This is a genomic window from Rhodothermaceae bacterium (assembly GCA_009838195.1).
Classification (GTDB): domain Bacteria; phylum Bacteroidota; class Rhodothermia; order Rhodothermales; family Bin80; genus Bin80.
Genome location: VXSC01000036.1, coordinates 115,344 through 228,554, shown reverse-complemented (window position 1 = coordinate 228,554; position 113,211 = coordinate 115,344). Strand labels below are relative to the sequence as shown.

The 113,211-nt window shown below is 50.4% G+C and carries 81 protein-coding genes (1 of these 81 cut by a window edge); 37 read left to right on the top strand and 44 right to left on the bottom strand.

The annotated features are described in order from the left end of the window. Nucleotides 1-529 precede the first annotated feature (529 nt). From F4Y64_08645 to F4Y64_08635, 3 genes are all read left to right on the top strand, one after another. Nucleotides 530-1,843, top strand: a complete 1,314-nt coding sequence (locus tag F4Y64_08645) for an ATP-binding protein (protein MXX97664.1) — start codon at nucleotides 530-532, stop codon at nucleotides 1,841-1,843. 389 nt (nucleotides 1,844-2,232) lie between these two features. Next, complete coding sequence (locus F4Y64_08640; GenBank protein MXX97663.1) at nucleotides 2,233-3,696, top strand: IS21 family transposase; 1,464 nt, start codon at nucleotides 2,233-2,235, stop codon at nucleotides 3,694-3,696. Next, nucleotides 3,693-4,481 (top strand): AAA family ATPase, encoded by a 789-nt coding sequence (locus F4Y64_08635; GenBank protein MXX97662.1) that lies wholly within the window; start codon nucleotides 3,693-3,695, stop codon nucleotides 4,479-4,481. Before F4Y64_08640 ends, F4Y64_08635 begins: the two co-directional genes overlap by 4 nt. A gap of 519 nt (nucleotides 4,482-5,000) precedes the next feature. On the opposite strand, the gene F4Y64_08630 is transcribed toward F4Y64_08635, so the two are convergent. The 3 genes from F4Y64_08630 to F4Y64_08620 form a co-directional block, all read right to left on the bottom strand. After that, complete coding sequence (locus F4Y64_08630; protein MXX97661.1) at nucleotides 5,001-6,035, bottom strand: phytoene/squalene synthase family protein; 1,035 nt, start codon at nucleotides 6,033-6,035, stop codon at nucleotides 5,001-5,003. Between the two features lie 387 nt (nucleotides 6,036-6,422). Then, the gene (locus tag F4Y64_08625; GenBank protein MXX97660.1) at nucleotides 6,423-7,454 is read right to left on the bottom strand and encodes a nucleotidyl transferase AbiEii/AbiGii toxin family protein; all 1,032 of its coding nucleotides are present in this window, start codon (nucleotides 7,452-7,454) and stop codon (nucleotides 6,423-6,425) included. Continuing rightward, nucleotides 7,447-8,043, bottom strand: coding sequence for a type IV toxin-antitoxin system AbiEi family antitoxin domain-containing protein (locus F4Y64_08620; GenBank protein MXX97659.1), 597 nt, complete (start codon nucleotides 8,041-8,043; stop codon nucleotides 7,447-7,449). The genes F4Y64_08625 and F4Y64_08620 overlap by 8 nt, the downstream gene beginning before the upstream one ends. Before the next feature lie 532 nt (nucleotides 8,044-8,575). On the opposite strand from F4Y64_08620, the gene F4Y64_08615 reads away from it, so the two are divergent. The 3 genes from F4Y64_08615 to F4Y64_08605 all read left to right on the top strand — a co-directional run bounded on the left by F4Y64_08615 (nucleotide 8,576) and on the right by F4Y64_08605 (nucleotide 11,667). Continuing rightward, complete coding sequence (locus F4Y64_08615) at nucleotides 8,576-9,781, top strand: 6-bladed beta-propeller (protein ID MXX97658.1); 1,206 nt, start codon at nucleotides 8,576-8,578, stop codon at nucleotides 9,779-9,781. A gap of 132 nt (nucleotides 9,782-9,913) precedes the next feature. Continuing rightward, a complete protein-coding gene (gene prmC, locus F4Y64_08610) occupies nucleotides 9,914-10,792 on the top strand; it encodes a peptide chain release factor N(5)-glutamine methyltransferase (GenBank protein MXX97657.1) in 879 nt (292 codons plus the stop codon). A 23-nt stretch (nucleotides 10,793-10,815) separates the two neighbouring features. Further along, nucleotides 10,816-11,667, top strand: coding sequence for a carbon-nitrogen hydrolase family protein (locus tag F4Y64_08605; protein MXX97656.1), 852 nt, complete (start codon nucleotides 10,816-10,818; stop codon nucleotides 11,665-11,667). On the opposite strand, the gene F4Y64_08600 is transcribed toward F4Y64_08605, so the two are convergent. Both F4Y64_08600 and F4Y64_08595 read right to left on the bottom strand, forming a co-directional pair. Beyond that, entirely contained in the window at nucleotides 11,664-12,182 is a 519-nt protein-coding gene (locus F4Y64_08600; GenBank protein ID MXX97655.1) for a thioredoxin fold domain-containing protein, read from the bottom strand. The genes F4Y64_08605 and F4Y64_08600 overlap by 4 nt on opposite strands. After that, complete coding sequence (locus F4Y64_08595) at nucleotides 12,179-13,348, bottom strand: glycosyltransferase family 4 protein (protein MXX97654.1); 1,170 nt, start codon at nucleotides 13,346-13,348, stop codon at nucleotides 12,179-12,181. The genes F4Y64_08600 and F4Y64_08595 overlap by 4 nt, the downstream gene beginning before the upstream one ends. 59 nt (nucleotides 13,349-13,407) lie before the next feature. On the opposite strand from F4Y64_08595, the gene F4Y64_08590 reads away from it, so the two are divergent. Genes F4Y64_08590 through F4Y64_08570 form a run of 5 tightly spaced genes read left to right on the top strand, consistent with a single transcriptional unit; the run spans nucleotide 13,408 to nucleotide 21,381 of the window. Then, nucleotides 13,408-14,193, top strand: coding sequence for a 1-acyl-sn-glycerol-3-phosphate acyltransferase (locus F4Y64_08590; GenBank protein MXX97653.1), 786 nt, complete (start codon nucleotides 13,408-13,410; stop codon nucleotides 14,191-14,193). Between the two features lie 8 nt (nucleotides 14,194-14,201). Further along, nucleotides 14,202-15,725, top strand: coding sequence for a trypsin-like serine protease (locus tag F4Y64_08585; GenBank protein MXX97652.1), 1,524 nt, complete (start codon nucleotides 14,202-14,204; stop codon nucleotides 15,723-15,725). 10 nt (nucleotides 15,726-15,735) lie between these two features. After that, nucleotides 15,736-16,920, top strand: a complete 1,185-nt coding sequence (gene aroC, locus F4Y64_08580) for a chorismate synthase (GenBank protein MXX97651.1) — start codon at nucleotides 15,736-15,738, stop codon at nucleotides 16,918-16,920. A gap of 28 nt (nucleotides 16,921-16,948) precedes the next feature. After that, nucleotides 16,949-19,612, top strand: a complete 2,664-nt coding sequence (locus tag F4Y64_08575) for a valine--tRNA ligase (protein MXX97650.1) — start codon at nucleotides 16,949-16,951, stop codon at nucleotides 19,610-19,612. After that, complete coding sequence (locus tag F4Y64_08570) at nucleotides 19,609-21,381, top strand: carbamoyltransferase (protein ID MXX97649.1); 1,773 nt, start codon at nucleotides 19,609-19,611, stop codon at nucleotides 21,379-21,381. The genes F4Y64_08575 and F4Y64_08570 overlap by 4 nt, the downstream gene beginning before the upstream one ends. A gap of 61 nt (nucleotides 21,382-21,442) precedes the next feature. Here the strand turns inward: F4Y64_08570 and moeB are convergent, their stop codons facing one another. Next, nucleotides 21,443-22,549: a molybdopterin-synthase adenylyltransferase MoeB gene (moeB, locus tag F4Y64_08565; protein MXX97648.1), complete on the bottom strand. Its 1,107-nt coding sequence runs from the start codon at nucleotides 22,547-22,549 to the stop codon at nucleotides 21,443-21,445. Between the two features lie 398 nt (nucleotides 22,550-22,947). On the opposite strand from moeB, the gene F4Y64_08560 reads away from it, so the two are divergent. After that, the gene (locus tag F4Y64_08560; protein MXX97647.1) at nucleotides 22,948-23,541 is read left to right on the top strand and encodes a YceI family protein; all 594 of its coding nucleotides are present in this window, start codon (nucleotides 22,948-22,950) and stop codon (nucleotides 23,539-23,541) included. 4 nt (nucleotides 23,542-23,545) lie between these two features. Here F4Y64_08560 and F4Y64_08555 read toward each other — a convergent pair whose 3' ends face one another. Then, on the bottom strand, nucleotides 23,546-26,767 hold the full coding sequence (locus tag F4Y64_08555; GenBank protein ID MXX97646.1) for a glycosyl hydrolase: 3,222 nt from the start codon (nucleotides 26,765-26,767) through the stop codon (nucleotides 23,546-23,548). Between the two features lie 146 nt (nucleotides 26,768-26,913). Here F4Y64_08555 and F4Y64_08550 point away from each other — a divergent pair, with 146 nt between their 5' ends. Beyond that, entirely contained in the window at nucleotides 26,914-27,792 is an 879-nt protein-coding gene (locus F4Y64_08550; GenBank protein MXX97645.1) for a hypothetical protein, read from the top strand. A 49-nt stretch (nucleotides 27,793-27,841) separates the two neighbouring features. Here the strand turns inward: F4Y64_08550 and F4Y64_08545 are convergent, their stop codons facing one another. Further along, the gene (locus F4Y64_08545; GenBank protein ID MXX97644.1) at nucleotides 27,842-28,651 is read right to left on the bottom strand and encodes a carbon-nitrogen hydrolase family protein; all 810 of its coding nucleotides are present in this window, start codon (nucleotides 28,649-28,651) and stop codon (nucleotides 27,842-27,844) included. 70 nt (nucleotides 28,652-28,721) lie between these two features. Between F4Y64_08545 and F4Y64_08540 the strand changes: the two genes are divergently transcribed. Both F4Y64_08540 and F4Y64_08535 read left to right on the top strand, forming a co-directional pair. Beyond that, nucleotides 28,722-29,591, top strand: a complete 870-nt coding sequence (locus tag F4Y64_08540; protein ID MXX97643.1) for a hypothetical protein — start codon at nucleotides 28,722-28,724, stop codon at nucleotides 29,589-29,591. Between the two features lie 822 nt (nucleotides 29,592-30,413). Next, nucleotides 30,414-36,152, top strand: coding sequence for a leucine-rich repeat protein (locus F4Y64_08535; protein ID MXX97642.1), 5,739 nt, complete (start codon nucleotides 30,414-30,416; stop codon nucleotides 36,150-36,152). A gap of 359 nt (nucleotides 36,153-36,511) precedes the next feature. Here the strand turns inward: F4Y64_08535 and F4Y64_08530 are convergent, their stop codons facing one another. Beyond that, a complete protein-coding gene (locus F4Y64_08530) occupies nucleotides 36,512-38,131 on the bottom strand; it encodes a glycoside hydrolase family 32 protein (protein ID MXX97641.1) in 1,620 nt (539 codons plus the stop codon). Between the two features lie 143 nt (nucleotides 38,132-38,274). Here F4Y64_08530 and F4Y64_08525 point away from each other — a divergent pair, with 143 nt between their 5' ends. Continuing rightward, a complete protein-coding gene (locus tag F4Y64_08525; protein MXX97640.1) occupies nucleotides 38,275-39,777 on the top strand; it encodes a Gfo/Idh/MocA family oxidoreductase in 1,503 nt (500 codons plus the stop codon). A gap of 73 nt (nucleotides 39,778-39,850) precedes the next feature. Here the strand turns inward: F4Y64_08525 and F4Y64_08520 are convergent, their stop codons facing one another. The 3 genes from F4Y64_08520 to F4Y64_08510 all read right to left on the bottom strand — a co-directional run bounded on the left by F4Y64_08520 (nucleotide 39,851) and on the right by F4Y64_08510 (nucleotide 45,762). After that, entirely contained in the window at nucleotides 39,851-42,985 is a 3,135-nt protein-coding gene (locus F4Y64_08520; protein ID MXX97639.1) for an efflux RND transporter permease subunit, read from the bottom strand. A gap of 66 nt (nucleotides 42,986-43,051) precedes the next feature. Further along, entirely contained in the window at nucleotides 43,052-44,431 is a 1,380-nt protein-coding gene (locus F4Y64_08515) for an efflux RND transporter periplasmic adaptor subunit (protein ID MXX97638.1), read from the bottom strand. A gap of 20 nt (nucleotides 44,432-44,451) precedes the next feature. After that, nucleotides 44,452-45,762: a TolC family protein gene (locus tag F4Y64_08510; GenBank protein MXX97637.1), complete on the bottom strand. Its 1,311-nt coding sequence runs from the start codon at nucleotides 45,760-45,762 to the stop codon at nucleotides 44,452-44,454. 969 nt (nucleotides 45,763-46,731) lie between these two features. Here F4Y64_08510 and clpB point away from each other — a divergent pair. Continuing rightward, nucleotides 46,732-49,359, top strand: coding sequence for an ATP-dependent chaperone ClpB (clpB, locus tag F4Y64_08505; GenBank protein ID MXX97636.1), 2,628 nt, complete (start codon nucleotides 46,732-46,734; stop codon nucleotides 49,357-49,359). 106 nt (nucleotides 49,360-49,465) lie between these two features. Next, on the top strand, nucleotides 49,466-53,002 hold the full coding sequence (gene smc / locus F4Y64_08500; protein ID MXX97635.1) for a chromosome segregation protein SMC: 3,537 nt from the start codon (nucleotides 49,466-49,468) through the stop codon (nucleotides 53,000-53,002). On the opposite strand, the gene F4Y64_08495 is transcribed toward smc, so the two are convergent. The 3 genes from F4Y64_08495 to F4Y64_08485 form a co-directional block, all read right to left on the bottom strand. Beyond that, nucleotides 52,953-53,414, bottom strand: a complete 462-nt coding sequence (locus F4Y64_08495; protein MXX97634.1) for a RidA family protein — start codon at nucleotides 53,412-53,414, stop codon at nucleotides 52,953-52,955. The genes smc and F4Y64_08495 overlap by 50 nt on opposite strands. 205 nt (nucleotides 53,415-53,619) lie before the next feature. Next, nucleotides 53,620-53,874: a hypothetical protein gene (locus F4Y64_08490; protein MXX97633.1), complete on the bottom strand. Its 255-nt coding sequence runs from the start codon at nucleotides 53,872-53,874 to the stop codon at nucleotides 53,620-53,622. A 252-nt stretch (nucleotides 53,875-54,126) separates the two neighbouring features. Further along, complete coding sequence (locus tag F4Y64_08485; protein MXX97632.1) at nucleotides 54,127-55,548, bottom strand: aldehyde dehydrogenase family protein; 1,422 nt, start codon at nucleotides 55,546-55,548, stop codon at nucleotides 54,127-54,129. A gap of 143 nt (nucleotides 55,549-55,691) precedes the next feature. Between F4Y64_08485 and F4Y64_08480 the strand changes: the two genes are divergently transcribed. Then, nucleotides 55,692-57,155 carry an aminotransferase class I/II-fold pyridoxal phosphate-dependent enzyme gene (locus F4Y64_08480; GenBank protein ID MXX97631.1) on the top strand — a complete coding sequence of 488 codons (1,464 nt, stop codon included), beginning with the start codon at nucleotides 55,692-55,694 and terminating at the stop codon, nucleotides 57,153-57,155. 375 nt (nucleotides 57,156-57,530) lie between these two features. After that, nucleotides 57,531-57,716 carry a histone H1 gene (locus F4Y64_08475; protein MXX97630.1) on the top strand — a complete coding sequence of 62 codons (186 nt, stop codon included), beginning with the start codon at nucleotides 57,531-57,533 and terminating at the stop codon, nucleotides 57,714-57,716. 234 nt (nucleotides 57,717-57,950) lie between these two features. Here the strand turns inward: F4Y64_08475 and F4Y64_08470 are convergent, their stop codons facing one another. From F4Y64_08470 to F4Y64_08440, 7 genes are all read right to left on the bottom strand, one after another. Further along, complete coding sequence (locus F4Y64_08470) at nucleotides 57,951-59,168, bottom strand: FtsX-like permease family protein (GenBank protein MXX97629.1); 1,218 nt, start codon at nucleotides 59,166-59,168, stop codon at nucleotides 57,951-57,953. 37 nt (nucleotides 59,169-59,205) lie between these two features. After that, nucleotides 59,206-59,928: an ABC transporter ATP-binding protein gene (locus F4Y64_08465; GenBank protein ID MXX97628.1), complete on the bottom strand. Its 723-nt coding sequence runs from the start codon at nucleotides 59,926-59,928 to the stop codon at nucleotides 59,206-59,208. 5 nt (nucleotides 59,929-59,933) lie between these two features. Further along, a complete protein-coding gene (locus tag F4Y64_08460) occupies nucleotides 59,934-61,199 on the bottom strand; it encodes an efflux RND transporter periplasmic adaptor subunit (GenBank protein ID MXX97627.1) in 1,266 nt (421 codons plus the stop codon). A gap of 10 nt (nucleotides 61,200-61,209) precedes the next feature. Then, nucleotides 61,210-61,650, bottom strand: a complete 441-nt coding sequence (locus tag F4Y64_08455; GenBank protein ID MXX97626.1) for a hypothetical protein — start codon at nucleotides 61,648-61,650, stop codon at nucleotides 61,210-61,212. After that, entirely contained in the window at nucleotides 61,647-61,982 is a 336-nt protein-coding gene (locus F4Y64_08450) for a hypothetical protein (GenBank protein ID MXX97625.1), read from the bottom strand. Before F4Y64_08450 ends, F4Y64_08455 begins: the two co-directional genes overlap by 4 nt. A gap of 16 nt (nucleotides 61,983-61,998) precedes the next feature. Beyond that, complete coding sequence (locus F4Y64_08445; protein MXX97624.1) at nucleotides 61,999-62,580, bottom strand: RNA polymerase sigma factor; 582 nt, start codon at nucleotides 62,578-62,580, stop codon at nucleotides 61,999-62,001. A 91-nt stretch (nucleotides 62,581-62,671) separates the two neighbouring features. Beyond that, a complete protein-coding gene (locus F4Y64_08440; GenBank protein MXX97623.1) occupies nucleotides 62,672-63,094 on the bottom strand; it encodes a hypothetical protein in 423 nt (140 codons plus the stop codon). A gap of 171 nt (nucleotides 63,095-63,265) precedes the next feature. Between F4Y64_08440 and F4Y64_08435 the strand changes: the two genes are divergently transcribed. The 5 genes from F4Y64_08435 to F4Y64_08415 all read left to right on the top strand — a co-directional run bounded on the left by F4Y64_08435 (nucleotide 63,266) and on the right by F4Y64_08415 (nucleotide 68,985). Further along, nucleotides 63,266-64,459, top strand: coding sequence for a phosphofructokinase (locus F4Y64_08435; protein ID MXX97622.1), 1,194 nt, complete (start codon nucleotides 63,266-63,268; stop codon nucleotides 64,457-64,459). 223 nt (nucleotides 64,460-64,682) lie between these two features. Next, nucleotides 64,683-66,047 (top strand): ammonium transporter, encoded by a 1,365-nt coding sequence (locus tag F4Y64_08430; protein ID MXX97621.1) that lies wholly within the window; start codon nucleotides 64,683-64,685, stop codon nucleotides 66,045-66,047. 13 nt (nucleotides 66,048-66,060) lie between these two features. Beyond that, a complete protein-coding gene (locus F4Y64_08425) occupies nucleotides 66,061-66,411 on the top strand; it encodes a P-II family nitrogen regulator (GenBank protein ID MXX97620.1) in 351 nt (116 codons plus the stop codon). A gap of 450 nt (nucleotides 66,412-66,861) precedes the next feature. Then, nucleotides 66,862-67,434 carry a hypothetical protein gene (locus tag F4Y64_08420; protein MXX97619.1) on the top strand — a complete coding sequence of 191 codons (573 nt, stop codon included), beginning with the start codon at nucleotides 66,862-66,864 and terminating at the stop codon, nucleotides 67,432-67,434. A gap of 315 nt (nucleotides 67,435-67,749) precedes the next feature. Further along, nucleotides 67,750-68,985 (top strand): flotillin family protein, encoded by a 1,236-nt coding sequence (locus F4Y64_08415; protein MXX97618.1) that lies wholly within the window; start codon nucleotides 67,750-67,752, stop codon nucleotides 68,983-68,985. Between the two features lie 132 nt (nucleotides 68,986-69,117). Here F4Y64_08415 and F4Y64_08410 read toward each other — a convergent pair whose 3' ends face one another. From F4Y64_08410 to truA, 9 genes are all read right to left on the bottom strand, one after another. After that, nucleotides 69,118-71,862: an insulinase family protein gene (locus tag F4Y64_08410; protein MXX97617.1), complete on the bottom strand. Its 2,745-nt coding sequence runs from the start codon at nucleotides 71,860-71,862 to the stop codon at nucleotides 69,118-69,120. A 341-nt stretch (nucleotides 71,863-72,203) separates the two neighbouring features. Beyond that, the gene (locus tag F4Y64_08405; GenBank protein ID MXX97616.1) at nucleotides 72,204-73,565 is read right to left on the bottom strand and encodes an amino acid permease; all 1,362 of its coding nucleotides are present in this window, start codon (nucleotides 73,563-73,565) and stop codon (nucleotides 72,204-72,206) included. Continuing rightward, complete coding sequence (gene ggt, locus F4Y64_08400) at nucleotides 73,540-75,243, bottom strand: gamma-glutamyltransferase (protein MXX97615.1); 1,704 nt, start codon at nucleotides 75,241-75,243, stop codon at nucleotides 73,540-73,542. The genes F4Y64_08405 and ggt overlap by 26 nt, the downstream gene beginning before the upstream one ends. 200 nt (nucleotides 75,244-75,443) lie before the next feature. Continuing rightward, nucleotides 75,444-80,093, bottom strand: a complete 4,650-nt coding sequence (locus F4Y64_08395) for a hypothetical protein (protein MXX97614.1) — start codon at nucleotides 80,091-80,093, stop codon at nucleotides 75,444-75,446. 477 nt (nucleotides 80,094-80,570) lie between these two features. After that, nucleotides 80,571-81,575, bottom strand: a complete 1,005-nt coding sequence (gene ypdA / locus F4Y64_08390) for a YpdA family putative bacillithiol disulfide reductase (protein ID MXX97613.1) — start codon at nucleotides 81,573-81,575, stop codon at nucleotides 80,571-80,573. A 36-nt stretch (nucleotides 81,576-81,611) separates the two neighbouring features. Further along, nucleotides 81,612-82,091 carry a nucleoside deaminase gene (locus F4Y64_08385; GenBank protein MXX97612.1) on the bottom strand — a complete coding sequence of 160 codons (480 nt, stop codon included), beginning with the start codon at nucleotides 82,089-82,091 and terminating at the stop codon, nucleotides 81,612-81,614. Between the two features lie 5 nt (nucleotides 82,092-82,096). After that, nucleotides 82,097-82,279 carry a hypothetical protein gene (locus tag F4Y64_08380; GenBank protein MXX97611.1) on the bottom strand — a complete coding sequence of 61 codons (183 nt, stop codon included), beginning with the start codon at nucleotides 82,277-82,279 and terminating at the stop codon, nucleotides 82,097-82,099. A 19-nt stretch (nucleotides 82,280-82,298) separates the two neighbouring features. Next, nucleotides 82,299-83,612, bottom strand: a complete 1,314-nt coding sequence (locus F4Y64_08375; GenBank protein MXX97610.1) for a hypothetical protein — start codon at nucleotides 83,610-83,612, stop codon at nucleotides 82,299-82,301. An 8-nt stretch (nucleotides 83,613-83,620) separates the two neighbouring features. Further along, nucleotides 83,621-84,385 carry a tRNA pseudouridine(38-40) synthase TruA gene (truA, locus tag F4Y64_08370; GenBank protein MXX97609.1) on the bottom strand — a complete coding sequence of 255 codons (765 nt, stop codon included), beginning with the start codon at nucleotides 84,383-84,385 and terminating at the stop codon, nucleotides 83,621-83,623. 137 nt (nucleotides 84,386-84,522) lie between these two features. Between truA and F4Y64_08365 the strand changes: the two genes are divergently transcribed. After that, nucleotides 84,523-85,635: a hypothetical protein gene (locus F4Y64_08365; GenBank protein ID MXX97608.1), complete on the top strand. Its 1,113-nt coding sequence runs from the start codon at nucleotides 84,523-84,525 to the stop codon at nucleotides 85,633-85,635. Here the strand turns inward: F4Y64_08365 and F4Y64_08360 are convergent. From F4Y64_08360 to F4Y64_08350, 3 genes are all read right to left on the bottom strand, one after another. Continuing rightward, nucleotides 85,629-86,270 (bottom strand): MBL fold metallo-hydrolase, encoded by a 642-nt coding sequence (locus F4Y64_08360; protein ID MXX97607.1) that lies wholly within the window; start codon nucleotides 86,268-86,270, stop codon nucleotides 85,629-85,631. The genes F4Y64_08365 and F4Y64_08360 overlap by 7 nt on opposite strands. 4 nt (nucleotides 86,271-86,274) lie before the next feature. After that, entirely contained in the window at nucleotides 86,275-86,949 is a 675-nt protein-coding gene (rsmI, locus tag F4Y64_08355) for a 16S rRNA (cytidine(1402)-2'-O)-methyltransferase (GenBank protein ID MXX97606.1), read from the bottom strand. A 164-nt stretch (nucleotides 86,950-87,113) separates the two neighbouring features. Beyond that, nucleotides 87,114-88,550, bottom strand: a complete 1,437-nt coding sequence (locus F4Y64_08350) for a YjgP/YjgQ family permease (protein ID MXX97605.1) — start codon at nucleotides 88,548-88,550, stop codon at nucleotides 87,114-87,116. 504 nt (nucleotides 88,551-89,054) lie between these two features. Here F4Y64_08350 and F4Y64_08345 point away from each other — a divergent pair. Then, entirely contained in the window at nucleotides 89,055-89,729 is a 675-nt protein-coding gene (locus tag F4Y64_08345) for a phosphatidylserine decarboxylase family protein (GenBank protein MXX97604.1), read from the top strand. 231 nt (nucleotides 89,730-89,960) lie between these two features. Continuing rightward, nucleotides 89,961-90,773, top strand: coding sequence for a CDP-diacylglycerol--serine O-phosphatidyltransferase (gene pssA / locus F4Y64_08340; GenBank protein MXX97603.1), 813 nt, complete (start codon nucleotides 89,961-89,963; stop codon nucleotides 90,771-90,773). A gap of 70 nt (nucleotides 90,774-90,843) precedes the next feature. Here the strand turns inward: pssA and F4Y64_08335 are convergent, their stop codons facing one another. From F4Y64_08335 to F4Y64_08320, 4 genes are all read right to left on the bottom strand, one after another. Then, nucleotides 90,844-91,596, bottom strand: coding sequence for a DUF4159 domain-containing protein (locus F4Y64_08335; GenBank protein MXX97602.1), 753 nt, complete (start codon nucleotides 91,594-91,596; stop codon nucleotides 90,844-90,846). A 23-nt stretch (nucleotides 91,597-91,619) separates the two neighbouring features. Beyond that, nucleotides 91,620-92,711, bottom strand: a complete 1,092-nt coding sequence (locus F4Y64_08330; protein MXX97601.1) for a histidinol-phosphate aminotransferase family protein — start codon at nucleotides 92,709-92,711, stop codon at nucleotides 91,620-91,622. A 37-nt stretch (nucleotides 92,712-92,748) separates the two neighbouring features. Then, a complete protein-coding gene (locus F4Y64_08325; protein MXX97600.1) occupies nucleotides 92,749-93,756 on the bottom strand; it encodes a Gfo/Idh/MocA family oxidoreductase in 1,008 nt (335 codons plus the stop codon). Between the two features lie 93 nt (nucleotides 93,757-93,849). After that, entirely contained in the window at nucleotides 93,850-95,250 is a 1,401-nt protein-coding gene (locus tag F4Y64_08320) for a DUF1080 domain-containing protein (protein ID MXX97599.1), read from the bottom strand. A 96-nt stretch (nucleotides 95,251-95,346) separates the two neighbouring features. On the opposite strand from F4Y64_08320, the gene F4Y64_08315 reads away from it, so the two are divergent. The 4 genes from F4Y64_08315 (at nucleotide 95,347) to F4Y64_08300 (ending at nucleotide 100,492) form a co-directional block, all read left to right on the top strand. Continuing rightward, nucleotides 95,347-96,201, top strand: coding sequence for an NGG1p interacting factor NIF3 (locus F4Y64_08315; GenBank protein MXX97598.1), 855 nt, complete (start codon nucleotides 95,347-95,349; stop codon nucleotides 96,199-96,201). Between the two features lie 871 nt (nucleotides 96,202-97,072). Beyond that, nucleotides 97,073-98,125 (top strand): hypothetical protein, encoded by a 1,053-nt coding sequence (locus F4Y64_08310; protein ID MXX97597.1) that lies wholly within the window; start codon nucleotides 97,073-97,075, stop codon nucleotides 98,123-98,125. Between the two features lie 197 nt (nucleotides 98,126-98,322). Continuing rightward, complete coding sequence (locus F4Y64_08305) at nucleotides 98,323-98,727, top strand: hypothetical protein (protein MXX97596.1); 405 nt, start codon at nucleotides 98,323-98,325, stop codon at nucleotides 98,725-98,727. 268 nt (nucleotides 98,728-98,995) lie between these two features. Further along, nucleotides 98,996-100,492, top strand: a complete 1,497-nt coding sequence (locus F4Y64_08300; protein MXX97595.1) for a hypothetical protein — start codon at nucleotides 98,996-98,998, stop codon at nucleotides 100,490-100,492. Here the strand turns inward: F4Y64_08300 and F4Y64_08295 are convergent. From F4Y64_08295 to F4Y64_08275, 5 genes are all read right to left on the bottom strand, one after another. Continuing rightward, nucleotides 100,455-101,858, bottom strand: a complete 1,404-nt coding sequence (locus tag F4Y64_08295) for a sulfatase (GenBank protein ID MXX97594.1) — start codon at nucleotides 101,856-101,858, stop codon at nucleotides 100,455-100,457. The genes F4Y64_08300 and F4Y64_08295 overlap by 38 nt on opposite strands. Then, entirely contained in the window at nucleotides 101,855-104,557 is a 2,703-nt protein-coding gene (locus F4Y64_08290) for a twin-arginine translocation pathway signal protein (GenBank protein MXX97593.1), read from the bottom strand. Before F4Y64_08290 ends, F4Y64_08295 begins: the two co-directional genes overlap by 4 nt. Beyond that, the gene (locus F4Y64_08285) at nucleotides 104,544-104,987 is read right to left on the bottom strand and encodes a DUF2335 domain-containing protein (GenBank protein MXX97592.1); all 444 of its coding nucleotides are present in this window, start codon (nucleotides 104,985-104,987) and stop codon (nucleotides 104,544-104,546) included. Before F4Y64_08285 ends, F4Y64_08290 begins: the two co-directional genes overlap by 14 nt. A gap of 97 nt (nucleotides 104,988-105,084) precedes the next feature. Further along, the gene (locus F4Y64_08280) at nucleotides 105,085-107,844 is read right to left on the bottom strand and encodes a hypothetical protein (GenBank protein ID MXX97591.1); all 2,760 of its coding nucleotides are present in this window, start codon (nucleotides 107,842-107,844) and stop codon (nucleotides 105,085-105,087) included. After that, on the bottom strand, nucleotides 107,837-109,129 hold the full coding sequence (locus F4Y64_08275; GenBank protein MXX97590.1) for a DNA repair exonuclease: 1,293 nt from the start codon (nucleotides 109,127-109,129) through the stop codon (nucleotides 107,837-107,839). The genes F4Y64_08280 and F4Y64_08275 overlap by 8 nt, the downstream gene beginning before the upstream one ends. 93 nt (nucleotides 109,130-109,222) lie before the next feature. Here F4Y64_08275 and F4Y64_08270 point away from each other — a divergent pair, with 93 nt between their 5' ends. Both F4Y64_08270 and F4Y64_08265 read left to right on the top strand, forming a co-directional pair. Beyond that, nucleotides 109,223-110,482 carry a DUF521 domain-containing protein gene (locus tag F4Y64_08270; GenBank protein ID MXX97589.1) on the top strand — a complete coding sequence of 420 codons (1,260 nt, stop codon included), beginning with the start codon at nucleotides 109,223-109,225 and terminating at the stop codon, nucleotides 110,480-110,482. Next, the gene (locus F4Y64_08265; GenBank protein MXX97588.1) at nucleotides 110,470-110,892 is read left to right on the top strand and encodes a DUF126 domain-containing protein; all 423 of its coding nucleotides are present in this window, start codon (nucleotides 110,470-110,472) and stop codon (nucleotides 110,890-110,892) included. The genes F4Y64_08270 and F4Y64_08265 overlap by 13 nt, the downstream gene beginning before the upstream one ends. Here the strand turns inward: F4Y64_08265 and mnmD are convergent. After that, entirely contained in the window at nucleotides 110,879-111,592 is a 714-nt protein-coding gene (gene mnmD / locus F4Y64_08260; protein ID MXX97587.1) for a tRNA (5-methylaminomethyl-2-thiouridine)(34)-methyltransferase MnmD, read from the bottom strand. The two genes, F4Y64_08265 and mnmD, sit on opposite strands and share 14 nt — an antisense overlap. A gap of 524 nt (nucleotides 111,593-112,116) precedes the next feature. Here mnmD and F4Y64_08255 point away from each other — a divergent pair. The 3 genes from F4Y64_08255 to F4Y64_08245 form a co-directional block, all read left to right on the top strand. After that, entirely contained in the window at nucleotides 112,117-112,560 is a 444-nt protein-coding gene (locus F4Y64_08255; protein MXX97586.1) for a hypothetical protein, read from the top strand. Then, nucleotides 112,557-112,916, top strand: coding sequence for a hypothetical protein (locus tag F4Y64_08250; protein MXX97585.1), 360 nt, complete (start codon nucleotides 112,557-112,559; stop codon nucleotides 112,914-112,916). The genes F4Y64_08255 and F4Y64_08250 overlap by 4 nt, the downstream gene beginning before the upstream one ends. Before the next feature lie 252 nt (nucleotides 112,917-113,168). Then, nucleotides 113,169-113,211: the start of a metal-dependent transcriptional regulator gene (locus tag F4Y64_08245; protein MXX97584.1), read on the top strand. Its footprint extends 605 nt past the window's final position; only the first 43 of its 648 coding nucleotides appear in the window; it begins with the start codon at nucleotides 113,169-113,171; its stop codon lies off the right edge, out of view.

The window sequence follows — 113,211 nt, the reverse complement described above, 5'->3', positions numbered from 1 at the left end:
GGAAATCGGGTTTTTTAGATTTTAAGTCAACTCAAACCGCCGAAGTCAGGATATTGGGTTTCAGAGAATACAAGGAATCCGTTGGAGTAGCATAGAATCATATAAGATATATGTTTTATGGCCAAGAAGGCAGACGTAGAAAAATTTGTTACTCGAATCCCTCGCCTTACAAATGACGATCAACGAATGATTGATCGTGACGATTTTCTTGAAGAGGTATTTCTTAAGCAGGTAGATCTTGCACGAGATTATTTCACGCAATTTCATGTCCCATCTTCGTACCCTGAGGGCTGATTCTGAGCACCTTTAGCGAGGGCATACCCTTGCAAACAGGAGTTTAGGGGCTCCGAGATGAGGTATAGGAAGGTGAACCCGATGCGTCTCGCAGGTTTCCATGCGTTTTTGAGGAAATCGGCGACTTCCCGGGTTCACATGGCCCGCAGAGATCCGTTGCAATTCGGCGCCAACAATAAATCGGAACCGCTGAGGCGGAGCGGTGTCCAATAAACTCACGCAGTACCTCCCTCTGATGACTGAACCTCAACATTCTACACCTGATTTTATTTCCGACCGTGGACCCGCGGAATATTTTCACGGTCGAGAAAAGATCTTGAAAAATTTCGATGCGCTTGCAGAAACAGCTGTAGAGGAGAAGGGTGGGTCAACCTTTCTAATTCAGGGCGCGCCAGGCGTTGGAAAAACTGCCTTGCTTGATCAATGCAAAAAACGTGCGATATCACATGGGTGGGAGGTCGTGCGTATAGGGGTAGGTGCTCTTTGGGATTCAAATAATTTACTCGCTTCCCTTGGTCTTGGGGAGAAATACAAAGGAACGGAACGGTCGACGCAGATCGGATTCAAAAACTTTTTTGGGTGGGCGTTCAAGAGTGCTCGCCCCCAACCTACCGTTAAGGATATTCTCAAAAACGGTAATAAGCCGTTATTATTAATTCTAGACGAAGCGCATGCACTTGGGCATGAGAAGGTGCCTCCAGACGATTACAGATCGACGGCAGTTGAAGTGCTTGATGCGATCCATAACGGCATGCTAAATAGGCCTGTAGTCCTACTGGCAGCTGGGCTGGGGACGACAAAAGCCTCTTTCGGAACACTGGAAATATCAAGATACAAGGGAGGATGTCTTGTGGAATTGGGGGCACTGAGCAAGGGGGCTGAGCGAGCGGTGATTCGTGATTGGCTCACAAAGGAAGGCCGTGCTAAGGGAGATCCAACTGTATGGATTGATGCCATTGCGCAGAAAACGCATGGATGGCCACAGCATATTACGGCTTACGCAGACGCTGCAGTAAATCAGATCAGGAACGATCATGGAGCCATGACACCAGAGGGGCTGGAAGTTGTATATCAATTGGGGATGGAGAGACGAGAAGCGTATTATAGACAACGGGTGGATGATTTTAGTGGAGACGAGGTGATCAGGCTGGCCAGGTTAATTGCGGATGTCGGATCAGGGAAGCCGTTCAACGAAGGACTGGTGGTGGAGCCTCTATCCGAGAAATACGGTCTTGATGAAGCCAATAAATTATTCCAGAAATTCTTAAAAAAGGGGGTGATCTCGGCCGATGGATTCCTGTATTCCGTTCCCGTTCCATCCATGCATGACTGGATGAAGTCGGAACTTAAGCGAACACAGGAAAGGCTTCAATCCATGAAGGAGAACCACAACAGTGTCCCCGATGGAAAAACGATTGGTCCGGCACAAGATAGGCCTTCATCTACTGTGGTTCCGGAGGATCGCAACACGAATACCCAGCCGGCACAATCTATGGAGAAAGGGCATGGGATCCAGGATCGGGGGGTAGACAGCGGTTGGGAGCGGTAACCTGCTAGAATTCTACGTGGATGGATTCAGTATGGCTAAAGGATGCCGTGCATCCGTCACAGGACATAACGCACCCGCTAGTCGGAGAGGAATTCATGTCCTCCAAAGACCAGCGGCGGAGAATGTTGTCCCAACCATGCCTTTGTTCCGAGGCAGGCTGAGTAAGAAAGATGCCCCTTCTGAATGGTTCAATGCAATGAGTTGTATCACAAGGGATCAAGAGGACATTGCTGGGAGGTTCAGTTTGATGGACACCTCCTTGTCTAACGACAAAACTTTTTACGGTTAACGACAAAACTTTTTACAGTTGACTCTGGATTTGAATCCTGGGATAATCACCTGGGGATTTTGCTCGAACAAGTGAGTTTTTTCTCACTTATTTCAAGCAAATGGTATCGGATCCGCAGGCAACGTATTTACGTAAACTTGTCCGCCGAAAAACAATGACGATCAAGGCCGCCTCGGCCAAAGCGGCAATGTGCGAATCCAGCGCACACAAATATCTTCGCACGGAGAAACTTCCGAGCGAACTCAAAACACCACCGAGACCAAGTCGGCGCAACGATGCATTTGCAGGGGTTTGGTCGGAGTGCGTCCAGTTTCTGGAGGCAGATCCGAAGATGGAGGCGAAGGCCCTGTTGGAGTATCTGCTCGACAAGTATCCCGATCAATTCAAACCGAGTCAGTTGCGCACCTTTCAGCGCCGAGTGAGGGATTGGAAGGCGGATCGACCGAAAGAGGTGTTTTTTGCGCAGGTCTACGAGCCTGGGGATCGCGCCCAGTCCGACTTTACGTGCATGAATCATCTGGGAATTACCCTTCAGGGCACGCCGTTTCCCCATTTGCTCTATCATTTTGTGCTGACATATTCCAGTTGGGAATCCGTGATGGTCTGCGAGTCGGAGAGTTTTGCGTCTTTGAGCGCGGGATTCCAGAACGCGGTCTATGAACTTGGCGGAGTGCCCCGGCTGCATCAGACGGATTCGATGAGTTGTGCGGTGAAGAATCGCAGCGGGAACGAATCCGATGTCTTCACCGAGTCCTACAAGGAGCTGATGGACTTTTTCGGCGTGGTGCCCCGGCGCACGCAACCCAGGCGCCCCAACGAGAATGGAAAGGTGGAACAACGGCATTATCGGCTCAAGCGGGCCATGGAGAATGCGCTGACGCTTCGCGGATCCAGGGATTTTGACAGCCAGGGGGACTATGAGCGGTTTTTAACGAAGATCGTCCGCCGGTTGAATGCATGTCGCCAGTCTGAATTAGAGCAGGAGCGAGACGCATTGGGTGCCTTACCGGCCCAGCGCCTGGATTCGTTTGAACGGCTTCCGGTCCGTGTCAGTTGTGGCAGCACGATTCTGGTCAAAACGAACCGCTATTCGGTCCCCAGCACGCTGATCGGACAGCGGGTTGAGGTACGGTTGTACGTGGATCGGATTGAAGTTTGGCGCGCTCAGACGCTCCAGGAGCAGATGCCGCGCCTGTACGGAGAGGGTCGACATTCGATTCACTACCTGCATGTGATTCGAGATTTGGTTCGCAAGCCGGGTGCCTTTGCGGGGTATCGCTACCGTGCAGACCTCTTTCCGAGCCGGGTGTTCCGAATGGCGTATGATGCCCTCAAAGCGGCACATACCGTCGCGCTTGCCGCCGATAAAGTCTATTTGCGCGTGTTGGAACTGGCGGCGAACGAGGGCGAATCGGGGGTAGAGGCCGCGTTGACGCACTTACTTGCTGACAAGACACCGATTACGCTGGAAGCGGTACAGATCTTGCTCCATGCGCCCGAGTCTCCGATCATCCATGTCACGTTGGAGAGCTATGATGGCCTTTTGGCCGAGGAGGTGCGATGAAAAAGACCAAAACGAGTAAAGAACTTGAGCGTGGGCTCCAACGCGGACTTCGCGCGTTGCGGATGCCCGGCATGCGGATGGCGTTCCATGAGATTGCCGATCTGGCTCGACAAGAATCCATGAGTTTTGAGCATTTTTTGTTGACGCTGGTGGACCACGAACAGCAATCGCGTACGCAGAACCGCATTCAGCGCGCGTTGCAGGCCTCTCGCCTGCTGAAATCCAAGACACTGGACTCCTTTGAGCGCACACGACTGCCGTTGAAGCTGGATCACCAGCTGCGTACCCTTCTGGAAGGAGGATTTTTGGATCGCAAAGAAAATGTGCTGGCTCTGGGGCCCACTGGCAGCGGAAAAACGCATCTTTTATGTGCGCTGGGACAGGAATTGGTCGACCAGGGACGTCGGGTGATCTTTTATACCTCCAGCGAACTGGTTCACGCGCTGATTCGTGCAAAACAGGAGCAGCAGTTGCAAATCTTCATGAAACAACTGCTGCGCTATGAAGCCTTGATCATTGATCAACTCGGCTACGTGAAGCACAGCCGCGAAGAGATGGATCTTCTGTTCCACTTGTTGGCAGAACGCTACGAACGCGCAAGCGTGTTGATCACCACCCACTTACCGTTCTCGCAGTGGGAAACGATCTTTTACGATCCGATGAACGCCACCGCGGTCGTGGATCGACTGGTGCATCACTGCGCGGTTCTGGAGCTCAACTTGCCCAGCTACCGAATTGAAGTCGCGCAGCGCCGTCAGAAAAACGCAGACGAAGCATCCTCATAACTCCCAAAATTGAGATATGGCTACTTATTCTGGACTCCGAATTTGCCTGTTGTTGTCCATGTCCGACAGGCCAATCGATCCATCAGACATGGACATATTCCACATGTCATTGAGGCTGCGCTGCTCGCAGCTTCGCCTCAATGAAAAACCACGTATTACCATGAAACTATAGCTCGCATGCAACTGTAAAAAGTTTTGTCGTCAACCGTAAAAAGTTTTGTCGCTGAACACTTTTCCTTCCACACCATCTCCTTGATGGACTTGAATTGCGGATCGCGGTGCGCCTTCAGTAATCTTAAATCTAGTAGAGCGGACTCCCGTAGTCGAGCCAATACTCCAGGGTCGCGCTGGATGAGGCAAAAATCTGTCTGTCTATTACGTCAGTCATCAGAATGGCAGGTTTTGATCATGTGGGATGGCTTTCATAGATCTTGATCTCCTTAGAAGGTTTTACTACGATTGTTGTGGCTAGAGGCCCAGCCCACCTCAGAAGAGGAGAATAACACTGCTCAAATTTTCCTAGACTTTATTTGCGAACTGTTGGTAGGGCAGGTTGCGACCGAGGTAAAAAAACAGAGTTTTCAGGGCTATATCGAAGCGAGCTAGTGCACTAGTAGATACAACAACGGCTTTAACAGTACGCCGTGGGATTTTGACTTCTTGCCCACTTTTGAATGTTGATCTCTTGTGTATACGCCGTAGAGTGGGGAAGGCCATTCCGAGAGCCCAAAGGCAGAAACGCCGGATTCCAGTTTCCTTAGGAGGGATCAGAAGGATATACCGCAGAGCGTTATCGAGATGTCCTCTCGCAACAGCAATGAGTTCGTTTAAGCCTTGGATAAATCGTGGGTCGGTATGGTGTTTCGAGAGCAAACTAAGATCAAAGTCGTAGGCAAGAAAAACACTTTGTGGCAGCCAGCATGCACCACGGCTTTGATCTTCCCAGATGTCTTTGAGGATATTTGTCATTTGAAGGCCTTGCCCAAACGAGGACGATAAAGCAAATAGTTCTTTTTTTCGTGCTCCGATTTCGTCGGAATAGTCGCAGAACAGATCGGTCAGCATTTCACCGACAACTCCCGCAACATGATAGCAATAGCTGTTGAAATGCTCAAGGTCATTTAATCCTTTGAGGCTGGCAACTTCTTGAAATTCTGCCATGCCATTCACCATGATATTCACACAACGCTGGAGGATTTGTTGCTGAGAAACGGAAAAACTCTTTGTAATTCGAATGATTGCAGGGGTGTTTACAATAAGGTTGTACTCGTGCTCGGTTGCCGAGAGCGTGAGCAGGTCAGCGAGGTCCTGTGCAAACGTATGTGGGTCATTACTGCCTTCAACGACCCCGATCCAGCGATCTGAGAACTCACGTTTTTGCAATGGTGACAGTGCTTCTTCGTCCTCAATGGTATCGGAAATCCTACAGAGCAAGTAGGCATTACCCACTACGGTTCCTAGTGGACTAGGTAACTGAGGAATGTTCAATGCGAAGGTCCGGGAGACGTCCTGCAGGATGTCCGTCTGGTATGCGATGTCTTTTTCGAGATGGATTTGAGTTACCGTCTGAGTTGTGGTATCTGGTTTTATCAGTACTCAAATTTTTCGAGTTTGAGTGCGCGGAGAATACTGAGTAGTCACTGGTAATTCCGGTTTAACTTACTCTGCTTTGATGTTAAGGCCGATTTCTCACAGAGATTGGCGTTATTCCTGAGGATCAAGCGAAAATTAGTAGCATTGCTGTTTATTGCTCTCTATATGGCTAGAAACAATTCTGGTCGCAATATCTCATCTACACGATAGTCATTTAGACAAACAAATAATGCAAGGTCCACACAATTTTACACGGTTTACAACGTGGGGATGCCCCAAAGATACGGTATGGCTTAGTCTCGGTAAAATCACTAACGCCCAAGATGTGTTATCCCGGCAAGCGGGTATCTACTCGCTTCCTGAACGCAAGGAATTGGCTTTCTCCTCAAGTAGTCTGCAACGCTCCATTAATACACTAAATGGTTCGCTCTTACCAAGCAGCATGCCATCGGTAGCCATTTTTGCGTAGTCATTTGCAAGCATTTCATATGCATTACCAGACGGAACAAGTTGCAAGTCACCCGAAACTGCATCCTGATAGTCAATGAATTTCCCAGAAACATCTTTCGCAGAAAAAAACATTGTCTTGTGCCGAGCGACAGAGAGTGCTAGCTGATAATCAGAAAGTGCTCTCTCAGCAATTCCTGCTTCGTCGAGACGTACAAGATCATACCAGTGTCTTGACAGGCGATCACCGCGCCTTCGTTCCTGGCGACAAAATACATGAATTGCGGTGGCTTTCTCCCAAAAGGTTCGCTCTGCCCGCATAACTTTCACATGCGTTTGAGGAAAGATAATCCCTGGTAAGTGCGCCGCTGCATCGCACTCCACTGTACGGATCACATGAGGTTCGCCAGTGGACCGTGCCCCAAATTCAACCATGACCTCAGGACGTAGGAACCCCGATCCACGAAACAGTGATTCGTATCCGACATAGAGTTTTTCAGATTCGGCGTGTACCCGCGCCCTGAATCCTGCACGCGAAAGCTCCGCTTCAACAACCGGGAGGGCTTCGTCTTTGATCCATTTTTCGAGATCCTTGCGAATTGCCCGTGACCAGCGCTTTACCTGACTGCGTGTTGTTGGAAGAACATCTTCTCCGGCATTCGCAACTAAAGCTGGCTCCAAAGCACGGATGTCATAGGTGATATCAATATCTTCTGAAAAGCGATGTATAGCCCCCCACACTTTTGACAGCGAAGTCCCACCCTTAAAGGTTAACTGCGGGCTAAACGGGGAGTTAAACAGCGCGGATAGTGTCGCGACAACCCACACGTCCTTCTCCAGAAGATGTGCCCTTTGATCACTGCTAAATTCCGCCACTGATAATGCATCGCGCTGATCGTCAATGGATAAAGTCTGGTATTTCGCTTCAAGCATTTGTTAGACGTATGCTCACTGATTCCGCCATCCAGTTAGGCATCGTTGATCGGGCAGTTGCAAGCTCGTCCAGATCCTTCCTGGAAAGTGTCAACCAGAGTGTTTCAAGATGATCTTCAACTTTTTCTGGACCAAGCCACAGCAAAGCTCGGATGATATCGCCAGCCTTGGTATGCGGTGCTGTTAATTGGCTACGAGAAGCGTGACGCAACTCTATGATGAGTTTCCCAAAGTGCAGTTCTCGATTGGGACCGGACGTAAGATACACCGGTCGAATTGGATTCTGAGGTGTTAAGCCAAGAAAATTCGCCATGGCACCGCCAGAGGGGACAATTATTTCACCCCATAAATCCGACAGTGCAGTGAGGACCGTCTCTAAGCGAGGAGCCCTTATACCGAATCGGGTCTTAATTGGGCGTAGATAGATGCCTTGAAAAATACGCATAAGTTCACCTGAGCGGGCGAGGCGTGACAAAGCCTGATCGACCGCTGCACGATTGCCCAAGTGCAACAGAGCTCTCGGACACAGAGGAGTACCCTCTTGAAGAGAGGAGGCGTGCTCCATTATTCGACTAGGAAGGCCACGCATGATTCTGTTTGTTTATGTCAGAAATACAATTGAAGTTCTGACATTATACAAGCATGGAACAAATCAGTTTCCAATATTGGTAGGCAAAGACAAAAATTATTGGGAGCGGTTTTGAGTCAAGTATTTATGCAGTTACTCCGTTTTGGCTACCCAGTGGAGTGTCTCTTGAAGCTGAACTTGCTACGATCTATTTCACTCACCAGGATAGGATGCCAATTTGAACACCGTGGATCACCTTCGTCATTCTTGAGGGTGTCCCTACAAATGTCACTTTAGTTTGTATCAATTGATGAATTGGGGGAGGCAGGGAGTTTTCGTCCAAAAGGGAAATTGGTCGTGCGGAAAGTGGAGAAGATTCGTAAATCATTATTACATTCCGAGAATGATCCCCCGCAACAACACCTATCTCAGGTTCGTTTTAGCGAAGCACTGATCGATAGAATCGCAGCTTACGGAGGAATCAGTTTATCCTCCAGCAACTGGCCATCTAAGAATTTCAGATCTCATCTCACCACCAGACCAATTCTGCCGAATGCTTAACTCAAAGATTACTGCAGTGGCCGTCCTAGCTAGCTTGTTATTCACTTTCGGGTGTATCTCCTCAGAGCCGGGCATGACAGACAAAGCATCTTTCAAAGTAGACACACTTGCCTCGGGAGAAATCGTAGTTCAAAACACTGGCGTTCCACTTTGGGGGCCGGACGAGGGATGGGAGGTTGTGGAAGAAATGAGGTATGGAAGTGGTATCGGCGAAGACACCATATTATTCGGTCAGATTCTATCCTTGGATATTGATGGACGGGGACGCTTGTATGTCCTTGACTCATACGCGCAGCAAATCCACATTTTCGACCCGAGTGGGGCCTTTGTGCGTACAGTTGGATCTAAGGGATCTGGACCAGGAGAGTTTGAAAGTGCTACCGCAGTTGATATCAGCGAGACAGGTGAGATCTGGGTGATGGAAATGAGCAAGGGCCAACTTACTATCCTGGACGCAGATGGAAATTACTTGCGTACAGAGCGGGTCAACACCACGGGATGGGAGCATATACCTTATCCAGGTGGGTTTGACCCGATAGGACGGTATAACGCCATGTCCTTACACTTTGACGACGAAGAAGAGGATACCAAGACCATGTTGGCCCGGTTCGATCAATCCTTCACTCCCATAGATACGATTGCAATTCCAGAAAGTCCCATGGAGATTGATCGCTTTGAGCATAGTGACTCGGAAGGTGGCAGGTATAGCATGCCCATACCGTTTCAAGGGGCCTTCGAGTGGGTGTTTTCTGTGAATGGCAACTTATGGACACTCTATACGGGCACCTACGAATTAGTTGAACTCACAGCCGAGGGGATGCCTTTGAGACGGGTTACCAAAGAATTTGAACCGCTCCTGGTGACCCATGCAGACCGGGAGGCGGTCCAACGTCGGTTTGATTGGTTTCGGCAGCAGGGAGGGACGATTGACGAAACGAGAATTCCAAGGAATAAGCCAGTGGTTGAAAATTTTTTCAGTGACGATGAAGGAAATCTGTGGGTGATGCACAGCGAGCCGGGGGATTCAGGTTCACGATTTGATGTCTTCAACGCGGAAGGACAATTTTTGGGAGAGATTAGCCTCTCCTTCCATTTGGAGATCCATTCCGGGGTCATTGTCAAAGATAGCTTACTGTTTGGGGTCGCTGAAGATGAGGAGGGAGGAGAAATAGTTGTGAGATCACGGATTCAGAAGTAGGGTCTTTCGGGGGATCCAGGCCGCCCCGATCTGGTGTTTGGGCGGACGAGCATCTCCTGATAGCGTCTACTGTTTTGATGTACGGCCGGGTATTGACATTCATATTCCAGTAGGCTGTGCGAGCATCACTTGATGATAATCAAAGAATTATTTCGGGAAGTGGAAGTGTTATTTGAGCAGGCTGGCCTGTCCGATCCACGCCGCACAGGAGTATGGATTTTTTGTGATATATTGCAGTGCAAACCGGCCTATTTAATTTCTCACGAAGACGACCGATTGAAACGGGATCAGGTGGCTGAAATTTCAGCAATGGCAGCGCGCTGTGCTGCGCATGAGCCGGTGCAGTATGTCACTGGATATACTGAATTCAGAGGACTCCATCTTCAGGTTTCATCCGAGGTTCTGATCCCGAGACCCGAAACAGAGCAACTGGTTGAAGTTGCTCTTGAAGCTGTCGGTAGAAAGTTGCCCTCTCGGGTTCTGGACATTGGCACGGGCAGTGGGTGTATTGCATTGGCAATGAAGCAGGCGATCCCAAATGCGAGTGTGGCTGCATGTGACATCAGTAGATCTGCGCTGCACATTGCCAGGGCGAATGCGACTCAGAATGGACTCGAGATTCAGTGCACCGCTGCAGATCTGTTGACAGCAGACTTTGTACGTTCAGTGGGTAGCGGATATGATTTGGTCATTGCGAACCCTCCGTATATTCCAGATCATGAGCGTTCAGGACTTCCTCGGATGGTTCGAGATTATGAGCCGGAGGCGGCATTATTTTGTGGAGAGGATCCGCTCAAATTCTATCGGGCAATCAGCAGACACATTGCGGATGGTTTATTGGGTCGCAGAGGTATCCTTGCATTGGAAACCCATGCTGATTATGCGGAGTCCATAGGTACTCTACTTGAGCAGCACAGAGGCTTACGGGTTCAAGTGAAGCAGGATTTCGCGGGGCTGCCTCGATTTGTGCTTGCAAAATTTCCACGAAAACTCTCATCTGCTCAAGAGTAGAAGGAATCAAAATCAAATCAGTCATGAAACTCGCTCTCATTCAATGCTCTGCTACCGATGATCAAAGCGCTAATGTGACCCAAGGGTTGGAGTCATTAGAAGAAGCTGCGAAGGCAGGGGCGGATTTGGTTGTCTATCCAGAGCTTGCATTTACACCGTTTTATCCCCAACATCGGAAGCAGTGCTATGCGGAATGTGAAGGAAATGATCTGCCTCCACTCTCACTGGCTGAAGAGATCCCAGGCCCCACAACAGAGCTGTTTTGTGAAGCGGCTAAAAGGTTGGGGGTCGTGGTCGTCCTGAATCTATATGCACGTAAAGGCGATGCCGCATTTGATGCATCGCCAGTGATTGATGCAGACGGCACACTTTTGGGGGTCACAAAAATGATGCATATCACCCAGTACGAGGGATTCTATGAGCAGGATTACTATACCGCTGCCGGCACACAGGCCCCGGTCTACGATACGGCTGCGGGTCGTATCGGTGCAGCCATTTGCTATGATCGGCATTACAGTGAATACCTGAGGGCATTAGCTCTGCAGAAGGCAGATCTAGTGGTTGTGCCTCAGGCCGGGGCGCTCAATGAGTGGCCCGAAGGACTGTTTGAGGCCGAATTGAGAGTCGGAGCGTTCCAGAATGGATACTATATGGCACTGGCAAATCGAACGGGAGACGAAGATGTGCTGACCTTCGGCGGGGGCTCATTTATTGTGGATCCAGAGGGTACAGTTGTTGCCCGAGCGCCAGAAAGTGAGCCCTTCATTCTGTATGCCGACCTGGATCTGCAACGCTGCACAGAATCCCATGCACGTAAGCTATTCCTGAGAGACCGACGCCCGGAAGTCTATTCGGGCGGCGCGGTTCGCATTTAAAGCTGGGAGAACTCTTGGAAGGACAGATTCTCCCAAGCTCCAGTTCCCACGTAGTGCAGGGCCTTGCGAAAATCGTCCTTTGCCCAATAGCCTACGCACTTTGCAATGTAAGTGCCATCGCTCTGCAGGAATACCGTCGTTGGGGTTCCCTCCGCACCCAAGCTGTAACCCAATTCCTGAGATGAAAGGGTGTAGCCCTGGAAGCTGTGAAGCGTTTCGGGATCGTCGATATTCAGCCGACCATAGGCAAAATTATCCTGAACATACGCAACCAATGCGGCATCCGTATAGACTTCCTCCTGCATTTTTCGACACCAACCACACCAGGGAGCATAGATATCGATGAGCATGAGTTTGCCTGTATTGGAGGCCGTTGCGACCGCTTCATCAAATGTAGGCCAACTCATCGGAGCAGATAGCACTTGCTCTGTCTGGCTTACAATGGGCTCTGTTGCATCATTTGATGTGCATCCTGCGATCAGTATTACCGCAAGGAGGATTCGGTATAGGCTCATTTGTTCACGAGTTGTCGGTAAGGCGCAAGAAAGTGTTCCGATTCGGTAGCAAAGTTAAAAAATTCCTGAACACGAGGTGTATTTCGAGACCATTTTTGGCGCAGTCCGGGATTTTTGATTGCGTGATTTAACGCGTTTCCCAAGGCTTTTGCGTCTCCAGACGGGACGACACAGCCCACATCGAATCTTTCTATGATCTGCGCAATTTCGGGAAGACTGCTGGCGATAACAGGGATACCAGCTGCCAGATATTCGAAAAGTTTATTGGGGAGAGCATATCGGTGATTAAGACAGCAGTCCTCAAGAAATGTCAGGCCAATGTCTGCTGAGGCAGTAAAAGAAAGTAATTGATCGGGTGGAACTGCATCCATAAACCGAATCTTCGAACCAAGCTTCGAATCGTTCACCCGTCGCTGGATCTCTGGTTTTAGCGGGCCACCACCCATAAATACGAGAACGGCATTATCTGTATACTGCATTGCTTCGACCATCGCAGCTCCCCCTCGGTGCTGTTGCAGGCTTCCCTGATGAAGAACAATTTTGGCATCTGAGGGTAGATCCAAGTGCTCTCTCAGAGAGTTTTTGGGGACCAAGGATTGCGGCCTCGGAACGTTGCGCATTAGATGGACAGTATTGAGTCGAAAATGCTTCTGGAGATGCTGGGCGATACTTTCGCTTACGGTGTACACGCAATCTGCCCGCCGAATGTATAGGTGCTGGATGGCCTTCCAGGTTGCTCCCACCCAGGGCCGCCGAATCGACGCGGGAAGGTGAGTATATAATTCACGCGAATCAAAGACCAGATGAGCTTGGTGACGGCTGGCAGCACGATGCATCGCGGGCAATGTGTACAGATCACTTGCATGGTAGACGGTTGATCTTACATTGCGCAAAACTGACTCAAATAGTCGATGGACACGCCAGAAAAATCGAGGCCCCTTTCCAGCCGGTTTTGGGAGGTACCGAAGTGATGCGTTTTGAATGTTGAGATCCCCTTTTCGTGACGAATTCCCAAGTCCAAGTACAAGAATACTGAGATTCAGCTTAGAGAGTAAATGTAATTGACGCAGTGCACGAGAATTCGTTTTAGGGTCTCCCGTCAGGGTAAAGACCACATCCACGGAATTGGGGGCTGTGTCTTGACCATTATTATTATGCGTATGCATTGGATTTCGGGGAAGGTCGTATCGAAATCAAGATTTATTGGTGAGAAGTAGTAAGAAGAATGCGCGTTTGGTTACGTATGGCATGTGCGTTGATCGCGACGATTATTGCTAGTATTCATACAAGTATTGGGGTACGCCTACGCCCAGATGTGAAGCGCCTGGCGTACAGAATGATGCGTCAGGGCGTAGCCGCGCGTCTATTCTGCCGTATTCACAATATACATGTGAAAGCGTCCAATGACGCAAAATTGTCTCCGGGCACCTTGAGAGTATCCAATCACCTGACTGTGATTGATCCGATCATTCTTGCGTCACAGCTCGATGTTTGTTTTGCAGGAAAAGCAGAAATTGCGCGTTGGCCAATCATCGGATGGATCTGCAAATGCTATGCTATGCTCCTGGTTGACCGCCGTCGAAGAGGTAAGGCAAAATCCTTTGCTTCCCAGATTAGAGACAGGCTCCGTCAACGGGGCTCCGTCCTAGTATTCCCGGAGGGCACAACCGGGGATGGAGTTACACTTCTACCATTCAAAACAGGAGCTTTTGAAAGTGTCAGAGACTGGGGTCAAGGGCGGTTGCAACCGATATTTATGGATGTGACTGCTGTGAATGGGGCTGCGGTTCAGGGTGCGGAAGGTCGTACGGCACTCACCAAGGTTTCCCCCAGATATCCAGATAACTTTATTGGACGTATTCGCCATCTAGCAGGTTTTCGTCGGCTGGATATAGAGCTGCGGATCGGGCCATTGCTTACTACATCCGGCATGGATCGTAGAGCGCTTTCGCAGGTGGCCCGTGATGCAATTCTGGCACTCGACAGAAACAATCCACACGGCACAGAGTAGCGTTCTCGATGGATGAGCCGAAAACAACAGCATATCGATTCAGTATAGGCCGCCCGCCTTTTTCATTTTTTACAGGGATCAGCTTGGTCGGTGTGGGATTATTGGCGGGAATCTTGGTCATGCTCATTATTGATCGTCCTCCACGAGAATCTCAACTGGCGGAAATCCGCCTCGTGGAGCGGACTGAGACAGAAAAGGGGTCATCAGAATCGGAATTATTACCGGCCATGACTCTCGGCAGTGCATTTCGCAGCGTTGCCCGTGGCGCAGTTGAGTCAGTGGTTTCGGTGAGCACCGAATCGGGCTGGCATTCCTATTTGTGGTCTTCGTCTGATTCAGATATGATTCGAGACAGCGAGGGGAGTGGCGTTGTCATTACCCCACAGGGGCATATTGTGACCAACCACCACCTCATTGAGAACGCAGGGAAGTTGCATGTTCTATTTGCCGATAAGCGGGAATATGAGGCGTATACGGTTGGGGTTGATCGCTCGACAGATCTTGCAGTCATTCAGATTGTTCTGAGCCCGGGAAAGAGTGTGCAGGCCATGACCATTGGAGATTCAGAAACACTGCAATTGGGAGACTGGGTTCTGGCAATCGGGAATCCTATGGAACTTAATTCAACCGTCACGGCAGGGATTGTCAGTGCGGTAGGGCGGTCCATGAATATTATTGATGCGGACTTTGGCGTGGAGGATTTTATTCAGACGGACGCGGCGATAAATCCCGGGAATTCGGGTGGTGCACTAGTCAATCTAAGCGGAGAACTCATCGGGATTAATACAGCGATCGCAACGAACAGTGGGTTTTATGAAGGTTATGGCTTCGCCATTCCGGTCAATCTCGTCGTCCGTGTTGCCAGTGACCTAATTGAATTCGGTGAATTTCGACGTGGTTACATGGGGGTCGTCCCTGCAGATGTTGATGCAAAATTAGCCCAGGCATTGGGGATGGTGGCGGTCCGGGGCGTGTTTTTGGATCAGGTTTATGCTGGAAGTGCAGCAGAAATTGCTGGATTACGCCCAGGAGATGTGATTCTTGAGGTGGACGGGAGGCCGGTGAACAGGCCCAATCAGCTACAAAGTGCGATCCTTTTGAAGTATCCCTATTCCACAGTGGGAGTCGCATACTGGCGGGATGGGCAGGTGGATAGCTTGCAACTTCGGCTCCTTGGACAAGACCATCCAGGAGTTTCTTCCTGGTTGCTCGAAATGGGTTATCGTCCAGACCGCAAGGCACGTACTGCACGGTATCTGGACAAGTGGGGGCTGGTGGTACGGGATAAATCGGAGGAGGATGAGGCACAGTATGGGGATCTTGAAGGTATAATCATACAGCGTGTGACGCGTCAGGAAGAAATGGAGTATCTGAAAGTAGGTGTACTAGTTGAGCGTATCGACGGGCGGATGGTCAGTTCGGTCGAGGAGGCAATCAAACAGTTGCGTGATGCTGGTGAAACGACGCGACTATCCATTCGAGACCGGTGGAATATTCCACGGATGGTATCCCTCAGTGTAATAAACCACTGATGCACTTCTGATGCTGCGATACTTAACCGCCGGCGAATCGCATGGTGAGGCGCTGGTTGGAATTGTTGAGGGGATGCCGTCAGGAGTGCCACTCACGGCGGATATGATTAATCACCATCTGGCTCGACGCTGGCTGGGATTTGGTCGTGGAGGGCGAGCGAAGTTCGAACAGGATCAGGTGCATATTTACTCAGGCGTGCGTTTTTCCAAAACAATTGCCAGTCCTATTGCACTGAGATTGGATAATGCAGCATACACTCGGGATAAGAGTGGATGGCCACAGGTGATGGCCCTTGATGGGGATGGGGAGGGGATTGATCCGGTCACCTTGCCACGTCCTGGCCATGCAGATCTGGAAGGGGTGCGCAAGTATGGGTTTGATGATATTCGACCCGTAATTGATCGCGCAAGTGCACGCGAAACAGCCATGCGCGTGGCATGCTGTACAGTTGCTCGTCAATTGCTCAAAGAATTTGGGATACAGGTGGGGAGTCACGTACTTCGGATCGGGAAGGTTGGTTGGCAAAATGAGGAGAGCTGGTACGAACAAAGGAATGAACTTCTAAGCAATGGCGCCGAGGCAGTCAATGATCAGGCAGACCAGAGCCAGGTGCGTATACTTGATGAAGAACTCAGTAACGCGTGCGTAGATCATATCAAGGAGGCAAAAAGCGCCGGTGATTCACTCGGAGGGGTTTACGAAGTGATTGTGACGGGAGTGCCGCCAGGGCTGGGGTCCTACGTCCATTGGGACCGGCGATTAACTGGGCAACTCGCCCAAGCAATCCTTTCAATCCAGGCTCAGAAAGCAGTGGAGATTGGTGACGGAATTGCGAACACGTCACGCCTGGGCTCAGAAGTACACGATGAAATTTATCTGAATGATGCACGAGATTATCAGCGTGGATCTAATCGTGCAGGTGGACTAGAAGGTGGAATGACGAACGGGATGCCCATTATTGTGCGGGGATACATGAAGCCGATTCCCACATTGATCAAACCGTTGGGTACGGTGGATATGGCGAGCGGTGAGCCCCAGCCTACGCGCTATGAACGAAGTGACGTGACTAGCGTCCCTGCGGCCTCTACCGTAGCGGAGGCGACCGTAGCTTGGGTAATCGCCAATGCATTCTTGGAAAAATTCGGCGCAGATTCTCTGGATGAGATGCGGAAACGTTTTGCGGATACCACCTAAGAGCATCTTTTAACACGATATCGGTGGAATGAAAGACAAGAGGGGGCGTACATCGCCTTATGATCCCAAAACAACAGAAGCTCGCTGGTATGAGTACTGGGAGTCCAAAGGATTTTTTCGGGCTGATCGTTTGAGTGGGCACCCACCCCACACGATTATGATGCCGCCTCCCAATGTGACGGGAGCCCTGCACATGGGACATGCGCTTCAGGATACGGTCCAGGACGCATTGACTCGGATGCGTCGTATGCAGGGCAGAGAGGCATTGTGGATGCCAGGCAAGGATCACGCCGGGATTGCCACGCAAAATGTTGTAGAGCGTGCCCTGAAGGAAGAGGAAAAGAAAAGTCGTTTTGATCTGGGGCGGGAGGCCTTTATCGAAAAGGTCTGGGAGTGGGTGGATGAATATGGAGACCGGATTCTTCAGCAAAAACGCCGTTTAGGAGACTCATGCGACTGGGAGCGCGAACGGTTCACAATGGATCCTGGATACGTGAAGGCAGTGCAGACTGTCTTTGTGAAATTGTACGAAGCGGGGCTCATTTATCGGGGACATTACCTTGTAAACTGGTGTCCAAAAGACCGGACTGCACTTTCTGACGAAGAGGTGGACAACGTTGAGCGCGATGGGTTTCTCTGGCATATCCGTTATCCATTGGCAGATGGATCCGGGCATATTACTGTTGCGACCACCCGCCCGGAAACGATGTTGGGTGATGTAGCGGTTGCCGTGAATCCCAAGGATGAACGTTATACAGATCTGGTCAATAAGCAAGTAGAACTGCCCCTGACCGGACGGAACATCCCTGTGATTGCCGATCATTATGTCCAACAGGAGTTTGGAACGGGGGTACTGAAAATTACTCCAGGTCATGACAAGAATGATTTTGAGGTGGGGAAGCGACATGAATTGGAGATCTTCAGTGTGATTGCCGAGGATGGAACGCTTACTGAAGAGTGTGGCCCGTATGCCGGTATTGATCGCTTCGAGGCGCGTGAGCGCATCGTAAAAGACCTGGAAGCAGGGGGACTGCTTGGAAAAATCGAGCCTTATAAAAGTACCGTTCCCATCTCACAACGCTCCAAGGCAGTCGTGGAACCGCTTTTGTCTCGTCAATGGTTTGTGAAAATGAAGCCATTGGCGGAACCTGCGATCACTGCGGTGAGGGATGGGACGATCAAGTTCTATCCACGGCGATGGGAGAACGAGTATTTCCGCTGGCTGGAAGGGATTCGGGATTGGTGTATCAGCCGCCAATTATGGTGGGGGCACCGAATTCCAGTTTGGTACTATACGGATTCCAGAGGCGAGGTTGATGAAGCTCAAGGGTTCGTGGTTTCGATCGAGCAACCAGAGCCAGGCATGGTCCAGGAGGAAGATGTGCTGGACACTTGGTTTTCATCTTGGCTCTTTCCGTTTGCCACGCTTGGCTGGCCGGAGGAAGACCCGGAAACCCAGGCGGATCTGGAGTACTTTCACCCGACAGATGTACTGGTATCGGGGTACGATATCCTGTTTTTCTGGATTGCCCGCATGATTATGGCCTCACTCTATTTCACCGGGCAAGTGCCTTATCGGGATATATTTATCACCGGTATGATCAAGGACAAACTTGGTCGCTGGATGTCCAAGAGTCTAGGGAACGGGATTGATCCGTTGGAATTGATTGAAGAGTATGGTGCGGATGCCGTTCGGTTTTATCTCACGATCTTGTGTGCACAGGGCCAGGATATCCGACTGGATCCCGCGGGCTTTCAGATGGGGCGGAATTTTTCTAACAAGATCTGGAATGCATTTAATGTATTCGGGCGGTTTATTGAACCCAAGAAAGAATATCGGCGCACCAGATCCATCGAAGAGCTTGAATTAGTCGAGCGTTGGATGCTTACGCGGCTTGCCGAGTGCATCGAATCTGTAGAAGGAGCTCTGGTCCGTTACCGGTTGAATGAAGCGGCGAACCTCCTGTACACGACGTTTCGGAGTGATTATTGTGACTGGTATCTGGAATTGGTCAAACCCCAATCTGGTTCAACCTTGTCCGAGGAGAGTATTGCACTTGCCATAGAGATCTATGAGCAATTGATTCAACTCCTGCATCCATTTATGCCATTTATCACGGAAGAGCTCTGGCATCGTCTTCGTCCTCGTGCTGAGGGCGAGGCGTGTATGGTTTCCAGATGGCCAGTTGCCAATGATGAACGTGATACCGTTGGAGCGGAGCAGTTTACATTTCTGCAAGAGGCAGTCACATCAATCCGGCATCTTCGCAGCCGCTATGGGGTTGCTCCCGGGAAAAAGATAGAAGTGACCCTGAGTGTATCAGAAGAGCAGTCGGGATTGACTGAAGTGATGATTGCCCATACAGAGTATTTCGCCAAGCTTGCCCGCGTAGAGCGTTTGCATGTGGGAGTAGATCTTCCCAAACCACCTCAGAGCACCTCTACGGTGGTGGGTTCTGCGGTGGTTTACGTCCAGGGTATGGTCGATCCGGCAGAGGAGCGTGAGCGTCTGACCAAAGACTTATCTCAGAAAGAAGGCTTCCTGTTTCGAGTCCAGAAAAAACTGCAGAACGAAAAATTTATCAGCCGTGCACCTGCCAAAGTAGTTGAGCTTGAGCGCCAAAAAGAGGCAGATGCCAAGGCAGAAATTAAAAAATTACGTGACAGTCTGGCGGCTTGGTCGGAAACATGACCTATATTCTCGGCATCAGCTGTTGGTATCATGATGCAGCTGCCTGTTTACTGAGGGACGGGGAAATCCTTGCGGCTGCTCAGGAAGAACGCTTTACACGGATCAAGCATGATGCGTCACTGCCCGTGAATGCGATTAACTGGTGTCTTGGTCATGCGGGAATCAAAGCGGAAGAACTTAGTGCAGTTGCATACTACGATAAGCCGTTTCAGAAATTCGAAAGGATCCTGGAGACATACCTGGCGAGTGTTCCCCGGGGAATTCCGTCCTTTCTGAAGGCCATGCCAGTGTGGCTGAAGCGAAGTCTTTGGATCCCGGAAATTCTTCGTAAAGAGATCGGCTTTCGTGGGAAGCTGCTATTCTGTGAGCACCATGAAAGCCATGCCGCGAGTGCCTTTTTTCCGTCCCCATTTGATCAGGCAGCAATCCTGACAACGGATGGAGTAGGGGAATGGGCAACGACCTCAATCGGAGTTGGTCATCAGTCTCGCCTCGTACTTGAAAAAGAAATTCATTTCCCCCATTCGCTGGGGCTTCTCTACAGCACGTTCACGGGGTATTGCGGTTTTCGGGTGAATTCCGGGGAATATAAACTGATGGGGTTGGCACCGTATGGAGAGCCAAAGTATGTACAAACGATTCTGGACGAGTTAATTGACCTGAAAGAAGATGGCTCCTACCGACTGAATCTTCGGTATTTTGCTTTTCCATGGGGACTGCGGATGTACTCTCGCGAATTTGAGCGCCTCTTTGATGGTCCTGCCCGAACTCCTGAATCTTCAATTACTCGCAAAGAAATTGATCTTGCCCGTTCTATCCAGGTTGTGACCGAGCGCGCGGTTCTGCAAATGGCTCGGCAGGCAGGCAAGGTTTCAGGTGACCGGAAGCTCTGTATGGCAGGTGGAGTTGCGTTGAATTGTGTGGCGAACGGGAAAATTTTGGAATCAGGTCTCTTTGAAAAAATATGGATCCAGCCTGCTTCCGGGGATGCGGGCGGCGCACTCGGTGCAGCGTTGATGGCATGGCATCAATATATGCGATCTCCCCGCGAGGTGGGCAGGCGCGATACAATGAAGGGTGCCACATTGGGGTCCTCACACACAACGGACGAGATCCGTACGGTACTGGATTGCGCTTCACTCCTATATGAGGAGCTGGATGACGATGCTTTATGTCGGCGGGTCGCTGAATTATTGGTAGGTCAGAAAGTGATCGGCTGGTTTCAAGGACGAATGGAATATGGTCCGCGTGCATTGGGAAGCCGCAGTATTTTGGCAGATCCCCGGAACCTGGCGATGCAGCAACATGTGAATCGATCCATTAAGTTCAGGGAGAGTTTTCGACCATTTGCACCGGCAGTGCTGGCGGAAAAATGCAGTGAATGGTTCGATCTCGAAAATGAAAGCCCGTATATGCTTTTGACCGCACAGGTCAAGGGGGCCCACATAGAGGGAGATGGTCTGGAGAGGCAGCAGAATATAGAGTCGCCCATTGCAGCGGTGACCCATGTAGATGGTTCTGCCCGTGTTCAAACAGTGTGCAGTCAGGATCACCCCCTATTCTACCGGTTACTGCAGGAATTTGAAGTCAAGACGGGATGCCCTGTCCTCATCAATACCAGCTTTAATGTTCGAGGAGAGCCCATCGTATGCACTCCTCAGGATGCAGTGAACTGTTTCAATAATACCCGTATGGATATTTTGGCGATTGGCTCTTTTTTGGTGCAAAAGGATCGTCAGCGAGGTTACAGAGAGTGCGATACGGCTTAGGCATCAAGGATCCGTCAATCTCTTGCAGACTCATTCGATCATGCTCATAGCGGCATAGCGATTACGGATCCTCATCTTTTTGCTCCAGCCAGGCTAGGATGCCACCATCCAGGCTCGCTGCTCGGGTATATCCTGCACTCTGCAGCAATTGTACTGCGTGCTTGGAGCGAACACCTGCTTGACAGTGCACGATCACACGGTCATTGAAATCTGCAGTAATTTCTGATAATCGACCAGATAATTCACCCAGCGGAATTTGCAGGTTTGCATCCATAGTCATGGCGGACGCTTCGTGTATTTCCCGAACGTCAAGGAGGAAGAAGGGGAGGTCGTGTTGCTTGAGCAGTTTCAATTCTCTTGCTTGAATACTTGGTATTGAGGGGCATAACTCCTCATAATCCATAAGCGCATCGATCGTAGGAGATTCGCCGCAGAGGGGGCAGTCAGATTTCTTTGGGACTGCAAGAGTTTGCCAGTCTGCAGCTAATGTATTGATCAGGATCATTCGGCCGATCAGTGATTGACCCAAGCCAAGCAGCAATTTCAACACCTCACTGGCTTGCAGAGTGCCGATGATACCGGGTAAGACTCCCAGGACACCACTTTCGGCGCAACTCGGGATCAGGCCCGCAGGGGGTGCAGCGGGGTGTAGACAGCGGTAACATGGGCCATCTGTATCCCCGAAAACGGTGATCTGTCCTTCAAACCGATACACACTTCCATAAACATTAGGAATGCCAAGAAGCACAGAAGCGTCATTGACAAGGTAGCGTGTTGCAAAGTTATCTGAACAGTCGGCAACGACATCATAGTTGCCAAGAATTTCCATGGCATTATCTCGTTGCAAGCGCACATCATGCCGGGTGATTTTGACATAAGGATTCCGGGCTTCTAGGGCGACAAGAGCCGACTCAAGTTTTGCTACTCCAATAAATTCATCGGTATGTAGTATTTGTCGATGGAGATTGCTCGCATCTACGATATCAAAGTCAATAATCCCGAGGTGCCCTACGCCTGCAGCGGTGAGGTAGAAGGCAAGGGGGGATCCAAGCCCACCTGCTCCGACAATGGCCACGGAAGATTCTTTGAGTTTTTGTTGCCCAGAAACTCCTAGCTCATTTAGAGAGATTTGCCGTGAATATCGTAGATGCTCGGCTTGGTTGAGCATGATCAGTCGGGGAATCTGATACTGAATTTCACGTTGCCTTCCATCATCGGGGGCAATATTGATTTATGAGAGGGCATATAGGAGAATCATCTGCGGTTCGTCCGATCCCCATCAGCTAGATTTTCCGAGAAATTCCCGAAAACAGGATACAAAATATAAGATAGCGTTCCCATAAGAGATCAGATGTATTCTAGGATGTATCTGAGATGGGATGGGCCATTCATATATTCGTTATGCTCTATCGTGCTTGATTAGCTACCATCAAGCGAGCATTGCGGGGCCAATTCATGGACATGGAACCTCCCGAAATAGATAAATCAGGTAAGCGTCAACATATAATTTGAAACAATTCTGCCCTCATTAGCCTAAAATTGATATCACCAAATCGTTGACAGATCATGCCTTCTTTGAATTTGAGACTTTTAGCCTATGTACTTGTGCTTGCTCTAGTACTGGTTGCACCGGTATATGCACAGACAACGGAATACACGATAGCTTCCGAGAGCAATTTATACGTGGACGGAACGTCAAATTCGACACCAGAATGGCGTGTTTATGCAACGCAGATTGATGGTACCTTAAGTATGGATGAAGAGGGCAGTGTGGTGTCCGTGCAGCTGGTTGTGCCGTCAAAGATGATGAAAAGCAGAAAAAGCCCGATTATGGATCGGGGTATGTATGGGGCGCTCAAAGCTAACGAGCATCCAGAGATTGTATATGAGCTTGCATCCGTGTCAGATTTTGCTGCGTCAGATGACGGTACATTCACGCTCAACGCGACAGGAAATCTGACCATTGCGGCAACAACCCAAGAGATCCTGATTCCCGTGGAAGGAGTCAGTCAGGAAGACGGGAGCGTTCATTTCACGGGAACGCACACGATGCTGATGACCGATTACGGTCTCAAGCCACCGTCTATGATGTTTGGCCAGTTCAGGACCGGCGATGAGCTCGTGATCACCTTTGAACTCATCGCCGTTCCTGGAGAATAGCCTCCTACTCTCTGATGGGAGGTGCACCGGTCGCTTCCAAAGCACTGGTCACAGCGGGCAGTACGGTTTCCACAAAGGAGGTCAGTGCGGATTCCAGATCCCCTAGTTGCGCCTCTCCTGCGTCCAGTGATTGCTCGTGGAGTGCCGTGGGTCCGTAGGTAGTTCGGAGCCCACTTTGTCCGACAAACAATCTTGACATGACCGTCGGAGCATCCCGCTCACCTGGCCCCTCTTTCGACTCGTAGCCACTCAGGATGAGATTGATTTCAAGGAGTGCGGATCGGGCAGAATGCAACTCTGCGGTTAAATCAGACGAGGGATTCGGGGCGCGCAGATGTGCTGCTTCCATTGCTTCAAGTAATTCGAGGTTCTCTGAGACAGATCCTGAGAGCAGACTGGCGCGCTGCATGAGTGAGGCGGCTCTTGCTCGATATGTGTTGATTTCATCGGGGGTTTTTCCCGCAAGGGCAGGTTCACGAAGCGGAACGATCTCAAGAGTAACTGGGCCGGACAGTACGGATTCCACGCCATCACTGACTCGTACCAGCGTCGCAGAATAGGTACCGGGGGAAGCAAGGTACTGGCTTGAATTATTCCCTGTATTCCCTGGGGTAACAACAGCAGAAGAAGGATATCTCAGGTTCCAGGTTACACGGTGCATCCCTTTGGAGGTACTACCCGAGACACGACCAGCCACTTGGTTCGCTGCATCTCTGATTACTACATAAACCTTGTCGGGAACCTCATTTTCCTCCGCTTCAAGTGCATCCCATCCAGGAAACGGAACATCTTCGCCAGCACCAATCTTCTTTTCTCTTTCCCGACGAATCTGCCGAAGCGTCTTTGATCCTTCACGGAGGTAATACGTGAACGTTGCACCGTAGGGCGGATTGGGAGCGGCGTAGTAGTTGGTTCCCTGCGATCCTCCCGCGACGTCACGCTCAACATACAGTCTAGTTGTACGCGGTGAGAATAGATGAGCATCCTGAGAAAGAAGCTCTGTGCTGATTTCGCGAAGCGGAGTGTAGTCGTCAAGTACAAAGAATCCGCGTCCAAAGGATGCACCAACAAGATCATTTTCCCGCTGCTGGATCACGAGGTCGCGGAATGAAATATTCGCGTCGGAAGCAAGCTTAATCCATTGGTCTCCCCCGTCAATGGTAAAGTAAATTCCAAATTCCGTTGCAGTAAAGAGCAGGTTCGGGTTTACGTGATCCTGTACGATCCGCCAAATCAGGGTTCGGTCCGGCAAGTTCTCTGCAATGGATGTCCAGGAGCGGCCACGATCACTGCTCTTGATCAGATAGGGAGAGAGATCCCCAAACTTGTGGTCGTCAAGAGCTGCATAGACAACATCGGCATCGTGCAGGTCGGCATACACGTGATTGACAAATGCGGTGGATGGAATTCCATCAATGCTGCCAACCTCTACGCTTCGCCAATTCTGGCCGTCATCCTCGGAAATCTGAATCAGACCGTCGTCGGTACCTACATACAGGAGACCTGCTTCAACGGGGGACTCGGCCAGCGATGTGATCGTGTTGTAGACCGACATGGCATTTAAATCCCAGGGATTATTATAGCTCTGGACATGCCCCATAATCGGAAGGGCAAGCCGCTCCTGATCGCGAGTTAAATCTCCAGAGATTGCCACCCAGCTGTCTCCTCGGTCCGTTGATTTCCAGACACGATAGGATCCAAAATAGATGGTGGTGGGTTCGTGTGGGCTTACTAGAATAGGGGCATCCCAGTTATATCTTTCGTGTTTTTCACCGAGACCAGCCTGCGGCTGAATTAAGGTCTGTTCTCCGGTGAGGAGATCTACACGGTGCAATCGTCCTTGCTGCGATTGCGCGTACATAATGTCGGGATTCCCGGGCTCAGTCGCAGATTGATGTCCGTCTCCTCCAAGGGTTTTGAACCAGTCAGCATTGCGGATGCCGTGCTGGTTATCGGTTTGGGAAGGGCCACCGTGAGAGCCATTGTCCTGTGTCCCGCCAAAGATGCGATAAAAGGGTTCCTGATCATCAACCGCCACCTTGTAGTATTGAGTAACCGGCAGATTCGCGATAAAATGCCAGGTCTCCGTGCCATCGAACGTTTCAAAAAGCCCTCCATCTGTTCCCATGAGAATGTAGTCAGGGTCATCCATCCGGAATCCCATTGCATGGTTATCCACATGTTTATCTGTCGTGTTCTCCAGGAGCGAAATGGTACGACCATGATCGTGGGAGACCTGAACACGCACATCCATGAGGTATATCGTTCCCTCTTTGTGCGGAGAGGCATAGAGCTCCTGGTAATAGTGTGGACCGGTTGCGCCAGCCACTGCATCAGACATCTTCTCCCAGGATGCCCCCCGGTCGGCAGACATGAAAATGCCACCCGTCGTCAAGTCGAGTTCGATGGCTGCATAGACGATGTCGGGATTCTGCGGCGAAATCGCGAGTCCGATCTTACCTAGGTTCGACTTTGGGATACCATTGGTCAGCGGGGTCCAGGTTTGCCCACCATCCGTGCTTCTGTGGAGTCCGCTGCCGGGCCCCCCTCCCATATAGGCGGCTACATTCCTGTGTCTTTGCCAGGTAGCGGCATAAAGAACTGCGGGATCCCGCGGATCAATGACTAAATCCGTAACCCCAACCCATTCATCGTCCCCGAGTGTGCGTTCCCATGACTCACCACCATCAGTACTCATATAGAGTCCACGCTCACCACCACTGTTCCATAGTGGACCCTGTGCAGCCACCCAGATCACATCGCTATTATCGGGATGCACAATGATCCGGGAGATATGCCTCGATTCCTTCAGGCCCATATTATTCCAGGTATTGCCTCCGTCATCGCTACGGTAGATGCCATCGCCGTAGCCCACATGCCGTCCGCCGACATTTTCACCAGTTCCCACCCAAACAGTATGTGGGTTTCTCGAATCAAGGGTTATCGCCCCAATTGAATAGGACCCCTGACCGTCAAAGAGCGACTCCCAAGTGGTTCCGGCATTGATCGTTTTCCATACTCCTCCACTGCCTACGGCAACGTACCACACGTTATCATCTTCAGGATGCATCGCAATGTCAGCAATGCGGCCAGAAGTAAATGCAGGGCCAACATTACGAAGTTTCAGAGCGGAGAAATCGGTCTCGCTGACCAAGTTGTCTTGCGCTGAAACGGGGAATGTAATCAGAAGTGCAAGCGCAAAAAATGCGCGGAGGATGTAAGGCATGGTTCAATTGTTTTTTTAACGAAGTTGAATATAGTATTTTTCGACGAAAATTCGGTTGGCCAATGCCATCAGGCCTTTGAGCGAGATGCTATAATCAAGACTACCAAGGCTCACGCTGGCGTAGAATAGAAGCCTTTTAGGAATGGATGCGTTTGAGGGCCCGACCATTTTACACTCCACCAGACAAATTGAGTAGATACATGTTTGAAGTTCCTGCCACCTCTGCATTTGTGTTGTCATTCGCGAATCAGGAAATTTATCGCGGTGCGGCAGCACGTACTCTATTGAGTAGCGTTGATTTATCGGCTGCTGATCCGATTAGGGCGCAGTTTGAGGATATTCATGATGAGATCACTATGGAAATTCTCAACAGAAAGTACGGTGTAGCACAGTGCTGCCGCAAGTATCTGGATGAGAACCCTACCGCGCAGGTCATCCACTTAGGGGGTGGATTGGATCCATTGCCCATCGATCTTGCAGAAAGTTATCCAAAGGCGCATTTTTTCGATGTGGATATGGCAAATATGTCACTCAAGGAAGAGATCAACCAAAAAATCGGCGGCCCTGACGTGTCGTTTTTGACGGCTAATTTGGCGGATATTCCATCTCTAACCGAGATATTGAGCAATGCGGGCTGGGATTCGGATGCACCTACGTTACTCGTATCGGAAGGAATTTCGTATTACATTCCTAAGGAAGTTTACCGACACACGTTGACCTCACTTCAGACCTCCGGTGGCTGCCTCGTATTCGAGTATTCGGTACCGGACCACATTTTGGTCGGTGTCCCAAAGGCGGAAATCGTCTTTGATTTCTTCGAGCGTTTTACCGCTCTTTTGAATATGCCAATTCAGATGCAGCGCTATGATGATCCAGAGGTGAGGGATCTTGCAGCGGGCATGAATGGAGAGGTTGTGGATATTCTAACGCAGCACCAATTGGAGTTCAGCCGTACTGGCAGGAACGAAATGAGAGATGATCCCAGAATGGGAGCAATCCGGATAGCTTTGATCCAGCTTCATTGACACGCCTCGTGATTTGGTTTGAAGCCATCTTGGCAGAACTGGGTCACAATCAAATGCGTCTGTGATTTAAGCAGGGAAGGCGGTCACGAATTTGGTCTTGGTAGGCGAAGTTGAGTTCGCTGATAATTGTACACGCCCGGTCTGGTGCCTGTGCAAGAATCTGTCCCCATGGGTCAATGATCACGGAGTGTCCAAAGCTTTCACGCTCTGCATTATGGCGACCGAATTGGGCGGGTGCAACGACATAGGCGAGATTTTCAATTGCACGGGCCCGCAACAGGGCCAGCCAGTGATAGGAACCGGTGCGCCACGTGAATGCGGAGGGTACGAAGAGAACCCGTGCACCACGGTCTGTCAGGATCCGATAAAGTTCAGGGAAGCGCAGGTCATAGCAGATACTGAGCCCCATGGTCGCTCCCAGCGCTTCAAACGTAACGGGAGTTTTTCCTGCTTCGATATAACGAGATTCTATGAATGTGTGCGCTTCATCCAACTGGATGTCAAAGAGATGAATCTTATCGTAACGTGCGATAATCTGACCATCCGGCCCAAAGACTAGGCAGGTATTCGTGACACGCTCATTTGCCAAGAGCGGTACTGTACCCCCCACGATATAGATGGAGTTTGAGTCAGCCAATTCCCGTAGTAATTGCACGGCAGGTCCGTTTTCAAGATTCTCAACCGCATCAATCTTTTTGCCCTCCCGGTCCAGGTACGAAAAATTTTCGGGAAGGGCCACAAGTTGTGCATTCTGTTCGGCGGCGTCTTCAATGAGATATTTTGCCTGTTTCAGATTGGCATGAATATCTTGACCGGAACACATCTGAATCGAGGCAACACGTAGGAATGAATCTGACATTACGAGAAATAGTGGATGATCGATGGAATTTCCTATATTTTTAGCTCCAACCATATAACCCCCCAAATTGATGCGGATATTCAGTACGGTTCTCTTCGCCTTGACGCTCATCCTTGGCTGTAGCAATCCAGAAACGGATTCGGCTATGACGGATGAACTGGAAGACAATCCATTGACGGAAGAAACAGAGGCGCGTCTTATGGCGACGGAAGGGGGACAGATGGTGCTGCGTGCGATAGAGGCACATGGGGGACTAGATGCCTGGCACAACGCCGAGACAAGCAGCTATGTCTGGGGATTTGGAGGTGGACTTGAATCGAAAATGGTTGCTCACAACCGGACCCGCCAAGTGTATCACGATGTCCTGTCTATGGGAGGCGAGCCAGCACCAGATGGAGCCCAAATGGTGTGGGATGGCACCGATGCATGGGTTTACCCAGATTCACTGGAGACGAATCCCCGATTCATGGCCACCACCGGCTATTATTTTCAGTCCATTCCCTTTATCCTTGCCGACCCGGGGATTCAATATGAAGTACTGGCTCCGGCACTCTTGGACAGTGTAGAGCATTATCTCGTGCGTGCAACATTCGATGATGGAGTAGGGGATGCTCCAGGAGATCATTACACGCTCTACATTCATCCCGAGACCTATATGGTCAATGCTCTTCGGTATCGATCCACGTTTGGACGGGGTCGGCCGGCAATTGATGAGAATATGTCGGAAACCCTCTTGTATTATAAGGGCTACGTGACCGTTGACGGATTGACGGTTCCATCCCAGTTTGAAGGATATGGGTTTTCAGGGGGAGCGAAGGGGGATAAATACTATGAAGCAGCCTCCAGTGAACATTCATATACCCAGCCGTTTGACGAAAGCCGACTCGTCATGCCCAGTAGTGGCGCACGGATCGCCTCGATGCCGAACCCTGAGCAGTGATGATTTTATACCTGATGAGGTAAAGATCATAGACTCAGGCCAGAGAAAGGAGGCTCATTGCATGCAATCGAAAGCGAAATCCGATCGGTCCCTGTGACGTTTTGACTGTCCCTTTATCAGTACTCTATGGCACAAATTTCCCGAGATGGAATCACGGCATTCCCTTGGGAACAGATCCTCCTAGCTGTTCAAGACGTAGGGGCAATTGGTTGCTCCCAAAGGGCTACCCGCGTTAACTGATACGAAACACAAGCTCAAAACGCCTGTGATCTTGGGAAAATGAACTGGTCTTTACCGGAGATCCTCAGCTGTATTTCTAGTCGTCAGCTTCCTTAATCACTCCAAAGCGTACTTAGTTTGCATCCCTGGTATCGCAGGACGACCGTCAGATAAGGCTACAGGGCTCTATGTATTTCGTAAAGCTACGTCATTTCATGTAGTTTGACCTATGGAGAAGCGATGTGGCTGCTTCGACGGTGAATCATATGATGTGACGGAATGCGTATCGTTCACCTCAGGCCAGCCGGCAACGATTGATGGTTTGGAATTAGGGGTAGCGGGGATATCAACATGGGAGGCGCGGACATTGCTGGGCGCAGAAATCTAGGGCGAGTAGATTTGAAATCAAACCTGTTTGGAAGTATTTATTGCACATTATTTGGGGCATCTGTATTATTTAGGAAAGAAAAAGGTGCACATTTTTTTCAAAATCAGTGATTTTTCAGGTCAGATGACAACGGGGTAACATACCTCAATTGTGGGAAGATTTCATCTCTCCACGGCTTCTTAGGCGTGGTGTTCAGCCTTTTCTTGTTTTTCTTTGTGCCTGATACTCGTGCCCAGACAGTAGATATTTGTGACCGGACGGCTGAAGTGGAAGCAGAAATACTAGATGAAATAGATGTAAGTGGTTTGACATGCGACGCAGTTACTTCAGCTCAGTTATCAAGCGTCAGTACCTTGGATTTAAGCAACAAGAGTATCACATCGTTGGATGAAGATGATTTTGACGGGCTCTCCGGCTTAGCCACGTTGTACTTAAACAATAATTCTCTCAGCAGCTTGCATGAGGAACTCTTTGACGGACTCTCCAGCTTAACAACGCTAAGCTTACAACGAAATAGTTCTCTCAGTAGCTTGGACGAGGAACTCTTTGACGGACTCTCCAGCTTGGTAACACTGAACTTGAACAATAATTCTCTCAGCAGTCTGGAGGAGGATCTCTTTGACGGGCTCTCCAGCTTGGAAACACTGAACTTAAGGTCCAACTCTCTCAGCAGCTTGCATGAGGATATCTTTGACGGACTCTCCAGCTTAGTAACGCTAACCTTGGACGGGAATTCCCTGACCAGTCTTCACGTGGATATCTTCGACGGACTCTCCAGCTTAGTAACAATGGACTTGAGCAGCAATTCCCTCGGCAGCCCGCCTGCAGATCTCTTTGACGGACTCTCCAGCCTAACAACGCTGGACTTAAGCTTCAGTGGTCTCACCAGCCTGGATAAGGATCTCTTTGACGGACTCTCCAGCTTAACAACGCTGTACTTATACTTTAATAGTCTCACCAGTCTGGACGAGGATCTTTTTGACGGGCTCGCCAGCTTAGTAACGCTGAGCTTACACTTTAATTCTCTCAGCAGCCTGCCTGGGGATCTTTTTGACGGGCTCTCCAGCTTGGTAACGCTGAACTTGAACAATAATTCTCTCAGCAGCCTGCCTGGGGATCTCTTCGACGGACTCTCGAGCATAGTAACGTTGAACTTAAGCTCTAATTCTCTCACCAGTCTAGACGAGGATCTCCTTAACGGACTCTCCAGCTTAACTACGCTGAACTTAAGAACTAATTCTCTCAGCAGCCTGCCTGCGAACATCTTTGAGGGAATTGAAGGGCTATCAGTAGAGCTTGGCCGTAATCCCATTATCTGCCTGCCTCAAACGATCGTTGATCTGGTAAATGAAGGGAAGATCACGATTACTGGTTATTCGCCTATCGTGGTCTGTACAACCCAAGAGGTGGTCCTGATGTTAACGTCAACAGTCATCCCTGAGGCAGGCGGGAGTACGGCGGTCACAGCTAAGCTGGACGCAAAGTCTGGCGCGGTAACGACGGTCGAGGTGTCAGTGGTCCCGGATTCTCCTGCCTCGACCAGTGATTATACCTTGAGTTCAAACACAACGCTCACGATTGCGGCAGGGGAACTGCTGAGTACGGGGGTGGTCACGATCACGGCAGTAGACAATTCGATTGATGCGCCGGACAAGACGTATCAGGTTGGAGGCACTGCGCAGAATGCAATAGGAGTTACGGGTCCTTCGGGCGTGACGTTGACCATTACCGATGATGACGAGGCCTCCGGGATTACGCTCATGGTTGTCCCCTCTAAAGTGAATGAAGACGCGGGACGCACGGATGTGATGGTGACGGCGACGCTCGATGCCGCGCGGGGCACAGATACTGAGGTAACGGTCGCGGTGGGAGATGTAACCGCATCCGGGCGAACAGGCAGCCTCGTCGTGATCACCGATACCGAGGTGACGGTGGGGGATAATACCGCTGTGGCTGGTACCGACTACAGCGCAGTGTCTTCTTTTGATATTACAATTTCGGCGAATCAGTTATCCGGGGCAGGAAGTTTTGCCTTCACCCCAATTCCAGATGACATTGACGAGCCCAATGAGAGGGTCCTGATCACAGGGGCAACGCCGGTGGAGGGGTTTGCCGTGACCGGAACTACTCTCACGATACTCGACGAAAATCCGTCTCCAGAGGTGACCTTGGTATTAACACCGGCAACCATTGTGGAAGCGGGTGGGCGTACGGTGGTCACGGCGACGCTGAGCGCAGTGTCCAGCGCGGAGACGACGGTCGCGGTTTCGGTGGTCCCGGATTCCCCTGCTACGACCAGTGACTACGCTGTGAGTCAAAACACGACGCTCACGATCGCAGCGAATACAACAACCAGTACAGGGGAGGTCACAATTACGGCGGTAGACAATACGATTGATTTACCGGACAAGATGTTTCAGGTTGGTGGTTCAGCACAGAATGTGCAAGGAGTTATCGGTCCTTCGAATGTGACGTTGACGATTGCCGATGATGACGAGGCCTCCGAGATCACGCTCACGGTTGCTCCTTCTGAGGTGAACGAAGACGCGGGAAGCATGGATGTAGTGGTGACGGCGAAGCTAGATGCTGTGCGGAGCACCGACACCGATGTAACGGTGATGGTGGGGGATGGCACCGCTGTGGCAGGAACCGACTACAGCGCAGTGTCGTCCATTGAAATTACAATTTTGGCGAATCAGTTCTCTGGGGCAGGGACGTTTGCCTTTGTCCCGACTGCGGATGACATCGACGAGCCCGATGAGACGGTCCTGATTACGGGGATGACTTCGGTGGGTGTTCTGGCCGTGACGGGAACCACGCTCACGATCACCGACGAAGATCCATCTCCAACCATGACGCTGACCTTGTCTCCCGCAACCATCAGCGAAGCCGGGGGCGTTTCAACCGTAACGGCAAGTTTGGACCGACCATCCAGTGAAGAGACCACGGTGACGATTTTTGCAGAGCCCCAGGATTTGCGCACCTTGTTCGACTATAGGCTGAGCGCAAACCCGATGCTAACGATTGCTGCAGGAAGTACGATAAGTATCGGGGAGGTGACCATCACCGCGATAGATAATCAGGTTGATACTGCGGACAGGAAGGTAATGGTACAGGGGACCGCGGTCAACGCCCAGGGAATTCCCCCTTCCACAGAGGTCGTGCTGACGATAATTGATGATGACGAGGCCACGGGGGTCGCGCTTGCGGTCGCTCCATCTGAGGTGAATGAAGATGCGGGAAGCACGGCTGTGACCGTGACTGCGACGCTGGATGTCGCGCGCGGGGCCGACACTGAGGTAACGGTATCGGTGGGGGATGGCATCGCTGCGGCAGGAACCGACTACAGCGCAGTGTCGTCCTTTGATATCACAATTTCGGCGGATCAGATTTCCGGGGCTGGGAGGTTTACCATTACTCCAACTCCAGATAACATTGACGAGCCTGATGAGACGGTCTTGGTTACGGGGACGACGCCCGTGGAGGGGATGAATGTGACCGGAACCGTGCTCATGCTCACCGATGAGGATCCGGCCCCCGTGGCAACGCTGACCGTGTCTCCTGCATCCATCAGCGAAGCCGGGGGCGTTTCGACCGTCACGGCACGTCTGGACCGGCCATCCAGTGAAGAGACTGCGGTGACGATCACCGTACAGCCTCAGGAACCGGCCACCACATCTGACTATTCGCTGAGCTCCAACCGGACGCTCACGATTGCGGCCGGAGCAACGACCAGTACGGGAGAGGTGACGATCACCGCGGTGGATAATGATGTGCATACTGCGGACAAAATGGTCACGGTACAGGGAGCCGCGACCAATGCCCAAGGTATAACGCCTCCAGCGGAGATTGTACTCACGATCACCAATCAGACCGAGACGGCGCCCGTTGCCAGAGATGTCACGGTGACGGCAATAGAGGATACTCCGTACCGGTTTCAGGTCTCAGACTTCGGGTATAGTGACCCGGATGGAGATCCATTGAGAGGGGTCCGAATAACGGCGCGCCCACAGGTCGGCACGCTCACATTGGAGGGAACCGAGGTGGTCGCCAATACGCTGGTGGCGGTTGAGCAGATTGGTGTGGGAGCGTTGGTGTTTGTGCCGGTGGTAGATGGGTATGGGCTGCCGTACACGAGTTTCACCTTTCAGGTGAGCGATGGGACATTGGAGAGCCATTCGTCGGCTACGTTGACGGTTGTTGTGGAATCGGTCAATGACGCCGCTACGGGACAGCCCGAAATCCTCGGGTACATGCAGGTGGGCGAGCCGCTTCGGGTGTCCACGCAAGAGATCACGGATGTGGATGGAACCAGTAACGCAGAGCGAGGCAGTCCGCCTTATAACTACCGCTATCAATGGTTTCGGATGAAGGCGAGGCAGCCGCTTCCGATTTCAGGTGCAGATGCAGACACGTATGTTCCGGTGGCGGCGGATGTAGGTGCACGTCTAGTGGTTCGGGTCCGGTTTCTGGATGACGCGGGATTTTCAGAAGATCTGAGCAGTTCCCCGCGTGAAGTATTGCAAACTGGACGAATCCGTCAGGCGTGGATGGCTCGGTTTGGGCGCGTGGTTGCGGATCAGATTCTGGAGGCAACCGCGTGCGACGGGCGGCAGTCACGCCCTGGCCCCAATGGAGTCTATCTGGCAGGACACCCCGTCGCGCTGTCATCTCTGCCCCACTACGTGCGTCTAAAGCGGAAGGATCTGGATTCGATCGTCCCCAGTAGTGGCGAATCAGGGCCGGTGATGACTCACACGCTGATTCAGCCTAATCTGGTGAGGGGAACATCTTTCCGGCATGTTGGGAATCCGGAAGCAGACCAGGGGGTTACCTTCTGGGGACAGGGAGCCCGCTCGCGGTTCCAAGGTTCAGAAAATGCTTCAAAGATAGACGGGGTAATAACTAGCGGCATGGTGGGGGCAAATTGGCGGCGGCACGGTATCTCACTGGGTGTTCTGGCAAACTATACGAATGCAGACGGAGGCTATGATTTTGGATCGGACAGCGGACAGGTTTCAGGACGACTGACCGGAGTCTATCCGAATGTCTGTTATGTGATCAGTTCCCGTGTACGAGTCTGGGCAGTGACAGGGTATGGACGCGGAGACCTGACGCTGGACGGAGGAGGTGCGCGGCGTTTTCAGAGCCCCCTGCATCTGATGATGGGCGGCGGGGGTGTCTATGGGCGTGTTCGGACGATTGCCAGCCGACTGGAACTGGGGCTACGCTCGGACGCCTTGGTGGTACGAACCACCGCGAGTCAGACCGAGGCACTCTCACGGGATGTTGCCCAGATGACACGCCTGCGTCTGGGGCTCAAAGGAACCGTGCGTGGCATGCAACTAGGGCGTGATGTACGGATTGAGCCCGCCCTGGAGATAGCCGTTCGGCATGACGGAGGAGATGCAGACACGGGCTTCGGGATAGATATGAGCGCGGGACTGGTCGTGTCTACGTCGACTCGGGGGCTGAGCATGGAAGTACAGGCACGCGGCGTATTGACCCATCAAGCACCAGGCCTGCACGAGCAGGGAATGGTGGCGGCAGTCATCTGGGATCCGACCCCTTACTCTGAATCTGGCATCCATGTCCGCCTAGAGCAAACCATGGGCACCGAGGTGTTCGGTGGGACGGACCGCCTCCTGCGGGCAGAAACCCTGGAAACGCATTTCATGGATGCATCGGATTCCGGCAAGTTTGGACCCGGGGACTTCAGGCTGGAAGCAGGCTATGGCTTCAAAGTCCTGAGGGGAAGGCTCGTTACCCAACCAGAAGTTGGCCTTGAATGGCGGGAATCGCGACGAAGGTATCAAATGGGCTGGGAATTCGCATTCGCACACACGAATCCAACTCACCTTCGACTCTTTGTTGGAGCAACCGGACGAGACTCGATGACGGAAAAAACCCAATTCCAGCATCAAATACGCCTGCAATTAAGAAGAATATGGTGAGACTTGAGCTCAGATGATCCTGGGCATTGTTCCTAGCCTAGCAATCGGGTATTTCTACCCTATACCGGCAAAACAGACCCAACAATGAGCATCCACCCGTCGATTTCGCTTCCGTATCTGCATGTTTTGGTTGGTCAAATCTGATAGGTAAAACGGATTTTGTCCAAGTGCATCCCTTAGTGTTTCCAGGTTTCTCACTTCACTGTTTTAAAGCCAACCGAGTCTGCAGATTCAGTGTGTGGTCAACTTGCAGCGATGGCATACCGGACCTTCCTCCCATTGTGCTTTATTGCGAGATACGATTTTCTCTAATTACTCGGGGGGTATCGAATAGTCAACCGCTCTCAGAGGCATCAAGGCTATTTCCAGATTGAGTCCAGTGTCCAGACATCCAGTGATACCAAACGTGCCGGACCTCCTTTTGCGTAGAGCTCCAGACGGTTACTCTCCATTGCGGGGAAGATCTGGTTCGTAAAAACAACGGCCCCATCCTCGGCAAATACTTCAATGGAAGACCAGTCCACAAAAATATGCAGTTGGACCCGGGTTTTAAATCCATGTACCGGGCCATGATAGTGTCCCGAAAAGGTCGGGTGAAAATCTATCTTCCCTGACTCGCGGCGATTAACAGAAATCGTTCCGCGCAGGAAGTTAAAGCTGACCTCGGTCGCCTCGTCATCTGAAGTGTGAACACGAAGGCCAACCTCGTCGCTATCTCCGATCTCGAATTCAACCAGAAGCTCCATCGACTTCCTAGCAAACGCTTCTCCAAGATCCATGACACCAGTGAGAATCTGATCTTCGATCCGCAATTGATCTCGGCGCAAGGTCTGTAATTCTTCCACAGGGCGCTGGACTAGGTGCAGTTCATCGTCGATGCGCCGCAGGGTTAATGTACGTGGAATGCTTTGCGCACTTCGCCATGGGTAGGTCGGAATATCGTTTGCGTACAACCAGTTGTTCATCCATCCCAACCAAATCCTACGTCCGTCGTCTGCCGGTACATCTGACCAGGACACAGCAGCATAGAAATCTTTTCCGTAGTCCACCCAACGTGTATCCGAATGCCCTGGCGTGAAGGTCGTCCCATCAAAGTCTCCCACGAAGTATTGGCCACCGGATCCTCCCGCGATCGCCTCGCTTCCCTGATCCACCTCAAGTACCCAGCGCGACACGCCCGGCTCATTCTCTATATCCAGCTCAAATAGATCGGGACATTCCCAAATCCCGTCTGCATTGCCAGCAGGTCCGAAGGAGCTTAAAAAATTCCATTCCTTTAGGTCCCTGGATTCATAGAAGTGGAGTTTTCGCTCAAGGGATAACGCGATAACCATGACCCATTTTTCCTCGGGGGCATACCAGAACACCTTTGGATCCCTGAAGTCCGCCATCCCAATATCAAGTACGGGGTTATTTTCATAGGGTATCCATGTTCTTCCGCGGTCATTACTATAAGCAAGATATTGCGCTTGTTTTCTCTGGTCGGGGTAATGTGCGGTATAGATGGCAACTAGGGGAGGTTCTTCGGAAGTAGAGAAGCCGGATGTATTCTGCCAGTCTACCACGGCACTTCCAGAAAATGCCATCGTGCTATCCGTCTCTGGGAGTGCAAGTGGCATGTGCGTCCAGTGGACCAAATCTGTGCTGATTGCGTGGCCCCAGCTCATGTGTCCCCATCGAATACCTTCGGGGTTGTGCTGGTAAAAAAGGTGGTACTCTCCATCATAATACACCATCCCGTTTGGGTCATTCATCCAGTTGATGGCGGGTGAGAAATGGAATTGCGGTCGAAATAGCTCCTGATACGTCACTTCTTGGGCCGTGCTTTGGTAATGACCAAAGCAGACGAGGATGACTGACAGGGTCAGGAAATTGCGAAATCGAAGTGCCATGCTACAGGTCTCTAGTCGTGATTCATGAGAACTTGAAATATAGGGCATTCGTTGCATCAGACCGGCATCTTGCCCGACAGAAATCACCAGGATTTATGTGAATGACTGATTGCAGCAGCCTGCCCTGTCCCTGATTTGAGTTCCAGGCACGGTGATAGATAATTGATCGTGCAAAAGCCGAACAATTGTGCTAACTTATAGGCTTAGGTATTCAACAACTCCAGAGAGTCATGTCACGAATAAAAAATTTCAATCGACGCGAATTTATTGCGACCACTACCGGGGCTGCATCTGTTGCCGCGGTGCTCCCCCGGCAAGTTTTTGGCGGGCCGGGTCGTATTGCTCCCAGTGACCGGGTCAACGTCGCACTGATCGGCTGCGGAACGCAGGCCTTACGTCAGTTGATGAGCGATTGGCTGCCAAGGGAGGATCTCAATCTGGTTGCAATCTGTGATCCCAATACAGACTCGGAGGATTATCGCGACTGGAGCCCCCATGGCCTCCGCAATTCAATACGTGAATTTCTTGGTAATCCCAACTGGGGATCCGAAACAGGCATTCGGGCTGGGCTAATGGCCGTGAAGGAGGTGGTTGAGGGGTATTATGCGAACGAGCGTGGGCAGGGTGATTGGGAAGGTCTAAAGCTTTATGCGGATTACAGAGAGATGCTGGCCGAATCTGAGGGCATTGATGCCATCATTGACATGACACCTGAACATCTTCACGGGGCGGTGAATATTGCGGGGATGAAGGCAGGCAAGGCGGTGGTTTCCCACAAGGTACTTGCCAACACGCTGCATGAAGTGCATCATAGCGTTCGAATTGCCAAAGAAACAGATGTAACCACTCATCTTATGGCGTGGAACAATGATCCGGCACTTTATCAGCTATGGGAATGGCTGGACCAAGGGGTGATCGGGAAGGTGAAAGAGGTTCATAATTGGTCCAATCGCCCTATATGGCCCCAAGGATGGATCGAGAATCCCAAAGAGGAGATGGCAGTCCCCGATGGGATGAACTGGGATCTGTGGTTGGGATGTGTGCCGGATCGTCCCTACCACATTGATTACACCCATGCACTTTTCCGGGGATGGTTTGAGTTTGGCAGCGGTTGTCTGGGGGATATGGGACAATACAGCTTATGGAGGACCTACCGGATGCTGAACCCTGGTCCGGTGATTCGCGTGGAATCCAACGCTGCCACAGGTGCAACCATTGTGGGGAATCAAAGTCAGTGGCGCCGTTCGGAAGTCGCGTTCCCAACGGCAAGTACAGTGCATTTTGAGCATCGGGATTTGGATATTTTCTGGTATGACGGTGGCATGAAACCACGCGTAGCGAAGGGTTTATTGGCACCGGGTGAGCAACTTCCCAATCAGGGAGTACTATACGTGGGTGAATATGGAACGATTCTCGGGAATTTCCTTGGGTCTAATTTTCGGCTTCTACCCGAAAGTAGAATGACTGCTCTTCAGGGATCCTTGCCAGCAAGTAGGCCTGCAGAAGAGGTGAAAGATTCTGTGGACGAGTACATGGAAGCAATCCGGGAGGGCAAGCAAAGCCGGGGGAGCTTTATAAATATCGCAGATCTCGCCGAAGCGACCTGTTTGGGTACCATTGCGTTGCGTACCGGGGAACAGATTACCTGGGATGCCGAGAACATGAAGGTACTCAGCGAAAACGTTCCGCATGAGTTCATGACCCGTGAGTATCGCGAGGGGTGGGCGGTATAGGAAGGGCCCAGCTACTCAGGCTAACGACTGAATTATCCTTGGATTCGACGTTTTCAAGAGGGCAATCAGCCCCTCAGGCTCTCATCAGTGAGTCCGCCTTTGTCTGTCGCCGTAACGCGTGACTTTTCCACAGGTAGTAGATTACCGGGATCACGATAAGAGTCAAAATTGTCGAAGATATCATTCCGCCCACCATTGGGGCGACAATACGCTTCATCACTTCTGAACCTGTGCCGGTGCCCCATAGGATGGGTAACAACCCGGCCATGATGGTAATGACAGTCATCATCTTAGGTCGCACACGATCAACAGCACCTGCAATGATAGCATCATAAAGGTCCTTCAGCGAATTCATCTGTCCCTGCGACAGCTTTTCCCTGTAGGCCTGGTTCAGGTAGATCAGCATAATCACTCCCGTTTCAGCGGCGACACCCGCAAGCGCAATAAAGCCTACACCAACCGCGACACTGAGATGATAACCCAATACATAAAGTAGCCAGATTCCGCCAACGACCGAAAACGGTAAGGACAGCATCACGATCAAACTTTCGGTGACACTTTTAAAATTCAAATAAAGCAGTACAAAGATGACAAGCAGGGTGATGGGCACGACTAATTGTAGGCGCTGTCGGGCACGTTCGATATACTCATATTGACCACTCCAGACAATGCTGTATCCCTCGGGGAAGATCACCTGCTCGTTGATGGCCGTACGGGCATGGCTCACATACGAACCCACATCAGTATCACGAATATCAACGTAAACCCAGGATGTCTTGCGCGCGTTTTCACTCTTGATCACCGGTGGTCCCTTGACAATACTGAAATCAGCCACATAACTAAGCGGAATCTGGGCTCCTGTGGGCGTTGGAATCAAGACCCGATTCAGTGCCGGTAAATTGTCGCGCAGTTCTCGGCTATAGCGAACGTTGACCGGATACCGTTCTAGACCCTCAACGGTCTGCGTTATATTCATCCCCCCGATGGCCGACATGATTACGTCCTGTACGTCACCTACGGTGAGCCCGTATCGGGCAGCTTCTCCGCGGTTGATCTTATAGTCAAGAAAGTTGCCTCCAACGGCTTTATCCGGGAACGCACTCAGCGTACCAGGAATCGTCTGTACCACGGCAGCGACCTGTTGACTGAGGTTCGAAAGTACCGTCAAGTCCGGCCCCATGAGCTTGATGCCCACGGGGGTTTTGATTCCCGTTGAGAGCATGTCAATGCGAGTCTTGATGGGCATTGTCCATGCGTTTGTCAAACCGGGAAAGTTGATTGCGTCATCAAGTTCACGGATGAGTTGATCCATCGTCATGCCTTCGCGCCATTCATGCTCCGGTTTTAGTGTAATGGTTGTCTCTAACATGGATAGCGGGGCCGGATCGGTCGCCGTTTCGGCCCGCCCAGCCTTGCCCATGACGTGTTCAACCTCGGGAAAACTTTTGATAATCTTGTCGGTCTGTTGCAGAATTTCCTTGGCCTTGGTGATGCTGATACCGGGATCTGTTGTAGGCATGTAGAGAAGGTCCCCTTCATTCAGAGGCGGCATGAATTCGCTGCCAAGTTTTCCAAGCGGGTAAGCCGTGGCTCCGAGGATCATTAGTGCGGCTACAATCGTCAACCATCTGAAGCGAAGGACGCCTTGAATCACGGGACGGTAAGCCCCAATCAATAGGCGGCTAAGTGGATTCTTCTTTTCGGGCAGGATTCTACCACGAACAAAATATCCCATCAGGACAGGGACGATCGTGATGGACAAAAGGGCAGAGGCAGCCATCACATATGTCTTCGTAAAAGCCAGGGGCTTGAAGAGTCGCCCCTCTTGCGCCTGCAGAGTGAAAACCGGAAGGAAAGAAAGTGTGATGATCAGCAGCGAATAGAAAAGTGCCGGGCCAACTTCCTTGGTCGCATCCACAACAATGCGCCAACGATCCTTTTTTCCCGCATGGCGCTCAAGATGCTTATGGGCATTTTCTACCATCACGATCGCAGCGTCTACCATGGCCCCGATGGCGATGGCAATTCCACTGAGTGACATAATATTGGCATTCAGGCCCTGGATGTGCATGACGAAGAATGCAATGAGTATGCCCAGGGGCAGGGTGATGATAACTACAAAGGCACTTCGGACGTGCAGCAGGAATAGCATGATTACGAGTGCGACGATGATGCTTTCTTCCAACAGCTTTTCTTTGAGGTTGGTAATGGCTCGTTTGATCAGGCCACTGCGGTCGTAGGCAGTCTGGATCGTGATCCCTTCCGGTAATCCTCTTTTTAATTCTTCCAATTTTTCCTTCACAGCATCAATTGTCTTGAGCGCGTTTTCCCCATAGCGCATTACGACAATGCCGCCTACGGTTTCCCCCTCACCGTTCCAGTCAATGAGTCCGCGCCGCAACTCGGGCCCCAGATGTACATGAGCGATGTTACGGATGAGTATCGGAGTGCCATTCTCATCCACCCCGACAGGTGTATTCTCCACATCGTCAATGGATTGGATGTAACCTAGGCCGCGTACCATAAATTCGGTTTCGCCCATCTCAATCAGGCGACCGCCCACATCGCTGTTACTTCGCTGCAGGGCCGTGCGAACTTTGGACAACGGCACATTGTAAGCCAAGAGCTTGTTGGGATCAACCTCGACCTGGTATTGCTTCACATAGCCTCCAATGGAGGCCACCTCAGCCACCCCCGGCACACTCATCAGCTCGTAGCGAAGAAACCAGTCCTGGATGGCGCGTAGCTGCTGGAGATCGTGACGGTTATCGCTGCTAAGTACGTATTCAAACACCCACCCCACACCAGTAGCGTCCGGCCCCAATGCAGGGGTTACGCCGCTAGGAAGTCGGTCACCTACATAGTTCAGATATTCCAATACGCGGCTTCGTGCCCAGTACGGGTCGGTGCCGTCTTCAAAAATTATGTAGACGAACGACGAGCCAAAAAATGAATAGCCTCGTACGACCTTTGCAAATGGGACGGCAAGCATAGCGGTTGTCAGGGGATAGGTAACCTGATCTTCAACGACCTGTGGAGCTTGCCCGGGATACTCAGTGTGAACAATGACCTGAATGTCGCTCAGATCAGGGATAGCGTCCACTGGTGTCTGAACCAATGCGTACACACCGGCGGCTCCAATCAAAAGGGTTAAGAGGACGACCAGGAAGCGGTTTTTAACCGACCCCTCAATGATTCTTTCTAACATGATGATCTTAGTTGAGCGTGCGGGGTTGCGTGTTAAAATTTTGCGAAATATTCATCATGATCGATCTCAATGATGCAGATGTTCTCCTGGGTCGGCCATCTCCGAAGGCATGCTTGCTTCCGCGTTCTCCGGCGTTGATTCCATAGATGTCTCTCCTTGAAGCATCTTGCGAATTGCTTCCTGCAAGCGGCTTTCACTGTCTAACATGAACTGGGCTGAAGTCACAATCTCCTCACTTCCCTGCAGCCCTCGTAGGATTCGGATATAGTTGTTGCCAGGCCCGCCTTCTTCGCCAAGCAGGACTTCACGGGGTTCGAATCGTCCCTCACCATGGACAATAAATACAATAGCACGTGCTCCGGATCGAATGACTGCCTCGGATGGCACCACGACCGCATCAGGAATGACCTTGCCCTGGAGTTGCACATTGGCATACATGCCTGGTTTTAGATCCAGGTCGGGATTGGAGAAGATCAGACGAACATGGACATCACGGGCTCTCTCTCTCAGGTAGGGGTACACGTAGGATACCCTGCCAGCATAGGTCTTACCTGGCAAATAGGACAATTCCATTTCGACACTCTGCCCATTGCTGATCCACGGCACTTCATTGTCATAGAAGCTGGCATGCACCCAAACAGTCCGTAAATCGGCGATCCGAAACAAATCTTCCCCAACCTCAACGTGTGCACCTTCAATTGCATTTCTTGCTACAACGATTCCTGTTGCCGGAGCTGTGAGAAGAATTGTTTTCCTGACCTCACCGGTTTGTGCCAAGTGCTCGATTTCCGACGCAGGAATGTCCCAATACTCAAGACGCGTACGGGCGGAAGCCAGCAGTTTCTCAGCATCTTCTCTAACAGAGGGCACGGTGCTCTGGGAGACCAATTGAAAGTTTTTCAATGCCAGCACATATTCTTGCTGTGTCGCGACCAATTCCGGTGAATAGATCTCAAGGATCGGATCTCCCGCTTGGACTTGGTCTCCCACAAAATGGACGTAAAGGTTTTCGATCCACCCGGAAATCTTGGTATTGACCAAATAGAGTCGTTCTTCGTCGTATTGAACCTCCCCCACCGTACGGATAGTGCGCGTAAAATCCAATCGCTGGACATACCCGGTTCGGACCCCCATATTCTGCACCATAGCAGGGTCAATGGATATGGTACTGTCAGATTCTATTCGATCCTCGTCTTCGTAGACGGGAACTAGGTCCATTCCCATCTTCGACTTGCCAGGGCGGTCGTAGATCTCCGTTGGATCCATGGGAGCCTGCCAATAAAGAACCTGTCTTTGGTCGGGTGGAGGTAATTCTTGAGATTCCATTACTGCCTCGTCAATTGAAATACGCCCGAGGAAAAAGCCACAGACGAGAATCAGTACGAGAAGCAAAAGAATCCATACCGGTTTGAAATGTTGTTGCAAATTCATGGCAATTGGGGTCATACGGATGCTGGTATAGGCATCTAGTGAGTGATCAGATCAGCAAGTGAGTCCACGCCGAGTGTCCGTTCAAGTGTGGCGGTTGTCTGGAGATAGCGGGCAAGTGTATTGTCGTAGCTCATGCCGAGTGAAAACAGTGTGCGCTCCGAATCAAGCAGGTCCAGGAAATCGGTGCGTCCCGTCGTGTAAGAATTGAGGGTGGCTTGGAGCGCAGTTTCAGCCAGAGGGATCAGAGCATCCTCAAAGAGCTCCAGTTGCCGTGCTTCCTCGCGTAATTGATGTATCAGGTCTGCAACCTGAGTCGCAAGGGAGGTATTTAGAGCTTCTTGCCGGGCATGGACGTGGCTGCGACGCACACGGGCTTCTTCTAGCCGAGCTCGCAGTCCGTTGCGTCGTAGTGGTATGTTTATTGTTGCGTTGATTCCGATGGCATCACGGCCTGTCGCCGTGGATGGTACATCAGCACGGCCTACATCGAAATAAGTGATACCAAACCGGAAGTCAGGTTTGAACTGTTTGCGTGCCAGTGCAATTTCTTCGTCGGCACGTTTTGCGGCCGTGCCCAGAGCGTTAACTTCGGGCCGGTGATTGAGGCTTACCTCAAGTAGTGAAATTGCATCAAACTCGACATAGGACGGAGCCTCGGCAGTTACGGTGACTTTGGATTCGGTGGATATGGGACGATTCAACAAACGGGCCAAAGTCTCAGTCGCCGTACGTCGTTCTATGGATAGCTCGAGTTGCAAGCGGGACAGAGAATTCTTCTCTAGCTGCGTTTTCAGAATCGCTTGTTGAACACCGGCACCCACTTCATACCGCGTTGCAGCGGCTTCTTCAAAGTTTTGGAGTCTGTCCTTGAAGGCAAGAATACGTAATTCCTGCTGTTGGATGCGGTAGAGTTCAAAGTAGGAATGCTTGACCTGGAGTAGAAGGTCTTCTTCAAGGTTCGCGGTTGCAAAGCTTTTGATTTCCGCAGTTAGATCTGCGATGGATCCCTGAAGTCCCAATTTGCCGGGATAGGGGATTTCTTGCTCTATACTCCACTGGCTGCGTATGGTACCGCGCGCGGTAAGGATGGGCACAGGCCGGTAGGCGATTGTCACGGATGGGTCCGGAAGTTCGGACACCTGCCCGCTTCGTAAAGCGAGTGCCTGTGCCTCCAGGTGTGACGCCTGCAGCGACGGATTATGTGTTCGTACTTCTGCCAAGAGATCGCCAAGGTGTAGCAATGTATCAGCCGGTGCATCAGGTGGATCCTGGCCACGGACTTGGATTGGCAATAAGAGTAAAAGTAGGCTGACGCAGGTTACGCCAGCGAGTTGGATTAATTTCATGACTTCCTGAGCAATAGATCTAATTGTGCATCAACACGGAGGTGTAGCAAACGTACCCCCATGAAACAGGCGCAACCAGAAGCCTATCAGATCAGAAAGGTGCTGAGAACAGCTTGCCTATCAGAGGGAAGGGGACAGGCAGAACATTGTGGTGCAAAGATGGGCCTAAATAAATTTGCCCTGGAATCCACGTCAGATAAGGTATTGGGGAGGCGAGACAGCATCAGTTCACCCGATAAAATCCGAGAAGATTCAAACAGTACGGTTGCCAACTTAGTGGTAGGCACTGCTTGAAATACACAACAAGGTGCAGCGTGCTGTGGACACGGTACAGGTTTCGTGGGTATCGAATCGCTGTCGGGTACGCAGGGGAGGTCCTGTCCGTGCGTGGAAGTATGGGAATGCTTTTCTGCGGAATGATGGTCCACAGGTGCGTGCGAGTTGTGGTCACCTCGGGAGCAGTTTGTCTGTAACAAAGGTCCTACAGCACTGAGTAGCAGACTCAGGCTAAATACTACGGGCATTAGGCGTTGGGTTCGCATCGCAGCAATCATTACCCAAAACGAGGGCACTCACCATGGTTGAGAGGCTGAGACATCAATATAACTTAATAAGTTCCGAGCGTGCGAACAAGATGAACTTTGTGTAAGTCTCTGTTTTGTGCCACGCTGTATCCCGACAGATTTTGGTAGGTCGAATTGAAGTGCATGTTTTTCATTTCAGGTGACGTATTGATTGCTCCTGAGATCGGGGAGATTAAATCATGTATGGTTGGAGATGTATACCGGCTAGATTCTTCCAGAAATTGGCAGTGGGACGCGGTATTCATGCCGAATCCCCCTGTAATTGTCCGTCTTCTGTGCGGATCTGAAGGTCAGATAGGACAAGTTGTCACTATTCTGGGCTGTGGAATACTTTTGGATTCTTGTGTACGTAAGAAAACATACTGACAAAACGACATACAACACAATGAATCTAAATAACTATACAGTCAAAGCGCGTGAAACCGTTCAGAAGGCGCTGGAAATTGCCGCAGGCAATAACCATCAGGGGCTGGATTCAGCCCATCTGTTGAAAGCATTTTTGACAGATCCCAACAGCATTGGATTCACCATCATGCAGCGACTAGGGGCAGATCTTCAAGGGCTGGAAGGTGAGGTGGATCAGCTGCTTGCAAACCTGCCGGTGGTCACAGGATCATCGGTTGAAGGAGGTTACTTGACCAGTGGGACGAAGCAGATGTTTGATCAGGCCCTCAAAGAATCCAAATCGTTAAAAGATGATTTTGTAAGCAGTGAACATCTACTGATTGCCTTGGCCGCAACCGATGGCTCCGTAAGTCAGGCGATGGCCCGTCGGGCGATTACAAAAAAGTCAATCCTAGGAGTACTCAAGAGCGTTCGCGGGAACCGGCGCGTGACAGATCAGCATGCTGAAGATAGCTACCGGGCTCTCGAACGCTTCACAAGGAATCTCAACGAATTAGCAGAGATTGGTAAAATTGACCCCGTGATTGGGCGTGATGAAGAGATCCGACGTGTACTGCAGATCTTGTCACGGCGGACAAAAAATAATCCCATCCTGATTGGAGAAGCAGGGGTAGGGAAGACGGCAATTGCAGAGGGGATTGCGATCCGAATTGTACAGGGAGACGTTCCCGAAGGATTAAAATCCAGACGGTTACATGCACTAGACATGGGTGCGCTGATTGCAGGTGCCAAGTATCGTGGGGAGTTCGAAGATCGGCTGAAAGCCGTGGTCAAGGAGGTCACGGATGCGAGCGGAGAGATCCTGCTCTTCATTGATGAAATCCATACGCTAGTAGGGGCCGGTGCGGCGGAAGGCGCGATGGATGCAGCAAATATCCTGAAGCCAGCTTTGGCACGGGGCGATTTGCGTGCTATCGGCGCAACGACATTGGATGAGTATCGAAAGTATTTCGAGAAAGACAAAGCACTGGAGCGAAGATTTCAGACGGTGATGGTGAGTGAGCCTCAACTGGATGATGCCATTTCAATTCTGCGCGGTATCCGTGAGCGCTACGAAGTGCACCATGGGGTACGGATCAACGATGCGGCAATTATTTCTGCCGTTCAATTAAGTAACCGGTATATCGGAGATCGCCATCTGCCGGACAAAGCGATTGATTTGGTTGACGAAGCGATGGCGCGTCTCCGAACGGAGATTGACTCCCTTCCCGAAGAGCTGGATACATTGGAGCGTCAGATCAGGCAATTGGAAATTGAACGTGAGGCACTCAAGCGCGAGAAGGACAAGGAAAAACTCGCCGCACTTGAGGAGCAACTTGCGAATCTGACGGAAGAAAGGGGGAGTCTGCGTGCTCGGTGGGATGAAGAGAAGAAGCTCATCTCGGAGATCCGGGAAGCAAAAGAAAAGATTGAAGAGTTGCGCATTAAAGATGAGGCGCTCGTTCGTGCGGGAAAGTATGAGGAAGTAGCAAAAATTCGCCACGGAACGATCCCAGAGCTAGAGAATCGGATCCACGAGACCCAGTCCCGACTCCAGGAGGTGCAGGGAAATGGGGCACTCCTGAAGGAAGAGGTGGATGCGGAAGATATTGCCGAGATTGTTTCCAAGTGGACAGGTATCCCGGTTTCTCGGATGATGGAAAGCGAACGTACCAAGTTGCTTCGGGCCGAGGATGAGTTGAAGTGTCGCGTGGTGGGTCAGGATGAAGCAATTCAGTCCATTGCCCACGCGGTACGAAGAGGGCGAGCAGGGCTCCAGGAGCAGGGACGGCCCATAGGATCCTTCATCTTCCTTGGCTCCACTGGGATTGGCAAGACCGAACTGGCCAAAGCATTGGCTGAATTCCTCTTTGATAATGAGCAAGCACTGATACGAATTGACATGAGTGAGTATCAGGAACGCCATACCGTAAGTAGATTGATCGGTGCACCGCCAGGTTATGTCGGCTACGAAGAGGGAGGCCAGTTGACCGAGAGGGTTCGGCGGCGCCCTTACGCCGTGGTGCTATTGGATGAGATCGAAAAGGCACACCCTGAGGTATTTAATATCCTGTTGCAGGTCCTGGATGAAGGCTGTCTGACTGATAACAAGGGGCGTACGACAGATTTCAAGAATACAATTGTCATCATGACTAGTAACCTAGGCAGTGACTTGATTCGTCAGCGAATTGAGGCGGGGACCTCGTTTAATGCTCAGGAAGTCAGGCGTGAGATTATGGATCTGTTGAAAGCGAGTGTGCGTCCAGAATTTCTGAATCGCATTGACGAAATTGTGCTGTTCAATCCACTTGACAAAGAGGCTATCCGCCAGATTGTAATGATTCAGTTTGCCCGGATTCAGCAACTGGCATTGGAGAGTCATGGTATATCGCTTCGGCTGACAGACGGTGCCAGAGATTATTTGGCAGAGGCAGGGTTCGACTCGGCATTTGGAGCTCGCCCGGTCAAGCGCCTGCTCCAGCGCGAGGTCGTAAATAAACTGGCAGAAGAGATTCTGTCCGGCTGGATCTCGGCAGGTCAGATCGTGACATTAGATATAGCACCGGATGCCAGCGGGCTCGTGATGGAAACAGAGCCCTTAGCTGCGGAAGAAGGAGTGGGTGCATGATAAGATTTTTTCACTAATCGCGGGATCATTGGAGATCTTGTCCTATATTTGAAGCCCGTGGGATGGCCGGTATCGAAATACCGGCCATTCTCATTGAACAAAAAGCATGTATCTGAAGAAGCTTTCCATTCAGGGTTTCAAGAGCTTTGTCTCCGTAACGGATTTACATTTTGATCCTGGAATCACCGCGATTGTCGGTCCGAATGGTTGTGGAAAATCAAACATTGTAGATGCTCTACGTTGGGTGATCGGAGAGCAGCGTGCCCGTGTACTACGGTCGGGTAAAATGGACAGCGTTATTTTCAACGGCACGACCAGCCGACGTGCGGTCGGGCTTGCGGAAGTACAGTTGACCATTGCAAATAATCGCGGAGTACTGCCCCTCGAGTACTCGGAAGTGATCCTGGGACGACGTCTGTACCGTTCTGGAGAGGCGGAGTATTTGCTCAATGGTGTGGAGTGCCGGCTCCGAGACATTACGGATCTCTTTACCGATACCGGAATGGGGGCGGGAGCTTACTCGGTCATTGAGTTGAAGATGATTGATGAAATCTTATCTGAAAACACTCAGGATCGCCGTCGGCTGTTTGAGGAAGCTTCGGGTATCACGCGATACAAGAAGCGAAGAGGGGACGCACTTCGTAAACTTGATCAGATGCAGTCGGACCTTGCACGGGTCCGGGATCTGACGGATGAAATTTCCAAGCGGGTTCGGAGCCTGAAACGGCAAGCAAAAATTGCAGAACGCTACTTGCGTTACAAAGCGGAATTGCGCACCGCTCAGATCAACCTGTTCAAGCTTGAGTACTCCCGTTTACTGACGGAAGAGAAAAATTTTGAAGACGAGATCATCAAGATTTCAGATACCTGTGCCGGTCTAACTGCTCAAGTACGGGCCAGTGAGGCGCAGCTCGAAGCGCTGCGCACAAGGTTTGTTGCGGAGGAAAAGAGGGCGCAAAGAAATCGACAGGCATTTGTTGAGCATGAACAACGGATCATTAAACTCGAGGGAGATCTGCGATTGGAGGAGGCAAATCAGCAAACGATTGCACAGAACCTTGACAGATTAGGGCTGGAGCGCGAAGCAGCAGTCGTCGAACGAGAGGTGTTGGCAAAGCAGCGGGAATCGACAGAAAGAGAACTCTCGGATGCACTCTCGGAAGCGGACAAAACGGCTCAGCTTCTGAATCAAGCTTCTACCGACAGAGATATCGTGCGAGAACAACTGAAGGCGTTTGAACTCCAGAGTAAAGCTCTTGAGGAAACGGTAAAGAACCTTGATCAGCAAAAGCTCAACCATCAGCGTCATTCTGACCGTCTACAGGGGCGGATTACCCATTTGCAAGAAGAGCAGAATAGGCTTGAAGACGCGTGGAAGTCCGAAGAGATAGCAAACAGAAATGCTTCTAGGGCGGCTGAAGATGCTAAAAATGCATTCGAAGAAGCACGAGAAAAACTTGATCATGCGCGGGTTGCACGCCAGAAAGCTGAAGTTGCACATGCAGCGCTGGAGAGAGAAATTTCCCGCGCAGAAGAAGAAGCGGGACGGGTGGAGAGGCAACTTGCTGCCAAGCGTGCAGAGGTTAAGATCTTGGAGGACCTGGTAAACACCTATGATTTTTTTCCCGATGCCGTTCGACATCTACTCACAGAAGTAAAGGATATCCAGGTTACCACGCTGAGTGATCTGATTACTTGTACCTCTGAATACACGGCAGCTCTGGCAGCTGCCCTCGAGCCGTATGGGGGCTGTATTGTCGTAGACACGGAATGTGTCGCCAAGATGGCTGCTGAGCAACTACGTTCAGAAGATATGGGGCGTGCCTATTTCATTGTCTTGGAGAATATTCCGCTTCTACCAGACTCCCCTGAACACCCGCCGGGTGCCTTACTAAACTATGTTACACCCCGTGACGAGGTCTACAGACCGGTTGCTGAGCTTCTGCTTCAGGATGTGGTACTTGTTGAATCTCTTGACAGGGCGCGGTATTTGCTCGATGAAAAAGGGGGGAAAGCATATCGATATATCACTCCACAGGGGGAATGGATTGATGGACGCGGTGTTCTTTACGCAGGTGGAAGCGAGGAGGGAGGAACCTATTCACATCTATCCCGGCGTGATAGTCTGCGGGCAGCAAAAGATGCCTATTCGGAGCTTCAGATACAGGTTGATCATGCAAAATCTACCCTTGCGGGACTGCGTGAAGAACAGAGTCAAATCGGCTTATCTAAAGTGATTGCTCAGACTCGTGAGGTGGAGCGGCTGTATTCGGAAGCCGATCATGCCGCTCAGAGAAATGCTCAGATTCGAGAACTGGGATCAGGTCAACTTGCGGTGCTTGAACGCAGGCAGGACCAGATTGCAAGGGAGATCGCAAACCTGGAAGAGGAGGCGCAGCCGGGCGGCGGTCAACTCATCCATATCGATGAAAAACTCTCCGAGGCGGAAGCGAGCGTCAAGTCTATGGATAAAAAAATTCAATCGTGGAGGAGGCAGCTGGAAGAAATGCAGAATGCATGCCTGAATGCCCACACGGCTGCAGTGCAAGCCGTGGCCAAACGTGAGAGCCTTGAAGGGGATTTACAGCGTATAGAACAGGAGCAGTTACGTCTGGATAATCAGGCAGAGGTGCATGACGAAGACCATGCTGCATTAGTGCAGATGCAGCAGGATGCGTCTGTTCAAGTCAGTGAGTTGACGGAGCAGCTCAAAATAGAACGTACCTGTCGCAAAGATTTGGACGAGATTAACACTCAGGATAGCTCTCGGGAGCGCGAATTGCGAATTGAACTGGAGCGGATTAATGAACACGTACGCAAAGCACAAAGATCGTTTCAGGAAGCAAAAGAAGAAGAGACGAATGTACAGATAAAATACAGTGCAGTTAAAGCACGAAGGGAAGATCTGCAGGTTCGTGCGGGGGAGGAATATCAGATTGAGCTTTCTGGAATTCCAGAGTTTGAGGAGGTCGACGATGTGGTTCTCAGAGAGGAGATCCAGGAGACCGAGCGTAAGCTGCAGTCGATGGGCAATGTTAACGCATTAGCGCTTGAAGAATACAACAAACAGAATGAGCGACTGGAATTCATGATGGAGCAGCGTTCAGACCTGGAGGAGGCAGAAAAGATACTCGTACAGACCATCAAAGAAATCAATCGCACGGCATCAAAGCAGTTTCTTGATACCTATGTTTTAATTCGGGAAAATTTCCAGAAACTCTTCTGTGAGCTTTTTGGAGAGAAGGCGAAATGCGAACTTGACCTGACGGAGCCGGATGATGTTCTGGAATCCCCCATTGCAGTCATAGCAAGGCCAAGTGGAAAGCGTCCCGTCAGTATTGCACAGCTATCCAGCGGAGAAAAAACACTCACCGCGATTGCTCTCTTGTTTGCAATTTATTTGATTAAACCGAGTCCGTTCTGTTTCCTGGACGAAGTGGACGCTCCCCTGGACGATGCCAATGTAGATCATTTTATGCGGATGATCCACCGTTTCTCTTCGGAGACGCAGTTTATTCTTGTCACTCACAACAAGCGAACCATGGAGATGGCGAATCGTCTATATGGGGTCACAATGCAGGAGGAGGGGGTTTCTAGTCTAGTGAGTGTACGTTTTGAGGAAGCTGTGGCTCTGGGAGAGTAGGCAAGACGGCATCTACCTCAATTTCAACCAGTAATTCAGGTGCGATCAACCCAGCAACGCCCACCATGGTAGCGGCAGGGCGGATGGATTCAAAGATCTCACCGTGCGCTTTGCCGACTGCCTCCGCGTGGGAATCAATATCCACAACATAGATCCGTGTACGAACCACATCTGTCAGGGATGTCCCTAGCTCGTGAAGGGCTTCCGCAATGACGGAAAAGATATACTGGGTTTGTGCGTAGGCATCACCCTCGCCGACTACACTACCCTCGGGGGTAACTGCTGTCGTACCCGAAACAAAAATATGTTGAAAATTTCTTACCGCCCGCGCGTATCCGTACTTTGATTCCCATGGAGAATCGCTGGTTGCCCATTGCCGAAAGGGCACAAGCGACGGGTTTTGAGCCTTCATAGATGCATGCTCAAGGCGCTATAACGCGGAGCATTTGCGACGTCAGCCGGTCACCCACACGATCACATCCTCAGATCAATCACAGCACACCGACTTGGACCCAGAACGGGTCAAGCGATACACCTTGCACACTTTCAAACGTCAGTTCAGTGCGCCCACTGTGTGGGGCCGGAGCAACAATCCATATCTGAAACGATACGGACAACTACTCTTCAGCTTCTTCACTCTCCTCTTCCATTGCTTCCTCTTCTGCTGCCTCCTCCATCATATCGGTCGTATCAGCCTCCATTTCCATGGCATCAGCAGAGTCAGCCTCCATTTCCATGGCATCGCCGTCATCCATCATAGCACCATCTTCGTGCATTTCTGCGTCACTGTCCATATCCGTGGAAGTATCAGAACCACCACAAGCGGTGATCAGCAGAGCGAGTGTGAGAAAAAGAACGTAGGTAAATTTCATTGTAACCAAAGTTGTTGGAATGTTTTTATGTGCCAGTAGTCACGAATATACGGTTTTGAGCCAAACATTTGGCAGATCGCTACTACCGATTGGGACTAATATAGCAAATAGATTGGAAACGTGGAGATACTCCCCCGATTACAGTGAGGCGAATTCCTAAAGCGAATTGTATTTAAAAAATCAGGGTCTCGAAAAATGGTATGGGAAATCGCCAGTTACCATGCAGGGCAGGGATTGTGGTGTCGGGACACTTCAGGAGAAGACAACCTGAATATCCGTGTACTCCTTCAGACCTTCCTCTGCGAACTCGACCCCGAAGCCAGAGCGTTTTACTCCGCCGAAGGGAGCGTTGGGCTGGATCATTCCATGCTTGTTTATCCAGACCGATCCGCACTCCATTTGGTTCGCAATTTCTCTCGCCTTTTCTATGTTCTGGCTCCAGACCGAACCTCCGAGGCCATTTGGATTGTCGTTTGCCTTCTCAATTGCCTCTTCGGTCCGATGATAGCGGATAATCGGCAGGACGGGTCCGAACTGCTCCTCGTCAACTAGAGGGTCTCCGTTTTCCAAATCGGCTATGATCGTGAGCGGAAAAAAATATCCCTTTCCACCCATTTCCATCTGTATTTCTCCGGGATCTCCGCCCAAGAGTACACGTCCCTTGGACTTCGCGTCTTGCACTAGGTCGGACACAATGTCGTACTGCTTGCGGTTTTGAATCGGTCCCAAAACAACATCCTCGTTTGTACCCTCGCCGACCTTCATCTTTCGGGCGAGATTAACTAATTCCCCACAGACCCCGTCGTACACGTCATTATGTACGTAAAGACGTTTCAACGCGGCACAGGTTTGGCCGCTGTTAATGAATGCACCCCAGAAAAGCCCTTCGGCAATCTGCTTTGGGTCAACATCTGGAAGAACGATTCCAGCGTCGTTCCCACCGAGTTCGAGAGTCAGTCGCTTCATGGTTTCCGCCGAGTTCGCCATGATTTTCCGGCCAGTTGCGCAGGAACCGGTGAAAACAATTTTGCCGATCCCCTCATGCGTTGTCATTGCGGCACCTAAGCTGTCTTTTCCTGAGATGCAGTTGACAACGCCTTCCGGCAACACTTCGTTCATGAGTTCAACCAGGCGCAGCGTTGACAGAGGCGTAAAAGGAGAGGGTTTGCTCACTACCGTGTTGCCTGAGAGAACAGCAGGAACGATATGCCAGATCGCGATCATGAGTGGAAAGTTCCAGGGAGTAATGGAGCCCACAACACCGATTGGCTTGCGGTGAAGCACGACCCTGCCCTGGTCGTTGTCTTGGAGAACCTTCACCGGAAGGGAAAGGCTGGCTGTATAGCGGGTCCAAGCTATGGCGCCGCCGACTTCCCATCGTGAGCCAAGTCCGTTTAGAGGCTTGCCCTGTTCAGCGGTCAAGATATGAGCAAGTTCCTCGGCATTTGCCTCAATTTTTGATGCAATTTCCAAGCATGCCGCCTGTCTCTCGGGTTCGGGCACTTCACGCCATTTTTCGAACGCCATCTGAGCAGATCGCACGGCATCATCCAGATCCTTTTTTCTTGCCAGTGATGCAAGTCCGGCTACTTGTTCGGTGGCGGGATTCAATACTTCAAAGCATCGCCCGGTAGGGACCTTCTTGCCGTTGATGACGAGGTGGAATGGTTTCATCGTTGAGCTCATTCAGGGTTTCCTATATTAGTGTTTCGTGCCGAAGCTATAAATATAGTGCTGGGTCAGTTGTTTATTGTATTTTTGTGTTTGTATCCACACCGTTTTCTTAATCCAGCCTATTTAGCCTACGAGGGCATTTGATGGACAAAGTAACAGATGGTAATGATGGAATCGGAAGTGATCTCCGGATGTCGCCGGAACAGATGCTATCACTTGCACGCCAAACGGCAGAGCTGGTAGTGCAGCGCATCGAGAATTTGCCTGGACAAGGTGCTTGGGCAGGAGAATTCCGGCGAGACCTTGAGGATCAATTGATGAAGCCTCCACCCGAGGAGAGCCGTTCGGCCTCGCAAGTGATAGACGAGGCCGCACAAGAGATCCTTCCGGCGGCACTGAGTTTAGACCATCCGCGTTGTTTTGGATTTATTCCTTCCCAGCCCACTTGGCCTGGAGTCTTGGCTGACTTCATGGTTGCCGGATTTAATATCAACCAGAGCTCCTGGTTGATTTCGAGTGGTCCGAGCCAGTTAGAACTTGTCGTAGTTGATTGGTTTCGGTGCTGGATTGGCTATCCGGAAAATGCGGGAGGTGTGTTGACGAGCGGGGGGTCGGCGGCAAACCTGGATGGTCTAGTTGCGGCCCGGGAGGCGGCGGGCAATCCGGAACGGGGCACTCTATATATGAGTGACCAGGGCCACAGTGCGCTCATCAAAGCAGCTAGGATTATAGGTCTTCGTCCAGAATGTATTCGTATGATTCCGACCGACGGGCGTTTCCGCATGGACATGGATGCGCTTGCTGAGAAGGTGGCCGAGGACAGGGCTGCTGGATTCAGCCCCATTGCGGTGTGTGCGAACGCCGGTACATCCAGCTGTGGGGCTGTCGACCCTCTGGAAGCGATGGCGGACTACTGCGAGGCCCAGGAAATATGGCTTCACGTTGATGCCGCTCATGGAGGCTTTGCCATCGTGACCGAGGAAGGTAGGAATATCATGCGTGGAATTGAGCGTGCAGATTCAATTGTACTGGACGCACATAAGTGGTTTTTCCAACCCTATGAAGTAGGGGGCCTAATGGTGAAGGATTTAAGTACTCTTGAGCGGGTGTTTGTCGGCAAGTGTGATATTCTTCAGGACACGATCTGGGGTGCTGGTCATCCAAATTTTTCGGATAGAGGGTTGCAACTTAGTCGCTCCGTTAGGGCATTAAAGATCTGGATGTCCGTTCAGACCTTCGGTATGACTGCATTCCGGAATGCCCAATTGCATGGGATGGATCTTGCGCATCGAATTGGGGGATATGTTGAGGAGAGTACTGTCTTAGAGATGTTGGCACCTGTAGCACTGGGAATTGCGTGCTTCCGCGTCAATCCCGAGAACGCCGATCTTGACAAGTATCAGTTGGAAACAATCAACAAGACCGTACTCGCCCGAGTATTCTGGGAAGACCATGCGTTCATATCATCAACGCGCCTCGACGGAATGCTAGCGCTCAGGATGTGCGTCATCAACTACTCGACGACTTGGAACGAGGTACGCGAGACATTGGAGAACATCTCGAAATTCGGCATGGAGAGTTTGATTCAAGACGAATCTTCAGACTGACCGAGTATTTTCCAGTCCAGATGTTGTGATGGGTGGATAGGAGAGTTAAGCGTGTCTATCTACCGCGTGATGGGAGTGAGAACTTCATGTACCGGAAAATTCCATTGCCGCTGCAGCGGCTCGCCACGGAAGCAGCTTCCATGAATTCGGCAATCCATATGTTGGAGGACCGTGCTGGTATCTTCCGACATAAGATCATTTTTTATTCCAGCTCCGTAAAGAGCTGGAATTTGGTTACATATTGAACAGATTGCGTATATTCCACCTTTGAGAGCAGATGCTCAGAGGATTAACCCCAATTGGTGGGTTTTATTCTGGGAAGAAACTCTAAATCACACAGTTTTCATAACCAAACGTTTTACCAATCAAACCACGATGAACAGATATAGTGAGCTTAAGACCATCGTTGATGGCATTGAATCCGATTTCACCAAGTTTCATGACAAAGAGGTAGATGCAGCGGGTGCTCGCGTTCGTAGAGCCATGTTGGACTTGAGAAATCTTGCCAACACGATCCGTAAGGAAGTGCAGGAGGAAAGAAACAGCAGGAAGGCGGGTTAAGAAAGCACTTGGCCTCCTCGCAGGTATCTTCCTCGGTTCAAAGGACTGATTGCTTGGTTGGTCGAAAGCGTTTGATTTGGAGGTGCGACGTGCGCTACCTCCGCGGTGTCCGTTCCGCTTTTTCCGCTGGGGCTGCCCCCTGTGTGCACGGGTTCCATCAGGCAGCTCCGCGGGAGACTGGTGGGGAAGTTGGGTTGTACCCTCTCGGAGAGGAGAGCAGAGGGGGTAGTACGATTATTCGTGACGGAGTGCTTCAATCGGGTTCAGCGCGGAAGCTTTGCGCGCAGGATAGAAGCCAAAGAAGATGCCGACACCTGCCGAAAACGCCAGAGCAATCATGATGGTGGTAGGTGAGGTGACGGTATTCCATCCCGTCAACTGGCTCAATATGCTTGAGCCAGCAAAGCCAATCCCAACCCCAATTGCGCCGCCCAACACACTCATGACAATGCTCTCAACCAGAAATTGGGTCAGCACATCCCGTCCGCGGGCACCTATGGCCATGCGAATCCCGATTTCACGGGTACGCTCGGTTACGGAAACGAGCATTATGTTCATGATTCCAATTCCTCCGACGAGGAGTGAGATGGAGGCAATCGCGGCCAACAGCATAGTCATAACTTCCGTGGTTCCCTGTTCGGCTGCAGCGAGATCGTTCTGATTGCGTACCGTGAAGTCATCTTCAGCAAATTCCGCTAGACCATGAGATTCCCGCATAATAGCCCGGATTTCTTCTTGTGCCGCGGGAATATCACGCGAGGAAGGTGTGCTAGCTAGAATCTGAAATATGCGACTCCATCCGCTAAGTCGGGTCTGAACCGTCGTGTAGGGAGCAAAAATCACATCATCCTGGTCCGTGCCGCTGGCAGTTTGCCCCTTGGGTTCGAGGACGCCAATGACCTGTACGGGAACGTTACGTACCTGCACGGTCAGTCCGACTGGGTCCTCACCAGGGAAGAGGTTTTCTGCTACGGTATGCCCTAATACGATGACACGTCGCATCTGACGCTGCTCACTTTGGTCAAAGAAACTGCCATACTTAAGATCCCAATTCCGGATAATCTGATAATCCGTTGAGACTCCATTGATGGTTGTACGCCAGTTTCCTTGACCTCCGATAACCTGTGTTCGGCTAAACACAACCGGCGAAACCGCAGAAACGATCAGACTCTCTCGTTTAATTTTTTCGAAATCCTTGACAGTGAGACGGTTGTAACTTTGTGCACCCCGACTCACACCACCCTGGTTGCTGGCTCCCGGAGTAACAACGATCATGTTGGTCCCCAGAGTATTGATTTGCTCTTGGATCTGGGATTGTGCACCCTGTCCAATAGCGACCATAACAATGACGGCGCCAACACCAATGACGATTCCTAGCATGGTCAGGAGTGTGCGCATTTTGTTTTTCAAAATGCTCTGGGAGGCAACCTTGACGAGTGTTGAAGCTTTCATGGATAGATAAGATAGGGTCGGATACTTCGCTCAGTTTCTATAGGGCAATTTCATGTGCTTTGACGGACTGAATACGTTTGTCCTGAATGATCTTGCCATCACGCAACTCAATGATACGTTGCGTACAATTCGCCACGTCAGATTCGTGGGTGATGAGCAGCACCGTCATTCCCTGGTTATGAAGTTCCTGAAAGAGGGTTAGCACTTCAATGGAAGTATGGCTATCGAGGTTGCCGGTTGGCTCATCGGCCAAGAGGATGGATGGATTGGTTACCAGTGCACGCGCAATAGCGACGCGTTGTTGCTGACCACCCGAGAGTTCGTTAGGTTCATGGTCCATGCGATCCCCAAGTCCAACGCGCTCGAGAGCTTCTTCAGCCATTTTCCGAATTCGAATTTTGCGCCGGGATCGGTCGTAGAGAAGAGGTAACTCAACATTTTCAAGAGCAGTCGTTCGGGCAAGCAGGTTAAAACCCTGAAAGACAAAGCCAATCTTGCTGTTTCGAATATCGGCCAATTGGTTGCGAGACAAATTCTCTACATGTACATCATCCAGAAAGTAGGTCCCTGATGTAGGGTAATCCAGGCAACCGATGATATTCATCAGAGTAGATTTTCCCGAGCCGGAAGCCCCCACGATTGCAATCATTTCGCCCCGTTCGACTGTCAGGTCAACCCCTTGCAGGGCGTGGACCTCGGTCTTCCCCATGGTATAAACCTTGGTCAATCCCTGCGTTCGCATCACCAGTTCACTTTCCATGTGGACTAAAATCCTCCTGGACGAAAACGTTGCTGGGCGCGTTGGAATGGGTTGTTTGAGTCTTCGCCTTCCTGTTGTGTGACTCCCGCGATGACTTGCAGGCCGGGCTGAAGGCGTGCGCTGGACACCTCGGTCATCTGGCCGTCCGTGATTCCAGTTTGTGCGGGAACGGCCATCAGTTCGTTATTTTCATCCAGATACCAGATCATAGTAAAATTATTCGCACCTCCTCCGAAGCTACCTGCTCCAGCACCGCTCCATGTGCTGCCATTGTTAGGGCGGTTGCCATTTCCCGGACTCGGATTGCCTTCAGATCTATCTCCCCCCGCTGCCTCTCTGCGTGCACGGAGGGTTTCAAACATTTGTGGAGTACCCCGAAAACGCAGTGCAGCATTGGGAAGTTTGAGAACGTTGTTAGCAGATTCGATCAAGAAATCGACGGTGGCTGTCATGCCGGGCAAAAGCCGTCCGTCTGGATTTTCAACGTCAACGACGACAGTGTAATTCACCACGTTTTCTTCTACCGTTGATTGTAGACGTACCTGCCGGACTATTCCGGTGAACATTTCATCAGGATATGCCTGTACGGTGAATCGCGCGAATTGTCCTTCTTGGATCTGCCCGATGTCGCTCTCATCAACGGACGCAAGGATTTCCATACGAGAGAGGTCGTCAGCAATCAGAAAAAGCTGAGGTGCTGAAAAGCTAGCTGCCACCGTCTGGCCAACATCTACATTGCGCTCGATGACCGTCCCAGAGATCGGAGCTATGATCGTAGCATAACTCAGATTTTGCCGAGCACGATCCAAGCTGATTTCTGCACTATTGGTCGCTGCATTAGCAATGTCTAGGTCGTACTGTGCCCGGTAATAGTCTACCTCGGTCACGAATTGTTGCTCGTACAAGGGTTGTAACCGTTCCAGCTCCCGCTGGGCCTGTCGGAGCTGCGCTTGATTTCGTTCCAAATTGGATTCCGCATCACGCACGGCACTCCACAGGAGTGTAGTATCAATCCGGGCGATCACTTGCCCCTCATACACGCGGTCATTGAAGTCGACATAAATGCTGGCAATAATGCCAGAAACTTGGGTGCCAACCTGGACCGTTGTCACAGCATCCAGTGCCCCGGTACTTGCAACAACAGATTCAAGATCGCCTTCTTCAAGTGTCACGAACCGGTAAGGGCTGACAGGCTCAGCGGAGCCCCGGTTGAAATACCAGAGTGAGGCACCGGTAATCACAATAGCGGTTACGATGATAGAGAATCGCATCGGAGTTAGATTAATATTGGGGTTTTTGGTCTGAAGAATTCTTTCGCGACGAGCGGCGCTGACTGGATGATCGATCTCGTCGGTCTCTTCGGTGCTTTTGCTCTCGATCCAGCCAAGCTTCAAGGCGCTGCCATTGCTCTGGGGTGAGAACTTGTTGCAGGTCTGCAATTAAGATCTGGCGGTGAACGGCCAGACTATCGATTGCACGTCGGCGTTGTTGCATCAATGATCGTTCAGCACGGCGCACAATGGTTCTGACTTCAGCGAGCTGTTCTTTATCTTGAAAATCAATGACTCGTTCAATGTGACGCGTCAGTCCACCTTGAATTCGAGTTTCAGACAGAGCGACGTTCCGACGATGTTGCCACGTACTGGTTCCTAGGATACCAATGGCAATTCCAATAATTAAGGTACATCCAAGGACGACCAACGATTTAACACGAGTACTCATGGGATTGTTGACGGGGATTCGTCCAAATCTGTGGAATAGGCGGTCGTAAGTGTCAGAGGCTGCAGGCCGAAGACAATTTCTGTCGTTGTCGGGGGGACCTCATAGCTACGGCTGATAAATGTGTTGTAGGAGAGAAACCCCAAGACAAAAAGTGCACTCGCGAGGATGACGGGCTTGAAAGCAAACCAGATCATTTGAAAAAACTGCTCTTCCGACGGGTTGATTGTTCGGACCTTTCGCATGATTCGATCAGGAAGGAACGGCTGAGTATTGAATTCAGCATTGATTTCCGCCGCCTCCTGGAGTAAGGTATGTAAGCGAGGATCTTTCATGGGACGAGTGACATGTCTAATTCTCTTCTTCAAGGATGGGGCCTAAGATCGTGCGCAGATGAGCGGTCGCACGGCTCAGTCTGGACATTACCGTACCTTGGGCGATTCCAAGTAGTTCGGCAGTCTCGATAACGGAGTATCCGTCAATCAACCGAAGCACAACGACTGCACGGTGGTGGGGTTTAAGTTGATTCATCGCTGAATTAATGAGTTGTATCCGATCAAAGCGTTCTGATTCAGAATCATAGGCTCCAGGTTCAGGAAGCATCATTTTTTCATCATCCCGGCTGATGAATCGTGAACGCAGGTTTTTTCGTCGTCGAAGAACATCAAGGGATGCATTAATCGCAATCCGTGTGAGGTAAGTACGACAGGCTGCCTCTCCGCGAAACCGGTGAAGTGTTTTATAAAATCGAATGAAGACGACTTGAACCACATCATCCACTTCAGAGGTGTTGCCAAGCATACCCGCGACGGTACGAGCCACGGTATGTTGATGTTGTTCAAGTATCTCACGAAATGCATTCTGATCTCCTTTTCGTGCGCGGTCAAGCAAGATTTCATCTGAAGAAATGGTTCCCACTTTTTCACGACTCAACGTTACAGTTCATTTTTCCTTGACACGAGACCATTTCTTCGGTGTCCTTTTCCCAACGGCAAGCGGATCTATCCATAATCAAAAGTAGAGGTTATGGGCGATCCTCTTGATTTCTGCGACGCATTTGTTGTCTTCGTTCTCGGGACTGATCGTCCATAAATTTTCGGTACGAGGTCATTTGCTCAGGCGTCAAAAGCGCTGCAAGTGCGGTTTCGGTTTCCTGGTTGATTGCCTGACGTTTGGCACGCATAGCTTGAAACTGGCCGCGACCTCCGCCGGGCTCAGGGCGAAGTGCCATCAAAGAATTTGTCCGAGCTTCCAAGATTGCACGAACCGCTGGGACCAGTTCATCCGCAACCTCAAGCGTGGAGATCAGTGTGTCAACGAGGGTCTCCTGCATTTCTGGTGAGTTAATGCGTGGCCCCCGTGGTCCTCGCTGGGCGAAACCACTCTGGACAAAAAGTAGTCCACTCAAGAGCAGAATAAAGCACGGGAAGTAGGATGTACGACGCATGAGTTGAAAAATATCAAATTCTTTAGCTGCTTAGACGATTCATCAGAAAAAATCTTCCCGAATTTGCGCGAAAAACGGATTTGCCAAGATTATCATTTTGTAAGCGGTGTAACCGATTGCCTGTCGTGTCGTAATTTTCGAAGAAATCAACCTACTGAAATACAATTCATCATGGCCTACAAAGGTACAATCGGAATCCTTACCGGTGGTGGCGATGTGCCGGGATTGAACCCGGCAATTCGTGCTGTCACCGTTCGTGCACTACGTGAAGGATACAGGGTACTCGGAATCAAGCGAGGATGGGCAGGACTGGTCGATCTTGTTCAGGATCCCGAGGTGGACAACTCAGGAAGTGTGCAAGAACTTAAGGAGTCCATAGTGAATGCAGCTGCACGCACAGGGGGGACATTCTTACATAGCTCACGCACGCGGCCAAGCCACCTGCCGAAGAGTACGCTGCCGGCACACTTGCGGGATCAGTTCAAGGATGAGATTAATGATGTCACCGCCGCAGTACTCTCGAACATTGAATACCTTGGCATTGATTATCTCATCCCAATTGGGGGAGATGACACGCTTAGCTATGGTTACCGCTTACACAAAGAAGGTGTGAAGGTCGTGGCAATCCCTAAAACCATGGACAATGATGTGCCCGGTACGGATTATTGTATCGGGTTCGGTACATGCGTGACCAGGACGATTGAATTGGCCAATACGCTGCGGACCTCCGCAGGGTCACATGAGCGCTTTCTGGTCATTGAAGTTTTTGGTCGTTATGCGGGTTATTCGGCACTTTTGCCAGCAATGGCTGGTGCAGCGGATCGCTGTGTGATACCCGAAATCGATTTTAATATGGATAAATTAACGGACCTGATGGTCTACGATCGGAATCGACATCCCAGCCGCTACTCTGTCGTATTGGTTTCTGAGGGGGCAAAAATCAGAGGGGATGATGAGATGTCCTTTCTGGGATCTGAGAAGGACCAGTACGGGCACGCGAAGCTAGGAGGAATTGGAGATCGGGTTGGCAAAGAATTGAAGGAGCGATCACCAACTTATAATCAGGGTAAACGGATCAATGTTGTGAATCAGCGACTGGGATATTTGGTGCGTTGTGGAGTGCCGGATGCCTTGGATTCTGTCGTACCGATGGCGTATGGTAATTTAGCTCTGGATTTAATTCTGGAAGGCACATCGGGGCGTTTGGTGAATATTCGTAATGGGGTGTATGGAAATATCTCGATGGAAGTCATTAACGGACCACACAAAGTGGTGGATATTGAAAAATTCTATAATGTTGAGCGGCTTCGTCCCAATTTCAAGGATCTCCAGGATGCCCCTCTGTTCATCATGAACTCCGATTAAGGACTCACAGCCCACCCCTTTACGGAGTAGACCAAAGCGGCAGACGGTTTCACTGGGTGCATGTCAAGACTTGCGGGGTTGTCTGTCCCCCCGAAAGTAAACAATTTTTCTTAAAAACAGTCGGAAAAACACAAAAATTTCCTGAATTGTTTGGCTATTGTAATTATTTTTCCTAAATTATTGCGGTCTTTACTTGCTTCGTCCTTAATAAATCTGGAAAACAATGCCTTATAAAAAACTTTATGCATTGGCAGGATTGGGTCTGCTGATGCCTTTCTCAGCTTTTGCCCAAGAAGCAGATGCAGTAGCTTCTATCAGCGGTGCAGATACGGCGTGGTTGCTGATTTCCACGGCTCTTGTTTTGCTGATGACCCCCGCGCTGGCGTTCTTTTACGGCGGGCTTGTCCGTTCGAAGAATGCACTCAATACAATGATGATGAGCTTTGTGGCTCTGGGGGTTTCCGGCACACTGTGGGCAATTGCTGGATATTCGCTTGCATTTGGCTCAGGGAATGCCTGGTTTGGCGATCTCTCAATGGCTTTTCTAAGCGGTGTTGGGTTGGATCCCAATGGTACAATCCCGGACATGCTTTTCATGGGATTTCAGGGAACGTTTGCCATCATTACTGCCGCGCTCATATCTGGTGCAGTTGTTGAGCGAATGAAATTTATCCCTTATGTCATATTCATTGGTCTCTGGGGGTTGATCGTCTATGCACCAGTGTGCCATTGGGTGTGGGGAGGTGGATGGCTCGGTGAACTCGGTGCCTTGGACTTTGCCGGGGGTGCAGTTGTCCATGTAAATGCAGGAATTGCAGCGATAGTGGCCGCACGGGTGCTGGGCCCGCGCAAGGATTATGGGCGGGAAGCACTTCTGCCTCATAATGTCCCCTTCGTACTTCTGGGGGCTGGTGTTCTCTGGTTTGGATGGTTTGGATTTAATGGTGGGAGTGCGCTTGCAGCAGATGGGATTGCTGCTCTGGCGCTTGTCAATACATTGCTTGCACCGGCAGCCGGTGTTTTTGTCTGGACTCTGTTGGATCAGTTTACCACGGGAAAAGTTACGGCCGTTGGCATTGCCACAGGCATTGTTGTTGGCTTGGTGGCCATCACACCGGCTGCAGGATTCGTGAGCCCCGGAGGAGCGATCATCCTGGGAGCAATTGCGGTAATCCCGAGCTATTTTATCATCAAATGGCGCACTAGAACAAGCCTGGATGATTCGTTGGATGTGTTTGCTGCCCATGGTATGGGAGGAATTATGGGAGCATTATTGACAGGAATGTTGGCAACAACAGCATTTGGAGGAGATGTTCAGGGGCTATTTTTCAGCGGGGATTTTGGACAACTTGGGATCCAGGCTTTGTCCGTTGCTGCCGTTGCAGTATATAGCGGCGGCTTGACATATGTCATTCTGAAGGTGATTGGATTAGTGGTTGGTTTGCGGGCTGAATCCTTTGATGAAGGCTTAGGGATGGATCTTGTGGCGCATGGAGAAGAAGCATATGCAACGGGAGAAGGGGCCGTCCTGCTTCATGAGACAGAGGCACCTGCACGCGTCAATGGTATCAAAAACGGCAACAAATAAAACATCAAATAAAATGAAACTCGTAAAAGCAATCATCCGGCCATCAAAGCTGTCGGACGTACTTCGTGCCCTCTATGCAGCAGATATTACCGGACTGACGGTTTCGAAAGTGCGTGGGCATGGCGGTGAAGTAGAAGTGGTAGGAACGTATCGCGGCACGACCGCGAAAATGGAATTAAAAGATAAATTCATGATTGACATCGGTGTCTCTGATGATTTTGTTGATGTTGCTGTGGACGCAATTTGCAGTGCTGCAGCCACAGGTAATGTCGGTGACGGTAAGATTTTCGTGTTCCCGGCTGAACGCGTAATTCGCGTTCGAACCAGAGAGGAGGATGTGGCAGCGGTGACTCCTGTACGTTGATCAGGGGAATGGTATCGGAAACTTATGGGGCTTGTCTGCACAGGTTTGTTAAACTGGTTGAATTTGGGATGACCAACCTGCGAATAAACCAATCACCGACTAAGGGTGTGGAGCCATGTCTGGAGTTGCCAAGGCAGGCAATGAGTAACGAATCCCCCATGAGCTCATTTTGTGTCACAGAGTGAGACACGATTTCCTATTTTAGTTTCGCATTCGAGCGAGTCAGAGTACCGGCCGAGGTCCCAGAGGTTTTTCTCTAGGGGCCTCGGCTTTTTCGTTCGCGAGGTTTCGGGACCCACGATGAATCCAACAGCGGCGCAAACAGAGGGTGTTTTGGAATCGTGAATAGTGGGCGTATTCTTTGCAGAGCAAGGCATGAAAGAGATGGTAATAATTGGGACCCCTTGGCGTGCTACTCGGTTGCAGGTGTAGTTTTGTACCCGATTTGGAATGGACGCATTGTATTGGATCAGTCTCATTGTTGGTGGAGTTTTTGTTTTACTTTCCTTGATCGGTGGAGGTGACTCAGATCTTGATGCTGACTTGGATGCGGACCTAGATGTGGATCTGGACGCAGACCTCGACGCCGATATGGAATTGGATTCGGATGTAGGAGCAGGTTGGGTTGACCTATTCTCAGTACGTACGATCTTTCTGTTTGCAGCGTTCTTTGGTATGTGTGGCGTGTTATTGCCTTTTGCAAACGTGAATGAAATTGTACGACTGTTCGCTTCGCTGGCCGTCGGCCTAACGGTTGGGATCGGCGGAAATTATGTGATCAAGCGTGTTGGCTATGCACACATTTCCAGTGAGGTTACATCTTCGGATCTCACTGGCCGGACCGCCAAAGTGATCATTCCATTTGGGCGTTCAGATGTAGGAAAAATCGTTTTGGTAACAAAAGGGCAGCGTATGCAATTCAAGGCGCGTGGATTTGAAGAAGCGGAAGAGGCCTTTGTTCAAGGAGAGGAGGTTGTAGTTGTTCGTATGGAGGGAGCCGTAGCGGAGGTATTGAAGACATAAGTTTTCCTAAAGCTGTGTCCTTAGATAGGCGGGTCGAGCACTCCGAGCGGACATGCCTACGGGTTGCTTCAGTTTGCATCTGCACTTGTCTCGCTCCGGTTCAGCTAGAAAATACTTGCGGGTCTCATATACTTTCCTCCGTGGTATTAGGCCGTAGACGTTGAAGAGCCATGTTTAAACGAACTAAAAGCTCTTAGCATAATTAAGAGTGTGATTCTCGAACTCAACCAGAATTGAAGTGTAGTTTTCGTACTCAAGGCTTGGAAGGTGCTTCATTCCAGTTGAGCCGCCTCTGTTATCATACAATTTCTCAAAATGGAAACAATCGTTGTTATTAGTGGAGTTCTCGTTACGGCAATCCTTGCAGTGTTTGGTATCGTGCGGGCAAACCTGAAAATCTGCCAACCTAACGAGGTTCTCATTTTCAGTGGACGCAGGCGTAGTACTTCAGATGGAACGAAGGTAGGCTACCGATTCATCAAGGGAGGGCGTGGGTTCAGAATTCCTCTTTTGGAGCAGGTTGATAGGATTCGCCTGAACACCATTCCTTTGGACTTGACGGTTCAGAATGCGTATTCCAAAGGAGGCATTCCGCTCACTGTGCGGGCGATTGCCAACGTGAAGGTCGCCTCCAACGAATCGGAGCTTGCGAACGCCGTTGAGCGGCTTCTGGGTAAAGACCCGCATGAAATCCAGATGATTGCGAAAGAAACCCTGGAAGGTAATTTACGGGGAGTATTGGCAACGCTCACACCGGAAGAAGTGAATGAAGATCGACTGAAATTTGCCAAAGAGCTCTTAGCCGAGGCCGACATTGACTTAAGTAACCTAGGATTACAACTGGATACCATGAAAATCCAGAGTGTCGAAGATGATGCAGGATATCTAGATGCAATCGGGCGTCAACAGTCTGCACATATTATTGCTGCAGCACGGGTTGCTGAGGCAGAAAAACGTGAACAGGCAAGACTCGCTGAAACGAATGCGGACAAGAGCATTGAGCAGGCAGAGAATGATCTGCGCATTCTGAAGGCGCAGTTATCGGCCAAAAGTGCTGCGGAGGAGGCCCGTATTGATGTTGCTGCCGAAGTTTCGGCCGCGCAGGCCCGGCAGCAGCTTGCAATAGAAGAGATAGAATTGGCAGAGAAGAGGCAGCGTGCAGATGTGGTTGTGGCTGCCGAGGCAGAGCGTCAGGCAAAGGAGGAAATTGCGAAAGGGAACGCCGCTCGAATCTTCGAAGATGGGCAGGCGGAAGTTGAAGTTCTACGCCAAAAACTCGCACTCTGGCAAGAGGCTGGCCCAAATGCCGAGCGACTATTTCTGATCCAAATGTTGCCGGATATATTGAAACAGGTAGTTCAGACTGTTGACAATCTTTCGATTGATAAACTTACAGTCGTTGACAGTGGCAATGGAACAGGGGTTCCTTCCGTGTTTAACCAGATTGCCGGATCTACCCCGGCTTTATTGGAGAGCCTCAAAGCATCAACTGGAATTGATATTGCTACAATGCTGAGCGGGGCATCGGGAGCCCCCGAAAAGGATGAGTAGATAGGCCGATTGGATGATCGGGAGGTGGGGAGGATCTGTGAAAGGTGCCTCTGTAGTTCTCCCGTTGTCCTGAATTAGCCTCGAAGTACATCGGGTCGAGGGCTTGGATGCCCCCGACCCGATGTTTGAGAGTCAGTTTTCAATTACGTTTCCTTCTGTATCAAGCTTTATGACCGGTCCGTAGCCCAGTTCTTGAATGCCAGACTCAATCACATCCAAATCTCCCACAATCAGCCAGATCATGTTGTTTGGCCTGAGGACTTCCTCAGCGGCTGACGCGATCGTGTCTACATTCAGGGCACGCACCTTACCAGGATACGTTTCATAGTAATCCTCCGGCAAATCATACTGGACAAGGTTCTGTATACTCCCGGCTACCGATCCGTTCGTCTCCCACAGTCCTGGGAGTGCCAGAGTCTGACTCTCCTGTGCTTTAAGGACTTCATCTTCGGTTGCCGGGTTGTCCCCAAGGATGCCCTCCAATTCTGCTTTGATCTCCATCATTGACTCCTTGGTCTTGTCCGTCTGTACGGGTGCATACACGAGGAAAGGGCGCTGCCCACGGGCAGCAAGCAATAATGAACTTGCTCCGTACGACCAGCCCTTATCTTCGCGGAGATTCATATTGATGCGTGAAACAAAAGCACCACCAAGAACTGTATTCATTGTCTCAATTCCAATATTATTTGGTGTATTCCGCGGAGGTGCAAGGTGGCCAGCCAGAATGATAGATTGTTGGGCCTCAGGGCGATCCATCAGGTAGACGCGTGAGCCACCTTCGTGCGAGACGGAAGCAATATTTTTTGACGGGACTTCCGCGGGCTCCCACTCACTCAAACGGGCTTCTAGAAGTGCTACGATGGTGTCTAAATCAATGTCTCCCACAACAATTATTGTTGCATTATTCGGTTTGAACCAGGTGTTGTGATACGTCTGGAGGTCCTCACGTGTCATGTTCGTAACGGACTCTTCTGTGCCACTGCCAGTCAGTGGGTTGCTATATGCATGATCTGTTCCGAAGTAGAGAGCTGGCATGACCCGCAGCGCCATCTGAACGGGATTCACTTTTTCTCTCTGAATTCCTGCCAGTCGCTCTGATTTCAGTCGGTCAAACTCTGAATCTGCGAAAGATGGATTGAGAATAACATCAGCAAAGAGATCTAAGCTCGGCTCTAGGTTGGCTGTCAGAGATACCAGACTTACGAACGAGCCGTCCAGACCGGTACCAGTACTCAGATTCGCACCAAGGTTTGCAATCCGGTCGTTGATTTCCAGGGCAGTAAGGCTAGTGGTGCCTTCGTCTAGCATGGACATGACCATACTAGCTGTCCCCGGGGCGATTCCTTGGTCCGAGGCATAGCCTGCGTCAAGGATCAGGGTGAGGTTAACGGAGGGGATTGTATTGCGTTCTGCTAAAATAATTTCCAGCCCATTGCTGAGAGTAGCCCGGTGTAATTGAGGGAATTTTACCTCGGGTTCCGGGCCAGTTTCGGGTAACGTTGACCGGTCCTGTCCTTCTGCTGTTGCCGCAAGTTCAGGGAAAGGATGGACTTCCATCACATAGACACCATCCGAGAGCCATTTTTCAGCTACCCGACGAACATCCTCGGGAGCGGCAGCATCTTTGTCGTTGAAAGATTGAAGGTATGCATCAGGGTTACCTCCGTAAATTTCAGAAGATGCTAGGATATCAGATTTTCCACCAAAGCCCCCAATACGTTCCATGCCATAAATGAAACTTGCTTTCTCCTGTGTGATGATCCGGCGGAGTTCTTCCGGCGTGGGTCCATCGGCAATAAAGGCAGCTAATTCTTCATCCAAGGCTGCTTCAACATCCGCAAGCGATAAGCCTGGACGGGCGGTTGCCTGAATGATAAACTGACTACCTATGCTGCCCGAATACAGGTAGGCATTGGCATCCGTTGCAATCTGATCCGTATAAACCAAGCGTTTGTAGAATCTTGAGTTCTTGCCGCTGGACAAGACGCTTGAGGCAAGATCTAGAAGATGAAAATCTTTGGCATAGCGTTCAGGCACATTCCAAACCTTGTAGATTCGTGCCTGTGGTACGCGATCCTGCATGGCCTCACGCTGTTCACCTGTACGCTTGGCGATCCACGTATCAAAGTGGGATACTGGTGGTCCAGGAGGGATATCGCCAAAATACTTTTCAGTCAGTGTACGAGCTTCATCCACCGTAATATCACCTGCAATTGAGATGACGGCATTATTTGGGCCGTAGTATGCTTTAAACCATTCCTGCACATCTTCCAACTCTGCAGCATTCAGATCCTCCATGGAGCCAATCACGGTATGGGCATAGGGATGCCCTTTGGGGTACGTAGCATCTGTAATATGATTAAAGACCTGTCCGTATGGAGCATTTTCTCCCTGGCGTTTTTCGTTCTGTACGACCCCTCGTTGCTCGTCAAGTTTTGCCTGATCAATCGCACCAAGGAGGTGACCCATTCGATCAGATTCCATCCATAACACTAGATCGACTGCATTTTTGGGTACAGTCTGAAAATAGTTGGTACGGTCCCTGTTGGTCGTGCCGTTCAGGTCTGTTGCACCAAGTCGCTCAAGTATCTGGAAGTAGTCGTCGTTAAAATTTTCCGAGCCATTGAACATTAGATGTTCAAATAGATGAGCAAATCCGCTGCGTCCTTCAGGCTCATTTTTAGATCCGACATGATACCAGAGATTCACAGCCACCAGGGGGGCCTTGTCATCTTCATGGACGATGACAGTCAGGCCATTGTCCAAATGGAATTTTTCGTAACTAATCGTAGGTATTTGCATGGTTGTCTCTTCCTGGGCCCAAGTGCTCGGTACGCACATCAGCAGGATAGCAAGAGTGAAAAAGCTAAATTTCATCGGATAAAGCTAAGGTTTGTAAATGGATACTACGCAACTAACCCTCTACGAAGCATAGTTATCAGGGTTTCGCGCTCTGCGAAATTCATCTCATACCTTGCGAGGGGACACCGTGGTATCATCATAACCATCCGGGCATTTTGCTGTTGGGAATCACATTTGCAGTGAATTACGCATCTGCATAAATCATGAATTACGTTTTATCACGGGATACCAGAATTTATTTATTCTTGCGGTGTGTCAACAAGTGAGTCCGGGGATTCGCCAAGACAATTATTTGCTCTCCAAACACTGACTCAGGGGGTGCCGGGTTCGCAACGTTGCAAACCCGTTCGACTCAATCACGCCTTAGAAGCATTCCCACGGCGTCTCCAGAAGAAGTAGGCCGCGACAGGGAACCCTGAAAGCACAAAGGATAAGTCAATCAAAGATTGCTGCCAGTCCAGTACGCCGCGAACAAGAATCAAGGCCACGAGCAAAAGTAGATAAATGGCGGGTAGAACGGGGTATCCCGGGACCTTGAAAATCGTATTGTCTTCACCCACTTTACGGTGTCGGAGCACGAATAAAGCTGCAGTAGTCACAGCATAAAAGATCAGAATGACAAAGACCATCCCTGTTGCTATGTTTTCAAAAGATCCGCGTACCAACAAAATGACAGTTCCCCATATGCATTGAATCAGGACCGCTCGGGATGGGGTGCGGTATTTTGGATGCACATAGTTAAGCCAACGAAAAAAGATTCCATCCTTTGCCATTGCATAATAGACTCGCGGGGCGGCGATAATCGTCCCGTTCACACTTCCCGTGGCCGAAATCATGACCAGAATGGCAAAGGCACCAGCCCCGATTGGTCCCAGAAGTACAATCGCCAGTTCTGCACCTACACGATTCGTTTCGCGAATCGCCTCTAATCCCAGAATGCCGTGGTATACAACGTTCGTTGCAAAGTAAATAAAAAATACGGTGATAAACCCGAGTAGCAATGCGCGAGGAAGTGAGCGGTTCGGTGTTTTCATCTCGCCTGCAGCATATCCGAGGCGCTCCCAGCCAACCATGGTGAAAAGGACCAGAAGGATTGAGTCGGCAATGCTGCCAGTGAACCCGAGCCTGCTTTGACTGGCAGCCGTTTCTCCGAGTTTGCTTTCTCCACCCGGCAATACAATCAGACCAATGATCACTAAGAGCAGCAGGCCACCTACCTTCGCAATCGTCGAAAAATTCTGATAGATTTTTGCGCGTTGAATCCCGGTATAGTTTAGATAGCAGAGGGCGGCAATGATGCATAGTGCTAAGACGGTTTCCTGCCAAGGAAGCAGATCTACGAAATACTCAAAGTAGGCAACCGTTACCAGAGTGAGGCCTGCCACTGGGCTGGAACGGATGATAAATAGCTGGGCCCAGCCGAAGATGAAGCCGGCTAGGGGGCCGAAAGCTCGGCTGATGTACACGTATTCTCCGCCCGTAACAGGTAGACGAGTGCCCAACTCAGCATAAATGAGATAACCAACGAGCGCAAGTGCTCCACAGCCTACCCAAAGCCAGATGATCTGACTGAACGAGCTCATGTTCAGTGCAATTTGCTGCGGTACAGCAAAAATGCCTGCTCCGATGGTGATGCCGATCAGAACGGCAGACGTATCCAGTGTGGTCAGGGCACGCCGAAGTGTTTGAGGTCTAGAATCCAATTGCCCGTCCGTCATAGCTACGTGAATCGGCTGCGCCGTAAAGCGTGCCGCCTTGGATCATGATGCAATGCGCACGTCCCTGAGAGCTGCGGTAACGTACCCGATGGCCTTTGGCCTCATAAAGCGCCTGCGTATCGGGAGAGATTCCCCACGACTCAAAGCTTGTGATGTCTGGTAGCCACTGGTGATGAATTCGAGTGGCTTCTACGGCCTGAGCGATGTCCATCTCGAAGTTAGTTACATTCAGAATGATTTGGAGGACTGTATTGATGATCGTACGTCCGCCAGGGCTTCCCACTACGATGAATGGTTTTCCATCCTTCGCTACTATCGTAGGGGTCATGCTGCTCAGCATACGTTTTTGGGGAGCAACAAGATTGGGAGGCGTACCGATACGGCCAGACAAGTTTGTATTGCCTGGAACCGGATTAAAGTCGCCCATCTCATTATTCAACAAGAACCCGGTCCCATCTGCAACAATCTGCGAGCCATAGCTATGCTCAAGTGTATAGGTCAGCGAAACTGCATTCCCAGCAGCATCAACTACGGAGAGATGGGTTGTTTCCTCGCTTTCCATAGATAGATACAACTGACTGAGCTCTTCTGGATCACTCTCAGAAGCATGTTCTTCGTTGATGGTAGCTCGAAGTTGATCGGCGTGAGCTTTACTGATCAAGCGCTGCACAGGCATATTTGGGTTGAAATTTGGATCTCCCAGGTGCTCTGCACGATCGGCAAATGCACGTCGCATCGCCTCGGTTAGTAGATGCAAGTATTGTGCGGAGTTATGTCCTAATGATGTAAGGTCATAACCTTCCAGAATATTGAGCATGGTGATAAGTGCCACACCCCCGCTACTGGGAGGGCTCATTGAGTATATGTCATATTCCCCAAAGCTTCCGTGGACTGGAGGCAGTTCTTCTGCTTCGTACAGGGAAAGGTCTTCCGTGGTAATCAGGCCTCCGTGGCGGGCCATGAATTCGCTTAACAGCCGCGCAGTTTCCCCTTTATAGAATCCATCGTGTCCATGATCACGGATACGGGCCAGTGAGGCGGCTAGATCGGGCTGTTTCCAGATCTCTCCAGGTTTGAAAACCTCCGTGCCATCTTTCAGAAAAGCACGGCGGGTCGCTTCGTAGAGAGGATCCGATCTTTGTGCGAGCTGCTCCAGAAACCACTGCATAGCACGCGTAGAAGGAAATCCCTCTGCAGCCAGTTGGACCGCCGGTTCTACAAGTGTTGCCCAATCTACTGTGCCTAGGCGCTGATGGGCAAGCCAGAGTCCAGAGACTGTGCCAGGAACACCAACGGAAAGCGGTCCCTCATGATTGGAATCATCAATTATTTCACCGTCAGGTCCCAGAAACATGGTTTCTGTTGCTGCCAGAGGCGCTTTTTCCCTGAAATTGAGAGTAGTCACGTAGCCGTCCGCGCCATGATAAACCAGAAATCCTCCTCCTCCGATATTCCCAGCCGAGGGGAGGGTGACTGCGAGTGCAAACGCCGTTGCAATCGCGGCATCCACCGCATTACCCCCGCTTCGAAGGACCTCCATGCCCGCTTCTGAGGCTAGGTAGTGACTGGAAACAACCATACCACTGTCGGCTGCCACCGGAATCCGTCCAGACTGAGCCTGAGCTGATCCTGAGAATAAAATCAGTGCTGTAAATACGATTGCGCAATGATGCCTCATCTTCATTCGGGTTAGAATTGGGAAGAGCTAGATGTGCCAGGGATTCAACAAAGGTAATACATGGAGCCTTTCCGTGGAACCGTGTCTTTTTATTGGCTGCAGTGTATGCCGACGAAATCAGGGCAAATCCCCCCGATGGGTAGTTCATTCCAAGATCGCTGCAACCCCTGTGGAGATGTTTGGATGCAGTCAGTCGTCTTCTATCGCAGTAGAATCACGGCACGTATCGTCGGTGAACTCTGGCGCATGATGGACTGCATGTGAAAAGCAGCTTCCATCCGAATATTCAGTTGGGATCCAATTTGATATTCCGCCCCCATCTGTGTGGCTACACCATGCCCGAGTTCTACCCCGGTGTAGGGCATAATCGATCCATGATTGACGTTGAGTCCGTAACCGAGTCGTGATTGAAGCCGTGTTCCTGCATTCCTGTGCTTATACCGGGCAAGCCATCTGGTATCTTGCCAGATTTCCTGAAAATTTCCGAAACGTTTACCAGTTGATGAACGCAGCTCCAGATTTGGTCCTGTATTCCCACCCGGAGCATAGCGCAGCATTCCGCTAAACGCCCATTCGTCTATATCTCTTCCGTGAAGAACAAGGACCTGTCCACGTCCTGTAAACTGAATTCCTGCGGAGGGTAGCGAAAGGCGTGCACCGCCACCCATTTCCAGTCCCACCCCCGTTTGACCATCTCCGCTATCGCCGCGCAGCCCAGCCTCAGCGAATGGCTGAATTAGTCCCTGATCCGCAAGCCGAATTCGGTACGCTCCCTCAAGGGACATTTGGAAGCGATACACACTCACATCCAGTCCGCTAATGCGACTGGCGTTTTGGTCCAGGTTCATTTGTCCACCCCAGGCAGCTCCTTTGATAGCAAGAGAAAACCCACTTGGGGCTGTGATCAGGCCTAAATCAACCCCTGCTGCCAAGGCACCCAAGGAGGTATTTGCCTCCTCTGAGTTTAATTCAGAATCGGAAATTTCTACCTCTCCTGAACTGAAACTAACCATTGCCCAGACACCGGAGCGTGCATTCCAGGACCAGTTTATGTACGGGGTCAGCATATGGGCATTGATTTGGTATAGGCCTTCGAAGGGGGCCGTCAGAGCCGGTCGATTTGCGCTACCCCCGCTGTGTTCATAATCCAGATCGCCGTCAAACTGTGAGGCTGACAGCCCGACGAGAAATCGTCCAAACGACAGATCAACACCGCCATGAAAACCAGTGATGCTACCGTCGTAGCGAAGAGGAGAATCATTACTGTTACTGGAGAGAGCACGGTAGTCTGCATGTGCCCAAACGGTGATACGTTCTTTGATGCTGGCAGCTAGGGAAATACGATTGAGTTGCGAAGCCCACCGGGGTTTCACTGGATACCTACGGGGTTGATCGTTCTGCAATCGCATCGCAACTCTGGATAGTCCATTGGAGAACCCAGAGGTTTGGACAGAGGAGCCATTCTGAAATACTCGAATACGTTCGTGGACCGCTCCGACGGAACTGGCAATTATGGCCCTGGTTGCTTCGGGTAACAGGATTACATTCGCATCTGCGGCCCGTTTCGTTGCCTCATCATCATCCCGGAGCACAAGTGTCGCACGGATCGTCGTCCCCATATGCATGGCAGTAATCGTGACCGTTGCATCCGTTTCAGGAATCGTGTTCTGCACTGGTTTCAGGGTAAAGCTGCCGCTACCTGATTCTGCACCGACAGGCACTTCAATCTGAAAATCAGGGACGCTCTCAAAGCTGACTGTGCCGATGGTTGGCCCGGCGACTGAAAGGTCAAGAGTTTGGGTGGTTGCGTAGCGCGTATCTCCGGTGAGCGTAGCTGTCACATTCACAGTAGTTGGCCCATCACCTTCTATGATGATCTCAGGAGTAATTGCCAACTCAAATCCACCCGGAGATGCATCGTCATCCGTGAGCGAAAGCTCTGCAGTAGCTCCAAGATTATCCCCCTTTGCGGTAATGGTCAGGGTCTCATTAGATTCATCCAGTAGATTGTCTACAGGCGCTACAAGAAACATGGTCGAAGTAGACTCATTGCCCGCTGGAAGAGAAAGCACAGGTGGCAGGGTTAAAGAGAAGCCAACCACACCTGGCATACCGGAGCCCATGCCTTCAAGCGTCAGAGTTTTATCTACCCCATAGCGCGTGTTTCCGGCAACGTGAACCGTCAGAGTGACCTCCGTTTCGCCAGCATCCTCGGTTATGATCGTTGGATTCAGGGATACTGTAATTCCTGTAGGTTCGGCATCATCATTCTCAAGACGAATCATCGTTGTCCCCAATACGAGATCGCTTTCGCTGCCAATTGTGATCATTCCGTTCGGCTGATGGATATCATTATTTACCGGGGTAATCTCAAAGTCAACACTTCCCTTTGCTTCTCCTGGAGGGATCATCAGAGCCACTCCGGTGATTGGCAGGTATTGTACCGAATTCGACTCACCACTGTTGGTGATGTATAAAGGGATTTCGTGGCTGGTAGTATACCGGGTATTGCCCTCAACAGAGGCGGTCACGGTTACGGTAGTGGGGCCGGCATCTTCCCGGATGCTTTCGGGAGATGTGGTTAGAGTGACCCCTTCCGGTCTTTCATCGTCGTTGATCAACTGAACAACAACCGGTGCTTCGATGATCGCATCTGCACTGGATACCGTAAGGGATTCATCTGACTCGAACTCCAGATCATCAATTGGAGTTACGTCAAAGGTTGTAGTAGTTGTAAGGCGGTCCGCCTTGAAAATCAAGTCAATATCGGCTATCGGCTCAAAATCTACTGCAGTTGGCTGTCCACTTCCACGGATCGAAAGAGGAATGATTCGGTCTTCTGGGAAAACTTGTCCACTGGCGATCACTCCGGTCACCGTTACCGTTTGAGTCCCATTCCCTTCGTAAACAGTTGTGGGAGTCACAGAAAGTTGCACTTGACCCGGATCATCATCATCAAGAATCATAACGGTTGCACTGTTTGTCACCAAGGAACTACTACTTTCTATGAGCACCGATTCGTCGATCTCGTTCTCGGGATCATTCAAGGGCATGAGTGTAAAGGTTGTGGAAGCCGCAGATGTACCAGCACTTATCACAAGATCAAAATCTGGCACGGGTATGAAGTCAACGGCTTCTGCTCTACCGGATCCTCTGACCATAATAGGGAGTGTTTGATTCTCTTCCATGGACGGTAAGTTTTGCACGGTTGCAGTAACGGTTATAGTTGTTTCTCCGTCACTTTCCGATACGGAGCTTGGATCGGCACTGAGTAGGATGACAGGGGTGATATCGTCATCCAACAATCTGATGGTGGCAGATTCTGTTATAGCTGGATCTTTACTGGAAAGAGTGACGATCTCATCTTCAGTATCTTCGTCATCGTCAAGCGGCACCAGTTCCAGAGTTGCGGTGCTGATAGATGTCCCAGGAACAAAATTGATGAATAAACTAGAGATGGATGAGAAGCCGACTACATTGTCTCCTCCAGATCCGGTGACATCAATTGAGAATACTCTGGTTTCCGCGAAGGTCGTGCCGTTGCCAATCGTAGCCGTGAGAGTGACCGAAGTTGCCCCATCACCTTCGCCGATTTCGGATGGATAAGCCGCAAGGCGGATATTGCCGGGAGCATCATCATTATCCAGTAGAACAACTGTTGCCGATTCGTCCACCAGTGCACTGCTACTACTGATCGTGATCGTTTCGTTGACCTCATCTTCTGAGTCGTTGATCGGACTCAGGATAAATGTAGTCGTACCGCTGGATGCGCCCTGTGGGATCGTGAGGTCAAAATCTGGTACTGGCAAAAAGTCCACAGCTAGAGCAATACCAGAGCCAGCAACTGTGAGAGGGATCGTCTGATCCGTAGGGAAAATGATTTGGCTGTCCCAGTTCGCGCTGATGGTAACCTGTGTCGAACCACTAGATTCACCGACAGATGATGGAGACGCAGTCAGGGTAATTGAGGGTGTCGGATCATCATCTATTAGATTAATAATTGCCGATCCGGTCACAAAAGGAGCCGTACTTGCTACAGTAATCGTCTCATTCGCCTCATCAACTAGGTTGTTTTCGGGGGTAATTGTAAAGGTTGTGGTTGCGCTTGCTGTCTCTGCAGGAAGCGTGATATTGAAGCTTGCGACCGGCGCAAATTTGACCACATCTTGAACTTGTGTTCCGGTAACGGTAACAGGAATAACCCGTGTTGTGGCGTAAGTCGTGGGGCTGAGGATTTCAGCAAAGATGATGATTTCTTGTTCACCGTCCTCTTCAAAGAGCGCATTTGTGTTGGAACGGAGATTGACACCAGTTGGAGGGGCGTCGTCATCCTGTAGTGTAATCGGAGCGGCTGCTGAACTTACCAGAGAACTGGTGCTGGAGATAGTAATCGTTTCATTTACTTCATCTACCTGATCATTTTTAGGTGTCAGCGTAAAGCTTGTTGATCCACTCATTTCATTCGCCGCAACTACGATATCAAAGCTAGGGACACTTTCAAAATCAACTGCATCAGCCCGCCCGGATCCAGTCACGGTGATTGCCAGCGTCTGTGGAGTACTGTATGGCGAGCCTGTATTAAGTCGCGCCGTTACAGTCACGGTGGTTGGACCGTCGTTTTCGTTGAGTATGTCTGCGTCTGACTCCAGTGTGAACGTAAGGAGTTGGCCGTCGGAACTCACCAGGGAGGAGAACCGGAGGTTTGCCCCCGTAATCATCGTCGACAAGGTGTCCTCATCAACATAGCTGGAAGTGTGCTCAGTTGCGGGTAGGATGGAGTGAAATTTCGGCATTGGAGGTTGAGCACCCAATACGAAAATTGCCGAAAAGACGAGAACTAGCCAGGCCATCAAAGGCTGCCTCCCATTTTTTGTCAGAAAAAAAATGGATCGTAGCGGGGCAGGGAATTTGGAATTATGTTCGATCGTTTCTCCGGGTAAGATGGGTAAGGATTCTGTGAAACCGGAGAAATATAAAAAAGTCAGAGCATCTTGGATCTTTGATGTTAGGGTGGCCTTCACGGAATGCTCTTCATAGTTGACCGAGCTGGCACAGTCGGGATTAAAAGAGCATGATGATGTGCTCCGGGTTACGGGGCAGAATGTGGTTAATATTTGGCGACTATGCACTTAAGTATGTAATCGCCTTAATTTTCCCGAAAGATAGATGCGCGGTTTAAACTTCAGGGGTTAAATTTTTGGAGCCTCACCTTTTATGATGGCAGTTCGTTGTATATGGTGAAAAAGGAACGCGATGGATGCTGGTAGAGCCATGCGACTCTCTGAGCCTATGCCACAATGCTACGTGTAGCTGATTGGAGAAGTATCCTATTCGGCTGTTTTCCAGTAACGCTGATCCAGTTTTAGCGGCTCAACTGTCCCTGTGGAAATATGACGCATGATCTGTGCAGCATGGAAGCGCCCATTCTCAATGAACCAGCGGCTTGTACGGAGGCCACCACACACCGTCCCGGCGATGTACAGTCCCCGACGATTCGTTTCGAAGGTTTCCGCATGATGAAACGGGGTTCGGAACTCATCATCCTGGATGGTAATTTTTAGTGTCTCCAGGAAGGAATAATCCGGTCGATAACCAGTCATCGCAATTACGAAATCGTTGCCCAGAGAGAACGTACCCTTGGGGCCATTGAGCATCAACCGATCCGGTTCGATTGAGGTTACTTGGGTATCGAAATGCACAGTAATGCTGCCTTCTCTGATACGGTTTTCAATGTCTGGCTTGATCCAGTATTTGATTTTATCAGACAGGGAATTTCCGCGATGAATGAGGTTCACTTCAGCGCCGTAATGATAGCATTCAAGTGCAGCTTTGGCGGCTGAATTTTTTGCTCCGATCACTGCCACTCGCTGCCCGGCATAAGGATAGGGCTCGCGATAATAGTGTGTGACCTTGGGGAGCTCTTCACCAGGAACGTTGAGGAAGTTCGGAATATCGAAAAATCCAGTGACCACGACAACTTTACGACAGGGGTATGCCCCTTTGCTGGTTACGACTGAGAAGTGGTTGTCCGTACCATCTACACGCTGTACTCGCTCGTAGAGTCGTACGTCTAGGGATTCCACATCGGCAACCCGGCAATAATATTTCAGAGCTTCAGGGCGTGTAGGCTTGGTAGATAGAGTTGGGAAGGGGTGGCCGCCGATCTCAAGGAGCTCAGCTGTGGAAAAGAATTCCATGTGGGTTGGATAACCAACCAGCGAATTGACTAGTGCTCCCTTTTCAATGATCATGGCACTCAGGTTATGTCTGGCAGCCTGAATACCACAGGCTAGGCCCACGGGGCCAGCTCCTATGATTACCAGGTCCTTCATGTGCAGTGTAATAGGTGGGGCATGGTTGGTACAGATCTAGGAAGGCGAATGTCTGAGTTGCTGAAAAAAATCCCGAAGTAACTCTTCTGCCTGATCCGCCTCTATCCCGCTGACTACATCTACCTGATGGTTGAGGCGCTCATCTTGTGGAATGTTATATAGGGTAGAGGCGCTGCCCGCTTTGGTATCCATCGCACCAAAACATAAGCGATCCAATCGGGCCAACACAATTGCGCCCGCGCACATCGGGCATGGTTCAAGAGTGACATAGAGTGTGCAGCCTTTAAGGACTTTGGATTGGAGGGTTTCGCATGCTGCGGTGATGGCGATCACTTCTGCGTGGGCAGTTGGGTCTTCGAGGGATTCAACTAGGTTATGCCCCCGTCCCACAATCTGCTTTCCGTGCACAACGACAGCTCCAACAGGTACCTCTCCCTTTTCTTTTGCCTGCTCAGCCTGCTGAAGAGCAGAGCGCATAAAGCGGCGATCTGGTTCAAGCAACCGCGAAAGTGCCATACTCTTTATGGAGTACGCCGTGTACCGATGAACCGTAAAACGAGACCAACCACAAAAAGGATAATCAAGATCGGAACCGCAGCCTTGGCTAGGCCTACGACTAGCCCGAGAATGAGATCAAACAGCAGGATCACTACCAAAGCCACTATCGCAATGATAATCCAGTTTAGAATCCGGTCAAGCCTCATCGATATAAGAGTTTGAAGGTCACTCGCGAGATACGATAAAGTACTCGGATGCCGTGATAGCTGTTCCATTCTGATTGAACCCACCAATCAGAATTACAGACCGTATCCCGACAGAAATAGCGGTATGGTGGTAGCGGGGCACCATCGCCTGAGAGGGTTTCATGGAAAAAAACTGATCGGTTTGCTCGTGGAGCAGTTCGATTTCCGTAGTGATCTCAGAGGATTCAAGGCGACCACCGAACGCCGCAAAAAGCCCGTTCAGAACTGGCGCGGTTGCATGCGCTGTGCGCGGAGTCAGCAGCCCGGGTAACGGAGATAGGGTTCGTCCAGCACTATGTGGATATGTTATCCGCATATTTCCATTTACAGCTGTTCCATCGTCGAATTGGCTTCCCAATATAAAGTACGTATCATGTGCGGCTTCGGTTACAGTGTGGTCGGCAATTGGATGATCGATGAATGGAGCGGAATTGATCGTATTCAATGCGGTCAGCCCGTCAAGTTCAACCTTGAAAGTACGCAGATCTCTACGCACCCCAAAGGAAGGATTCGAGCCATAGCGTACATCTCCATAGCCTCCTATAAGGTCGAGCAGCCACTCGCCATTCGCCTCACGCACGATGGCTACATGGTTTGTTCGACGGATTGGCTGCCCCTGTACAGGAATCTCACTGAACGCAGGTTCACGCCCGGCAGGAGTATAAAGTTCTACGGTTTCGATCAAATCGCTCACTCGGCTGGGGGAGTCGATCCGGCTACCCCCAACAATGAGTATCTGGCCATCTGGAAGCACAGTGGCAGTATGTCCGGTCCGCGGTGTACTTAAACGATCTTGCATTTGACTAAAGGTGCCGGATCTGCGATTCAAGAGGAATGATTCTCCCTGTGCAGGGCCCCCTCGCCGACGGGTTCCCCCTGTAACCATCAGATTCCCGTTACGAAGGCGTGCAAGTGAGTGACCTCCTCTTCCATCTGGCAGTGCAGGTGCATTCCGGGAAATGAGATGGGGCAGGTAAGCCGCATAGGCAGTATCTCTTCGGGAAACTCCCTCCTGATCGGTTGCTTCCAGGAAAAACGTATTCAGTCCAAGGCGTAAATTGATTGAGGCTTGCCAGTACGCAGGTCCCGGGGGAGCGGGATCCATGGGAATGCCGTTCAGAAGCACTCCCTGCACAGCCCGAAAGTGTATAGATTGTACCCGGAGCGTAATAACCCTGGAGGTTTGCACCTCAGTCAAATCAGGCTCAACCACCACAAGCTCCGGCTCGGAGGTCTCTATAAACGGTCTCTCACATCCGAGAAATATCAGTCCAACCAGCCACCAATTACGCATGAGTCAATTCAATCTTCAAAGAGGGGGGCAGCGTAGGTTACATGATCAAGTGTGAGCGCATGTGCGGGTGCTGCTGGACCAGCTTCACGCCGGTCCTGGGACGCCAGAATATCCCCCAGATCTTGGACAGATCTTTGTCCACATCCGATTTCTATTAGGGTCCCGGCCAGAGAGCGCACCATTCCATGCAGGAAACGGTTTGCTTCAATGACAAATTTCCAATACCCGGGTAATGCTTCGGGTTCCCACTGTGCGTAGTATATGGTGCAGACACGATTGGTCGTTGCACTCCGTGTTCGGCAGAATGCCCCAAAGTGATGGATGCCAATCAGCAGGTCGCAGGCACGATTCATACAGTCATAGTCTAACGCAGCAGGTATAAACAGGCGCTGATTACGGTCAAGTGCCAGCGGAACACTAGAAATATGATAATGATACGTTCGTCTCATTGCATCGTAACGTGAATGAAAGCCGTCATGTGTCTTTGCAGCCGCAAGTACGGCAATGGGTGGAGGGAGCAAGCCATTCAATGCACGGACTAGGCGCCGCCATTGGTCAGTGGAGATCGCTTGGCACTCAAAATGAGCCACTTGCCCTCTCGCATGTACTCCTGCGTCTGTCCGCCCGGATCCCGTGATTTGGAGTTCATCGCAACGAAGAAACGTTCTCAAGGCTTCTTCTACCTCCGCCTGTATGGTGGGATGAGCCTTTTGTCGTTGCCATCCGCTATATTTTGAACCATCATATTCCAATAGTAGCGCGTACACAGGCATTGAAAGGGGGAGTCAAAAAGATGAGTGGAGAATTTCGACGCATTCTGGCCACTTATTTGTACACGAAATGATAACTGCTGTTTGCTAACCCCCTTCGCTGAACGACGCGGTATTTGCCATATATGAATTGACTTTCTATGGAGCCCACTGACTCAGGTTCAATCCGTCTTAGCCGACATCTGGTAAGTCGAAAAAAAGCATTCTATTCCCTGAATAAAGATCTCAGTGAATATCTGAAGCGCTATGGAAGGCTAAAGACAAGGGGCGTCCGTTATCAGGATCTCGCCAGATACGTTGAATCGGTGCCACTTTATGACGAAGATGGCAAGGATACACTTTGGGCTAGTGTGATTTACCAGCCCAACGAACAGCAGGAGATCGATCGAGACCTAGTCGTAACCTACGCAGATCTACGTGCTCACGGGGATCTTTCCATCATACAGCATCTTTATGTAGACCGTGTGGATATCTGTTTGTATGGGAATACGTTACCCTATCGGGTTAGGATTGTGAATGCGCTCAATGAGAATTTTGACTACTATTACGTCAAACGAACAGACTCCAATCGTATCTATGGACTTGAGCTTGAACATTTACTTTCCCCAAATCGGATTGAATATTTTGTCCGTGATGATACAACGATAGAGGAGCATATTGTAGGAGTTCCGGGCGATGTGTTTCTATCCACAGCGATGCCGGAGAACCGGTTTGATCTGGTTCGCCTGGCCAAGCAGTTCGTCAAATTTGATACGCGCTGTCTCTTACAGCTTTTAGGGGATATGCATGCGGGAAATTTTGTTGTTGCGATCACCCCGGATTTGGAAAAATACAACTACAGATTCCGTCCCATTGATTTTGATCAACAGAGCCATCACAGGAATATTCAGGTATATCGGCCGCAGGCATATGAGGCCAACGCTCCTTTTGTTGATGCTGTAAAGAACGTACTTCCTCCTGCTTCAATCGCACAATACCGTAAAGAAGAAGGTGCATTGATGGCACATCGTGTCCGTGTTAGTGATGGCCGTGTTCAGGCACTACTGGAAGTGATGCGCAAAGATCGGATTGCAGACAGTGATCATGTACAGATCTTGGCGGAGAGCCTCGGTGCATACCATGGAGACGATCAGTTTGACACCTGCGACCACATGGGGGAGCTTGTCTATCGCTCGATCATGAGGCTGGATGATCGGTTGACAGGTCAGGAAGTTCGTGCCCTTGTAGATGATGCGGCAGGCGAGGATTATTGAAGAAAGGGATTGTGCACTCGCTCAAGCCCAATCTTAGTAGGCGGACCGTGGCCCGCGTAGATGGTCATCTCATCGGGAAGCAGAAGCAATTGTTGAAAAATGGATTCCATTAGCATTCCCATATCCCCTCCAGGCAGATCGGTTCTACCGATTGACCGCTGAAATATCACGTCACCCGCAATCACAAACTGACTGATGTCATCAACAAAGCAAATGGAGCCAGGTGCGTGCCCCGGCGTGTGTAGAATTCTCCACTTCGCATTGCCAAACGTGATAGTGTCCCGTTCATGAAGCCACTTACCAGGTTTTGGTACAGGCTCCATGTGAAAGCCGTAAAAGGGTGCCCGAGCGGGTGCCCCCTCAAGCCATATTGACGTGTCTGGATGGGCCTGCCATAAAAGGTTGAATCTTTTGGATAGTGCCGTGCATCCCAGGATATGATCAACGTGTGCATGTGTGAGCAATAGATGTCGCACGGTAAGGTGTTTGGACTGGATATATTCGGCGATCTCCGATTCCTCCTGATCATTCGAACAGCTTGCATCCACAATCACCGCCTCTGTGTTGTTGTAACAGACGTAGGTATTAGTGGCCAATGGGCCATGAGTGAAGCTTTTTACATGGGTAATAGACATATATTCATTTGAATTTTGGAGGTGCAATGATAATTACGAACTCCCCTTTGATAGCAGGTTTTTCGCGGTAACTGTCAAGCAGTTCTTGCAGGTTTCCCCGATGAGTTTCTTCGAATTTCTTTGTAAGTTCTCTGGCAATTCCCCCGACCCGCTGTTGTCCCAGCAGATTTATCAGGTCGGTCAGGGTGCGAATCAGTCGGTGCGGACTTTCATAGAGTACAACGGTACGTGTTTCTGTGCGGATCGCTTCCAGGCGCTGGTTGCGACCTTTTCGTACCGGCAGAAATCCTTCGAATACAAAGCGTTCCGAAGGTAGGCCGCTGGCAGTAAGAGCAGGGATCAGTGCGGTAGGGCCTGGTAAAGCTTGTACCGGGATGGTTTCCTCCCAGCATAGGCGAGCCAGATAAAAGCCGGGGTCACTGAGTCCGGGCGATCCGGCATCACTAATTAGAGCAATCTGTTGCCCGGCTCTCATCCGTTCAATAAGCTGTCGTGCACGTTCGCGTTCGTTATGATCGTGGTAGCTGATGGTTGGAGTGCGGATGCCATAATGTGTGAGGAGTACCCCGGAGGACCGTGTATCTTCACAGGCGATGAGATCAACTGATTTCAGGACTTCGACAGCACGAAACGTAATGTCTGCCAAATTTCCGATCGGGGTTGGGACTAGGTAGAGCATTACGCGTCAATGGATCTTGGGACGGGATTACTCTGGCGATCTTTGTCCGTCATAGAATTTCTGTAAATCATTATTGGTGATGGATGCGATCGGACCAAGTGGAGGATCCGTCTGCAGGTAGAGGGGATCTACTTTGTATACGATGCACTAGGTGGGCTGGAAATTTATGAATCGATAGGCTCAGGTTTTGTAGCATAACCTGGTCGAGCTCTCATGTCAAGGGTCACTCGGATAAATAGCCAGATACCGACCGCACCAATCAGCATATTTGCACACCACATGCCGAGCCATGGGCTGAGCAATTCTCGATCCGCCAACTTCTCACCCTGAACCAACGTAACCCAGTAAAAAATAAAAATGCCAACTGCTAAGAGGCAGGCGGTTCCAAGTCCACCCCGGCGGACACTCAAGCCAAGTGGTATACCAACGAGGACAAAGATAAAGCAGGCAATTGAGATGGAATACTTCTTGTGAATTTCCACCTGGTAGCGACTGATTGTCATTGCGGTTTGTCTAAGGTTTCTCCCTCTGCTGGCAACGGAACTTCGCGCATCTCGTCCATAATCGCGTGCTTGTTGGTATGTTCGACGGATCTGATCTGTTGTTAAGCCTTTCAGAACACTGCGTGGAGCGGTTGAATCTACTTGAGGAGGACCTCCGTGAAACACGAATGGGGAAGATGTTTCACGCTCAGGGCTCATTGGGGAGATGGTTGATGGTGCCTCCGATGAGAGGGGGCGCGGCATACTGTTCTGAAGTTCAGCAGTCTGCTCTACCAGACGGTCCTTAAGAGAATCAACAATTTCAAACATCCGATTCACAGGAGTTGAACGATCAGACCGGTATCCACTTGTTTGAGCATTGGTTTGAAGGCCGAGTTCGCTCAGATCAAGGCGCAAGCGAAAACGCTCAAAGGTCAGTTTTTCATACCGCTCAATTGTCTGTACACCGGTAGGTCGATAGAGCCGATGCATTTCTCCTTCTTTGAGGATCATATCCAGGAAATTTCCCCGCGGGATTAATTCTCCGTGTTTTGCCCGAATCGTTGATCCATTGGCAATCCCCTGCGTGTAGTCATAGATAAGAATATCGTACAGGAGGTTGCCCTCTCGCTGGCCGACCAGGATACTGTATTCGTCAATCTCCTGGTAGAAAATCCCCGGTTCTAGCTCAAACCCTGGTCGTGCACTTCGAATTGTCTGCCACATGCTAAGGGCCCTGAAATTAGACTCGGGAAGCAGTACATTATTGAAGTACATCATGCCACAGGAGAGAAGGGCGGCAGCGGCAAGTACAGGCCAGGTGAAACTCCAGAGGGTAATGCCGCAATTACGGATCACGATCCACGTGCGCGACTCTGCAAGCGAGCCAAAGACCATCAAAGTTGCCAAAAGGGCAGACATGGGCACGGCCAGTACAACCATATAGGCAAGGTTATAGGTGATCAGTTCCAGAATGAGCCCGATCGGCAGATCCCGGCCAGTCAGGTCTGGCAGAAACTTGATCAAAAACTGCATCAGCAAAAGGAATAGCAGAAGTAGCAACCAACCCAGAAATGGGCCGGGGAGCTGTTTCAAGACCATTCGGTGAATGAGCGTCATTACTCGGAGGCTACGAGATCAGATGAAAAATTGAACCCACTTGATCAATGGAAGAGCCACGTTTATTGTCATAACTTGGCGCTGGAGTGCCTCATAGAACAAGTGTTTCGATCAGATAGTTCAGCGGCCCTGCAACGATAACATCAAGTTACACAGTGGATTCCGTGATGAAATCAAGGAAATATGTGGGGCCTAAACAAGCGTAACATACATCGATCGCACCAGGGAGCTCTGATACGGGATTTGTGGGTAGGATACCCGGTGACAACCAGAAGTTATGCAGCCCAGTCCCTGCTCGCAGCAGCACGCTTGGAGTATCTGAGAGAGGGTAATCCTCAACGTGCTTTATCTTTTAGGTCAGGTGCTATGGCATCGCCGCGCTTTTCTGCTCAGTGGATGTACCGAAGTCACAATTTTCGATGGTCTGCAGCTCATAGTAAAGATTACTGGTTTGAAGATGGATCGTGGGTTTGATGAATACGAGAGGATGACTGTGCTAATACCATGATTGCTCGCGAAGGGGTGGCTCTGGTAGCCATAGCATTCGCTATAGGATTGATCGTGGCAGGACTCATACTGCTGATCCCTGGAGTGCCGAGGTGGTTTGAGTTCATTTTCGTCCCGCTCTTTTTGCCCGGATTGGGGCTGATGGTCGCCTATTTTTTCAGAGATCCGGAACGTACAGGGCCACCGGATTCAGATACATTAATTCTGGCGCCAGCGGACGGTAAAATTGTGGAAATCATTCAGGAGGAAGGACCACGGTTCATTGGAGGGATAGCATGGAGAATTTCGATATTTCTCTCCGTAGTGGATGTTCATGTAAACCGGGTTCCGGTCAGTGGAACGGTGCGATACGTCGCATATAAGCCGGGGGAGTTCCGAGTAGCATGGCATCCTAAAGCCTCCACCTCCAATGAACAGTCTCAGATCGGGATTGAGCATCTTTCCGGGAGACGAATTTTATTCAAACAAATTGCGGGGAGTCTGGCACGGCGCATTATCTGTCGGCTCTCAGAGGGGGATAAGACTAAAGCAGGTGAACGATTTGGATTGATCCGGTTCGGATCACGTATGGATATCATATTTCCGGCTGATATGCCGGTTCAGGTAGAAGTCGGTGATCGAGTACGTGCAGGGGTCACCGTGCTTGGGATCGTGCAGCCGATTCAGAGTTAATCTGCAGAGGTATAATGAATCAGCAATCGTTAATCGGGAGATACTGCAAGGGTGTTTGGTCAGATCCAAATCAAAACCATGTAGAATGCTCACACAGCTTGGGGTTGGGGCTGCAATGCAATGGGAACAGTATCTCTGCGAGGATCTTCAAACCGGGCCTCGTGGATATGAGATTAGGTACGAGCATGGATGCCGGGTTTTATTTATCTGATCTTCACCGACCATCTGGGCATGCCCATGAGTGACCGAAAACGATCCATTAAGTTGACTCGCCGATCCGCGGAGGATCGCAGTGGGGGTTCCCAAGTACGCCATGGGAGCCGGACCAGTGTCGCAGTTCCATCATTTTTTACACTCATGAACCTTTTCTGTGGGTTCGTGGCGATTACCCAGATTCACCAGGGACAATTCGTGTATGCGTGCTACCTGATCATTCTTGCGGGATTATTCGATTTATTGGACGGAATGGCAGCACGCTTGACACGTGGTGTCAGTCTTTTTGGCGCGGAGCTTGATTCTTTATGTGATGTTGTATCGTTCGGTGTGGCTCCAGCCTATTTGATCTATGCGCGAATGCTGGAGGGTAGTGGGATGTTTGGCCTAATTATCAGTGCTCTGCCTGCAATGTGTTCTGCGGTACGCCTAGCTCGGTTCAATTTGCAATTTTCGGAAGAGAAGAAACTTGACTTTGAGGGGTTGCCAGCCCCCGTACAAGCTTATTGTATCATTGCCATTGTACTCAATATTGATCAGGAAACATGGCTATTGCGATCAGGCATACTTGATTCGGAGGTACTTATTCCCGTTGTGGTGCTTCTGTCGTTTCTCATGGTGTCTCTGATCCGTTTTGATGGGGTGCCAAGAATTTCATTTGATTACCTTCGCCAGTATCCCATCGCTTCAGGTGCCTATATCATTTCCGTGCTGCTGATCGGGTTTCTTCCGTACACGGGACTGCTGTTAGTCCTGTTAGTTTATGTTTTGATAGGACTTACACGAGCATCCACGCGATCCATTCGCGCACTTATGGCGCTGCCAAAGTGAACTAAAATGGCAGGTACCTGTCAGGCAATTGGCCCTCATCTCTGACGGCGACCTCGTGGCTACCAAGCAGTTAGTGAGTAAGGGTATAAAAGATGAAGTTGATTGCCATCTGGAAACTCACCGTTGAAGCAGATCCTAAATTGCGTCCTCCAGGCCACTCCCAGCCGTCCCCTATATCCTGGTTATAGCAGATGATAATCATCGGCCTGCCTGCATCATCGAATACAGCGTAGTAGATGTCATCTTCTGGTGCAAAACGCATTCCGCCCCAGCGCCAGGAGCCACCGTTTTTCGTGGAAATAGCTGCATCCGGATCAATATCGTAATAGATCTGCCAGATTGGATGATCGGCAGTCAACTCGATTGGCTCGCGGTCCGGGTATACCCTCTTGATATTGTCATACATATTATTCCATTGCGGTCCCGTATATCCACGGCCATAGTCATGAAAATCGTCAATAATCAAGAACCCGCCCCGATCAAGATAGCGCCTTAGATTCTCCACCTCTTCTTCATTTGTACGCCAGTACCCAGGCTCGGTCAAGTAGAGTACTGCGTATTCAAAAATATTGGGATCCTTCAGTGAAACCACTACCGGTGGTCCTTCCAGTTGGAGCCCGGTTGTGCGGCTGATCGCTTCATGCAGATTGTATTCTGCTGTGGGATAATCCGTAGCCCAGGCACTTTCCCGGAATCCTGGATGACTCTCATACCAAACGCGTGCGAACTGAAACCCTGCATCCTGTCCATTTGCAGACAGCACACATGTGATACCCAGGAATAGATAAACTGTCAGATTTACGGAGAAGCTCTGATTGAGCATATCGTTGCGGAGGTACTGCCGAATTAGCGGTTCATGACGTTCGTAAACGCATCAAAGAATTGCGACATTTCACCTTCAGTTCCGATGCTTAGACGACACCAATCCAGATAGGGTGGGAACGGGCGTCCGACCAGGATTCCATGGGAAGCCATTGATTGTTGAAATTCTTCAATGGGACGACCAAGATGGAAGAATACGAAGTTGGTATGCGATTCAACAACGGAGTGTCCAAGCTCCCGTAGCCTACGAGCGGTCTCAATACGACTGTTTTCAATTTGAGTTGTACTGTAATTCAGGAATCGACGATCTTCAAGGGAGGCGATAGCAGCCCGGAGTGCCATAATATTGATGTTGATCGCCGTACTGTAATTACGGAGACGTTCCGCTATGTCCGGACGGGCTAGGGCGTAGCCCACGCGCAATCCGGCTAAGCCGTAGACCTTTGAAAAAGTTCGTGAAACGATTACATTGGCTCCCGCCTTGACAAGAGGTACAGCACTGCTGTAGCGGGGGTCAGTAACCAATTCGTAATAAGCCTCATCAACCAGGATCACAGATCGCCGAGAAACCCGAGTACAAAACTCGGTGAGCTCATCCTTGTCACAAATCGTTCCTGTAGGATTATTTGGATTGCAAACAAAAACTATCCTTACATTCTGGGTTGTTCGGGAATCCATGAGAGCAAGGTCAATACTCTTGTCCGCTTTAAGAGGGACACGATGAACCCGTGCCTCAATGGAGTTTGCATAGTTCTCCAATCCCTCGTACGTGGGATACGCGGTGACGATTTCGCCATCACCAAGTCCATACGCCATCGCTGCCATGCGGAGAATTTCACTAGACCCGGCTCCCAGAACTACATGCTCTGGTTGAAGTCCTTCTCGAGCGGCAATCATGGCCTCCAAACTGCGGTAATGGGAGTAAGGATAAAGGTTAGTTTCATCCAGGGCATCCAGAATTGCCGTCCGCGCAGAATCTCCGGGGGCATAGGGGTTTTCGTTGCTATGAAGACGAATCGGGGTTTGATTCAATCTTTCAGGCGCAGGGGTAAAGCCGGGCAGAAGCGGCAAGGCAGTACCTGCAATGCCAAGGCGAATCCAGTCACGACGGTTCATAATGTAGGGGGTTTTAAGATGTTATTGGAACAGATGCTCAGGGATCAGTCAGTTGTTCACAGGTGATCCAGGTATTGGTTTGTGCACTTTGAAAGCATGCATCTATGACTCTCATATTGTTCAAAGAGTCGACTATCGGAGTATAAAGCGGTTCTCCGTCAATTACAGCGGCTGCGAATGCATCGCATTGCTCCGAAAACTGATTTGCCGGCCCGAGCGTGTGAATCGTCCGTTCTTGATCTTGCTGGAGATTCAAATACGCGGGTTCACCTGGGGGGATATTGAATGGAGTTTGCAACGTGATCTTCCCTTTAGTACCCACAATTGCGACATGCTCAGCTCTTTGGATCTGTGTTCCACAGACGACAGTGGCGCCACCTTGAGCAAAATCCAACAGAGCGGTCGTTGATGTGTCAGTTCTGAATTGAGGATGTCGCTCAGTGTGTGCACATACTCGCTTGGGCTCTGAACCATATAGCCAGCGGGCAACAGAAATCCCGTAGCAGCCGATATCCATGAGTGCTCCACCGCCAAACTCCAACTTATTACGAATATTATCAGGATCCCTGTTATCGTAGGAAAAGTGAACGTGAATACTTCGCAACTCACCGATATAGTTGGTTCGAACCCATTCGCGCGTACGTGTCCATTGCGGGTGATGGCGATACATAAATGCCTCCGCAACAAGTTGCTTGGGATACTGTCGAGATACGTTCAGAAGATGCTGTACATCCATTTCATTGAGTCCCAACGGTTTCTCACAAAGTACATGTTTTCCCGCATTGATGGCCTTACAAGCCCATTCAACATGTAAGTGATTTGGTAATGGGATGTAGACGGCATCAATCGTGTCCAGTTGGATCAGGTCATCATAGGTAGGACAGATTGTAGGAATCTGATGGGATTCAGCGACTTGCTGTGCCAGACTAGGGTTTCTGGAGGCAATGGCGGCCACTGTTCCACGTTGGCTGTCCTGAATTGCTGGAATGACTTTCTGTCGCGCTATGCGGGCACTTGAGAGGATTCCCCAACGAATTCTGCTCATTCTGATGTGAGATCAACGCGGTGAGAACGGAGGCGCTTACGTGGTTCTTCAAGTGCAGTCATGGCATTCTCTGTCGGTCGCATCACGAGGCTGTTAGTCAATTTTTCGAACTTTGATACTGCGGAAGTGAACCTCATCTCCATGATCCTGCAACAGGATATGGCCTTGCGGCCAGTGTCCGAATCCCTCCCAAACAACATATTTACTTCTGGCTACCAAGGCATCAAAGACGGGAGTGCCACGCTCATATGCCACGACTTTACGATCATTGAGCCAATGCTCCACATATGCCCCCTTGAATTCGGATTCCATCATTCGACTTCCGGTGACAGTTTCTTCTAGTCGTGTCCCGGTCACGACAAGGCGAGCCCGATTCCATTGACCGGGTTTACGAACGGTCTTTCCTTCGTGGGCGGGAATCAGGTCATAAAGGGATCCGAGGGTTCGGTTACCGGCAGCCCCCTGCGTGGCATCAGGGTGGCGCTCATCATCGAGGAGCTGGTACTCCAGGCCGATGGCAGAAGCATCGCTACCATACGATTCAGTGATGTAGTATTTGATGCCGCTGTTTGCTCCTTGGGAAAGCTTAAAATCCAAGCTGAACTCGAAGGTGGAGTATTCATCAACGGTCACGATATCCCCTCCGTAAGCTGCCTCAGCTCCCCCGGAGGCCTCAACCATTAGGACGCCGTCTTGAACTTTCCAGCCTTTCTCCGGGAAAGTTTCCTTGCCTGCCCCTCGCCAACCATCTGTGGTCTTGCCGTCAAATAACAGACTAAATCCTTGTGCGACCTCCTGTTCACTGAGAGAATTGGGTACGAGATTTACCACATAATTGCTTGTCCACTCACGAGGGATGACATTTTCGTCCACAATTGTAATATTTCGCCAGTGTACATTACGCCCAGAAAGCTCTGATCGGTCAACGCTATGTACCTGCAATGCGATAAAGCCCGAAGCAGTCATGTTATCATAAAGTGCAGCACAGGCTACATCGTTCACCCATGTTCGGATGGAGGGGCCGATTGCTTCGATGTAGTAATGATTCCATCCCTGTGGGTTGAAAGCACCACGGCAGTCTTCATTTACCGAAAGAGGATATAACCAGCCTCTTCGAGCCTCATCATAGATGCCACCACTCCAAGCACGGGAACTGGGATCAATTTCTACCTGGTATCCATGAACGCGGCCGTTCAAATAATCCTCCTTGGATTCGCTCCGAATTTGAATGCCGGAATTGATTTCAGGGTCAACCCATACTTCGACACTGAGTGCAAAATCACCGTAGGACTGCCTGGTAGCCAGAAATGTATTGGGGGTATTTTCGGAGGTTGTTCCGGTGACAGTGCCATTGGAGGCCACATAGGTCGCTTCGCCTCCGAGTTTTTCCCATCCAGAAAGGTCGTCTCCATCAACAAGTGAGGTCCATGTCTGCGCATGACCAGTTGATACGACACAAAAAGTGACTAATGAGAGAGTGAGTATACGTAGCATGATAGAGGGAGCGAGTGAGTTGTAGGTATAAGATAGGGAATGGAGATCCATAGGATCGATGTTTTGTATCTTTATTTGTCGGTAAGAAAATAAGCTATGATTACAAGGAGAGATTTTTTGGCCCAGTCAGGAGGGGGGATCATTTTGGCAGGTCTCCCCAAAAAAGTACCAACTATTCAGGATGCAATCAATTTGATCATGCATGAAATCCCGGGAGCACCGTGGGATTCCACCGTAGATACGGTCAAATCGGGTGATCCATCCCAACCGCTGCGCGGCGTTATTACTACTTTTCTGGCGACTCATCGAACGATTGATTATGCGGCGCAGCATGGTGTGAATCTGATCATCACGCACGAGCCAACATACTATAACCATCTGGATGAGACGGACTGGCTTGAGAATAATTCGGTGTATCAAAAAAAGCGAAAGACCTTGGAAGATCATGGGATTGTAGTGTGGCGATTCCATGATTACTGGCACGCATACAAGCCAGACGGCATTGCTACGGGTGTCCTGAAACTACTCGGTTGGGAGGCATATGCAGAGGCTGGTCAACCTCAATTGTGTCGAATTCCTTCTATATCCCTCGCTGAACTGTCCCAATTTATGAAGACAAGGTTCGGTGCGAAGCGGATTCGTGTGATGGGTAATGCAGGGATGTCATGCAGTAGGATAGGGTTACTGGTTGGAGCCGTAGGCGGAAGACGACAGATTGAGATGCTTTCTGAAGTGGATGTCCTTGTAGTCGGAGAAGTGCGGGAGTGGGAAACGACAGAGTATGTTCGCGATGCGAATTGGCAAGGGGATCAGGAGAAGGGGCTGATTGTGATTGGGCACGCACTCAGCGAAGACCCGGGGATGGCTTGGCTGGCTGAGTGGCTGGAACCAAGATTACCGAATACAATCGTGGTGCACCAGCCCAGTGGTGATCCGTTTTACTTCATTTAGTCGGGAAAATTATAAGGCAAGCGCCAGGGTGGACTCGGTTCACGTCTACTCAAACCCCGGCCTTCAATTTATATGCTGAGATCATGCCATTATTTATATGCTCTAAATTCTCTCAAATCGCTGACGGTGTTATGAGTACGTCAGATGCCATGATAATTGGCCAAAATTTTAATTAATCACCGAAATATCACAATTAATCACCAAATATTCGCAGAAGTTATTGGAAAATAGTTTTATTGTTTGTATCACTAGCGCATTCGCATCCAATGACCAAACTTTGTGTAACATGAAGAGCTTAAAAATGGCCTTGTCCTTAGCGTGTCTACTAACAGTTGCTTTGCTGTTCGTACTTATGGGTAGCCACTATCAAGCAAGTCAGGCTGCCTCAGGTGAATGTACGATCTGCATAGTATGTGAGGGCCGTAGTCATGCCATGGCTTGCTGTATGGGATTGGAGGATTGTGCAGCGGCAGACGGGCTATACAGGTGCGATGGTGTTGTTTTCAATTGTGATGGCGATATACTCAATTGATAGATCTCACTGGACTGATCAATCAACCATAACCACTTCTAATGAATATGTACTTGATAAAAAGGGCTCTGTTGTTTCTATGTGTTGTTGCTAGTATCACATCTTTGGCTTTGCTTCATTCCACTGATGTTGCTAATGCTGAGGAAGTTCCGTGCATGGTCTCGGTAAGTTGCGAGTGTGGAGACTCGATCTCGTGTTCGGGCGATGAATTGTGTTATGGCAATGTAGAATTAGGTGGTGTCTTATGTGACGGATTGATGGTTTTTTGCCGCGTATGCCTTCTTGCATAGTATGGAATCGCTCTATGAATTGGAACCAATCATATTTTTTTGAACACAAATGTATTCGTCAGTTCGAATCTTGGTGGCAACAGTTGGCTTTGCGACTGTCTTGGTCTTCTCCTCGGGATGTTCTGCTGAGTATGAAGGCGTACAGGAAGTCCCGCTGCGAGCAACCGACTTTGTGGAGGCTGTGGGGCAGGACCATTTCATGGAGCATGTTTGGACCATGCAAAAGGTTGGGGATCTTCTCTACCTGAGCGGGGAGGGTTATCCTTATGTTTTTGCACTTGATAACGATCTGGAAATAGTTCGTACAGTAGGTGACGGTGGACAGGGTCCAGGTGAGTTTTCAAGTTGGCCGTATAGTTTTTACGTGACCGAAGATAAAATTTATGGATACGATGGCGGACCCAATCGAGTTCAGGTTTTTTCGCTCGAAGGAGAATATCTATATTCTTTCCGGCTGGAGCCAAAACATAAGATTTGGTTTCAGGGACTGTCAGTGGACGAGCAGGGACATGTGTACGTTGCTCCGGTGTTTCCTCAAGATCCACATGCACTGACAAAACTAGATTCTTCAGGCACGCTCTCTAAGACCTTTGGAGAACTCCTTGAGACTTCGTACTCCGAAATGTTGAATCGCCAACTAAACGCTCGGCTCATCGCTTTAGTTGGCAGTGAGTATCTATTAACGATAGGCCATTCTGTTCCAGTGGTTGAGAAATTTTCACTTGATGGCGAATTGCTTCAATCTTTAGATTTATCAGATAATTCATACTTCTCTGAACGGATAGAGGATTCAAAGGATCAATATTCATCAAACCTTGCTAGTGGCCCAGTGCCCACAGTAACCGTCGTCTGCTGTACCACTACGACCAGTGAAAGAGTGTACATAATGCCGATTGTGGCTTATCCTGACGATAGTGTACGTGTGAATAGGCTTTTGGAACTGGATTTAGAATCGTTGAGTCTATTGCGCACTTACAGCTTACTGGATCATCTTGGAGAACCGCTACGCTGGGTTACCGCGCTTGAGTTTGTATCTGAGAAAGAATTGATACTATTCCACCATACGGATGGGATCTTTTATCGATATACGTTACCAGACTAATTTCCTCAGTAGTTTAGCGGCAGAAGAGATGGACCTCGCTGCGTTTGTATTGATTGCATTAAAATGGAGTTATGAGCAGATCGCGTGACAAGCTACATATCGCTTTATTGTCATTCTTTCTCTGTCTCTGTATATCGATTATTGTCTTCATATTAGTTCGGGAGGACAGTACCGAACGGGAAGCTGTGCAGAACAAAATGAGTGAAGCTGGTGACAGGCGAATGGAGTTGATTGCTAGAACACTGGTGGGGACGCATGTATATGTCAACGACGATGCGGCCTTTCTCGTCATATATACGGATCAAGACTGCGGGACATGTCTCAACGAGATGGTTAATCTAGTTGGACGAATTGCCGTAGAATTTGAATCATCTATTTATGCCATGAATCGATCCGGCGAAAGACAATTTCCGATGGATAATTTAGTGCATCTGGAAAATTCTATAGAGCCAGAATCGAAGCTTAGAAATGTTCCTACCCCCGTTTTAGTGTATCTGGATCACACCAAAGAAATAAAGGCGTCATTTATTAGCACCTTATCTGACGACCGAAATCGAGAGGCAGCCTTTCTAGATATAGTTCGCAAATTGACATCTGGATAGGAAACTCTCTCGGAACAGCACGCATATTTAATCTTAATTCCGAGCGGTTATTTCCTGCGGAACACCTGGGTCTGTCGCTTCGCGCCTATCCACTACCTCTTAGTACCCTTTTTCAAGACTACGCTTTGGTATGTAGAATTGGCGAATTTGTTTTCTGCGGAGAGTCCATGAACGGCTTCGTCAGACTTAGGATAGGTTCGCGTTCGCATCTGCTCAAAACCCGGTCTATAATTTGTATTTTGGGATCTTAACATTTTCGATTGGTCTGATGTCCAGCAGGTTGGGGGCCTTTGCTCCAGTTACATTCTTTCTTTTGATGTCTTGTACAGCGCCCGTTTCAACAGGGATTTTTGACGGACTCACTGACGTTGGAAATCCTTCTCTAACGGGAAGTCTGAACTTTGACCGCAATACGGAGGCGTATACGGTCAGCGGTGGTGGTGCCGATATATACGGGACCCGTGACGAGTTCTTTTTTGCCTGGAAAGAGGTGACGGGAGACCTTGTCCTGAAAGCGGATGTAGAATTCACAGACACGACAGGCCACCAGTATCGCAAGGCAGGATGGATGGTGCGTGAGAGTCTAGATGCGGACGCCGCTTATGTAGATGCCCTGATCCATGCTGAGGGACTCATTGCCTTGCAGTGGCGTTCGGAGCAAGGAGGAGAGACCTATGAAGTCACGACACCAGTTCCTGCTCCGGCTACACTTCGTCTTGAGCGTACAGAAAACTTGTTCACACTCTATCTGGATAGACCGTCAGAAAGAACCGTTGTTGTGACGAATATCACGGTTGAATTACCGCAAACAGCGTATGCAGGGATAGTGGTTTGTGCTCATGACTCCACTGCCCTGACAACTGCCCGTTTCGAGAATGTTCGTCTGGAAGAGAATGAAGTGGTTGGTGAGCGAATTGTAGAAAGCACACTCGAAATTATAGACAGTCAGACTGGTGAGCGCCAGATTGTTCGCCATGCGGAGGAGCATTTTGAGGCTCCCAACTGGTCGCCGGATTCGCTGACACTACTCTACAATAGTGGAGGGCGCCTCTATCATATGCCCTCAACCGGCGGAGAGCCTCAAATGCTTGAGACTCAGTTTGCGAATCGGTGTAACAATGATCATGGGTACTCCCCTGACGGGACAGAAATTGCACTCAGCCACAATACGTCGGATCAGGGCTCTCTGATCTATATCATGCCTTCTACAGGTGGGCTGCCCCGGCTGGTCACTGAATTGGGGCCATCCTACTGGCACGGCTGGTCACCAGATGGGCAGAAGCTCGTTTACTGTGCACGAAGAGGTGACAATTTTGATGTATATGTGATTGGGCGGGATGGAGGTGAAGAATTGCGTTTGACAGATGCTGAAGGCCTTGATGACGGGCCGGAATATTCACCGGATGGTCAGACAATTTATTTCAACTCCGTGCGCACAGGCCAGATGAAGATCTGGCGTATGGATCCAGATGGTAGCAATCAGGTGCAAGTGACACCAGAGGATGAATATGGAGACTGGTTTGCACATCCATCGCCAGATGGTAAATGGATCGTGTTTATATCCTACGATAAATCTGTAGAAGGTCATCCCCCGAATAAGAGTGTAAAGCTCCGAATCATGCCTACCGATAGCAGCGAGGATCCCAAAATCATCGCCCATTTGTTTGGAGGTCAGGGAACGATAAACGTTCCATCATGGAGCCCAGACAGCCGACATTTTGCTTTCGTCAGCTATCGCCTGGTTGGTCAGAGTAGTCTGGATTAGGGCGAGGCATCTGGGCATTCACCGTGCTCCGCCATGTTTCCAGGCGGTGTAACAGTTCCCGGGTTAAGCCAGGTTCAAATTTGCTGATATCCACGGTTTCTCCCGGATCTGATTCGAGATCATAAAGTTCTGCGGCATCGTTCTCGAACCATTCAATAACCTTATATCTCCCGGAACGTACCGCCCCTGAAGGACGGTTGGCGGAGCCGTGATAGTGGGGAAAATGCCAATACAGAAATCTATCGGGAACTGGTGTAGTGAACAGGTCTATGCCGTCTACAACTGCTGGATTGTCTATTCCGGCCAATGCAGTGATGGTTGGGAGAAGGTCATCTGTTGTGCCTGGTTGGTCCTTGGTTGGAGGTATGTCCTTGAGTCCTCGGACGATCAGGGGAATACGGAGTCCACCCTCATACAGCCAGCCCTTGCCGGCACGAAGTGGTAGGTTGGAGGTTGGGGCCCACCTGCGGTCTCTGCTCAATGTAGAGAGGCCTCCGTTGTCGGAGGTGAATACGACAATTGTGTTTTTTTGAAGCCCGGTGTCTTCCAATGCCTGCAGGATTCGCCCGACGCTTTCGTCCACCGAGGCAATCATGGCTGCATAGGTCGCATGGTCCTGCGTTGTGCGTGTTGCACCACCGAAAAGTTCTGGTTTAAATTCCGTATGCATGTCCGAAGATTGGAAGCGTTGGACATCCTGGGGTTTGGCCTGTATAGGTGTGTGTACCCCGTAGTGAGAGAGTATCAGGAGGAATGGATTTTCTCTGTGGGATGTAATCACATCTATGGCTAGGTCCGTGAGCCGATCTGTCAGGTACGTGCTGTCGGGGTCCGTCTCGAGGTCAGGTACATTTGAAGCCGCGAAATTTACATCGGTGTAGGGTGCAAAGTAGGATCCGGGCCGTCCCGCATCATTGGATGCGAGTACTGTTTCAAAACCTTGGTTTTCAGGCCCGAAGTTTTCGGTACCCAGGTGCCATTTGCCAATGTAGGTGGTGTTGTAGCCAGCCTCCTGGAAGATGTCTCCCATGGTCGTCTCTTCTAATGGAAGTGCATGCCGATACTCAGCTTGGAGGAGCCGGTCATTTGCCATCCCGCCAATCCAGTTAGTGATTTGCAGTCTCGCCGGATGCTTACCGGTCATAATACTGGCACGCGTCGGGGAGCAAACAGGACTGGAGGCATAAAATTGTGTAAAACGGGTGCCTTCTGCCGCCAAACGATCTATGTTGGGGGTCTGGTAAAAAGTGCTTCCGTATACGCCGGTATCCCTCCACCCCAAATCATCAATCAGGATGACCACCACGTTGGGCGGGGGCACATCGCATGCGGTTACAAAAAGCAGCAAAAGACAGAATCGCTTCAAAACGTAACGAGTAGTTCAATTGTATTTGCCCGGACTCCAGTCAGGGATGTTTGGTGTGTGGCCTGGTCACCAAGAATAACCGTATAGGAGCTACTTACATCAAAAATCTTCGCTCGAAACGGCAGGCTTGCAAGGCGGATTGTATAGACAGTATCCATACTGCTTTCATCAACTAGTGTCAGTACGGGTTCCGCGAGCCCCTCTACATCAATAGGAGGTAAATGCCCGGCCGCTTCTCGGCCATAATTGCTTTCCTGTGTGACCGTAACTGGCCAGCCGGGATACTGATAAGCATCCTCATCGGACGGGTGAATCCAGCGAGGCCATGCTTCGGCGGTGATTGTGCGAGAGTCACGGTTAAATCGGATAATACCGTAGCCAGGGACTCGGTCGTAGAGTGCCTCTGGGGTACGTCCGCTTCGGACCGGATTAGCAACTGCGTGCACGGTCATGCGATTCCCGAAGCCGTCCAAGTGTTCACCCGTATAGGGAGGAGCATCCGGTTCGCGATTGGCTCCAGGATTCGGCGGGAACCAGCGCCGGGGCCATATATTCGCAATCGCGGGAGAGACAAAGGCATTCGGACCATCCCCAAATTCATCAATCCCGTACTGCACAAAGCTGCCGAGGTGTTGATCCCCTGCCACGTGAAAGGCAAATCCCTTGCGGATTGCCGTGAGGGCACGATTGCGCCCACTTTGTGGCCATCCATTTGAATCCATATCTGTCCCCAAGTGGTCATCATGAATGTATTCACCAGGTTCGGCATATCGCATTCTCGGAACGACACGGTCATCAAAGGATCCGCTGGGAAGCGTGGCAAGATTACTGAAGAGTGTCTGGGAGAGCATGACTTTCATCCAGACATTATCAGGATATTCATGTGACCACTGGTTTAGGAATTTAAGTTGTCGAGGTCCCAGAAGATGTGCTTCGGTAACTGTCGTTGCATCATAGTCACGGTTCTCCGGCCAGCCATTGCGTACCTGGGCTTCTGGAAGAACAAGCCGGGGAGCCGATTTCCACATCCGATCTGCAACAATTGCAAAGCTGAGATCGCCATAGGTCAGATCCGTGTAATACACGCTGATATTCTGCTCAATTGGTGTTGGATCAAAGGGGTCAGGCAGGTGAGACACCTGTGTATTGTGGACCATATTCACGAAGTCTGCATCCATGATATAGCCACCGTTATCAGACTGGGGTTGCCAGGGTCCGTCTGCTTTCTTACCCCCATGTCCCCATATATTCCCATGGTATACATCGTGATCATCTGGGATGGTAACGGTTGGACGATCCCGCATTAAGTCTCTGAATGACCAGATAAACCGGTACCAGTGGTAGTGATAGTCCAGGATTGCCTTATCCAAAGGGGTCCGGATGATCCCCGCTAGACCGCCTTCATAAATCTGATCTCCGGCAAAGAAAAGTAAGTCAGGATCATGAGCCGTAACAGAAGCGGTAAGTTCGTTGTGTGGATACCAGATCGTACTGTGATTCCACACTAGGTCGCGACCTTTGGAAATATGCTGACAGTTCATTGAAGCCAGAACGAACTCCTGATCCTCAATTTTTGGTGCACGTATCGTACCGGTATAGTATGTCGTTTCTGTTCCGCTTGCGGTTCGCAAATCATAGGTCAGCCGGTAGGGGATATCTGTGTCTGCATGGAAGTCGTCTACCCGGAGTGTAGAGGTGTAGCTGTCTGGAACGATGGTCGCCGTTGCAGAGGGAGTCCATGTCCCATCGATCATAAGATCCAGCCCAACTGTACGGGTATCCGTTTCTGCAAGAGGCGGCATTTGCGCGGTCATCTTCAGCGTTTTTTCGCTCACCGTATACAGGGAAGCCAAGACCGGGCCGAATGCCCGATCCTCATCATATACGAACTTGGGGCCCCCAATCATCCAGTCATCGAACCAGTAGCCCTGGCCTTCCATGAGGGGACTGTTGTGGCTTACGAGTGCGACGTTTCCAACAAAATAATGGTTCGGCAATCCGGTATATCGGGCTTCAGATAACTGTTCATTGGTCTCTGGGTCCGAGGCGGTGACCAAGAGATCGAACGTGTCTCCAGATGGTTGGGCCTGGATGTCCAGTTCAACGGAACTCCCGGTGGAAACGGTACCGGTAGACCATTCAGCCTCAATGAGTGGCCACGCTTCAATAGAAATATCCGCTCGCGGGCCTTTGGGGGCATCGGCACTGGTATTTGAGCGAATAATGATCTCCCCCTGACCGTCGATGCCCACAATAAGCCCTCCATCCTCGCCGGGCCAGTGGTGAACTAGGCTAGAGATTCGCCAGTCTATATCCGGGCCTCCGGCACCGATTAGAAAACCAGACCATGTATTCGCATGGATGCTGTCCGCGGGATCTAAAGCACCGGTTCGCACCGACATATTGAACTCCCCCGCCTTTTCCCCCAAATAATGGGTGAGAAGGTGCAGCGTTCGCATCGGTTTGGCGCTCCTTCCCTCTATACATTCAATCCGGTCGTTAGAATAGCGCCAATCCATCAGGCGGTTGGCGTAAAAATCGGAGCCAATCCAGACGCGTTCGATGTCGTTTGGAAGAGAGCCCGTCACGTTCATCGATGGTGAAGTGCAGCCGGACACAAGAAATCCGGCCATAAGAACGGTTATGGTGGATCGAAGCATCTCAGTAGTACCAATATCTATAAAACTACACGTTACCATTCCTTCGACCTATGTCTCTGTTCAACAATTCTCGCAGTGCAAAAGCTAGGATTCCCCCAAATCCAAGCGGGATTGATAACCAGCCAGGACCAAAGATAAGAGCGGCTACAGCAGTTGCAATTAGAGATAAAGACATGATCGTAGAAGCCGTCAGCCTATGCTTGGCGAGAGCTGCCTTTTCCTGAAGAGCGTCACTCTCCAGTGACTGCCCTTTTTCTATGATGCTAATAATTCGATCAGCCGCACCGGGTTGTACTTTCTCGTACTCAGCCAACTCGGACGCGGAGGGCAACGGCTCGCTGAATGACATGGTGTCTTGCACATTGGTAACATGCCTCACAACTTCCAAAGGTGTCTCCGGCTCCAGCTTGTGGGTGAGGTCCAACTCCTTATCTCTAGATGCCATTACTCTGATGGATTGATTGTGCATTCGGGTTCATAATACCCAATGTTGATTATATCGGTTCGAGATCGCTTAGACCTAAACAGATCCATCATCCACTATGACTGCGGACACAGGTTTGGCCTCACCCAATGGAATATACCTTCAGCAAATGTTCGGGAACGAAATCTCCCCACTTGTCCACTTCATCCTGTTGTGCGGTAAAGTAGAAAATCTGTCGATCTTCAGCCAGGGTTACCATTGTTTTGATGATCGCTCGTGCACGCTCATCATCACTGTTGGCGAGCGTTTCGTCGAGGGTGATCGGTAAACGGTAGTTGGTCTCCTGTGTCTCAACAAATGCAAGGCGCACAGAAAGGAGTAGCTGGACTCTCGTTGCACTGGATAACTCCGTTAAATCAAAATCACGCTTTCGCTGATTGTCTCGTGCTCTGAAACTATCGTTCTGTGGGATCTTGAGCGTGTAGCGGTGATCGGTAACTTGTTGAAAATTCTCCTGTGCACGTTGAAATACCAGAGGGGCATTTTTAATTGCATTCTCACGGAGAGTATCAAGGATCGCCTGCCCAACCGCCTTAGCCGCTTTCTCTTCCCGAACGCGCTCAAGCGCTATCCGCTTGTTTTCTTTTTCAGCGAGTGCATTTTCAAGGGAGTTACCCGCTTCCGTACGTTCAATTTCAGCATCGAGCCGGGTAAGACGTTTCTGTAAATTCTTCTCTTTTTCAGATTCCTGCTGTGCCAACAATAGCTCGTCCTCAAGATTTTCAGCTTCCAGGAGTGATTGGTGTCCATCTGGAAGATCTCGGTGTAAGCTCTCCGAACGTATCCGTAATTCGTTCGCGTGGGCGTTCGCTTTGGTCCATTCTGCAAATTGCCCAGCACGGTTCGCGAGGCCAGCAAGATCCCCTATATCTAGTTCCAGATCGGTGAACACCTTCGTATACCGGGATTCTTGATCTTTGAGTTGGCTCTGGGTCGTCTCCCATGCTCGTTTCTCCTGAGCGAGGCGGTCGCTGTCACGTTTGGCGGCGTCATTGTCATGCCTGAGTTCATCAAGAAGTCGTTCAGCATCGCGTGGATCAGTTGGTCGATCGTACCCGTGTTTCGCAAATAGATCTCCTGTCGTTTTCAATAGAGTTCCATAGCGTTCGGAGGTAATGTTGTATTCAGTGGTTAATTCCTTTGCTTTGCGGTCCAGCTTCCGCCAGTTGAGGATACGATCAACGAACTCGATCAGGGAAGTAATGTCGCTTGGGGGATCATCAAGATGGAGTGAACTAACCAGTTCTTGCTTGCGGGTTTCAAGTTCAGATTCCCGCTCAGCCAAGTTTTCCAGAGAACGCTCTGTTCGCAATCCCTCATTTGACTTCAGTTCGTCCAATTGTACTTTGGACCGTATTTCGACTAACTGGTTAAGACCCGACCGTAACGAATCCAGGTCGGACTTTTGGGATAACTCAGGAAGCAAACGCTTCAGCTTGTCAATTTGTATAGATGCAATCCGCGGTTGTTTGTTTGAGTGGAGCAGGGTGTAGATCCAGAAGGTGAGTGCACTAACCAGCAGTCCAGAAAAACCAGTGGGATGCAAGAAGAATCCGGCTCCCAGAGACAGAACCGTGGACAGGATAATTATGATGAGAAGTAGCGTGCGGACATTTTGTCGTTGTGGAAAATCTTTCTTCAAAGCCAGGATCCATTGTACGAGAATCCGCTGTGCATCTCGAAGCTCATCACTGTTCATGCCAGCCTCTTTACGATCCGCGGTTTCAAGTAGGGTTTTTAATGATTTCAGTGACTGTTTTTCATGAATGTGCGAACCAAAGTCTTTCGCATATTTTTGCAGGTGCCGTAGGTCTTCCTGTGTGAAAGCAGGGTCCCAACCGTGTTTTGCGCGGCCGCCAAGGTTCTCCCAGGCTTCCCGTGCCTGTTCTTTTGTGGCCTGACGGGTTTCGTTCAGCTTTTCTAGCTCCCGGGATTGTTCAGAGCAGTCTCGAGTGTGTGAGTCCAGCAGTTGCAATTCACCGGGTTCGAGCCCATTCGGCGAAAGTCGATTTTGATCAAGTTTTTCCTGCGTAGATTCAATTGCTTCACGCTGTACTCCGACATCTCTTTTCAATTGGGCAAGAGCACTGGCTAATTCCTGGGTTTTCGATACAATGTCGGTCAGATCATGGCTGGAGCGAATCGCAGCGGGATAGGCCTCTACGATAGCTCCTGCTTCCTGGTATTTTGCATCAGCAATCTGCCATTTTCGAATCTTTTCAATGGCTGTCACACGTTCTGCAGCCTGTCTGGATACATCAAGGTCGGATTGAATGTTTGCACGTTGATTTTTCTGATCCTGAAGGTGGTGCTGCTCTCGTTGTACTCGCCGAAGTTTGTCGTTGGCACTCTCAAACTCTTTGGCCTCAGTTGTCCTATTGTATCGTTTCTGGAGACTGAATGCAAGCTCTTTACCAGCTTTAGCAATATCAAACCCGCCATTGGCCTGTCTGATAATTTCTTGGGCTAGATCCCCGTCACCGGTTACTTCCGGGAGGAGTTCTTGGAGGGACAGATGATAACTTTTTGGACGGAGAAACTGGGATAGCTCACTTCGGTCGACCGTTTTTCCTCCGATCCGGCATTCAGCCCGCCGATCTTGCACGTCCAAATGGAGTGTTCGGTTGCCAAAACAGAGATCCGCAGTTGCATGTAGGTGGACTGCACGGCCAGCGCTAGGTAGAAGCAGTCCGTTTAAAGCATTGGCGATCGTAGTTTTTCCTGCCCCATTTGGTCCAAATACGATGTTGAGATGTGCAGAAAGATCCGAGAGGAAAAGATCAAAATTCGAACCGTACATCCGGTCGACCCGCACCTCCTTGAAGAATAATGATTCAGTCATTGTCTTCTTTCTGGGCCAGGAGTTCATCAAGAAGAAGTAACGCATGCTGGTTCACCAGTCTGGTAAGCGTCTCTGGGTCGGGTTCTTTTTCACCAAGGGTTTTGAATCCGGTGCTGCTATATACCGTCTTTGCGGAGTCACGCGCATCGCTAATTAAGTCATGATCGTCAGTATTTTCGAGCTTCAAGAGCCACCGTGCGAGTATACCCGGTGGATCATTTTTGAGTTGTGCGATTTCCTGCAGATCGCGGTTTGGTACGGTGTTAATGGAAACTTTATCAATGACAATTCTGCATTGATTGACTTGTCGATCATAGCTGTCGGTATTGGCAAAGCCTTCGGTGGACAGTGCGCGGTGTAACCGCGTTTGTCCGTCAAGTATCAGTCGGCAGGAGAGATATTGGAGCAGAGGATAATTTTTGGTCAGCTCTGCGGTAGATTCCTCAAGCTGCTCCACTATGGAGGTGTCTATGTCCCCGATCTTCTCCCGACCTGATACATCAATCACAATCTCTTCATAGCGTACGGATGCCAGCGGGAGTTGCTCAGCCTGAATATGATTATCATCATCAATTGTAATCATCCATGGGCCATGAGTACCAGGCTCACCGGGATCCAAAGGTTGAGGGGATCCTGGATACAGGACCGGAGCCCTGCGATCTTCATGAAGTTTGGGAGCGTGGACGTGTCCAAGTAGCCATAGGTCGACGGGGTGAGCATCTAGGTCTCGTTTGGCTAACGGGGCGAACTTGCTCTGACTCTCCAGAGCTCCGTGGACAATCCCGACCGTAAAATATTCACTCTGCGGCAGGTTGAAAATATCCAGAGGCGACCGATCATAATGGGCACTGGGGAAGGACCAGCCAACGCAACGAAGGGATCGACCAGACCGGGCTTTCACTATTTTTTCCTCCCAGGTTCCGCCTTGCCCGAGCAATGTAAGATTGTCATCAGGCATTGATTCAGCGAGTCGGGGAAGGACTTCGTGGTCGTGATTTCCTGCGACTGCGACTACAGGAATATTATATTGGCTCAGCCTGGAAATTTCGCTTCGAAGTGCTCCATAGGCTTCAAAGTACGAATTGTTGTTGTCGGCCATATCTCCCGTCAGAATCACGGCGTCAACATCATTGTCAATGGCTTCTGTAACGGCTCGTCTCCAGACGGCACGGACCGATAATGATGATTTGTCAGTAGGAACCCTGGATGGATAACGCCCCAAGTGGGCATCACCAAGACAAAGAAGTTTGATCAAAGCATTTAGGGGGTACTTCAAGGGCGCAATATAGTGATCTGGTTCGTACCATAGTCAAGAAGCTGGAGCTCGGAGAGTTTCATCTTTTAGGAAAGAGACTATTTGGACATTAGGTCATTGTCGATGAATCTGACGTTAAGGGATCAGGCGGATTTGCACGGTGAACACGGGAAGGCCCGGCAGATGGCCATGCGGATCCTCGTGCGCATGTTACCGGTCTTCGGGGCCCAAAAATTTTTGGATATCACTGCTGCGCACATCGACAGCTCGCTGTTTCAGGGGGATGCAACGCTTGAATATGCGGAGCGGCTATCAGGTTGGGGAGCGAAGGTCGTCGTTCCGACAACCTTGAATGTGAGCGGGGTGGATGAACATGGATGGAGACGCTGGGCTGTGCCCGCGGATTGGGCGGAAAAAGCCCGAAAGCAGATGGTTGCCTATCAGTCCATGGGATGCAAGCCTACCTGGACCTGCGCCCCATATCAGGAAAGCGAACGTCCAGTTCTCGGACAGCAAGTGGCATGGGGAGAATCCAGTGCTGTCGTATTCGTTAATTCAGTTTTGGGGGCAAGGACAGCACGTTATCCCGATCTTCTGGATATATGTGCGGCGATTACAGGTCGCGCTCCGGCAGCAGGCCTACATCTGGAGGAGAACCGGCGAGGGCAACTGCTCTACCACCTCAGAGGCATTCCGCCCGCTCTTCTGGAAGATGATAGTTTTTATGGAGTATTGGGGCATCTAATTGGCATGGATGCCGGAACATTTGTTCCGGTGATCGAAGGACTGGATGTAGCTCCAGGCGAAGATAACCTGAAAGCGCTGGGAGCGGCAATGGCATCTGCGGGGACAGTCGCGCTTTATCACATCATTGGAGTTACTCCCGAGGCTCCTGATAGGAACACAGTATTTTGTGGAAAGCCTCCCCTTCGCAGCACGGCGATCACGATGGACATTTTGCGTACCGTGCGCAACGAGTTAACCACGACAGATAACGACCAACTGGATATGATTGCTCTGGGGAGTCCTCATTTTTCTTTGAATGAGTTTGCTTTATTATCAAAACTTGTAATGGGGAAATGCAAGCATGAGCGGGTCCAGTTTTTGATTACTGCAAGCCGCGTGGTACGTACACTTGCAGATAGGGCGGGGTATCTGGAGGTGATCAGGCGTTTTGGAGGAACTGTGACGGTTGATACATGCATCCTAACCAGTCCGATGCTTCCCGATTCCATCAATGTGTTGATGACGAATTCCGCGAAATATGCCTATTACGCGCCTGGGTTGTTGGGAACCCGTGTGGTATACGGATCGCTCGAAGACTGTGTCCAATCAGCCATATTGGGTAGAATTGAAATCGATTCAACGCGATGGGACATGTAGTACACGGGACAGCGCTCGTAGAGGGGAACGGTTCCGGTCCACTTCTAGTGAGCGATACGCCGCTTAGTTTCTGGGGCGGCTACAACCAGTTTACAGGAGAGGTGATTGATCGTCGGCACCCATTATCGGGGAAAATTGCAACGGGCTGTATGTTGGCAATTCCTGCTTCAAGAGGCTCGAGCACGACCACTGCAGTCCTGCTGGAAGCGATACGAAGAGGTACTGCGCCCGCAGCTTTGATCACAAGTCAGGCGGACACATTTCTGGTACTTGCCTCAGTAGTTGCAGATGAGCTTTACCAGAAACCGATACCGGTACTAGCCTTGGAGGCCGAAGCGTTCAAGTTGCTCAATAGTGGTCAGTATGCAGCGTTGGATCAAAGTGGAAAGCTCACGGTCACGGAGCAGTAGGTTTGGGTTTCCATGCCGCAAGTACCTCTCGTTTTCCGGGTGGTCCAGGTCGGCGAATCACCGAGAATCCACTTGCGACAAGTGCACGCCGGACATGACCGGCAGCAGAATAGGTTACAAGGCAGCTGCCATCACGTAGAGCATCATATAATTTCTGAATAAAATCCAATGTCCAAAGCTCGGGGTTTACCCGTGGATCAAAGGCATCCAGATAGATGCAGTCGTAAGTATTGGGAGAAAAGTTGGCAGCGGTAGCTTCGCCGATATGCAATTGGAGGACGCTGTCGGATTCGTAAGGTAGTTGATAGGTGCCGCAAGGGATTTCTCCATCAAACGTTCGTCGCCATTGAATGAGATGCTCTGCAAGCGAGGGGTCTCGGATCAGATCTGCGTAGCTCAACTGGGACAATAGGTCAGCACCGGGTATTTGCAAATCTAATCCAGTGTATGTGACGGAGACGTGATGGCGCAAGGCAAGCGACGCAGTTAGGAGCCAGTTCAGCCCTGCGCCGAAGCCGACCTCCAAAATGGCGAGCTCCTTCCTGGATTTGAATAGTTCTGTCAATCGGGCACCTTCAAGAAACACGTGTTTAGCCTCCGCCAAAGCACCGTGCATTGAATGGAATGATTGCTGATACTGGTTGCTGTATAAAGTCCGGCTACTGTCTTGGGTTGCACGGATTTCGAGAAGCTGGGCCATACAAACAGATCTACTCCAAGGAATTAGCGGTACATCCTGACAAATTACTTCAAAGACTTGAAGAGCGTGAGAATAAGGACTGCAATCCAATACGATTAGGACCTGCCATAATCTCAGTCACACGAAGCCGCAATGTGTGGCGCCCACATCTCAATTTAGTTTGAAAAAACCTACGGATCTCGAACTGTGCACCGGCAGATAAAACGGTGGTGATTTTTCAATGCTCTGGCCTAGAGATGCAATCTAGCATGGATTAACAGTAATATAACCAATATTCTCCATTATATAACAGATAAAGAATGTAATTGGCAGAAAAAACACTTGCAGCGTCACTATCTTGGCGAACAATAATTCCTGTCCATGACGGCATGATGATCCCCTGCTGGACAATACAATTTGTAAAGCGAGTGTTGTGGGCCGGTGCGCCCGAAGCACAAAGAAATCGTATCGGCCGGAAACTGTGCTGTAAAGCTCATGGGGAGCTATGAGTGATCTGCCTCCCCTGATTTTGTGAGATGTTCCCGATGAGTCATCTTTTAATTCGTGCAAGCATTTCTCTGAGTATCCCACTGCTCTTTTTCTCATTGAATTCTCAGGCTCAAATCACGGAAATTTGTGGTCGAGCCGGCCAAATCGAAGCAATAATTCTTGAAAAACTATATCTACTTGAGTCAGATTGTGGGAGCGAACCCACTGAGAGTTTAGCGAGAATCAATGAAATTAACGGACGTAACCGGAAAATTTCGCGTCTGAGTGCGGAAACAACGGTTCCGGCAACTCCCCAGTCCCCGGCCACGAATTCGGACTATAGGCTGAGCCCGACCACCGAGCTCATGATCGTCGCGGGATCAACGGCGAGTACCGGTAATGTGTGGATCACCGTGGTGAACACTGACAGAGATGAGCCGGACAAGACGCTCATGGTCACGGGCGGCGGTTATGTGGAGGTGACCCGTTTGGGGGAGTGACAATCACCGATAACGACCTTGCGCCGCCGTCTCTGTCGATCTATGATCTTACACTCCGGGAGGATATGAAGGTGGGCGAGTTGCGTGTGGAGTTGAGCCGTCCTTCGGATGAGGAGGTGACGGTACGATATACGACTTCGGATCTCACGGCAGAGGCGCCTTCGGACTATGTGTCATCACGCGGGATGCTGGTGTTTGAGCCGCAGGCTACGCACGGGGTGATTTTGGTGGAGATTGTGGATGATGTGATTGCTGAGGGGCAGGAGCAGTTGTCCGTGACGCTTTCGAAGCCGAAAAATGCCGTGATTGATCGCGGAGTGGGGACATTGACGATTGTGGATAATGATGTGGAGTGACGCTTTGCATTGAGGACGAGGTGGTTCAGGAGTCGGCATCGACCTGCATGTCGACTTGCCGGGTAAAATCCAAATCGGAACCAGGTAACTACTCCACCCGCAAAAGGCAAAATTTGCCCTTCGATTGACTTGGCTTCAGATTGATACAAAATAGCACAGACAGCTTCTACCGTTGTCAGATCTGTATTATCTTCGGGCAGGGACTATCAACTGTTATAGCAGTAAGAGTTTACGATTTATTGATTTATCACGATGCTTAGCCCGGCCATCCAGGATTATCTAAAAGTGATCTTTT

Bases quoted from the DNA above. Each gene is read 5' to 3' on its own strand.
- F4Y64_08265 (MXX97588.1), top strand. From the start codon at position 110,470: ATGGGACATGTAGTACACGGGACAGCGCTCGTAGAGGGGAACGGTTCC.
- F4Y64_08450 (MXX97625.1), bottom strand. From the start codon at position 61,982: ATGAAAGATCCTCGCTTACATACCTTACTCCAGGAGGCGGCGGAAATC.
- F4Y64_08335 (MXX97602.1), bottom strand. From the start codon at position 91,596: ATGCTCAATCAGAGCTTCTCCGTAAATCTGACAGTTTATCTATTCCTG.
- truA (MXX97609.1), bottom strand. From the start codon at position 84,385: ATGCCTGTGTACGCGCTACTATTGGAATATGATGGTTCAAAATATAGC.
- ypdA (MXX97613.1), bottom strand. From the start codon at position 81,575: ATGAAGGACCTGGTAATCATAGGAGCTGGCCCCGTGGGCCTAGCCTGT.
- F4Y64_08490 (MXX97633.1), bottom strand. From the start codon at position 53,874: ATGAAATTTACCTACGTTCTTTTTCTCACACTCGCTCTGCTGATCACC.
- F4Y64_08625 (MXX97660.1), bottom strand. From the start codon at position 7,454: ATGCTTGAAGCGAAATACCAGACTTTATCCATTGACGATCAGCGCGAT.
- F4Y64_08380 (MXX97611.1), bottom strand. From the start codon at position 82,279: ATGAGGCTTGACCGGATTCTAAACTGGATTATCATTGCGATAGTGGCT.
- F4Y64_08465 (MXX97628.1), bottom strand. From the start codon at position 59,928: ATGGAAAGTGAACTGGTGATGCGAACGCAGGGATTGACCAAGGTTTAT.
- prmC (MXX97657.1), top strand. From the start codon at position 9,914: ATGATAATCAAAGAATTATTTCGGGAAGTGGAAGTGTTATTTGAGCAG.
- F4Y64_08470 (MXX97629.1), bottom strand. From the start codon at position 59,168: ATGAAAGCTTCAACACTCGTCAAGGTTGCCTCCCAGAGCATTTTGAAA.
- F4Y64_08590 (MXX97653.1), top strand. From the start codon at position 13,408: ATGCGCGTTTGGTTACGTATGGCATGTGCGTTGATCGCGACGATTATT.
- F4Y64_08515 (MXX97638.1), bottom strand. From the start codon at position 44,431: ATGACCCCAATTGCCATGAATTTGCAACAACATTTCAAACCGGTATGG.
- F4Y64_08485 (MXX97632.1), bottom strand. From the start codon at position 55,548: ATGAAACCATTCCACCTCGTCATCAACGGCAAGAAGGTCCCTACCGGG.
- F4Y64_08410 (MXX97617.1), bottom strand. From the start codon at position 71,862: ATGAAATTTAGCTTTTTCACTCTTGCTATCCTGCTGATGTGCGTACCG.
- F4Y64_08415 (MXX97618.1), top strand. From the start codon at position 67,750: ATGGAAACAATCGTTGTTATTAGTGGAGTTCTCGTTACGGCAATCCTT.
- smc (MXX97635.1), top strand. From the start codon at position 49,466: ATGTATCTGAAGAAGCTTTCCATTCAGGGTTTCAAGAGCTTTGTCTCC.
- F4Y64_08360 (MXX97607.1), bottom strand. From the start codon at position 86,270: ATGTCTATTACCCATGTAAAAAGCTTCACTCATGGCCCATTGGCCACT.
- F4Y64_08550 (MXX97645.1), top strand. From the start codon at position 26,914: ATGCGTTTGAGGGCCCGACCATTTTACACTCCACCAGACAAATTGAGT.
- F4Y64_08350 (MXX97605.1), bottom strand. From the start codon at position 88,550: ATGACGCTCATTCACCGAATGGTCTTGAAACAGCTCCCCGGCCCATTT.
- F4Y64_08420 (MXX97619.1), top strand. From the start codon at position 66,862: ATGGACGCATTGTATTGGATCAGTCTCATTGTTGGTGGAGTTTTTGTT.
- F4Y64_08545 (MXX97644.1), bottom strand. From the start codon at position 28,651: ATGTCAGATTCATTCCTACGTGTTGCCTCGATTCAGATGTGTTCCGGT.
- mnmD (MXX97587.1), bottom strand. From the start codon at position 111,592: ATGGCCCAGCTTCTCGAAATCCGTGCAACCCAAGACAGTAGCCGGACT.
- F4Y64_08320 (MXX97599.1), bottom strand. From the start codon at position 95,250: ATGCTACGTATACTCACTCTCTCATTAGTCACTTTTTGTGTCGTATCA.
- F4Y64_08285 (MXX97592.1), bottom strand. From the start codon at position 104,987: ATGCACAATCAATCCATCAGAGTAATGGCATCTAGAGATAAGGAGTTG.
- F4Y64_08330 (MXX97601.1), bottom strand. From the start codon at position 92,711: ATGAACCGTCGTGACTGGATTCGCCTTGGCATTGCAGGTACTGCCTTG.
- F4Y64_08310 (MXX97597.1), top strand. From the start codon at position 97,073: ATGTATTCGTCAGTTCGAATCTTGGTGGCAACAGTTGGCTTTGCGACT.
- rsmI (MXX97606.1), bottom strand. From the start codon at position 86,949: ATGCTCTACCTAGTCCCAACCCCGATCGGAAATTTGGCAGACATTACG.
- pssA (MXX97603.1), top strand. From the start codon at position 89,961: ATGCCCATGAGTGACCGAAAACGATCCATTAAGTTGACTCGCCGATCC.
- F4Y64_08425 (MXX97620.1), top strand. From the start codon at position 66,061: ATGAAACTCGTAAAAGCAATCATCCGGCCATCAAAGCTGTCGGACGTA.
- F4Y64_08525 (MXX97640.1), top strand. From the start codon at position 38,275: ATGTCACGAATAAAAAATTTCAATCGACGCGAATTTATTGCGACCACT.
- ggt (MXX97615.1), bottom strand. From the start codon at position 75,243: ATGAGGCATCATTGCGCAATCGTATTTACAGCACTGATTTTATTCTCA.
- clpB (MXX97636.1), top strand. From the start codon at position 46,732: ATGAATCTAAATAACTATACAGTCAAAGCGCGTGAAACCGTTCAGAAG.
- F4Y64_08255 (MXX97586.1), top strand. From the start codon at position 112,117: ATGAGTCATCTTTTAATTCGTGCAAGCATTTCTCTGAGTATCCCACTG.
- F4Y64_08430 (MXX97621.1), top strand. From the start codon at position 64,683: ATGCCTTATAAAAAACTTTATGCATTGGCAGGATTGGGTCTGCTGATG.
- F4Y64_08480 (MXX97631.1), top strand. From the start codon at position 55,692: ATGGACAAAGTAACAGATGGTAATGATGGAATCGGAAGTGATCTCCGG.
- F4Y64_08510 (MXX97637.1), bottom strand. From the start codon at position 45,762: ATGAAATTAATCCAACTCGCTGGCGTAACCTGCGTCAGCCTACTTTTA.
- F4Y64_08300 (MXX97595.1), top strand. From the start codon at position 98,996: ATGTCCAGCAGGTTGGGGGCCTTTGCTCCAGTTACATTCTTTCTTTTG.
- F4Y64_08585 (MXX97652.1), top strand. From the start codon at position 14,202: ATGGATGAGCCGAAAACAACAGCATATCGATTCAGTATAGGCCGCCCG.
- F4Y64_08460 (MXX97627.1), bottom strand. From the start codon at position 61,199: ATGCGATTCTCTATCATCGTAACCGCTATTGTGATTACCGGTGCCTCA.
- F4Y64_08270 (MXX97589.1), top strand. From the start codon at position 109,223: ATGAATCTGACGTTAAGGGATCAGGCGGATTTGCACGGTGAACACGGG.
- F4Y64_08605 (MXX97656.1), top strand. From the start codon at position 10,816: ATGAAACTCGCTCTCATTCAATGCTCTGCTACCGATGATCAAAGCGCT.
- F4Y64_08620 (MXX97659.1), bottom strand. From the start codon at position 8,043: ATGCGTGGCCTTCCTAGTCGAATAATGGAGCACGCCTCCTCTCTTCAA.
- F4Y64_08575 (MXX97650.1), top strand. From the start codon at position 16,949: ATGAAAGACAAGAGGGGGCGTACATCGCCTTATGATCCCAAAACAACA.
- F4Y64_08475 (MXX97630.1), top strand. From the start codon at position 57,531: ATGAACAGATATAGTGAGCTTAAGACCATCGTTGATGGCATTGAATCC.
- F4Y64_08520 (MXX97639.1), bottom strand. From the start codon at position 42,985: ATGTTAGAAAGAATCATTGAGGGGTCGGTTAAAAACCGCTTCCTGGTC.
- F4Y64_08615 (MXX97658.1), top strand. From the start codon at position 8,576: ATGCTTAACTCAAAGATTACTGCAGTGGCCGTCCTAGCTAGCTTGTTA.
- moeB (MXX97648.1), bottom strand. From the start codon at position 22,549: ATGCTCAACCAAGCCGAGCATCTACGATATTCACGGCAAATCTCTCTA.
- F4Y64_08640 (MXX97663.1), top strand. From the start codon at position 2,233: ATGGTATCGGATCCGCAGGCAACGTATTTACGTAAACTTGTCCGCCGA.
- F4Y64_08540 (MXX97643.1), top strand. From the start codon at position 28,722: ATGCGGATATTCAGTACGGTTCTCTTCGCCTTGACGCTCATCCTTGGC.
- F4Y64_08555 (MXX97646.1), bottom strand. From the start codon at position 26,767: ATGCCTTACATCCTCCGCGCATTTTTTGCGCTTGCACTTCTGATTACA.
- F4Y64_08645 (MXX97664.1), top strand. From the start codon at position 530: ATGACTGAACCTCAACATTCTACACCTGATTTTATTTCCGACCGTGGA.
- F4Y64_08570 (MXX97649.1), top strand. From the start codon at position 19,609: ATGACCTATATTCTCGGCATCAGCTGTTGGTATCATGATGCAGCTGCC.
- F4Y64_08325 (MXX97600.1), bottom strand. From the start codon at position 93,756: ATGAGCAGAATTCGTTGGGGAATCCTCTCAAGTGCCCGCATAGCGCGA.
- F4Y64_08440 (MXX97623.1), bottom strand. From the start codon at position 63,094: ATGCGTCGTACATCCTACTTCCCGTGCTTTATTCTGCTCTTGAGTGGA.
- F4Y64_08435 (MXX97622.1), top strand. From the start codon at position 63,266: ATGGCCTACAAAGGTACAATCGGAATCCTTACCGGTGGTGGCGATGTG.
- F4Y64_08405 (MXX97616.1), bottom strand. From the start codon at position 73,565: ATGACGGACGGGCAATTGGATTCTAGACCTCAAACACTTCGGCGTGCC.
- F4Y64_08600 (MXX97655.1), bottom strand. From the start codon at position 12,182: ATGAGCCTATACCGAATCCTCCTTGCGGTAATACTGATCGCAGGATGC.
- F4Y64_08495 (MXX97634.1), bottom strand. From the start codon at position 53,414: ATGAAGGCTCAAAACCCGTCGCTTGTGCCCTTTCGGCAATGGGCAACC.
- F4Y64_08345 (MXX97604.1), top strand. From the start codon at position 89,055: ATGATTGCTCGCGAAGGGGTGGCTCTGGTAGCCATAGCATTCGCTATA.
- F4Y64_08595 (MXX97654.1), bottom strand. From the start codon at position 13,348: ATGCATACGCATAATAATAATGGTCAAGACACAGCCCCCAATTCCGTG.
- F4Y64_08315 (MXX97598.1), top strand. From the start codon at position 95,347: ATGATTACAAGGAGAGATTTTTTGGCCCAGTCAGGAGGGGGGATCATT.
- F4Y64_08455 (MXX97626.1), bottom strand. From the start codon at position 61,650: ATGAGTACTCGTGTTAAATCGTTGGTCGTCCTTGGATGTACCTTAATT.
- F4Y64_08385 (MXX97612.1), bottom strand. From the start codon at position 82,091: ATGGCACTTTCGCGGTTGCTTGAACCAGATCGCCGCTTTATGCGCTCT.
- F4Y64_08280 (MXX97591.1), bottom strand. From the start codon at position 107,844: ATGACTGAATCATTATTCTTCAAGGAGGTGCGGGTCGACCGGATGTAC.
- aroC (MXX97651.1), top strand. From the start codon at position 15,736: ATGCTGCGATACTTAACCGCCGGCGAATCGCATGGTGAGGCGCTGGTT.
- F4Y64_08305 (MXX97596.1), top strand. From the start codon at position 98,323: ATGAGTGAAGCTGGTGACAGGCGAATGGAGTTGATTGCTAGAACACTG.
- F4Y64_08560 (MXX97647.1), top strand. From the start codon at position 22,948: ATGCCTTCTTTGAATTTGAGACTTTTAGCCTATGTACTTGTGCTTGCT.
- F4Y64_08395 (MXX97614.1), bottom strand. From the start codon at position 80,093: ATGGCCTGGCTAGTTCTCGTCTTTTCGGCAATTTTCGTATTGGGTGCT.
- F4Y64_08375 (MXX97610.1), bottom strand. From the start codon at position 83,612: ATGCGTAATTGGTGGCTGGTTGGACTGATATTTCTCGGATGTGAGAGA.
- F4Y64_08365 (MXX97608.1), top strand. From the start codon at position 84,523: ATGGAGCCCACTGACTCAGGTTCAATCCGTCTTAGCCGACATCTGGTA.
- F4Y64_08635 (MXX97662.1), top strand. From the start codon at position 3,693: ATGAAAAAGACCAAAACGAGTAAAGAACTTGAGCGTGGGCTCCAACGC.
- F4Y64_08290 (MXX97593.1), bottom strand. From the start codon at position 104,557: ATGGTAACGTGTAGTTTTATAGATATTGGTACTACTGAGATGCTTCGA.